General features: G+C 74.2%; 101 protein-coding genes and 2 pseudogenes (2 of these 103 cut by a window edge). 53 read left to right on the top strand and 50 right to left on the bottom strand.

The window, feature by feature from the left end:
• The 3 genes in view from ACSHWO_RS32640 to ACSHWO_RS32630 are tightly spaced (at most 54 nt apart) and all read left to right on the top strand, a layout consistent with a single transcriptional unit that may run on beyond the window.
• A protein-coding gene (locus tag ACSHWO_RS32640; RefSeq protein WP_438317837.1) for a cytochrome ubiquinol oxidase subunit I crosses the window boundary here: on the top strand, positions 1–855 show its 3' portion. 633 nt of this gene lie to the left of the window's left edge; only the last 855 of its 1,488 coding nucleotides appear in the window; its start codon lies beyond the left edge, outside the window; the stop codon is at positions 853–855.
• Positions 852–1,892 carry a cytochrome d ubiquinol oxidase subunit II gene (locus ACSHWO_RS32635; protein ID WP_438317834.1) on the top strand — a complete coding sequence of 347 codons (1,041 nt, stop codon included), beginning with the start codon at positions 852–854 and terminating at the stop codon, positions 1,890–1,892. Before ACSHWO_RS32640 ends, ACSHWO_RS32635 begins: the two co-directional genes overlap by 4 nt.
• A 54-nt stretch (positions 1,893–1,946) precedes the next feature.
• A complete protein-coding gene (locus ACSHWO_RS32630; protein ID WP_438317831.1) occupies positions 1,947–3,737 on the top strand; it encodes a cation:proton antiporter in 1,791 nt (596 codons plus the stop codon).
• A 7-nt stretch (positions 3,738–3,744) separates the two neighbouring features.
• Here the strand turns inward: ACSHWO_RS32630 and ACSHWO_RS32625 are convergent, their stop codons facing one another.
• A complete protein-coding gene (locus ACSHWO_RS32625) occupies positions 3,745–5,592 on the bottom strand; it encodes a glycoside hydrolase family 15 protein (protein WP_438319324.1) in 1,848 nt (615 codons plus the stop codon).
• A gap of 187 nt (positions 5,593–5,779) precedes the next feature.
• On the opposite strand from ACSHWO_RS32625, the gene ACSHWO_RS32620 reads away from it, so the two are divergent.
• Positions 5,780–6,700: an aldose 1-epimerase family protein gene (locus ACSHWO_RS32620; protein ID WP_438317828.1), complete on the top strand. Its 921-nt coding sequence runs from the start codon at positions 5,780–5,782 to the stop codon at positions 6,698–6,700.
• An 86-nt stretch (positions 6,701–6,786) separates the two neighbouring features.
• Here ACSHWO_RS32620 and ACSHWO_RS32615 read toward each other — a convergent pair whose 3' ends face one another.
• Entirely contained in the window at positions 6,787–8,031 is a 1,245-nt protein-coding gene (locus tag ACSHWO_RS32615) for a geranylgeranyl reductase family protein (protein WP_438319323.1), read from the bottom strand.
• Positions 8,032–8,399: 368 nt separating this feature from the next.
• On the opposite strand from ACSHWO_RS32615, the gene ACSHWO_RS32610 reads away from it, so the two are divergent.
• Positions 8,400–8,762: a hypothetical protein gene (locus tag ACSHWO_RS32610; RefSeq protein ID WP_361087244.1), complete on the top strand. Its 363-nt coding sequence runs from the start codon at positions 8,400–8,402 to the stop codon at positions 8,760–8,762.
• Between the two features lie 13 nt (positions 8,763–8,775).
• Here ACSHWO_RS32610 and ACSHWO_RS32605 read toward each other — a convergent pair whose 3' ends face one another.
• Positions 8,776–10,008 (bottom strand): FAD-dependent oxidoreductase, encoded by a 1,233-nt coding sequence (locus ACSHWO_RS32605; protein WP_438317825.1) that lies wholly within the window; start codon positions 10,006–10,008, stop codon positions 8,776–8,778.
• Positions 10,009–10,198: 190 nt separating this feature from the next.
• Positions 10,199–10,843: a lipoprotein gene (locus ACSHWO_RS32600; RefSeq protein ID WP_438317822.1), complete on the bottom strand. Its 645-nt coding sequence runs from the start codon at positions 10,841–10,843 to the stop codon at positions 10,199–10,201.
• A gap of 291 nt (positions 10,844–11,134) precedes the next feature.
• Between ACSHWO_RS32600 and ACSHWO_RS32595 the strand changes: the two genes are divergently transcribed.
• Positions 11,135–11,767: a carbohydrate-binding module family 20 domain-containing protein gene (locus ACSHWO_RS32595; RefSeq protein ID WP_438317819.1), complete on the top strand. Its 633-nt coding sequence runs from the start codon at positions 11,135–11,137 to the stop codon at positions 11,765–11,767.
• 311 nt (positions 11,768–12,078) lie between these two features.
• Here the strand turns inward: ACSHWO_RS32595 and ACSHWO_RS32590 are convergent, their stop codons facing one another.
• Positions 12,079–12,504, bottom strand: coding sequence for a hypothetical protein (locus tag ACSHWO_RS32590; protein WP_361087232.1), 426 nt, complete (start codon positions 12,502–12,504; stop codon positions 12,079–12,081).
• A 248-nt stretch (positions 12,505–12,752) separates the two neighbouring features.
• Positions 12,753–13,373, bottom strand: coding sequence for a MarR family winged helix-turn-helix transcriptional regulator (locus ACSHWO_RS32585; RefSeq protein WP_438317816.1), 621 nt, complete (start codon positions 13,371–13,373; stop codon positions 12,753–12,755).
• Positions 13,374–13,441: 68 nt separating this feature from the next.
• On the opposite strand from ACSHWO_RS32585, the gene ACSHWO_RS32580 reads away from it, so the two are divergent.
• The 3 genes from ACSHWO_RS32580 (at position 13,442) to ligA (ending at position 17,296) form a co-directional block, all read left to right on the top strand.
• Complete coding sequence (locus tag ACSHWO_RS32580) at positions 13,442–14,146, top strand: hypothetical protein (protein ID WP_438317813.1); 705 nt, start codon at positions 13,442–13,444, stop codon at positions 14,144–14,146.
• The gene (locus ACSHWO_RS32575) at positions 14,143–14,955 is read left to right on the top strand and encodes an SGNH/GDSL hydrolase family protein (protein ID WP_438317810.1); all 813 of its coding nucleotides are present in this window, start codon (positions 14,143–14,145) and stop codon (positions 14,953–14,955) included. The genes ACSHWO_RS32580 and ACSHWO_RS32575 overlap by 4 nt, the downstream gene beginning before the upstream one ends.
• Positions 14,956–15,223: 268 nt before the next feature.
• On the top strand, positions 15,224–17,296 hold the full coding sequence (gene ligA / locus ACSHWO_RS32570) for an NAD-dependent DNA ligase LigA (protein ID WP_438317807.1): 2,073 nt from the start codon (positions 15,224–15,226) through the stop codon (positions 17,294–17,296).
• Positions 17,297–17,586: 290 nt separating this feature from the next.
• Here ligA and ACSHWO_RS32565 read toward each other — a convergent pair whose 3' ends face one another.
• From ACSHWO_RS32565 to ACSHWO_RS32550, 4 genes are all read right to left on the bottom strand, one after another.
• Complete coding sequence (locus ACSHWO_RS32565) at positions 17,587–20,160, bottom strand: ABC transporter permease (RefSeq protein WP_438317804.1); 2,574 nt, start codon at positions 20,158–20,160, stop codon at positions 17,587–17,589.
• Positions 20,161–20,214: 54 nt separating this feature from the next.
• A complete protein-coding gene (locus ACSHWO_RS32560; RefSeq protein ID WP_438317801.1) occupies positions 20,215–20,991 on the bottom strand; it encodes an ABC transporter ATP-binding protein in 777 nt (258 codons plus the stop codon).
• A gap of 186 nt (positions 20,992–21,177) precedes the next feature.
• Positions 21,178–21,882 carry a response regulator gene (locus ACSHWO_RS32555; RefSeq protein WP_438317798.1) on the bottom strand — a complete coding sequence of 235 codons (705 nt, stop codon included), beginning with the start codon at positions 21,880–21,882 and terminating at the stop codon, positions 21,178–21,180.
• The gene (locus ACSHWO_RS32550; protein ID WP_438317795.1) at positions 21,879–23,609 is read right to left on the bottom strand and encodes a sensor histidine kinase; all 1,731 of its coding nucleotides are present in this window, start codon (positions 23,607–23,609) and stop codon (positions 21,879–21,881) included. Before ACSHWO_RS32550 ends, ACSHWO_RS32555 begins: the two co-directional genes overlap by 4 nt.
• Positions 23,610–23,825: 216 nt before the next feature.
• On the opposite strand from ACSHWO_RS32550, the gene ACSHWO_RS32545 reads away from it, so the two are divergent.
• Positions 23,826–24,383, top strand: a complete 558-nt coding sequence (locus ACSHWO_RS32545; RefSeq protein WP_438317792.1) for a pyridoxamine 5'-phosphate oxidase family protein — start codon at positions 23,826–23,828, stop codon at positions 24,381–24,383.
• Positions 24,384–24,546: 163 nt separating this feature from the next.
• On the opposite strand, the gene ACSHWO_RS32540 is transcribed toward ACSHWO_RS32545, so the two are convergent.
• Positions 24,547–25,458 carry an aldo/keto reductase gene (locus tag ACSHWO_RS32540; RefSeq protein WP_438317789.1) on the bottom strand — a complete coding sequence of 304 codons (912 nt, stop codon included), beginning with the start codon at positions 25,456–25,458 and terminating at the stop codon, positions 24,547–24,549.
• Positions 25,455–26,447, bottom strand: a complete 993-nt coding sequence (locus ACSHWO_RS32535) for a reductase (protein WP_438317786.1) — start codon at positions 26,445–26,447, stop codon at positions 25,455–25,457. Before ACSHWO_RS32535 ends, ACSHWO_RS32540 begins: the two co-directional genes overlap by 4 nt.
• Before the next feature lie 70 nt (positions 26,448–26,517).
• Between ACSHWO_RS32535 and ACSHWO_RS32530 the strand changes: the two genes are divergently transcribed.
• Together ACSHWO_RS32530 and ACSHWO_RS32525 are read left to right on the top strand one after the other, a co-directional pair.
• A complete protein-coding gene (locus ACSHWO_RS32530) occupies positions 26,518–27,420 on the top strand; it encodes a LysR family transcriptional regulator (RefSeq protein WP_438317783.1) in 903 nt (300 codons plus the stop codon).
• A gap of 120 nt (positions 27,421–27,540) precedes the next feature.
• Positions 27,541–28,431, top strand: coding sequence for an arginase family protein (locus tag ACSHWO_RS32525; protein ID WP_385805537.1), 891 nt, complete (start codon positions 27,541–27,543; stop codon positions 28,429–28,431).
• A 98-nt stretch (positions 28,432–28,529) separates the two neighbouring features.
• Here ACSHWO_RS32525 and ACSHWO_RS32520 read toward each other — a convergent pair whose 3' ends face one another.
• The 4 genes from ACSHWO_RS32520 to ACSHWO_RS32505 form a co-directional block, all read right to left on the bottom strand.
• On the bottom strand, positions 28,530–28,982 hold the full coding sequence (locus ACSHWO_RS32520) for a hypothetical protein (RefSeq protein ID WP_438317780.1): 453 nt from the start codon (positions 28,980–28,982) through the stop codon (positions 28,530–28,532).
• A gap of 216 nt (positions 28,983–29,198) precedes the next feature.
• Entirely contained in the window at positions 29,199–31,187 is a 1,989-nt protein-coding gene (locus ACSHWO_RS32515; RefSeq protein ID WP_438317777.1) for a DUF6777 domain-containing protein, read from the bottom strand.
• 479 nt (positions 31,188–31,666) lie between these two features.
• Positions 31,667–31,846, bottom strand: coding sequence for an SDR family oxidoreductase (locus ACSHWO_RS32510; protein WP_438319322.1), 180 nt, complete (start codon positions 31,844–31,846; stop codon positions 31,667–31,669).
• Between the two features lie 606 nt (positions 31,847–32,452).
• Positions 32,453–33,673, bottom strand: a complete 1,221-nt coding sequence (locus tag ACSHWO_RS32505) for a cytochrome P450 family protein (protein ID WP_361087184.1) — start codon at positions 33,671–33,673, stop codon at positions 32,453–32,455.
• A gap of 164 nt (positions 33,674–33,837) precedes the next feature.
• Between ACSHWO_RS32505 and ACSHWO_RS32500 the strand changes: the two genes are divergently transcribed.
• On the top strand, positions 33,838–35,283 hold the full coding sequence (locus ACSHWO_RS32500) for a DUF7824 domain-containing protein (RefSeq protein WP_438317774.1): 1,446 nt from the start codon (positions 33,838–33,840) through the stop codon (positions 35,281–35,283).
• Positions 35,284–35,365: 82 nt separating this feature from the next.
• Here the strand turns inward: ACSHWO_RS32500 and ACSHWO_RS32495 are convergent, their stop codons facing one another.
• Positions 35,366–37,072 carry a WG repeat-containing protein gene (locus ACSHWO_RS32495; RefSeq protein WP_438317771.1) on the bottom strand — a complete coding sequence of 569 codons (1,707 nt, stop codon included), beginning with the start codon at positions 37,070–37,072 and terminating at the stop codon, positions 35,366–35,368.
• 220 nt (positions 37,073–37,292) lie between these two features.
• Between ACSHWO_RS32495 and ACSHWO_RS32490 the strand changes: the two genes are divergently transcribed.
• The 8 genes and pseudogenes from ACSHWO_RS32490 (at position 37,293) to ACSHWO_RS32455 (ending at position 45,064) form a co-directional block, all read left to right on the top strand.
• Positions 37,293–38,240: an ion transporter gene (locus tag ACSHWO_RS32490; protein ID WP_438317768.1), complete on the top strand. Its 948-nt coding sequence runs from the start codon at positions 37,293–37,295 to the stop codon at positions 38,238–38,240.
• A gap of 153 nt (positions 38,241–38,393) precedes the next feature.
• Complete coding sequence (locus ACSHWO_RS32485; RefSeq protein WP_438317765.1) at positions 38,394–39,074, top strand: DUF4232 domain-containing protein; 681 nt, start codon at positions 38,394–38,396, stop codon at positions 39,072–39,074.
• Positions 39,075–39,646: 572 nt separating this feature from the next.
• A complete protein-coding gene (locus tag ACSHWO_RS32480; RefSeq protein WP_438317762.1) occupies positions 39,647–40,525 on the top strand; it encodes a DUF4389 domain-containing protein in 879 nt (292 codons plus the stop codon).
• A gap of 1,047 nt (positions 40,526–41,572) precedes the next feature.
• Positions 41,573–42,160 carry a D-alanyl-D-alanine carboxypeptidase gene (locus ACSHWO_RS32475; RefSeq protein WP_438317759.1) on the top strand — a complete coding sequence of 196 codons (588 nt, stop codon included), beginning with the start codon at positions 41,573–41,575 and terminating at the stop codon, positions 42,158–42,160.
• The gene (locus ACSHWO_RS32470; protein ID WP_438317756.1) at positions 42,157–42,327 is read left to right on the top strand and encodes a hypothetical protein; all 171 of its coding nucleotides are present in this window, start codon (positions 42,157–42,159) and stop codon (positions 42,325–42,327) included. Before ACSHWO_RS32475 ends, ACSHWO_RS32470 begins: the two co-directional genes overlap by 4 nt.
• Before the next feature lie 79 nt (positions 42,328–42,406).
• Positions 42,407–42,748 (top strand): annotated as a pseudogene (locus tag ACSHWO_RS32465) (D-alanyl-D-alanine carboxypeptidase); the annotation flags it as partial.
• 76 nt (positions 42,749–42,824) lie between these two features.
• Positions 42,825–43,853 (top strand): alpha/beta hydrolase, encoded by a 1,029-nt coding sequence (locus ACSHWO_RS32460; protein ID WP_438317753.1) that lies wholly within the window; start codon positions 42,825–42,827, stop codon positions 43,851–43,853.
• A 332-nt stretch (positions 43,854–44,185) separates the two neighbouring features.
• Complete coding sequence (locus tag ACSHWO_RS32455) at positions 44,186–45,064, top strand: helix-turn-helix domain-containing protein (protein ID WP_438317750.1); 879 nt, start codon at positions 44,186–44,188, stop codon at positions 45,062–45,064.
• 18 nt (positions 45,065–45,082) lie between these two features.
• On the opposite strand, the gene ACSHWO_RS32450 is transcribed toward ACSHWO_RS32455, so the two are convergent.
• Positions 45,083–45,379, bottom strand: coding sequence for a hypothetical protein (locus tag ACSHWO_RS32450; RefSeq protein WP_438317747.1), 297 nt, complete (start codon positions 45,377–45,379; stop codon positions 45,083–45,085).
• A 453-nt stretch (positions 45,380–45,832) separates the two neighbouring features.
• Between ACSHWO_RS32450 and ACSHWO_RS32445 the strand changes: the two genes are divergently transcribed.
• The 4 genes from ACSHWO_RS32445 (at position 45,833) to ACSHWO_RS32430 (ending at position 47,811) form a co-directional block, all read left to right on the top strand.
• Positions 45,833–46,084: a hypothetical protein gene (locus tag ACSHWO_RS32445; protein WP_385805567.1), complete on the top strand. Its 252-nt coding sequence runs from the start codon at positions 45,833–45,835 to the stop codon at positions 46,082–46,084.
• Complete coding sequence (locus tag ACSHWO_RS32440; RefSeq protein WP_385805569.1) at positions 46,077–46,910, top strand: hypothetical protein; 834 nt, start codon at positions 46,077–46,079, stop codon at positions 46,908–46,910. Before ACSHWO_RS32445 ends, ACSHWO_RS32440 begins: the two co-directional genes overlap by 8 nt.
• Positions 46,911–47,158: 248 nt before the next feature.
• Complete coding sequence (locus tag ACSHWO_RS32435; protein WP_361087134.1) at positions 47,159–47,422, top strand: hypothetical protein; 264 nt, start codon at positions 47,159–47,161, stop codon at positions 47,420–47,422.
• A 41-nt stretch (positions 47,423–47,463) separates the two neighbouring features.
• The gene (locus tag ACSHWO_RS32430) at positions 47,464–47,811 is read left to right on the top strand and encodes a hypothetical protein (protein WP_438317743.1); all 348 of its coding nucleotides are present in this window, start codon (positions 47,464–47,466) and stop codon (positions 47,809–47,811) included.
• An 85-nt stretch (positions 47,812–47,896) separates the two neighbouring features.
• Here ACSHWO_RS32430 and ACSHWO_RS32425 read toward each other — a convergent pair whose 3' ends face one another.
• Entirely contained in the window at positions 47,897–48,100 is a 204-nt protein-coding gene (locus tag ACSHWO_RS32425; RefSeq protein ID WP_438317740.1) for a hypothetical protein, read from the bottom strand.
• 168 nt (positions 48,101–48,268) lie between these two features.
• On the opposite strand from ACSHWO_RS32425, the gene ACSHWO_RS32420 reads away from it, so the two are divergent.
• Together ACSHWO_RS32420 and ACSHWO_RS32415 are read left to right on the top strand one after the other, a co-directional pair.
• Entirely contained in the window at positions 48,269–48,541 is a 273-nt protein-coding gene (locus ACSHWO_RS32420; RefSeq protein ID WP_361087125.1) for an SH3 domain-containing protein, read from the top strand.
• Positions 48,542–48,716: 175 nt separating this feature from the next.
• Positions 48,717–49,925, top strand: a complete 1,209-nt coding sequence (locus tag ACSHWO_RS32415; protein WP_438317737.1) for a serine hydrolase domain-containing protein — start codon at positions 48,717–48,719, stop codon at positions 49,923–49,925.
• Between the two features lie 25 nt (positions 49,926–49,950).
• On the opposite strand, the gene ACSHWO_RS32410 is transcribed toward ACSHWO_RS32415, so the two are convergent.
• Entirely contained in the window at positions 49,951–50,805 is an 855-nt protein-coding gene (locus ACSHWO_RS32410) for an SDR family NAD(P)-dependent oxidoreductase (RefSeq protein ID WP_438317734.1), read from the bottom strand.
• Positions 50,806–50,898: 93 nt separating this feature from the next.
• Between ACSHWO_RS32410 and ACSHWO_RS32405 the strand changes: the two genes are divergently transcribed.
• A complete protein-coding gene (locus tag ACSHWO_RS32405) occupies positions 50,899–51,387 on the top strand; it encodes a MarR family winged helix-turn-helix transcriptional regulator (RefSeq protein ID WP_361087116.1) in 489 nt (162 codons plus the stop codon).
• Between the two features lie 106 nt (positions 51,388–51,493).
• The gene (locus ACSHWO_RS32400; protein WP_385805578.1) at positions 51,494–51,904 is read left to right on the top strand and encodes a YciI family protein; all 411 of its coding nucleotides are present in this window, start codon (positions 51,494–51,496) and stop codon (positions 51,902–51,904) included.
• A gap of 96 nt (positions 51,905–52,000) precedes the next feature.
• Here ACSHWO_RS32400 and ACSHWO_RS32395 read toward each other — a convergent pair whose 3' ends face one another.
• The 5 genes from ACSHWO_RS32395 to ACSHWO_RS32375 form a co-directional block, all read right to left on the bottom strand.
• Positions 52,001–52,789 (bottom strand): carbohydrate ABC transporter permease, encoded by a 789-nt coding sequence (locus tag ACSHWO_RS32395; protein ID WP_361087488.1) that lies wholly within the window; start codon positions 52,787–52,789, stop codon positions 52,001–52,003.
• A gap of 146 nt (positions 52,790–52,935) precedes the next feature.
• Positions 52,936–54,273, bottom strand: a complete 1,338-nt coding sequence (locus tag ACSHWO_RS32390; RefSeq protein WP_361087111.1) for a carbohydrate ABC transporter permease — start codon at positions 54,271–54,273, stop codon at positions 52,936–52,938.
• A 10-nt stretch (positions 54,274–54,283) separates the two neighbouring features.
• Positions 54,284–55,618, bottom strand: a complete 1,335-nt coding sequence (locus ACSHWO_RS32385; protein ID WP_438317729.1) for an ABC transporter substrate-binding protein — start codon at positions 55,616–55,618, stop codon at positions 54,284–54,286.
• Between the two features lie 59 nt (positions 55,619–55,677).
• Positions 55,678–57,369 (bottom strand): glycoside hydrolase family 13 protein, encoded by a 1,692-nt coding sequence (locus ACSHWO_RS32380; protein WP_438317726.1) that lies wholly within the window; start codon positions 57,367–57,369, stop codon positions 55,678–55,680.
• Positions 57,370–57,586: 217 nt separating this feature from the next.
• The gene (locus tag ACSHWO_RS32375) at positions 57,587–58,858 is read right to left on the bottom strand and encodes an ABC transporter substrate-binding protein (RefSeq protein ID WP_438317724.1); all 1,272 of its coding nucleotides are present in this window, start codon (positions 58,856–58,858) and stop codon (positions 57,587–57,589) included.
• 169 nt (positions 58,859–59,027) lie between these two features.
• On the opposite strand from ACSHWO_RS32375, the gene ACSHWO_RS32370 reads away from it, so the two are divergent.
• The 3 genes from ACSHWO_RS32370 to ACSHWO_RS32360 are packed head-to-tail and all read left to right on the top strand — an operon-like array spanning position 59,028 to position 62,634.
• Positions 59,028–59,534: a PadR family transcriptional regulator gene (locus tag ACSHWO_RS32370; protein ID WP_361087099.1), complete on the top strand. Its 507-nt coding sequence runs from the start codon at positions 59,028–59,030 to the stop codon at positions 59,532–59,534.
• Positions 59,531–60,304: an ABC transporter ATP-binding protein gene (locus ACSHWO_RS32365; protein ID WP_438317721.1), complete on the top strand. Its 774-nt coding sequence runs from the start codon at positions 59,531–59,533 to the stop codon at positions 60,302–60,304. The genes ACSHWO_RS32370 and ACSHWO_RS32365 overlap by 4 nt, the downstream gene beginning before the upstream one ends.
• Positions 60,305–60,306: 2 nt before the next feature.
• Entirely contained in the window at positions 60,307–62,634 is a 2,328-nt protein-coding gene (locus ACSHWO_RS32360; RefSeq protein ID WP_438317718.1) for an ABC transporter permease, read from the top strand.
• Positions 62,635–62,670: 36 nt separating this feature from the next.
• Here the strand turns inward: ACSHWO_RS32360 and ACSHWO_RS32355 are convergent, their stop codons facing one another.
• Positions 62,671–64,287 carry an ADP-ribosyltransferase domain-containing protein gene (locus tag ACSHWO_RS32355; RefSeq protein WP_438317715.1) on the bottom strand — a complete coding sequence of 539 codons (1,617 nt, stop codon included), beginning with the start codon at positions 64,285–64,287 and terminating at the stop codon, positions 62,671–62,673.
• Positions 64,288–64,589: 302 nt separating this feature from the next.
• On the opposite strand from ACSHWO_RS32355, the gene ACSHWO_RS32350 reads away from it, so the two are divergent.
• Positions 64,590–65,267, top strand: coding sequence for a macro domain-containing protein (locus ACSHWO_RS32350; RefSeq protein WP_438317712.1), 678 nt, complete (start codon positions 64,590–64,592; stop codon positions 65,265–65,267).
• A 98-nt stretch (positions 65,268–65,365) separates the two neighbouring features.
• Here the strand turns inward: ACSHWO_RS32350 and ACSHWO_RS32345 are convergent, their stop codons facing one another.
• Both ACSHWO_RS32345 and ACSHWO_RS32340 read right to left on the bottom strand, forming a co-directional pair.
• The gene (locus ACSHWO_RS32345; protein ID WP_438317709.1) at positions 65,366–66,652 is read right to left on the bottom strand and encodes a phytase; all 1,287 of its coding nucleotides are present in this window, start codon (positions 66,650–66,652) and stop codon (positions 65,366–65,368) included.
• 191 nt (positions 66,653–66,843) lie between these two features.
• Positions 66,844–67,413, bottom strand: a complete 570-nt coding sequence (locus tag ACSHWO_RS32340; RefSeq protein ID WP_438317706.1) for an NACHT N-terminal helical domain 7-containing protein — start codon at positions 67,411–67,413, stop codon at positions 66,844–66,846.
• Here ACSHWO_RS32340 and ACSHWO_RS32335 point away from each other — a divergent pair.
• Both ACSHWO_RS32335 and ACSHWO_RS32330 read left to right on the top strand, forming a co-directional pair.
• Positions 67,384–67,770, top strand: coding sequence for a hypothetical protein (locus ACSHWO_RS32335; protein ID WP_438319351.1), 387 nt, complete (start codon positions 67,384–67,386; stop codon positions 67,768–67,770). The genes ACSHWO_RS32340 and ACSHWO_RS32335 overlap by 30 nt on opposite strands.
• Positions 67,771–68,023: 253 nt before the next feature.
• A complete protein-coding gene (locus ACSHWO_RS32330; RefSeq protein ID WP_385805596.1) occupies positions 68,024–68,707 on the top strand; it encodes a maleylpyruvate isomerase N-terminal domain-containing protein in 684 nt (227 codons plus the stop codon).
• A gap of 148 nt (positions 68,708–68,855) precedes the next feature.
• Here the strand turns inward: ACSHWO_RS32330 and ACSHWO_RS32325 are convergent, their stop codons facing one another.
• The gene (locus ACSHWO_RS32325) at positions 68,856–69,197 is read right to left on the bottom strand and encodes a nitroreductase/quinone reductase family protein (RefSeq protein WP_438317702.1); all 342 of its coding nucleotides are present in this window, start codon (positions 69,195–69,197) and stop codon (positions 68,856–68,858) included.
• Between the two features lie 182 nt (positions 69,198–69,379).
• Between ACSHWO_RS32325 and thpR the strand changes: the two genes are divergently transcribed.
• The gene (thpR, locus tag ACSHWO_RS32320; protein ID WP_385805599.1) at positions 69,380–69,964 is read left to right on the top strand and encodes an RNA 2',3'-cyclic phosphodiesterase; all 585 of its coding nucleotides are present in this window, start codon (positions 69,380–69,382) and stop codon (positions 69,962–69,964) included.
• A gap of 99 nt (positions 69,965–70,063) precedes the next feature.
• Here the strand turns inward: thpR and ACSHWO_RS32315 are convergent, their stop codons facing one another.
• Complete coding sequence (locus ACSHWO_RS32315; RefSeq protein ID WP_438317697.1) at positions 70,064–70,411, bottom strand: hypothetical protein; 348 nt, start codon at positions 70,409–70,411, stop codon at positions 70,064–70,066.
• A 362-nt stretch (positions 70,412–70,773) separates the two neighbouring features.
• Here ACSHWO_RS32315 and ACSHWO_RS32310 point away from each other — a divergent pair, with 362 nt between their 5' ends.
• Positions 70,774–71,043: a hypothetical protein gene (locus ACSHWO_RS32310; RefSeq protein WP_361087066.1), complete on the top strand. Its 270-nt coding sequence runs from the start codon at positions 70,774–70,776 to the stop codon at positions 71,041–71,043.
• Positions 71,044–71,092: 49 nt separating this feature from the next.
• Here the strand turns inward: ACSHWO_RS32310 and ACSHWO_RS32305 are convergent, their stop codons facing one another.
• Together ACSHWO_RS32305 and ACSHWO_RS32300 are read right to left on the bottom strand one after the other, a co-directional pair.
• Positions 71,093–71,758 (bottom strand): hypothetical protein, encoded by a 666-nt coding sequence (locus tag ACSHWO_RS32305; protein WP_438317694.1) that lies wholly within the window; start codon positions 71,756–71,758, stop codon positions 71,093–71,095.
• A gap of 68 nt (positions 71,759–71,826) precedes the next feature.
• Positions 71,827–73,950 carry a SpoIIE family protein phosphatase gene (locus ACSHWO_RS32300; RefSeq protein WP_438317691.1) on the bottom strand — a complete coding sequence of 708 codons (2,124 nt, stop codon included), beginning with the start codon at positions 73,948–73,950 and terminating at the stop codon, positions 71,827–71,829.
• Between the two features lie 201 nt (positions 73,951–74,151).
• Between ACSHWO_RS32300 and ACSHWO_RS32295 the strand changes: the two genes are divergently transcribed.
• Positions 74,152–74,373: a hypothetical protein gene (locus ACSHWO_RS32295; protein ID WP_385805607.1), complete on the top strand. Its 222-nt coding sequence runs from the start codon at positions 74,152–74,154 to the stop codon at positions 74,371–74,373.
• Between the two features lie 32 nt (positions 74,374–74,405).
• On the opposite strand, the gene ACSHWO_RS32290 is transcribed toward ACSHWO_RS32295, so the two are convergent.
• The 6 genes from ACSHWO_RS32290 to ACSHWO_RS32265 all read right to left on the bottom strand — a co-directional run bounded on the left by ACSHWO_RS32290 (position 74,406) and on the right by ACSHWO_RS32265 (position 79,762).
• Entirely contained in the window at positions 74,406–74,627 is a 222-nt protein-coding gene (locus ACSHWO_RS32290) for a hypothetical protein (protein ID WP_438317687.1), read from the bottom strand.
• A gap of 31 nt (positions 74,628–74,658) precedes the next feature.
• The gene (locus tag ACSHWO_RS32285; protein WP_438317684.1) at positions 74,659–75,846 is read right to left on the bottom strand and encodes a zinc-dependent alcohol dehydrogenase; all 1,188 of its coding nucleotides are present in this window, start codon (positions 75,844–75,846) and stop codon (positions 74,659–74,661) included.
• A 15-nt stretch (positions 75,847–75,861) separates the two neighbouring features.
• Positions 75,862–76,782 carry a Rieske (2Fe-2S) protein gene (locus ACSHWO_RS32280; protein ID WP_361087049.1) on the bottom strand — a complete coding sequence of 307 codons (921 nt, stop codon included), beginning with the start codon at positions 76,780–76,782 and terminating at the stop codon, positions 75,862–75,864.
• 28 nt (positions 76,783–76,810) lie between these two features.
• Positions 76,811–77,281 carry a hypothetical protein gene (locus ACSHWO_RS32275; RefSeq protein WP_438317680.1) on the bottom strand — a complete coding sequence of 157 codons (471 nt, stop codon included), beginning with the start codon at positions 77,279–77,281 and terminating at the stop codon, positions 76,811–76,813.
• Positions 77,282–77,307: 26 nt separating this feature from the next.
• On the bottom strand, positions 77,308–78,387 hold the full coding sequence (locus ACSHWO_RS32270) for a glycohydrolase toxin TNT-related protein (RefSeq protein WP_438317677.1): 1,080 nt from the start codon (positions 78,385–78,387) through the stop codon (positions 77,308–77,310).
• A gap of 172 nt (positions 78,388–78,559) precedes the next feature.
• Positions 78,560–79,762, bottom strand: coding sequence for a four-carbon acid sugar kinase family protein (locus tag ACSHWO_RS32265; RefSeq protein ID WP_361087040.1), 1,203 nt, complete (start codon positions 79,760–79,762; stop codon positions 78,560–78,562).
• A gap of 178 nt (positions 79,763–79,940) precedes the next feature.
• Between ACSHWO_RS32265 and ACSHWO_RS32260 the strand changes: the two genes are divergently transcribed.
• The 5 genes from ACSHWO_RS32260 (at position 79,941) to ACSHWO_RS32240 (ending at position 85,798) form a co-directional block, all read left to right on the top strand.
• Entirely contained in the window at positions 79,941–80,711 is a 771-nt protein-coding gene (locus tag ACSHWO_RS32260) for a hypothetical protein (RefSeq protein WP_404232204.1), read from the top strand.
• Positions 80,712–80,807: 96 nt separating this feature from the next.
• Positions 80,808–83,363 carry a VWA domain-containing protein gene (locus ACSHWO_RS32255; RefSeq protein ID WP_438317672.1) on the top strand — a complete coding sequence of 852 codons (2,556 nt, stop codon included), beginning with the start codon at positions 80,808–80,810 and terminating at the stop codon, positions 83,361–83,363.
• Positions 83,364–83,610: 247 nt separating this feature from the next.
• Positions 83,611–84,642, top strand: a complete 1,032-nt coding sequence (locus ACSHWO_RS32250; RefSeq protein ID WP_438317669.1) for a serine/threonine-protein kinase — start codon at positions 83,611–83,613, stop codon at positions 84,640–84,642.
• A 281-nt stretch (positions 84,643–84,923) separates the two neighbouring features.
• Positions 84,924–85,217: a hypothetical protein gene (locus ACSHWO_RS32245; RefSeq protein ID WP_438317666.1), complete on the top strand. Its 294-nt coding sequence runs from the start codon at positions 84,924–84,926 to the stop codon at positions 85,215–85,217.
• Positions 85,214–85,798, top strand: a complete 585-nt coding sequence (locus tag ACSHWO_RS32240) for a hypothetical protein (RefSeq protein ID WP_438317663.1) — start codon at positions 85,214–85,216, stop codon at positions 85,796–85,798. The genes ACSHWO_RS32245 and ACSHWO_RS32240 overlap by 4 nt, the downstream gene beginning before the upstream one ends.
• Positions 85,799–85,990: 192 nt before the next feature.
• Here ACSHWO_RS32240 and ACSHWO_RS32235 read toward each other — a convergent pair whose 3' ends face one another.
• The 4 genes from ACSHWO_RS32235 to ACSHWO_RS32220 form a co-directional block, all read right to left on the bottom strand.
• On the bottom strand, positions 85,991–86,434 hold the full coding sequence (locus ACSHWO_RS32235) for a GNAT family N-acetyltransferase (protein ID WP_385805627.1): 444 nt from the start codon (positions 86,432–86,434) through the stop codon (positions 85,991–85,993).
• Positions 86,435–86,519: 85 nt separating this feature from the next.
• Positions 86,520–87,131, bottom strand: a complete 612-nt coding sequence (locus tag ACSHWO_RS32230; RefSeq protein WP_438317660.1) for a hypothetical protein — start codon at positions 87,129–87,131, stop codon at positions 86,520–86,522.
• 160 nt (positions 87,132–87,291) lie between these two features.
• The gene (locus ACSHWO_RS32225; protein WP_438317657.1) at positions 87,292–88,677 is read right to left on the bottom strand and encodes a serine hydrolase domain-containing protein; all 1,386 of its coding nucleotides are present in this window, start codon (positions 88,675–88,677) and stop codon (positions 87,292–87,294) included.
• A gap of 219 nt (positions 88,678–88,896) precedes the next feature.
• On the bottom strand, positions 88,897–89,550 hold the full coding sequence (locus ACSHWO_RS32220) for a hypothetical protein (protein WP_438317654.1): 654 nt from the start codon (positions 89,548–89,550) through the stop codon (positions 88,897–88,899).
• Between the two features lie 355 nt (positions 89,551–89,905).
• Between ACSHWO_RS32220 and ACSHWO_RS32215 the strand changes: the two genes are divergently transcribed.
• Positions 89,906–90,529 carry a class I SAM-dependent methyltransferase gene (locus ACSHWO_RS32215; protein ID WP_438317651.1) on the top strand — a complete coding sequence of 208 codons (624 nt, stop codon included), beginning with the start codon at positions 89,906–89,908 and terminating at the stop codon, positions 90,527–90,529.
• Between the two features lie 43 nt (positions 90,530–90,572).
• Here ACSHWO_RS32215 and ACSHWO_RS32210 read toward each other — a convergent pair whose 3' ends face one another.
• The gene (locus ACSHWO_RS32210; RefSeq protein ID WP_438317648.1) at positions 90,573–92,252 is read right to left on the bottom strand and encodes a CocE/NonD family hydrolase; all 1,680 of its coding nucleotides are present in this window, start codon (positions 92,250–92,252) and stop codon (positions 90,573–90,575) included.
• A 189-nt stretch (positions 92,253–92,441) separates the two neighbouring features.
• Here ACSHWO_RS32210 and ACSHWO_RS32205 point away from each other — a divergent pair, with 189 nt between their 5' ends.
• The 3 genes from ACSHWO_RS32205 (at position 92,442) to ACSHWO_RS32195 (ending at position 98,953) form a co-directional block, all read left to right on the top strand.
• Positions 92,442–93,143: a YoaK family protein gene (locus ACSHWO_RS32205; RefSeq protein WP_438317645.1), complete on the top strand. Its 702-nt coding sequence runs from the start codon at positions 92,442–92,444 to the stop codon at positions 93,141–93,143.
• A 128-nt stretch (positions 93,144–93,271) separates the two neighbouring features.
• Positions 93,272–98,026 carry a hypothetical protein gene (locus ACSHWO_RS32200; protein WP_438317642.1) on the top strand — a complete coding sequence of 1,585 codons (4,755 nt, stop codon included), beginning with the start codon at positions 93,272–93,274 and terminating at the stop codon, positions 98,024–98,026.
• A 96-nt stretch (positions 98,027–98,122) separates the two neighbouring features.
• Entirely contained in the window at positions 98,123–98,953 is an 831-nt protein-coding gene (locus ACSHWO_RS32195) for a class I SAM-dependent methyltransferase (RefSeq protein ID WP_385805644.1), read from the top strand.
• A 13-nt stretch (positions 98,954–98,966) separates the two neighbouring features.
• On the opposite strand, the gene ACSHWO_RS32190 is transcribed toward ACSHWO_RS32195, so the two are convergent.
• On the bottom strand, positions 98,967–99,398 hold the full coding sequence (locus ACSHWO_RS32190) for a hypothetical protein (RefSeq protein WP_438317639.1): 432 nt from the start codon (positions 99,396–99,398) through the stop codon (positions 98,967–98,969).
• Positions 99,399–99,860: 462 nt separating this feature from the next.
• On the opposite strand from ACSHWO_RS32190, the gene ACSHWO_RS32185 reads away from it, so the two are divergent.
• From ACSHWO_RS32185 to ACSHWO_RS32175, 3 genes and pseudogenes are all read left to right on the top strand, one after another.
• A complete protein-coding gene (locus tag ACSHWO_RS32185) occupies positions 99,861–100,346 on the top strand; it encodes a VOC family protein (protein WP_361087481.1) in 486 nt (161 codons plus the stop codon).
• Positions 100,347–100,490: 144 nt separating this feature from the next.
• On the top strand, positions 100,491–101,714 hold the full coding sequence (locus ACSHWO_RS32180; RefSeq protein WP_438317636.1) for a VWA domain-containing protein: 1,224 nt from the start codon (positions 100,491–100,493) through the stop codon (positions 101,712–101,714).
• Positions 101,711–102,233, top strand: a pseudogene (locus tag ACSHWO_RS32175) (DUF6308 family protein). The gene ACSHWO_RS32180 and the pseudogene ACSHWO_RS32175 overlap by 4 nt, the downstream one beginning before the upstream one ends.
• Here the strand turns inward: ACSHWO_RS32175 and ACSHWO_RS32170 are convergent.
• The 3 genes from ACSHWO_RS32170 to ACSHWO_RS32160 form a co-directional block, all read right to left on the bottom strand.
• Positions 102,203–102,769: an NADPH-dependent F420 reductase gene (locus ACSHWO_RS32170; RefSeq protein ID WP_438317633.1), complete on the bottom strand. Its 567-nt coding sequence runs from the start codon at positions 102,767–102,769 to the stop codon at positions 102,203–102,205. The pseudogene ACSHWO_RS32175 and the gene ACSHWO_RS32170 sit on opposite strands and share 31 nt — an antisense overlap.
• A gap of 87 nt (positions 102,770–102,856) precedes the next feature.
• Positions 102,857–104,515 (bottom strand): hypothetical protein, encoded by a 1,659-nt coding sequence (locus ACSHWO_RS32165; RefSeq protein WP_438317630.1) that lies wholly within the window; start codon positions 104,513–104,515, stop codon positions 102,857–102,859.
• 104 nt (positions 104,516–104,619) lie between these two features.
• Positions 104,620–105,360, bottom strand: a complete 741-nt coding sequence (locus ACSHWO_RS32160; protein ID WP_361086993.1) for a siderophore-interacting protein — start codon at positions 105,358–105,360, stop codon at positions 104,620–104,622.
• Positions 105,361–105,489: 129 nt separating this feature from the next.
• Here ACSHWO_RS32160 and ACSHWO_RS32155 point away from each other — a divergent pair, with 129 nt between their 5' ends.
• Both ACSHWO_RS32155 and ACSHWO_RS32150 read left to right on the top strand, forming a co-directional pair.
• Complete coding sequence (locus tag ACSHWO_RS32155; protein ID WP_385805653.1) at positions 105,490–106,134, top strand: GNAT family N-acetyltransferase; 645 nt, start codon at positions 105,490–105,492, stop codon at positions 106,132–106,134.
• A 191-nt stretch (positions 106,135–106,325) separates the two neighbouring features.
• A complete protein-coding gene (locus ACSHWO_RS32150) occupies positions 106,326–107,618 on the top strand; it encodes an LCP family protein (protein WP_438317626.1) in 1,293 nt (430 codons plus the stop codon).
• Between the two features lie 43 nt (positions 107,619–107,661).
• On the opposite strand, the gene ACSHWO_RS32145 is transcribed toward ACSHWO_RS32150, so the two are convergent.
• Positions 107,662–108,663 carry a helix-turn-helix domain-containing protein gene (locus ACSHWO_RS32145; protein ID WP_438317623.1) on the bottom strand — a complete coding sequence of 334 codons (1,002 nt, stop codon included), beginning with the start codon at positions 108,661–108,663 and terminating at the stop codon, positions 107,662–107,664.
• A gap of 408 nt (positions 108,664–109,071) precedes the next feature.
• Here ACSHWO_RS32145 and ACSHWO_RS32140 point away from each other — a divergent pair, with 408 nt between their 5' ends.
• Positions 109,072–110,301, top strand: coding sequence for a serine hydrolase domain-containing protein (locus ACSHWO_RS32140; protein ID WP_438317620.1), 1,230 nt, complete (start codon positions 109,072–109,074; stop codon positions 110,299–110,301).
• 249 nt (positions 110,302–110,550) lie between these two features.
• Here the strand turns inward: ACSHWO_RS32140 and ACSHWO_RS32135 are convergent, their stop codons facing one another.
• Both ACSHWO_RS32135 and ACSHWO_RS32130 read right to left on the bottom strand, forming a co-directional pair.
• Positions 110,551–112,113, bottom strand: a complete 1,563-nt coding sequence (locus ACSHWO_RS32135; protein WP_438317617.1) for an amidase — start codon at positions 112,111–112,113, stop codon at positions 110,551–110,553.
• Positions 112,110–112,123, bottom strand: the final stretch of a protein-coding gene (locus ACSHWO_RS32130) for an MAB_1171c family putative transporter (protein WP_361086975.1). Its footprint extends 1,213 nt past the window's final position; the window shows 14 of its 1,227 coding nt (coding positions 1,214–1,227); the start codon falls outside the window, past its right edge; the stop codon is at positions 112,110–112,112. The genes ACSHWO_RS32135 and ACSHWO_RS32130 overlap by 4 nt, the downstream gene beginning before the upstream one ends.

Raw genomic sequence — 112,123 nt, 5'->3', positions numbered from 1 at the left:
GCCGCCGGCTGGCTCCGCGGCCGCCGCGACCGCTACCACCGCCTCGGCTTCACCGTGCCGTTCACGGTCGCGGCGGTCTGCACGCCGATCCAGTTCATGCTGGGCGACGCGATCGCGCGCGCCGTGTTCCGCAAGCAGCCGGTGAAGTTCGCCGCGTTGGAGATCGTCTGGGACACCAGCACCCACGTCCCGGAGTACCTCTTCGGCCGCCTCCACCCCGACGGGACGATCTCCGGTGGCATCAAGGTCCCCCAGCTCGACTCCATCCTCGCCGGGTTCAGCCCCGACACGAAGGTGACGGGACTGACGTCCGTACCGGCGGACCAGCGGCCGACCGCCGCCCAGGCGACCGTCGCCCACTGGGCGTTCGACCTCATGGTGGTCATCGGCTCCGTGCTCGTGCTGCTCGCCCTCTGGTACGGGCTCCTCTGGCTGCGCCACCGCCGGCTCCCCGCCTCGCCGTGGTTCTACCGCGGTGCCGCGTGCGCCGGGGTGGCCTCCGTCGTCGCCGTCGAATGCGGCTGGATCGCCACCGAGGTGGGCCGGCAGCCGTGGATCGTCTACCAGAACATGAAGGTCGCCGAAGCGGTGACGGCGACCCGCTCCGGCGCCCTGTGGACCATGTTCGGGCTGGTGGTCGCGGTGTACGTGTTGATCTTCGGCTCCTTCCTGGCCGTGCTCCTGAAGATGCGCACCCGATGGCGGCTGGACGACGAACGGCGCAGTGAGGAAGAAGCGATGGAGCATCCGGAGACGGACACCCCCTACGGCCCCCGCTCCGCGGTTCCCGCCGGCGGCCCCCCCGAGCCCGGCCACGGTGACGGCCCGGCACCGACCGGGGAAGGCAGGCCGTGACCGCCGACGTCGTGGCGGTGGTCCTGCTGCTCGCGATCGCCGCGTACGCCTGTGCCGGCGGGACGGACTACGGGGCGGGCTTCTGGGACCTGACCGCGGGCGGGGCGGAGCGGGGCAAGCGCCCCCGCTGGTTGATCGACCACGCCATGGCGCCGGTGTGGGAGGTCAACAACGTCTGGCTCATCTTCGTCCTGATCATCATGTGGACCGGGTTCCCGGTGTTCTTCCAGACGGTGTTCCTCTCGATGTGGCTGCCGCTGGCCCTCGCGGCCGTCGGCATCGTGCTGCGCGGCGCCGGCTTCGCCCTGCGCAAACCCACCCGCAGGATCGCCGGACGGCGCATCTACGGGGCCGTGTTCGCCGTCTCCTCGCTGCTCACCCCGTTCTTCCTGGGCGCCGCGGCGGGCGGGATCGCCTCCGGCCGGGTGGCGCCCGGCACCGAGCCCTCGGCGCACGCCTGGGCCAACCCCACCTCGGTGCTGTTCGGCCTGCTCGCCGTTGCGGCCACGGCCCTGCTGGGGGCCGTGTTCCTGGCCGCGGACGCGGTGCGTTTCGACGCCCCGGACCTGCACGCCTACTTCCGCTGGCGGGCGGTCGCCGCCCTCGCCGCCCTGGCGGTGCTCGCGGTGGTCACGCTGTTCGTCACCCACGGCGACGCTCCGCACGTGTGGCACGGACTCACCCACGGCGCCGGGCTGTTCTTCGTCATCGTGTCGGTGGTGGCGTCGCTGGTGACGGCGTGGCTGCTGCTGCGCACCCCGGGCGCGTGGTCGCGGGTCTCGGCGGTGGGCGTCGTCGCGGCCGCGGTCATCGCCTGGGGCATGGCGCAGCGCCCGTACCTGATCCCGGGCTCGCTGACGGTGGCCGAGGGGGCGGGGGCGCCCGCGACCCTGCACTGGCTGGTCGTCGTGACCCTCGTGGCCGTGGTGCTGGTCTTCCCGGCGGTGGTGCTGCTGTACCGGCTCGACACGCACGGCGAGCTGGAGCCGCTCACCGACGCCGACCTGCGGCGGGGCGGCGGCCCGGAGAGCAGCTGACCGCCGGCGGGCCGGGCCGGTGCACGTAGGACGGGCGAGGGGGACGGGAGGGCCGTGAGCGAACAGCAGATCCTGCTCGGCACCGCCCTGACCGTCGTGCTCGCCGTGGGCTCCCAGATCCTGGCGAGCCGGCTGCACGTCCCCTCGCTGATCGTGCTGCTGCCGGTCGGCTTCACCGCCGGGGCCCTGACCGACGTCATCCATCCCGACCAGCTGGCGCCCGACTTCAACCCGCTGGTGTCCCTGGCCGTCGCGGTCATCCTGTACGACGCCGGGCTCGGGCTGCACCGGCACCAACTGGGCGGCGAGCCGCGGACCGTGGTGATCCGGCTGATCGTGCCGGGGGTCCTGATCACCTGGGCGGCCTGCCTGGGGCTGGTCGTGGTCCTGTTCGACGTTCCGCTCGCGGTGGCGGTGATGCTCGGCGTGATCCTCGTCGTGTCCGGACCGACCGTCGTGGGCCCACTGCTCGACCACGTCCGGCCCACCGACCGGGTGCGGAGGATCCTGGTCTGGGAAGGATCCCTGATCGACCCGATCGGCGGCATCCTCGGTGCCGTCGCCTTCCACGTCATCGTCCGCTTCCAGGCCGGGCAGGGATTCCGCTTCGGCATGCTCTTCGGGAGCTTCGCCGTCGGCCTGGCCGGCGGCGCGGCCGGGGTCGTACTGCTGTGGCTGACCCTGCAGCGGCTGCGGCTCGGCGGGGCGCTGGGGACGCTCGCACAGCTGGCGGCGGTCGTCGCGGTGTCCGCGGGCTGCGACATGCTCCTCGACGACACCGGGCTCATCGCCGCCATCATCATGGGCATGGCGGCCGCCAACCTGCCCGGGTTCGACATGCCGGCCAGGCGGCCCTTCTTCGAGACCGTCGTCCAGCTGGTCATCGGCCTGCTGTTCATCTCCATCTCGTCCACGGTCGCGCCGAAGGCCGTGGCGCCGGTGCTACTGCCCTCGCTGGTCCTCGTCGCCGGGCTCGTCCTCGTGGTGCGCCCGCTGGTGGCGTTCCTGGCGACGGTCCGCACGCAGCTCGGTTCCGGGGAGCGGGCGTTCATCGGCTGGATGGCGCCGCGCGGCATCGTCGCCGCATCCACCGCCACGACGTTCTCGGCCACCCTCGTACACGACGGGCTGTCCGGCGCGGACGAGATCCTGCCCATCACCTTCCTGGTGATCGTCGGAACCGTCCTGGTGTACGCGCTCACGGCCCGGCCCGCGGCCGCCGCGCTGGGCGTCGTCCGCCCCTCCCGGACCCGCCCGCTGCTGGTCGGCGGCGCGCCCTGGGTGGTCGACCTGGCGCGGGCGCTGCGCACGGCCGGCCTGGACGTGCTGATGTGGGCGGGGCTCGCGCCGGAACGGCAGCGCATCGAGGGGGCGGGCATCGAACTGGCCCCGGGCGAGCTCCTGGCCGCCGCGGCCGACCCGGGGGCCCGCCTGGAGGGGGTGACGGCGGTGTTCCTCTGCACGGACGACGACGACTTCAACGCCCTCGCCTCGGTCGTGGTCCAGGACAGCGTCGAGGGGCCGGTCTACCGGGTCGGCCCACCGCCCGACAGCGGCGCGGTCGTGGCCCCGTACACGGGCGGCGCCGTCCTCTTCGGCCCGGCCGTGGTCCGCAGCGTGCTCGCGGAGCACCATGCGCGCGGGGCCCGCTTCCTGGTGCAGCCGGCCTCCGCACCGCGTCCGGCCGGCTGCGAGACCCTGTTCGTGGTGCGGCGGGACGGGCTGCTGGAGCCGGTCACCGGGGGCCGTCCGGCCGACCCGGCCGAGGGCGACGTGCTGGTACTCCTCGGGCCCGTGCCGACGCCCCCGGGAGGACCGGCCGGAGCCGGCGGCGAGCTTCGCTGACCCGCCGTCACCGCCCTTGTCGCGGGGCCCGGTTCAGAGCCGCGTCGAGGGTGATCGCGGCGTCGATGAAGGCCAGGTGGGTGAACGCCTGTGGGAAGTTGCCCAGTTGGCGTCCGGTGAGGTCGATCTCCTCCGAGTACAGGCCCAGGTGGTTGGCGTATCCCAGCATCTTCTCGAGCACGAGCCGGGCCTGGTCGATCCGCCCGGCGCGCGCGAGGGCGTCGACGTACATGAAGGTGCACAGCGAGAAGGTGCCCTCGGAGCCGCGCAGCCCGTCGGGCGACGCCTCGGGGTTGTACCGGTACACCAGGCTGTCGGTGACCAGCTCGTTCTCCATCGCGTCCAGGGTGGAGGTCCACATCGGGTCCTCCGGGGTGATGAAGCCGACCGTCGGCATGCGCAGCAGCGACGAGTCGAGCACGTCGCTGCCGTAGTGCTGGACGAAGGCCCCGCGTTCCTCGTTCCACCCGTGCGCCATGACCTGCTCGTAGACCGCGTCCCGCGTGCTGCTCCAGCGCTGGGCCTCGGACGGGCGACCGGTGGCCTGCGCGAGCCGCAGCGCGCGGTCGAACGCCACCCAGGACATCACCCGGCCGTAGGTGAAGTGCTGGCGGCCGCCGCGGGTCTCCCACAGGCCCTCGCCCGCCTGGTCCCAGTGGTCGGCCAGCCAGTCCAGGGCGCGCAGCAGTCCGGTCCAGCCCCGGTGGCCGAGGCGGATGCCGTGGCCGTGGGCGAAGGAGATGCTGTCCATCGCCTCGCCGTAGATGTCCATCTGGATCTGGGTGGCGGCGCCGTTCCCGATGCGTACGGGGGCGGACCGCTCGTAGCCCTCCCAGTGTTCCAGGCTCTCCTCCATCAGGTCGGAGGAGCCGTCGACCTTGTACATGATGTTCAGCGGTCCGGAGTCCCCCTCGCCGCCGGCCCGTTCCTTGATCCGGTCGTCGAGCCAGCCGATGAACGCCTTGGCCTCCTCCGTGAACCCCATGCCCAGCAGGGCGTACACGGAGAAGGAGGCGTCCCGGATCCACGTGAAACGGTAGTCCCAGTTGCGCTCGCCGCCCAGTTGCTCGGGCAGACCCGCGGTGGGGGCGGCCACGACCGCGCCGCTGGGGGCGTAGGTCATGAGCTTCAGGGTCACGGCGGAGCGCTCCACGGCCTCCCGCCAGCGCCCGGTGTAGCGCGAGGCGGCCAGCCAGGACCGCCAGAAGCGGATGGTGTCGTGGAACAGCCGCTCGTACTCGTCGAGACGGATCTGCCGGGGCGGTCCGTCGGCGGCGGATTCCAGGACCAGGCCGCGCTGCTGGCCCGCCTGCAGGCTCAGTGTGAGGTGCAGGTCGTGGTCACCGGTGAGGGAGTGCACGAGCCGCTCGTCGTCCGGCTCGCGCAGCGTGTGCACGGTCAGGGCGAGGTCCTCCGAGGCGAACACGGCCCCGTTCTCCGTGACGTGCAGTTCGTGCGACTTGCGGCCGTAGTCGAAGCGGGGCGCGATGTCGACCTCGAAGGTCATGCTGCCGCGCACGCAGCGGACCATGCGGACCAGACGGTGGCGGTCGGTGACCGTGGTCCCGGTCAACGGCATGAAGTCGACGACCTCACCGGTGCCGGCCCCGGTCATGAAGCGGGTCACCAGGACCGCCGTGTCGGGCAGGTACAACTGCTTGGTCGCGTACGTGGTGTGGACCGGCCGGACCGTGCAGTGCCCGCCCCCGCCCTTGTCGAGCAGGGCCCCGAAGACGCTGGGCGAGTCGAAGCGGGGACAGCAGAACCAGTCGACCGATCCGTCGGCGGTCACCAGGGCCGCTGTCTGCAGGTCGCCTATCAGGCCGTGGTCCTCGATCAACGGGTACTTCTCCATCAGGGCGTCCCTTCCGGCATGCGCCGTCACCCGGATCCGCTCCTGCGACCAGCCTAAGCCGGGGGCGGCCGGGGTGCCCGGCGGGGAGCTGCAGCGGGTCCGCCCATCGGGTTGCGCGCGCGGGCGTTTCCGGGCGAGGCCACGTGTCCCCCTTGCGCCGCTGCCCGGCTGCTCCCAGTCTCGACCCGTGTACGAGAGCCCGTCCGGACACCGGACGACACTGCGCCACCACGACCACGTCGCGGAGGTGGTGGAGCTCGGGGCGGCGCTGCGGTCGTACGCCGTGGCCGGCCGCCCCCTGCTCGACGGCTTCGGCGCCGACGAGCCGATCACGGCCGGGCGCGGCCAGATCCTCGTGCCGTGGCCCAACCGGGTCGGCGGCGGCCGCTACCGGTGGCGCGGGGAGGACCTGCAACTGCCCCTGAGCGAGCCCGAGCACGGGAACGCGATCCACGGGCTGCTGCGCTGGACCTCGTGGCGGGCGACCGGGTCGGACGGGCGGCGGGCCGCGTTCGAGGCCGACGTGTGGCCGCAGCCGGGCTACCCGTTCCACCTGCGGGTCCGGGCGGCGTACGCCCTGGGGGACGCCGGCCTGGAGGTGGAGGTGACCGCCTGGAACCGCGGCCGGGAGGTCGCCCCGTACGGCATCGGCCAGCACCCGTACCTGACGGTCGGGACGGCGACGGTGGACGAGGTGCTGCTGACCGTCCCGGCAGGGACCCGGCTGCGTACCGACGGGGCGGGCCTTCCGGTGGCGGAGGAGCCGGTGTCCGGCACCCCCTACGACTTCCGTACGGCGCGGCCCATCGGCGGCCTGGTGCTGGACACGCCGTTCGGGTCGCTCCAACGGGACGGGCAGGGGCGGGCGGTGGTCCGGCTCGCCCACCCGTCCGGGGAGTACGGCACGGACCTGTGGCTCGGCGAGGGCACGGAGTACCTGCAGGTGTACACCGGCGACACGCTGCCGCGAGGGCAGCGGCGGCGCGCGGTCGCCGTCGAGCCGATGTCGTGCCCGCCCGACGCGTTCACGAGCGGGACCTCGGTGGTGGCCCTGGAACCGGGTGGCCACCACACGATGCGCTGGGGCATCACGCCGTGGGGCGGATGATGCCGTAGAACCCTGCGCGGGACCGGGACCGGGGCCGGGGCCAGGACCGGGGCCGGGGCCGGGGCCGGGCGCAGGGCCCGGGCGTCTCAGCGCCGGGGAGTGGGGACGGCGCGCAGGATCGCGTGGACGACGGCGTCGATGCCGTCCTGGGCGGGTTCGTCGGCGACGTGGGTGAGCAGGCGGGCCAGGGCGCGCACCAGCGGCGGCGAGGCCATGACGCGCGGGTGGAGCAGCGGCCGGTAGCCGTAGCGGGCGAGGACGAGGTCGCCGGCGAGGGTGCCGAGGCGGTAGTAGCGGCCCCAGCGGCGGCGGATCTCGGCCGGGTACTGCTGGAGCGCGTGTTCCCGGCGTGCCCCGGTCGGCCGGGCCAGCGCCAGGGCGATGGTCTCCGCGGCCACCTCACCCGCCTCCAGCGCCTGGGCGATGCCCTCGCCGCTCCAGGGGCTGACCATGCCGGCGCTGTCGCCGACCAGCAGCAGGCCGCGCCGGTACTGCGGGCGCCGGTTGAGGCCCATGGGCAGGGGGGCGCTGCGCAGCGGCGAGTCGGCGCTGTCCTCGTTCACCCCCCAGTGGGCGGGCAGGCGCGGCAGCCAGTGCTCCAGGGCGGCCCGGAGGTCCACGGGCCGGCGCCCCCGGCGCGGTAGGGCGCCGAGGCCGACGTTGATGCGCCCGTCGCCGAGCGGGAACACCCAGCCGTAGCCGGGCAGGTCCAGTCCGGTGCCGGGGAAGCGCAGGTCGGCCCAGAGTTCCAGGTACGGGTCGTGGGTGCGGGCCTCGCTGCGGTAGTAGCGGCGGGCGGCCTTCGCGACCGGCAGGGCCGTGTCCCGTTCCAGCCCGAGGGCGAGTGCGGTGCGCGCGGAGGCGCCGTCGGCGGCGACGACCAACGGGGCCCGATAGTGCACGGGGTCGCCGCCCGGTCCGTGGGAGGCGGCGACACCGATGACGCGGCCCGCCCGGTCGCACAGCGGGGCCGTCACCTTCACACGCGTCCGCAGGCGGGCTCCGGCGGCGCGGGCGTGGGCGGCGAGGAGATCGTCGAAGTCGTGGCGGCTGCGCGTGAGCCCGAAGTCGGGGTGGCTGCCCAGGCGCGGCCAGTCCAGTTCCACCTCGCGGCCCTCGCACACCCAGCGCATGCCCTTGTTGCGCATCCAGCCCGGGGCCCCGATGTCGACGCCCATCCGTACCAACTGGCGTACGGCCCGCGGGGTCAGCCCGTCACCGCACACCTTCTCGCGGGGGAAGCCGCTCTTCTCCAGCAGGAGTACGTCCACGCCGGCGCGGGCCAGGTGCGCGGCGGCAGCGGATCCGGCCGGGCCGGCCCCGACGACGATGACCTGTGCTTCTTCGTCACCGGCCCCGTCCGGTTGCGGGGAGGTGCCGTCGGTGGTGGGGCCGCCGCTTGTGTCGTCGCGTTCGCTGGTCACCGCACCACTATGCCGGTCCGGGCCCGGCGATGGGGTCCGGCAGGGCCGAAGACGTCGGCGGCCGGCCGCGGCGGGCACGGTACGGGCCCGGCCGGCGCGGCGATCGCGGGCCTGACCTGCGTCGGAAGGGTCTACAACGGCTGTAAACGATCGCACTGTTGTGCCCAGAATACGACTGTCTGTGGCCGGTCCTGATCGGATAGCAATGGGGCGGCAGCCTGGGCACCGCCCGTCGACGGTCGACGGCGCCTCCAGTGCGCCCGAAAGGAAGACCCGTGATCCGCACCCGCTTCGCCGCCCTCGCCACCATGGCGTTCACCGCCCTCGCGATCGCCGCGACCCCCGCCAGCGCGGCGCCGGGCACCACCCAGAACATGTGCGCCAACGCGCTCACGCCGAGCGGCTGGGTGGACGTCCAGTGGTGGAACAGCGCCGGCTGCGGCTCCGGCTTCAACCCCAACATGAAGCAGATCATGGACCTGAACGGGTACCCGGTCGGCACCCAGGTCAACGCCTGCGCCTCGACCTGGCCGCCCTCCGGCTGGACCATCGTCAGCAGCTACTACTCGGCCGGCTGCCGCTACTCGGCGGTGCCCAGCTTCAACGCCAACACGTGGACCCTGAAGCGCACCTCCTGACCCGCGGGCCCGTTCAGCGCAGCGACTCCCGCGGGGGCCGCTCGCGCAGGGCACCGTAGGCGACGAGATAGGCGGGGACCCGGTTCAGCCAGCGCGACTCGGTGACCAGCTCCGTCAGCCGCTTCACGCGCTGCGGATCGCCGAACGCGGGGCGGCCGGCCAGCAGCGGCTCGATGACCTGGGCATGGGCGAGCCGCTGCAAGCCCTGCGTGGCCACGGTGGTGGGCCAGCGGCGGTGCTGGACCCGGCGCACGTCCCGCAGGCCCACGGTGCCCTCGCGCAGCGGTCCCACGAGGTACCGGGCCGCGGCCACCGCGTCCTGCACGGCGAGGTTGATGCCGATGCCGAAGACCGGGGACATCGCGTGGGCGGCGTCCCCGAGGCACAGCAGCCCCGGCCGGTGCCAGCGGCGCAGCCGGTCGAGGCGTACGTCGAGCAGCTTCACGTCCTCCCAGGAGGTGAGGCTGTCGACCCGGTCCGCGAGCCAGGGCACGGCCCCCGCGAACCGGGCCCGGAAGGACTCCAGGCCTTCGGCGCGCAGCGCGGCGTCGGCACCCTTCGGGATGAGGCCCGCGCACTGCCAGTACTCGCCGCGGTCGATGAGGGCGGTGAAGAACCCGTTCCCCGCACCCCCCACGAGCCCGGTGGGGTCGTCCCCACGGCGCGGCAGCCGGAACCACCAGGCGTCCATGGGGCACGGGAAGCCTTCCAGGCCGAGTTCGGGCAGGGTCCTGGCGAGCGATCCGCGGCCGTCGCAGGCGACGGTGAGGGTGGCCCTGAGTTCGCCGGTGTCGCCGTCCGCGGTGCGGTAGCGCACGCCGTTCACCCGTCCGCGCTCGACGAGGAAGGACGTCGCCCCGGTGTTCATGCGCAGCCGGAAGGTCGGTTCGCGGCGGGCCTCGTCGGCGAGGAGGTCGAGCAGGTCCCACTGGGGCACCATCGCGATGTAGTTGTACTTGCCGTGCAGCGCCCCGAGGTTCCCGACGGTGACGAGGGCCCCGTCCGGCCCGATGGGCAGGCGTACCGAGCTGACGCGGCGCTGCGGGAGCCGGGCGAACCGTTCGGCGAGGCCGATGTCGTCCAGCAGTGCGAGCGACGAGGGGTGGACGGTGTCGCCGCGGAAGTCCCGCAGGAAGTCGCCGTGCTTCTCCAGCACCGTCACCTCGACCCCGGCCCGGGCCAGCAGCAGGGCCAGCACCATGCCGGCGGGGCCGCCTCCCACCACGCAACAGGTCGTTCGCTCCACGGCAACCACTCCCTTCGCGGGCGACGGGTACGCCCGAGGAGGACGTATACCTCACCGGGCACGGCGGCGAGGGCAACTCCCTCCGGCGCGCCAGCCGCCACAGGACGAACGCACGGCCGCGAACCAGTCGAGCGGCAGCGCCGACAGCCGGCGGCGTTCCGGGAGGTGGTTCCCCTGGGGGGCGGCTGCCCTATTCGCTCGGCCCGAGTGACTGTTGGGCCAACCGGTAGGCGGGCAGCATCGCCTCGTGCTCGCCGCTGTCGACCCCGCCCAGGTGGACGACCACGGCCGCACCGCCCGGGGTGACGACGGCGAAGGCCCTCTCCTTCTTGGCCTCGTCGAGGGGAGCCGCCTCGTAGGCGGCCTCGACCGCAGGCAGCGCGGCGCCGCCCGTACCGGCCCGCAGTTCGGTGTAGGCGGGCGCGCCCGTGGTCTTCTCGCCGGCCATGAAGGCCTCCAGCACCGTGCGGGCGTCGCCGGGCGCAGCGGGTGCGTCGGCGATCCAGACGCGCAGGAAGCCGAGGTTCCCGGCGGGCTTGGCGTCGATCTCGCAGGCCAGGGTCGTCCCGCCCTGCTTGAACAGCGAAGCGAACTGGTCGGCCTCGGCGTGCGTGACGGCCTTCGGCTTCCAGTCCTTGGCGAGGTCGAACGTGACGGGCAGCAGGCACGGGGTCCCTGCGCCGCCGACGGATCCGGCGGCCCTGACGCCGGTGCCGCCGCCCTTGCTCGCGGCGGGGCTCGGCGGGGCGGCGGTGGCGGCGCCCTTCGCGGGCTGTGCTTCCCCTCCGTCCGGGGTCCTGCCCGTCGTGGACGTCCCGCAGGCCGTCGCTCCCACCGCCAGGATCCCCGCCCCGACGACTCCCGTGGCCGCCCGAACCAGCCCGCGCCGCATCGCCCCGTACTCCCCCGCCCGCAACCGCGTGAACGACAAAGAGCCGTCAACGTACCAGGCGACGCGCCCGGACCTGCATCTTTCCCGCCACGGCCGCTCGGGCGGCACTCGACAACCCCCGCAGATTTTCTGCAAGTTGCTGCAAGAAATTGCAGAGGTCGATAGGCTGCGCCCGTTCCCGATCCGCCCCTCCTCCCCTCCTGCTCTCCTCCTCCCACGAAGGGACCGTTTCCCGTGCAGAGACCGCACAGCATTCGCATCGGCGTCACCGCGGCGGCGCTGGCCGCCGCGCTCCTGTCCTGGGCCGCCGCGCCGTCCGCCACCGCGGCCCACGCGGACACCCGGGCGAGTGCACCGATCCGGTTCCAGGTCACGGCCACCACCCAGTGGGGCGAACAGGTCTTCGCGGTCGGCAGCGTTCCGGCGCTGGGCTCGTGGGATCCGGCACGCGCCGTACCGCTCGACGCCCACGGCTACCCCCGGTGGGACGCCGAGGCCGTCGTGCCGACCGACGCGCCCGTCGAGTACAAGTACCTGGTGAAGAAGACCGACGGGACGGTCACCTGGGAGGACGGCGCGAACCGCTACATGCAGCCCCGCACCGGCGGCGCCCCCGTCACCACTCGCGACGCCTTCCGCGCCACCGTCGGCATACCGGCCTCCGGGATCGCCCCCACGTGCATCACCTGGTCCGAGACCTGGCGCTACACCCCCGTCTTCAACGGCTGCGGCAGCACGTACGGTCTCCAGGTGATCTACCGGGACGGCAGCATCTCGACCTGCCGCCAGGTGGCCGCCGCCGCGACCGCCACGTTCGCGGGCTACGGCCCGTACGAGAACCGTCCGGTGGCCGTCAACCACTGCTGAGCGGGCCCATGGGACTTCGCCGCCTTTCTCGGTGCGGATGCGGGAGCACCGTCGCACCCGGACGTCATCGGCTTTCGCGAATAGCCGGGACAGGCGGCGCCGCCGGCGCCGACAGCATCCATTCACGTGGACGCGTTGACCGCGGCCGTCACGTGTAGGGAATTCCGGCGCCCGGGCGTTCTCGGTGAAACACCGGCGCGATTTCCGGGAGGTGCGGAATTCGGAATTCGGCGCCCGCGACGTCGAGCAGCCCCCGGGACGGTGTCCCGGGGGCTGGGGGGTGAGGGCAGGGCGGCCGGGGGCCGGTTGCCTCACTTGCCGAGCTTCGCCTTCAGCTGTTCCTTCAGCTCCTTCTTGATCAGCTGCTTCGTCACCGTGCCACCCGTGCCCGTGGCGTCGCCGGTCACCGCGGTCGAGTCGCCCTGGTTGATGGCGTCGGCGCTCGCGTTACCGCTCTGGGCGTTGCCGGTGCGGATGTCGCAGCCGCCGTCACAGTTGTTCACACCGGAGTTGGCGGCACCGGTGCTGGCCTCGCCGCCGACCGTCGTATTGCTGGCGTCCGCATCACCGCTGGTGCCGATGCCGTCCGCGCTGTCGTTCGGGAGGAGGGAAACGGCGTGCTGTGGGGCGGCGACCGGGGCGGCCATGGCGGTGGCGGGCAGTGCGATGCCGCCGCCGAGGAGGGCCGCGGAAGCGCCGGCCAGAACAATACGACGGGTCCAAGAACGCTCGAACATGATGATTCTCCACTCGGTACAGAAAGGGTTTTTATCATTCGCCCTCCTTTCCGGAGTTCCCGGTGAGGGCGTACTTCAAATAAACCCTGTGAGCGGAGGGGCGTCACGCCACTGGAACACGTGGCTTGACTCCATCAGCCGACCCCGGTAAACATCCGCGCGCCCTCGCCGGGGGCCCGTGAGGCACAGGCCGCCCGCGTCGTCGGTGCGGAGCCGTGCGCGGTGGAGCAGCTGGTCGACGCAGCGGGTCAGCCCGAGCGGCCTGTGCCCGACCGGCTCCGGGACGGGGTGGGGAGCGTCCGGTAGCCGGGGTGCACGCCCGGGGTCAACTCCTGCTGGACGGCGACGAGTTCCAGGAGCGCGTGCAGCTGTGACCGCTGCTCGGGGTCGAGGCCGGCGAGCAGGGCGTCCTCATGGGCGGCGGCCGCGCGGGAGACGGAACCGAGGGCACGCCGGCCTTCGGGGCCGAGGTGCAGTTCGTGGTTGCGGCGGTCCTCGGGGCTGCGCCGCCGCTCGACGAGGCCCTTGCCCTCCAAGCCGTCGATGAGGGCCACGACCCGGCTCGGCACGACGCCCAGGTCCTCCGCGAGGGCGCGCTGACTGCGCCCCGGCTGCCCGGCGATCATGCGGAGCAGGCCCACGTCGGCCGGGGTGAGGCCGAGATGCCTGATGCGGTCCGCGAAACGCCCGGCCGCGTGGGCGCCGATCTGGGCGAGCAGGAAAGCCGCCCCGCGGGGCCCCGGGCCGTGGCCGAGGTCGGAGGCATGGCGGTCGCCGGAAGCGGGCCGCGGGCCCGGCCCCTGCGGGCCCTCCGCCTGCTCCGGCCGTTCCGCCTGCTCTGACTGCTCTGGTTGCCGGGCGCTGCTCACGGGCTTATCGTAAGCCATGCGCAATGATTCAGCTTGGTGAACGATTCATTCGAAGGAACTGATTCTCCGTGCAAGCGACCCAGACGCGTACCCGTCCTCGTGACGCCCAGGCCGGACCGCCGCCAGGCGTCCTCGCCGTCGTCGTCACCGCCCTCTTCCTCGCAGGACTCGCCCTCAGCACCGTGCTGGCCGACGGGCAGCCCTTCCCCTCGCCGTTCGGCGCCGCCGACGACACCACCACGTACTTCCGCGACCACACCGACGCGACGCGCGTGTCGGGCGCCCTGCAGTTCGCCGCATCGGTGCCGCTCGCCATCTACGCCGCAACCGTGTCGGCGCGGCTGCACAAGCTCGGTATCCGCGCGCCCGGCGCCACCATCGCCCTCGCCGGCGGGATCCTCGCCTCGGCGTTCCTGGCCTGCTCCGGTCTGGTGACCTGGGTGCTGTCCCAACCCGCCGTGGCCGACCGGCCCGAACCGGTGCGGGCCCTGCAGTACCTGGCCTTCGGCTTCGGCGGCCCGGGCCACGTCGTCCTGCTCGGGCTGCTCATCGCCGGCATCGCCGTGCCCGGCCTGCTCGCGCGGCTCCTGCCCCGCGGGCTGGCCATCGCCGGCCTGGCCATCGCCGCGGTCGCCGAACTGGCCACGCTCACCCTGCTGTTCGAGGGTGCGGCCCTGCTGCTCCCACTGGCCCGCTTCACCGGCCTCGGCTGGCTGATCGCCGCCGGGTTCCTGCTGCCCCGCCACCGCACCCGTACGGAGGGACGAGCGTGACCGCCGACGAGACGGAGCGCCGACTGCGCTTCCACCAACCGGAGAAGACCCTCCGCCACCTGGGGGCCCCTCCGGGCGACGGCACGCTCGCGGCCCTCTTCGGGCTCGACCCGGCCGACTACCGCGCGCGGCTCAGCGGCTTCGAGGAGCGGAACCGCAAGGCCGCCGCCGAGCTCGCGGCCACGGCGGCCGGGGCGGACGCCGTGGCCGGCCCGGGCGGGGCAACCGGCCCGGCGGACCGGTTGCCGTTCCGGCCGGGGCAGCACGTGGTCGCCGTCGGGGAGAGCACGACCGCCGACCGGCTGTCCTGGTTCGAGATCCTGCGGCACCTGCTGCCCGACGACGTCCGGTGCACCAACCTCGCCGTGTCCGGCAGCACGACCACCCAGGCCCTGGCCGGCATGCCGATGCTGAGGTCCGGGAAGCCGGACTGGGTGTTGTGCATGCTGGGCGGGAACGACGTCCAGCGGCTCGACGGGGTCCCGCTCGTCACCGCGTCGGAGACCCGCCGCAACCTGACGGCGCTGCGCGACCTCGCGGTCCGGCGGACCGGAGCCCGCTGGGTCTGGCTCACCCCGGCCGGGGTGGACGAGGAACGGGTGGCGCGGTACGTGCACTTCCGGCGGGCCGGCCTCAGCTGGTCGGGCGAGGACCTCGACGCCCTCGCCGAAGACCTCCTCGCCCGGCCGGAGCCCGTGGTCGACACGCGGCCCGCGGCCCGCGGCCACCTCGACGCCGACGGCGTCCACCTCACCCCCGCCGGCCAGCGAGCCGTGACGGCCGCCCTGCTCGACACGCTGACCGCGTGAAATAACCACCGACAGGCCGGGGCCGGGGCCGCGACCCAACCGTCCTTCCGGTAGGGCGAACCAGGCCCGGGCGGTGCAACCCCACGGCAGCAGGGAACCGCGCCGCCCGCCTGCGCCGGGGCCACCCGTCGCGGAGGTGCTCGGGGCGCAGGCGGGCTGCTCGGGCGCGACCCCGACCGCGCCGGCGCGTCGTCGGTCGGACCGCTTCACCGCGCGCGCCGGGCCGGCCGGGGGCCTCACTGTCAGACCCCCGCGAGAGGATCTTCCCATGACGACTTCCACCGCCGTTGAGGCGCAGTTCCGCATGTCCGACCGCACCGAGTACGAGGCCGCGCTCCAGCGCCTGCGCGAGGCCTCGCAGGCGTACTACGGGGACGGCGACAGCGCTCTGGACGACGCCTCGTACGACCGGCTGCGGCTGGCCGTCCTGGCCTGGGAGGGGGAGAACCCGACCGAGGTCTCCGCGGACTCCCCGACCGGCCTTGTCGCCGACGGCGCGGCTCCGGCCGGCGACGTCGCGCACACCACCCGGCTGCTGAGCCTGGACAACGTCTTCGACGCCAAGGGCCTGGTGGCCTGGGGGGCTTCCGTCCAACGCCGGCTGGGCCGCGCACCGGAAGGCGGGTTCACCGTCGAGCCGAAGATCGACGGGGCGGCCGTGGCCGCCCGGTACCGTGCGGGCCGCCTCGTCCAGATCATCACCCGCGGCGACGGCAGCCACGGCGAGGACGTCAGCCACGTCATCGGCCAGATCGACGGGCTCCCCGAGCGGCTGGCCGGGGCGGCCACCGTGGAGGTCCGCGGGGAGGTGGCCTTCACCCAGGAGCAGTTCGAGACGGCGAACGAGGTCCGTACGGCCCACGGTGCGCAGGTCTTCGCCAACCCCCGCAACGGTGCGGCGGGCACGCTGCGGGCGAAGGACCGCCCGTACCGGCTCCGCATGACGTTCTGGGCGTACGGTGTGGTGGAGCTGGACGGCGAATCGTTCCTGCCCGCCGGGTGCACGCACGCCGAGGCCCTGGCCGCCGTCGCCGCGGCCGGGGTGCGGACGACCGCGGACTCCCCCGCCGGGCTGCGCGTCGTCGCCGACCTCGCCGAGGCGCAGCAGCGGGTCTACGAGATCGCCGGCATGCGCGCGGAGCTGCCGGTCGGCATCGACGGCGTGGTCGTCAAGCTCGACGACACCGCCGAGCAGCAGTCGGCCGGTTTCGGCACGCGGTTCCCGTACTGGGCGATCGCGGTCAAGCTGCCCGCGGTCGAGCGGCAGACGGTACTGCAGGACGTGGTGTGGGAGGTCGGCCGGACCGGGGTGCTCGCGCCGACCGCGATCCTCGCCCCGGTCGAGATCGACGGCTCCACCGTCACCCGCGCCACCCTGCACAACCCCGCCGACATCCGCCGCCGCGACCTCCACCTCGGTGACACCGTGACCGTCTACAAGGCCGGCGACATCATCCCGCGCGTCCAGGCGGCCGTGGTCCGGCTGCGGCCGGCGGGGGCGGTGGAGGTGCCGCTGCCCGACGCCTGCCCCCGCTGCGGCGGCGAGATCAACAAGGCCCAGGAGCGGTGGCGTTGCGCGAAGGGGACCTCGTGCGCGCTGCCCGCGCTGATCGAGTACGCCGCCGGGCGCGAGATGCTCGACATCGACGGCCTCGGCAGGACGTACGTGGCGTCCCTGATCGAGAGCGGCGCCGTCACCGACGTCGCCGACCTCTTCACCCTGACCGTCGACCAGCTCACCGCCGCGTCCGGCAGTGCCAAGCGGGGCGCGAAGCTCGCCGAGCAGATCGAGACCGCCAGGTCCCGCCCCCTCAGCCGCGTCTTCTGCGCGCTGGGCGTGCTCGGCACCGGGCGCAGCATGTCCCGTCGCATAGCCCGCCACTTCGGCACCATGGACGCGATCCGGCAGGCCGACGCGGCCGCCATGCAGGACGTGGAGGGGATCGGCCCGGAGAAGGCCCCCGTCGTCGTCGAGCAGGTCGCGGCGCTGGCCCCGGTCATCGAGAAGCTGATCGCGGCCGGGGTCAACATGACCGAGCCGGAGGAGCCGACGGCGTCGGCGCACGGCGAGGGTCCGGGGCCGCTGGCCGGCAAGGTCGTCGTGGTCACCGGCAAGATGGCCGGACCCCTGGACGGGCTCGGCCGGTCCGAGATGAACGCGCTGATCGAGAAGGCCGGCGGGCGCGCGGGCAGCAGCGTCAACTCCAAGACGTCCATCCTGGTCGCGGCACCGTCCGCGAGCGGCAAGCCGAGCTCGAAGGCGGTCAGGGCTGCGGAGCTGGGCGTGGAGGTCCTCACCCCGGAGGCCTTCGCCGACCTGGTCGCCGACCACCTGACCTGACCAGCCCTGCACCGCGGAGCTGCCGCTGTCCGTGCGCTCGTCCTCGGGGACGCGAACCGGCAGGGAGACAAGGAGTCGTGCCACGCCACCGGCACCACGACCGCCTTCGCCGGCGGCCGGCCGGAGACCTGGTGTGACCCGGCCCAGGGCCTCCCCACGGAGGTCACCGGAGCCGCGTCGGCGGCTGAGCCGCAACCCGACGACACAGCCCCCGGGGGCTGTGTCGTCGGATACGGATACGGATACGGATACGGATACGGGTGCGGGTGCGGGTGCGGGTGCGCGGGGTGTCAGGCGTGGGCGACCGCTTGCAGGGGGCCGAGGGCGGCGGCCCGGCGGGCGGGGAGGGCGGCCGCGGCCGCGCCGACCGCGAGGGAGAGGGCGACGACGAGGGCGAGCCTGCCCCAGGGGAGCGCGAAGGCGTACTGCGGGATGGCTCCGTTGGCCAGGCCGCTGACCTTCCACGCCCCGAACAGGCCGCCGGCCAGACCCAGCAGGGTGCCGTACGCGGCGACCGCGAGGGATTCGAGGCGGATCATGCGGCGGATGCCGGCGCGGTCCATGCCGAGGGCGCGCAGGACGCCGATCTCCCGGGTGCGTTCGGCGACCGACATGGCGAGCGTGTTGACCATGCCGAGGGTGGAGATCACCACGCCGATGGCGAGCAGCCCGTAGACCATGGTGATCAGGTCGCCGGCGACCCCGGCCTGCTCGCGGACGAGCTGGGCCCGGCTCTGCACCTTCAGCAGGGGGCTGCGGTCGACGGCGCCGCGCAGTTGCTTCTCCAGGTCGGCGGGGGCGGCGGCGCCCTCGGTGCGGAGGAGGACGCGTTGGACGGAGTCGCGCAGGTGGCCGTTCTGCTGGACGTCGCCGCGCCAGGCGAGGACGTCCTGGGCGGTCGGGTTGTCCTGGTAGATGCCGACGACGGTGTACGGGCGGTCGCGGTCCCCGTCTCCCGCGCCGGGACCGATGCTCGCGTTGATCCGACCGCCGGTGCTGATCCGGTTCTCGCGGGCGAAGCTGCTGGAGACGGCGATCCGGCCGGGCCCGATGTCCGTGGCCGAGCCGCTGCTGAAGCGCAGCTTCATCACCTCCCCCACGGTCTTCGGGTCGACGCCGGAGACCGGTCGGGCGAGCGCGCCGGTGGAGAGGGTGGAGTCGGCGACGGCCGAGACGGTCGCGACGCCGGGGAGCGCCGTGAGGCGCTGCAGGGCGGCCGGGTCGACGGCGGTGGTGGTGTTGCGGGTGCTGATGACGTAGTCGGCGCTCAGGCCGGCGGCTGCCTGGGAGTCCAGGGCCCGGCTGGCGGAGTGGTCGATGACGGCCAGTCCGGAGACCAGCGCGGTGCTGATCATCAGAGCGGCGGCGGTGGCGGACGTGCGGCGGGGGTCCCGCAGGGCGTTGTCCTTCGCGAGGTCGGCCGCGACGCCGAGGCGGGCGGTGAGTCGGCCGAGGAGGCGGACGACCGGTCCCGCGAGCAGCGGGGCGAGCAGGATCAGGCCGGTCACCAGGACGCCGCAGCCGAGTATGGCGGTCCGCAGGTTCGCGTCCGAGGCGTCCTCGGCGTCGCTCAGCGAGAGCAGCAGGCCGGCGCCGGTGAGGAGGACGGCCGCGCCGGCCGCGCCCCGGAGCCGGGACAGCGTCGCGGAGGGCGGTTGTTCGGCGGTGCGCATCGCCTCGACGGGCGCGATCCCGGCCGCGCGGCGGGACGGCAGCCATGCGGCGAGGACCGTGACGCCGACGCCGACGGTGAGGGAGGCCAGCACCGGGACCGGGCCGATGACCAGCGGGCCCTGGGGCAGCAGGTCGTCCGCGGTGCCGAGCAGGCCGGGCAGGGCGGTGGCGACACCGAGCCCGAGGAGGAATCCGAGGACGGAGGCGCCGAGCCCGACGAGGGCGGCCTCGGCGAGCACGGAGCCGACGACCTGGCGGCGGGTGGCGCCGATCGCCCGGAGCAGCGCGATCTCCCGGGAGCGCCGCGTGATGAGCATGGTGAAGGTGTTGATGATGAGGAACGAGCCGATGAAGAGCGAGACCGCGGCGAAGACCATGGGCAGCCGGGAGTAGCTGCGGGTCTTGGTGTCGACGAAGACCTGCTGCTGGCCGGCCTTCGCGGTCGCGGTGGTCGCCTCGGCCCGGTCGGCCGGCAGCAGCGCGCCGACGCGCTGGGCCAGTTCGTACGGGTCGGTGCCGGGCGTTGCGGACAGGTCGATCCCGGTGTAGCGGCCGGGGGTGGCGAACAGCCGCTGGGCGGTGGCCTTGTCGAACACGGCGAGGGTGCCGCCGGAGGTGACCCGGGTGTCCTCGGTGGAGACGATGCCGACCAGCCGCATCCGCAGGACGGGCCCGTCGGTGGCCAGGATGACGGTGTCGCCCAGGGAGTACCGGCCGGCGGCCGCCGTGCCGCGGTCCAGGGCCACCTCGCCGTCGGTGCGCGGGGCGCGGCCGGCCGTCAGCGGGTGGCGACCGTCCGTACCGTCGGCGCCGGGGAGGTGGGCGGCGGCCAGTCTGCCCATGGCGTCGTCGGCGCGCATCGGGGTGCCGTCCTTGGCGGCGAGGGTGACCGAGCCGTCGACCGTCGGGCGGGCCGCGGCGACCCCGGGTACGGCGGCCAGGCGGGCCACGAGCGCGTCGTCGAGGACGGTGGTCCGCTCGCCCGCGGGAGTGCCCGGGGGGTACTTCGGGTCCACGGTGACCGCGATGCCGGCGTAGTCCTTCGAGAGGGAGGCGCGGTAGGCGGCGGCGGTGGAGTCGGCGAAGACGAGCGAGCCGGAGATGAACGCGACCCCGAGGCAGACCGCGAGGACGGTCATGGTCAGGCGGGCCTTGTGCGCGAGGACGTTGCGCAGGGCTGTTCGCAGCATGGTGGGCTTTCGACGGATGCGGGACGGAGGAGGGAGAGGAGAGGGAGGAGGGGGTCAGTCGGCGCGGCCCCGGGCTTCGAAGGCGAGCATCCGGTCCAAAACGGTTCCGGAGGTCGGCTCGTGCAGCTCGTCCACGAGGCGGCCGTCGGCGAGGAACACCACGCGGTCGGCGTAGGAGGCGGCCACCGGGTCGTGGGTGACCATCACCACGGTCCGGCCCAGTTCCCGTACGGAGTCGCGCAGGAAGCCGAGGACTTCGGCGCCGGAGCGGGAGTCGAGGTTGCCGGTCGGCTCGTCGGCGAACACGATCTCCGGGCGGGAGACCAGGGCGCGGGCCACGGCCACGCGCTGCTGCTGGCCGCCGGAGAGCTGGGTGGGCCGGTGGGCGAGGCGGCCCGCGAGGCCGACGGTGGCGACGACGGTGTCGAGCCATGCGGGGTCGGGCTGCCGGCCGGCCAGTCGCAGGGGCAGCGTGATGTTCTCGAGCGCGGTGAGGGTGGGGAGGAGGTTGAAGCCCTGGAAGACGAAGCCGACCTTCTCCCGCCGCAGCCGGGTGAGCTGCCGGTCGTTCAGGGCGGACAGCTCGACACCGCCGATCCGGGCCGATCCCGCGGTGACCGGGTCCAGGCCGGCCATGCAGTGCATCAGCGTGGACTTGCCCGAGCCGGAGGGGCCCATGACGGCGGTGAACCTGGCGCGCGCGAAGTCGACGCTGACGCCGTCCAGGGCGGTGACCGCCGTCTCCCCCTTCCCGTACGTCTTGGTCAGGCCGGACGCGCGGGCGGCCGGCTCCGTACGGGGCGTGCTGGGGGAAGGGAACGTCTGCGACATGGGTACTCCGCCTCGGCGTGCGACGGCCCGCAAGGAGTTCAGCGGGCCGGGGATGCATCCATCGTCACGGCCCTGAGCTGCACGGACATCGATCTGGAGGCGGGAGTTGACCTCTGCCGAAAGGACACCGGCAGGCGGTCCGCCTCTTCCTTTCGGCAGAGGCGGACCCGACGCCGGCCGGCGCCGTCAGGTCGCCAGGCCGGTCCGGTGGGCCAGCAGCGCGGCCTGCACCCTGCTCGTCGAACCGGTCTTGTCGAGGATGGCGCCCACATGGGTCTTCACCGTGCCGGTCCCGATGCCGAGCCGGGCAGCGATGTCCTGGTTCGACAACCCCTCGCCGAGCATGGCGAGCACCTCCCGCTCCCGGCCGGTGAGCCGGGCGATCCGCTCGTCCGCGGCCGCGCCGCCCGGGCCGTCCGGGCCGCCGGCGCGCAGCATGCGGGAGATCACCGCCCCGGTCACACCCGGCGACAGCACGGCGTCCCCGGCGGCCGCGGCACGGACCGCGCTGATCAGCTCCTGCGGGCCCTCGTCCTTCAGCAGGAATCCGGCGGCGCCCGCGCGCAGCGCCCGTACGACGTTGTCGTCGTCGCCGAAGGTGGTCAGCATGACCACGCGCGGCGCCGGGTCGAGGGCGAGCAGCGGCTCGATCGCGGTCAGCCCGTCGCAGACCGGCATGCGGATGTCCAGCAGCACCACGTCCGGGCGGTGGGCCGCGGCCAGTTCGACGGCCTGCCGGCCGTCCCGGGCCTCGGCGACGACCTCGATGCCCTCGGCGTGCCGCAGGATCAGGCGTACGCCGTGCCGGATCATCGTCTCGTCGTCGGCGAGCAGGACGCGGACGGGTCGGCCGGATCGGTCGTGCCGGGCGGGCTGGGCGGGCTCGGTCACGGGGTCTCCCAGGGTGCGGCGTCCCGGACCGACGGGACGGTGAAACGGTCGACGGCGATGAGCCGCTGTGCGGCGTCGAAGCAGTGGCGGGCGATCCGCAGGCTGCCGGGGCGGGACTCGGTGCCGCCGGTGAACGGGTAGATGCAGCCGACCGCGCCGTCGGGGCGCGGCGGCTCGTGGCCGGTGGCCGCGGCCCGGACCGCCGCGTTGTCGAGGACGCCCAGCCCGGCCACGTCGCCGTACGTCATGCCGATGCGGGGCAGGGGGCGCGGCCCGGCGAACTCCTTCCGCGGTGCCGTTCCGTACACGAAGGCGGTCCCGAGGGCCATCAGCACGCTCAACGCCCCCAGCCCGAGGGCGAGCGTCACCCGCTGGGCGACCCCGCCGCCGAAGCCGGAGCCGGAGCCGGAGCCGGAGGCATTTTCGGTGCCCTGGACGTCCGGACCGTCCGGGCCGTCGGGGCCGCCGGGGCCGGGGGCCCCGCCCACCTCCCGGGGCGGAGCGCCGGACCGCCTGGGTACGGGCGCGTCGCCCGGCTCGGCCGGTACGGCCGCGTCCACCCGGAAGCCGCCGGTCGGCAGCGGGCCGGCGTCGAACGTCCCGCCCAGCAGCTCGACCCGCTCCCGGAGCCCCGTGAGTCCGCGGCCGGTGCCCACGTCCCCGGCGGAGGCGGGGGGTGCGGGCGGGGCGCCGTTGTGGACGGTGACGCGGACCGTCTCGTCGCCGTGCACCACCGTCACGGTGACGTGGGCCGCGCCGGCGTAGCGGTGCACGTTGGTCAGGGACTCCCGTACCAGCCGGTGCACCGCCCTGCGCACCCCTGCCGGCCGGGCGTCGAGGTCCGGCCCGATCCAGTCGAGGCGTACGGCGATCCCCCCGCCCCGGGACTCCCCCACCAGGGCCTCGATGTCGGCGCGGGTGCCGGTGGCGTCGGTGAGGGCGTCGGGCCCGGTGTCGCGGCCCAGCGGCCCGAGCACCCCGAGGGCCTGGCGCAGCTCCCGCATCGCGTCGCGGGTGGTCCGCCGTACGAGGACGGCTTCCTCGCGCAGTTCGGGATCGGCCCGTTCCAGGGCCAGCTCCAGCCCGCCGGCGTGCAGCGAGATCAGGCTCAGCCGGTGTCCGACCAGATCGTGCATCTCGGCGGCGATCCGGGAGCGCTCGTGGATGCGGGCCTCGCTGTCGGCGAACCGCCGGGCCCGTTCGGCGGCGTCCCCGCGCTCGCGCAGCGCCCGTACGAGGCGGCGCTGCTGGCCGTACGTGGTGCCGACCAGGCCGGGGACGATCACGGCCGTCGGGGTGAGGATGAGGCCGAGCGCCAATCCGTACGGCACCCGCCCCGGCCCGAGCCAGGGCGCGGCCACCGCCGCGGCCACCACGACCAGGACGGCCGCCGCGGCCAGCAGCCGGGCGCGCCGCCGCGCCGCGACCGTACGCCGGGCGACCGAGTACGCGGTCGCCGCCGTGACCGGCCCGACGCAGAACGCCAGTCCCGTCAGCGCGGCGAGGGCGAGGAGCACGGCCGCGGGAAAGCGGCGGCGCAGCGGGAACAGCACCGCGCCCACCGCGAGCGCCGGCAGCGGCGGGTACGGGTTCGGCAGCAGCCCCAGGCTCGCGACCGCCACCCACACGCCCAGCCCGGCGAGCACCACCCCGGCGGTCTCCGCCAGCGCGGGCGAACGACCTCGGACGAGCCGACTGAACGCAGGGACGGAAGGGGTGCACGACACGCTGACCAGTATCGATACCGCGGGGCCGCGACGGCGTGCGCCTCACGGCGGATCCGCCCTCTACCGAAAGGCAGAGACGCGGACGGCCAGCCGCCCACACGAAACCGAAGGACAGCACCAAGAAACGCACGGCGCCAACGGGATCACGAACGGGTGCGTCGATGATCCCGGTCCGGGCCGCCGGTCGTTACGGGGAGGACAGGAAGGAGAACCCCGATGCCCCCTCACGGATCCGCACAGCAGCCCACGACCGAGCTCGACGCCCGCTACAGCTCCGCGCTCAACCCCCGCCCCGGGGCGGAGGACGTCACCGCCACGGAGTGGGCCGAGGCCCAGCGGCTGCTGGAGACGGCCGAGATCTTCTGGGTGTCCACGGTCCGCCCGGACGGCAGACTGCACGTCACACCCGTGATCGCCGCCTGGCACGACGGCGTGCTGTACTTCTCCACCGGCCCGAGCGAGCAGAAGGCGAAGAACCTCGCCCACGACGGGCACTGCGCGCTGACGACCGGCGGGAACTCGCTGACCGAAGGACTCGACCTGGTGGTCGAGGGCAGGGCGCACCCGATCGCCGAGCCGGCGGTGCTGGAAGAGGTCATCGCCGCGTACGAGGCGAAGTACGGGCCGCACATCACCTCGCCCGAGGGGACCTTCCACGGGATCGGTGACGCGTTCCGGCAGGGGAAGGCGATGGTGTTCGCGGTGGCCCCGACCACCGCCTACGGCTTCGGCCGCGACGGCGGTGTGTACAGCCACACGCGGTGGACGTTCTGACCGCCGGTCACCGACGCGGCCGGTCCCGCCTGGCGGAGGCTGCCGTCCGGGCAGCCCCCGCCGACGCGGTTCCGAGCCGACGTGGCGCCGGTCGGGCGCGCACGGCCTGACGGCGTCGGGTGGTCGGCGGTCAGGGGGGCGGTTCGGGGGCGCGATCCGGCGGTCAGCCCGTCACCGTCCGCCAGGTCTCCGCGGCGGCGTCCAGGCGGGTGCGCTGGGCCTCGGTCAGTACCAGTCCGGCGGCGGACGCCGAGTCCCGGACGCTGTGCGGGCGGGATGCGCCGGGGATCGGGATCACCACCGGGGCACGGGACAGCAGCCAGGCCAGGCACACCCGCTGGGGGCTCACCCCGTGCTCGGCGGCGACCTCGTGGAAGGCCGTACCGGACGACGTCGGACCCGACGGGCCGTCGAGGGAGCTGCGCGAGATCCCGCCCAGCGGGCTCCACGGGAGGAAGGCGATGCCGAGTTCGGCGCAGCGGCGCAGCTGGGGCTCGCTGTCGCGGACGGCGGGAGAGTACTGGTTCTGCACGGAGACCAGCAGGTCGCCCAGGATCAGGCGGGCCTCGTCGAGCTGCTCGACGGAGACGTTGGAGATCCCGGCCGCCCGGATCTTGCCCTGTTCGGCGAGTTCGCGCAGGGCACCGACCGAGTCCGCCCACGGCACCTGCGGGTCCGGCTTGTGCAGCTGGTACAGCCCGATCGTCTCCCCTCCGAGCCGGCGCAGCGACGCCTCGCAGGCCCGGCGCAGGTGTGCGGGACGGCCGTCGACGGTCCACGAACCGTCGCCGGGTCGGCCGCGGCCTCCCTTGGTGGCGACCAGGACGGCCTCGCGGTCCGGGCCCGTGCCGCGCTCTGCCAGCGCCTGGGCGACGAGTTCCTCGTTGTGGCCGGTCTCGTCGGCGTGCCAGTGGTACGAGTCCGCGGTGTCGAGGAGCGTGACGCCGGCGTCCAGGGCGGCGTGCAGGGTGGTGAGGGCCTGCCGCCGGTCGGGCCGGCCCTCCACGGAGAGCGGCATCGCGCCGAGGCCGACGGCCGAGACCCGCACCCCGCCGATGGAGCGTTCGGCCCTCACCGTGCGCCCCCGTTCCGGCCCGCGACCGAGACCTCGGCGAGGACCTCGTCGACCGCCTGCGGCATCCAGTCCGCCACCCGGCCGAAGGCGAAGCCCAGCCCGGCCGCCCGCCCGTTGTCCACCGGGTAGTGGCGGTCGTACGAGAAGGGCGACGCGGCGGACCCGGCCTCCACCAGCGCGTAGTGCGGCGGCCGCCCGACCCGTTCGCCCACCAGGTCACCCAGCTCGGTGACGGTGAGCGTGCCGTGCGAACAGGCGTTGACCGGTCCGGTGAACGACGCCCCGGCCGTCCAGTGCAGGAACTCGGCGATCTCCCGGTGGTGGATGAACGTGGTCGGGTACGCCCGCCGGTGGACCAGGACCGGCTCGCCGGCCAGGACCCGTTCGGCGTAGTGCGCCAGCCGTCCGGTGAAGTCGGCCCGGCCGCCGCCCAGCACGTGGGCGGTGCGCACGACGGCGGTCGGGAAGACGGGGTCGGTCAGCAGCACGCTCTCGGCCTGCCGCTTGCCTTCCGCGTACGCCGTCGCCTCGTCGGCGTCGGCCGGGACGCCGGGGACGGGCCGGCCGACCGGGTCGAGGAGGCCCTCGGTGACGCGGACCGCGGCGTCCCGGACGGGGGCGGGTGGGGGTGCGGGGACTCCGGTGCCGGCACCGGCACCGGCACCGGGTGACTGCGTCGCCGGGTCGTACACCTCGACGGTCGACGTCATGACGTAGCGGCCGGTCCTGCCGGTGAAGACCCGCCGGGCGACTTCGGCCTGTTCGGGCGTGTAGCAGACCTGGTCGAGGACCACGTCGAAGGTCCGGGAGCCCAGCGCGGCGCGCAACTGCCGCTCGTCACCGCGGTCGGCGACGAGATGGGTCACCCCGTGCGGTGCCGGGGCCGAACCCCGGTTGACCACCGTCACGTTCGAGCCCGCCCCGCGCAGCAGTTCCACGAGGTGCCTGCCGAAGTACCGGCTCCCGCCGATCACACATACGTTTCGCATGCCTCGACTCTGCCGCGGTACGGTCCCCAGCAGAACTGGTCATCTACTGAACAGGTATGAAGGAAAACCGATGATCGATGTGCAGCGGCTGCGTGTCCTGCGGGCGGTCGCCGAGCACGGCAGCTTCAACCGGGCCGCCGCAGCGCTTCTGCTCACGCCGTCGGCCGTATCCCAGCACATCGCCGTGCTGGAGCGCTCGCTGGGCCGACCGGTCGCCGTCCGCAGCACCCGTGGGGTCACCCTGACCGACGCCGGGCGGCTCCTGGTGGAGGCCGCCGACACCATCTCGGCGGAACTCGACCACGTGCGCCGGCAGATCGACCGGCTGAACGCCCCCCGGCCCCGGCTGACCGTCGCCACCTTCACCAGCGGCGGGCGCTATCTGCTGCCCGAGGCGCTGGCCCGGTTCGTGGCCGCGCACCCCGAGGTGGAGCTGACCGTCCGCGAGAGCGAGCCGGAGACGGCCCTGCCGATGCTCCGGCGCGGCGAGGCCGATCTCGCGCTCACCTACCACTTCGACGGCCCCCTCCCGGTCCCGCCGACCGAGCGGCCGGGCTTCGACTGGACCCCGCTGATGGACGACCCGCTGTCGGTCGTCCTGCCGCGCGGCCACCGCCTGTCCGGGCGGGCCGGCATCGACCTCGGAGAACTGGCCGCGGACCGGTGGGTGCTGGGCTGCCTGAAGACCGAGGCGTACCTGCGCCGCCATGCGCAGCGGGCCGGGTTCGACCTCCAGGTGGCCGCTTCCACCACCGACTACTTCTTCGCCCAGACGCTGGTCGCGGCCGGGGTGGGGGTGTCGCTGGTCCCGAAGGTCTCGCTGGCCCCGGCCCCGGGCGTCGCCGTCGTCGACGTCGAACCCCCGCGCCCGGCCCGCCACATCGGTGTGGCGATGCCCCGCCGCCGTCGACCCGCGCCGCATGCCGCCGCCTTCGCGGAGGCCCTGGCCGCGGCCGCCGCCCGGGTCGGGTAGTCGCCGCGGGCCGGACTACGGGATCGCGGCACAGAGGGTCCATGCCGCATGTCTGACGGGTTCCCGGGCGGGCCGTAGCCACCATGGGCGGGTGGTGGTCGTCGGCGGAGGGACCGGGACGTGCAGGAACTGGCCGTCATCGAGGCGCCCTCCGTGCTGGGCCTGCGACCGTCCGGCGTCGAGGACCTGCCGGCGGCGCTGATCGGCGCCGGTCTGCTGGACCGCCCGGGGGCGCTGCGCGCCGGGCGGGTCGAGCCTCCGGCGTACGACCCGGCGCGGGACCCCGGGACCGGGATCCTCAACCCGGCGGGCATCGCCCGCTACTCCGTCGCACTCGCCGACGCGGTCGGCCGGGCACTCGATGTCGGGAGTTTCCCGGTGGTCCTCGGCGGCGACTGCAGCATCCTCCTCGGCAACCTCCTGGCACTGCGCCGGCGAGGACAGTACGGCCTGCTGTTCCTCGACGGCCACACCGACTTCTACCAGCCGTCGGCAGAACCCACCGGCGAGGCGGCCTCGATGGAACTCGCCCTGGCCACCGGCCGCGGCCCCCGGCTGCTCACCGACCTCGAAGGACTCGGGCCGCTGCTCCGCGACGAGGACGTCGTCGCGTTCGGCTTCCGTGACGCCGCCGAATCGGCCGAAGCCGGGATGCAGCCGCTCCCGGACGGGCTGTACGCGGTCGGCCTGGAGGACGTGCGCGCCGTCGGAGCCGCCGCGGCGGCGCGCCGGGCGGTCTACCGGCTGACGCGCGGCAGGGCCGCCGGATACTGGATCCACCTCGATGCCGACGTGCTGGACGACGCGGTCATGCCCGCCGTCGACTACCGGCTGCCGGGGGGACTGGCCTGGGCGGAGCTGGAGGCGGTGCTGCGGGTGGCGCTCGCCGACGAGCGGGCCGTCGGTCTCGACGTCACCGTCTTCAACCCCCGGCTCGACCCCGACGGCAGCATCGCGGCCCGCCTCGTCGAATGCCTGCACCGAGCGCTTTCGACGCGACCCGACCGCTGAACGCGCGAGCGCGCGTGCCCGGCAGCAGCGGATCCCGCCCGATCTGAGCGATCGGACGGGATCCTGCTGCGAGCCGGCCGGGGGCTTCGCCGCTGCGGCTACTTCCCCGTGGGACCACCGGTCCGCACTGCGGGCGCCGTCCCGGGGGCGGGCGCGGGAACCTTGTCGTCCGGCTTCGCGTCCGTGGGCTTGGTGTCGCCCGGCTTGGTGTCACCGGGCTTCGTGTCCGTGGGCGGCTTCGTGTCCGTGGGCGGCTTGAACTCGCAGTACACCTTGCCGCTCACGAACTTGCAGCCGGGCATGTTCTCGATGTCACGGGCCTGGTTGCCCTTCTTGCCCTTGTTCCCCTTCTTGTTGCCGCCGCTGCGGTCGCTCTTCTTGCCCTTCAGGTCACCATGCGCCGGTTTGCCCTCCACAGCCTTCGTGGTGCTGCTGGTGTACGGCTTGGCGGGGGCGGCGTACGCGGTCGAGGAGAACAGGGCTCCTCCGGCGGCCAGCGCGGTCGACAGGCCGAGCATCACGATTCGCTGCTTGCGGGACGTGCGGGTCATGACTGATTCCTTCGCGGAGGGGTGTGTGGTGTGGTGCGGGCTGGGGGATTTCCGTTTCCCGTTGACCCGCACCTCCAGTAGGCCCTGCCGCTCGGGCGGGGTCATGTCCCCGGATTCCGTGTCTTGACAGACGGCGAGGCGCCTGGGCCAAGGGCGGGCGGGTACCGCCGCGCCCTTGGCCCGCGAGGCGCACCTTCCCGGCGTCGAACCGCGCGATCATCCGGATTGCTCCGCACGTCCCGGCTCTCGTACCGGGCTCGTGACCGGGTCGACGCCTGATCCCTGATCCGGAGCCTTTCCGGAGTCCCCAGGACTCCGGTCCGGCGGTCCGCCCCGATCCTTCTCCTTGGCCGCCCCCTTGCCCTTCCCCTGCCCTGTCCCCCGGCCCGTGCCCGGACCCGTCTCCGGGTCCGCCCCGGTGCCCTTCCCGGGGGTCCGGCCAGGGACGTTTTCGGCGTGCTCCCCCGGGCTCCGGCCCTGGGAACTCCCCGGAACCTGCGCCGGGTCCTGGTGCGGTTCCTTGCCGGTTCCTCCGGGGTGCCGACCGGTGGATTCGCCCGGATTCCGCGTCGGATCCGTGCGGGGGACCGTTCCCGACCCCTTCTCGGAACCCTTTCCGGCGCCTGTCCCGTGGCTCTCCCCCTGCTTCTGGCCCGGGGGCTTCGCAGGGCCGTGATCGGACCCCTCTTCAGGGTGGCCCGGCTTCCGGTTCCGGCTTCCCACAGGATCATGGTCGGAGCCGGTCCCCGGGCCTTTCTCCTTTACCTTTGCCTTCGCCTTCCCCTGGCCCTGGCTCTTCCCTTTCCCCCGGCCCTGGCCCTGTGCCCGGTCCGGCGTGCCAGCACCCTTCCCGGTCCCCTCTTCCGGATTCCGATCCTGTGTCTTGCCGGGATTCCGGTCCGGCTGCTCGACGGGATGGGCGGGCTTCAGGTCCGGCTTTCCGCCGTGCTTCACCGGCGGGTCCGCCGCAGGCCCCCGCTCGGTGACCCGCCCGGGAACCTTGCCGGGGTCCGTCGGGCCGGAATTCCTGCCGGGGACGTTCTCCGCACCCTTGTCCGGAGTCCTGTCCGGATCCTGGTCCTGCACCGAGCCCTTTCCGGAGTGTTCGGGGCGTTCGGAATTGCGGCCGGACTTTTCCTCTCCCTGACTCTCACCCGAGCCCTTGCGGGGGGAGACCTTCCCAGAGCCCTTCGCCGGTGCCTTTTCCGGGTCCGGCGCAGGGGTCTTCTCCGGCTTCCCTCCCTCGGGCCGGTGCGGAACCTTTCCCGTGCCCGTGACCGAGGGCGCATCGGAGTCCGCATGCGGATCACGGACCCGGTCCTCTCCGGGGACCGCGGGCTTCTGGCCCCGACCCGCGCCCGGAGGCCTCCCCGCGGGCGCCTCCTCGTCGTGGGCCTTGCTCGTCCCCGCGTCGGCGGGCTCCTCCACCGGTCCGGGCCGGAGCGGGGGCAGGACCGGGTACGGCGAGTCCGGCGTCCGGCCGCGCGGCGGTGCGACCTCCTGGTCGTGCCTTCCGGGCTTCGCCCCGCCGCTCGGGCGCTCGTACCAGGCCTTCCGGCCCTGATCGAACACCGTGACGGCCTTCACCGGCTTCCGGGCGGGCTTGACCGCGACGAGGTCGGCGGACCGGAACGACGACCACTCCCTGCCGCTGTACGTCTGCTTGCCCTTGACGGCGACGGGCGGGGTCAGCGGGTTGCCGCAGGCGCAGCGGACGCGGGGCACGCCGCGGTCGTCGACCAGCACGGAGGTGCCGGCCTGCAGCACCGCCTGGTAACCGGTGGGCGCGCCGTCCTTGTACCCGTGGTTGGTGACGCGGGTGTCCCAGCCCAGCCGGACCGGCGTCAGGGACCGCAGGTAGGACGGGACCTCGGACTGCCGGATGTTCAAGGGGGCGGCGAAGGCCTTCCCCTTGTCCGGGTGTCGGGCGAGGAACCCGATCTGCTTCTCGACGTCGCAGCTCGCGATGTTCCGCGTGCCCCCGTACAACCCCGGGTAGGTCCCGCTGACCTGGAGGGTACGGGTGCCGGTGCGGGGCCCGGCGGCCGCGGTGGGCTCGGCGGGAGTGACCGGTCCGGGGTCGCGGGCCTCGGCCGCCGTGACCGTCGAGGGCGTGAACGGATCGGGGCCGGCGGCCGCGGCGGCCTGGAGGAAGACCTCGCCGCCGGCCGCCTCGTTGCCGCCCATGACGGTGAAGGCGAGCACTGCTGCCGCCGTCAGGGCCACCGCGGTGCCGGCGCTCAGCAGCGTCCGCCGCGACCGCCACCCGCAGGCCGGCGCGTCGGGGCGGCTCCGGTCCGGCGGCGGACCCGGGTCACCACCGCTGGACGGTGGCCCCGAGGGCCCCTTCGGCGGAGGCGGCAGGGGATGTCCCGGCGTCGGCCGCTCGTTCGACGGGCGACTGGAGAGCGGACCGGACGGCGGGCCCGTGGGGCGCCCGGGCGGCGGAGGTACGGACGTCACGACGCCCTCCCCCCGGCATAGGACATCGGAAGGACGACGATGGTCGGCATGTGATCGCTCCTTGCTGCCGTGACGACCCCCGCGGGTGGACGCGGGCAGGGCCCCCTCTTCTCCGTGAGCCCATGTCCCCGAGTAAGCCCCGGGCCGCAGGACACGTCACGTTCCGACTTCTCGGGTCTTGACAGCCGGCCGCCACCGGCCCGGGCCGGGCCCGCCCGCGGTCAGGCGATGGTGCCGCCGCCGTCGACGTACACCGTCGAGCCCGTGGTGTACGGGTTGTCGGCGAGGAACAGGACGGCCGCGGCGACGTCGGCCGGTTCACCGGCGCGGCCCACGGGCAGGCGGCCGGCGGCCGCCCCGTACATGGCGTCGCGGGCCTCGGCGGTCAGCCCGTCCCACAGCGGGGTGCAGCAGCCCGGGAGATACGGCGTTCACCCGCAGCGGGGCGTACTCCAGGGCCGGGCCGCGCACGAGGGCCTCCAGGGCGGCGTTGACCGCGCTCTGCAGGGCGGAGGCCTTCCCGGGGCGCTGCGAGAGGTAGCCGGCCTTTCGTCGGTGCGGAGGGGCTGGGGCTCCCGGGGCCGACCCTGGTCGGGCCCGGCGGGGCGTTCGGCGGAGCGGGCCCCGGCGGGGCGCGGGGCGGGGCGGGCCGGTCTCGGCGGCGCTCGGGGCGGGGCCGCGCCGTCCGGGTGCGTCGCCTCGCTCACCCGGATGCGCTGCTCAAGGCGCAGCTCGGCCAGCGCGTGCTCCTCGCCCTCGTGCGGGGCGTCGCAGTACGGCCACGGCTCGTCGGCGGGCCACAGCAGTGGCCCGCCGATCGAACTGTCGTGCACCGAAGGAGCTCCGCGGCGGGGATGTAACCGGGTCGCCGTGCGCGCCAGCGGGGCCAGTCAGGGGAAGACAGCGGTGACGTCGAGCGGTCGCGGTGGGGGGTGGTACGGACGATGTTCATGGCGACGATGCTGCCAGCGCCCTCCGACACCGGATGCCTGCGGTAGGGCGCACGCCTAGACGCCGGGAGTGAAGGTCACGGGGAGGCTCATGGGGCCGCGCAGGCCGCCGGGGCGCCAGTGGATCTCCTGCGGCGCTACCGCGAGGGCGAGCCCCGGGAGTCGGCGCAGGGCCGTGCCGATGGCGATCCGGCCCTCCAGGCGGGCCAGCGGAGCGCCCAGGCAGTAGTGGACTCCGTGGCCGAACGCCAGGTGGGCGTTGTCCTGCCGGGTGATGTCCAGGCGGTCGGGGTCGGCGAACCGCCCCGGGTCGCGGTCGGCGATGGCCGAGGCGATCAGCACGGTCGCGCCGCCCGGGATCACCACGCCCGCGATCTCGACGTCCTCGCGGGCGAAGCGGGCGATGCCGGGGCTGACCGGGCCGTCGTAGCGCAGGAACTCCTCGACCGCGCCCGGCAGCAGCTCGGGGTCGGAACGCAGCAGTTCGAGCTGGTCCGGGTGGGCCAGCAGCATGGCGATGCCGCCGCCGATCAGGTTGACGGTGGTGATGTAGCCGGCGGCCAGCAGCAGGAACACCATGGCGATGAGTTCGTCCTCGGTGAGCTGCTGCTCCTCGTCGCGGGCCGCGATGAGACCGCTGAGCAGGTCGTCGCCGGGGCGGGCGCGTGCGTCCCGGATGAGGCCGGTGACGTACGCGCGCATGTGCTGCCACGCCTCGTTGACCACGGCCGGGTCCACCGGCTCCGCTCCCCGTGTGAGCATGCGGTCGGTCCAGTGCTGGAAGTCGTGTCGGTCGTCGACGGGCACCCCGAGCAGTTCGCTGATGACCGCGACCGGCAGCGGGAGCGCGAAGTCGGCGACGAGGTCGGCGCGGCCGGCCGGGACGACCGCGTCCAGCAGCCGGTCGGTGAGGGCTTGGATGCGGGGCTCCATCGCGGCGACCCGTCGGGCGGTGAACGCCTTGGAGACCAGGCGGCGCAGCCGGGTGTGGTCGGGCGGGTCGCTGCGGAGCATGTTGCTCAGCATCGAGTCGCGCTCCGTCTCGGGTAGCTGCTGGAGGAGCCGCTGATCGGCGGCGTCGCGCACGTCGCTGCTGAGGCGGGAGTCGGAGAGGGCCGCGAGCCCGTCCTCGTAGCGGGTGACGATCCAGGCCTCCAGGCCGCCCGCGATGACGGCGCGGCGCACCGGGCCCTCTTCGCGGAGCTGCCGGTAGAGGGGGAAGGGGTCCGCGACGAAGGCCGGATCGGCGTAGGGCAGAAGGACCGGCCGCTCGCTCAAGATGCCTCCCGGAGGACGTCGCCTGGCTGTCTGGCACGAGGCTATAGGACCGATTCGTTGCGAATGCTGGTTTTCGTTCCGATGTACCGATTTACACCTGACTGGTCCGTGGGCGGTGGACCGGCCGGGCCCGTGGTGTCATTGGGGTTCCCTAGCCTTGCGGCATGATCCGGACCACTGCTCAGGACGTCCTCCCGCCCGTGGCGCCCGTGCGCCGGCTCGCCGCACCGCTCACCGGGATCGCCGAGACCGTCGAGTTGACGGTGCTTCAGTTCGCCGCCGACGCGCACACCGTGGCGGCGTTCGAGCGGGCCCTGGACGGGCTCGTACGACAGGCCCACCGCGACCGCGCCGCCCTCACGACCGCCCTGAGCGGGGCGGTGGGTGAGCAGTTCTACCGCACGGAGGAGGCACAGAGGGTCGCCGTGTGGCACGTCGTGCCGGCGACGCTGCTGGGGCGGATACCGGAGTACGGCCTCCAGCCCGCATCCGTGCTCCGGCCGCGGGGACACGAGGAGTGTGCACAGGGCGGGCTGGACCGGGTGCTGGCCGCGCGCGTGCGCGAGATCGGGTACGCGCTGCTGTCCGGGCGGACCCTGCCGTTCCTGCTGGCCACGCCGACCTGGGACACGGGCGCGCTGGACGCGGCCGAGCTGGTCGAACGGCTCGCGGAGTACCAGCGCTCGGGCGTCCGGCCCGGAGCGGCCGACTTCGGTCAGGCGCTCCTGCGCGTACGCCGTGACGGCCCGGACACCCCCGCGGCCGCCGCGGCCGCGGCCCGGCTCAGGACCGCCGAGGGCGACCGGCTCGCCGCCTGGCTCGGCCCCGACGGTGCGCCGGGGACGCCGCTGCGCCGGACCGGCGGACCCGGGCCGCGGGCCCACCGGTCCTGGGCGCGGCCCGGGGCCGCCGTGCCGCAGGTCGTCTTCGGGAGCGGGGCACGCCCGGCCCTGCTGCGGGACTTCCCGGACGCCTTCCACTGGCTGGGGCGGCCGCACGAGGGGTTCACCCAGTGCTACCACTGGCACGCGGGACACCCCGTACGGGCCTCGGTGCTGCCCGAGGACCGGGAGGCGCAGGCGGCGTGGCTGCTGCCGTCGGTGACACTGGCCGCGACGGTCGGCGCCCACGGGGACGCCTGGATGCTGCCGCACCTCGCCCGGCTGGGCGGGCCCGCGGGGCCCGCGCTGCACGCCGCCGTGGCGGCGGGGCTGGGAGCCCAGCACCCGGAGCAGCGGCGCCCGGCGGTCCAGGCCCTGCTGGTGCTGGCGGCTCGGGGCGAACTCGACGCCGGGCTGCTCGGCAGGGAACTCGCCGCCATGGCCGTCCTCGGCACGGTCAAACCCAACCGGCTGGCCGACGCGACCCGTTCGGCCGCGGGAGCGGGCGCGCACGCCACGGTGTGGGCCGTCCTCGCCGAGGCGCTGCCGGGCCTCCTGCCGTCGGTGCGCACTGCGGGCGAGCTGCTGGCCGTCGCCGCCGACTGCGCGGAACACTGCGGGGCGCGGGGCCCGGTCCCGCCCGAGGTGGCGGCAGTAGCGGCCCGCCGCGGTTCCCACCGCCCGGCCGCGGAGGCCCGCCGCCTGGCCGCTGCCCTCACCGCCTCGTAGCGGAAGGGGCGTCCGGCCCGAGCGCGGCCCGCAGTTGTTCACGGACCGTATCCGGCCGGCCCCGGGACCTCGTGCCGGCCGGTCAGGCGTCCGTGACGGCCAGCCATATCTGGAGCTCGTGGTCGCCGTCGCCGACCAGGCAGTAGAACTGGAGGACCAGGTGGCGGCCGTCCTTCATCTCCCATGTCGCCGACCACTCGCCGTCGCCGCTGCGCAGGCAGCCCGCCACGTCCGTGAGGGGATCGCCGAAGCGCTCGCGCAGGCGCTGCTCCAGGGTGTCGACCATCTCGTCGAAGCAGGTCCGGGCGTTCTCCAGGAGGAACGGGTACTCGGAGAGCCATTCGGCGGCCAGCCAGGTGCTCGCGATCACGTGCATCGCGCCGTTCTCGATGCGTTCCAGGTCGTACTCGTCGAGCGCCGACAGGTCGTACGGGTCCTCGTTGCGGTCGAAGATCAGTGAGCAGGGGTGGAACGCGCGGGCCGGCAGGTCCAGGAGTTCCTGCACCACCGTCGCGACGTCGCCTTCCCAGGCCTCGGTGTGGTCGACGTACGTCCGGGGGTCGCCCGCGAGGAACGGGTCGTGGCGTTCGAAGGTGCCGGGGGCGGCGGAGCCCCGCCAGACCGTGTCGCCCGCCGCGTTCCGGAGGGTGACGGCGCTGCCGTCCCGGGCGCCGACCTCGACCCGGCACACGTCCCGGCCGTCCCGGCCGACGTGGACGACGTCGCCCTCGTCGGTGAGGAAGGGGGCGAGGCCGTGCCCGTCGTCGAAGCCTACGATCCAGCTGTCGGAGTCGGTGAGCGGTTCGCGGTGCGGGGTGGCGGTGAAGGAGCCGTCGGCGCGCAGTACGCCCCACGCCTCCGGGTCGAGGGCCCGGGCCACCGCCGCGCCTCCGGCGTCGAAGCGGTCGGCCCACTCGTACTCGTCCGCGATCGCCCACGCGCCGGTGGCGTCCAGGAAGCCGCGCACGACGTCGTTGCCGACCTTCAGCAGCCCGCAGGCCAGTGCGTCGTCCATCTCCCCTTCGCGCCGGATGACCACCTCGCCGCGGGGGTTGACGAATCCCGCGAACGAATCGCCGATGCCGCCGCCGTTGACGTACGCGAGTCCGTTCTCGTCGAAGGCGTCGAACAGCCGGAAGCACGGCTCGACGACCCACTCCCCCGTGGCGTCGATCAGCCCCCACTCCTCGCCGATCATGGCGGGCGCCGTCCCCTCCGGGGTGAACGGGCGGGCGCCGTCGAAGCGGGCGGCGATGACGAGCCGGCCCTCCCGGTCGACGTAGCCGCAGCGGCCGTCCGCCTGCCGGACGGCGCCGAGGCCGTTCGCCCCGAACGTCCCGGCCTGCCGGTACGCCCCGCCGATCACGACGGCGCCGGTGGGGTCGGCGTACCCGACGCCGGTCTCCGTACGTACGACGGCCAGACCGTGCCGGAACGGTCCGGCCTCCTGGAAGCGGGCGGGGACGACCGGTGCCGCGGCGGTGTCGGCGTACCCCCACAGCCCGTCGGACAGGAACCGCGAGAGGCCCGCCCCGTCGAACCCGGTGGTGTGCTCCAGCACCGGCTCGGCCAGCCAGCGGCCCTGCCCGTCCAGGTAGCCCCAGCCGCCGGTCAGGTCCGCGGCGGGGGCGATGAGCCCGCCGCGGCCGTCCTCGTGGAACGGCCCGACGGCGGTGAGGTCCGGCGGGCGGACGAGGTGTCCCGCCCGGTCGACGAGCGCGAAGCGCCGACCGAAGGGTGCGCGGCCCTCGACGGGCACGGCGTGGGGCGCGGTCGGGGCGGTCAGCATGGCGGCGGCTCTCCTTCGGGGCCCCGCGGAAGGGGTGCGGGCCAGGAGCCAGCGTAGGCGGGCCCTCTGACAGCTCGCCGACCTGCCCGAACCGCCCCGGCCCGGAGCGGGGCTTTCCGGCCCGCGCACCCGTCGGCCCGTCCTTTCGACGGGGCTCTCCCCTTTAAGATCCACTCGAATTGATGAACCATCAGGCTCCACAAGGATGAGGACCTCCTCGATGCCACACCGGTCCGGCAGCCCGTCACGCCACGCCCTGGCCGCCCGCAGCCAGCGGATCGTCGACTCGGCCGCCTTCACCACCACCGTGTTCTGCCTCATCGTGGGCAACGCCGCACTCATGGGCATCGAGACCTACGACGGCGTCGTACAGGACTGGCACGACGGCCTCAAGCTCGCCGAGCACCTGTTCCTGGCCGCCTTCACCGTCGAGGTCCTGCTGCGCGCCGCCGCGCACGCCGACCGGCCGGGGGACTTCTTCCGCGATCCGTGGAACCTCTTCGACCTGGCCGTGGTCGCCCTCGCCCTCGCCCCGTTCGCCCGCGAGAACGCCACGGTGCTCCGGCTGCTGCGGCTGGCCCGGGTGCTGCGCGCCGCCCGGTTCCTGCCACAGGTCCGCATCGTGATCGTCGCCATCGGCAAGAGCCTGCCGGGGACGCTGAGCTTCCTGCTCGTCGGTGCCCTGCTGCTGTACGTGTACTCCATGGTCGGCTGGGTGTTCCTGGCCGACGACGACCCCGAGCACTTCGGCTCGCTGGGCCGCGCCGCCCTCACGCTGTCCCTGCTGGTCACCCTGGACGGGCTCGGTGATGCGGTCCGGGCCGGCCTGGAGGTCTCGCGGTGGACCCTCCTCTACTTCGCCTCGTACGTGCTGATCGGCTCGTTCGTGCTGGTCAACCTCCTCATCGGGGTGGTCATCAACTCCCTTGAGGAGGCCCGCCAGGCGGAGGAGGACCGCGCCGCCGCGGAGGCGGCCGCCGCCGCGGTCGTGGAGCCGCAGCCCGCCGACGTCGAAGAGATCCGCAGGCGCCTCGGCGAGGCCCGCGCCGCCCTCGACGCCCTCGAACTGGCGCTCCCGGCGGCGGCCCCCGCGGGGCGCGCCGCGGTGGGCGGGCAGGCGGACGGGGAGGTCGAGGTCCGCACCGCGGTGCCGGCCGGGCGGGCGTGACGGAGGCAGCAACCCCTGTGACGGCGCGGTAGGTCATGAAGGCGTCACGGGAAGGGCACAGCGGTGTGGCGGCGGGAACTCCGGGGCGGCGCGGTGTTGTGTCCGTGGACGTACGGGCCGGCGGGGCCCGGTCGTGGGCCTCGGGAGGTTCCCATGCAGTACGCAGCAGGTGTCCGGCAGACCGTGACCGCGCTGGTGGCGGCCGTGGCCACCACCCTCCTGGTGACGGCCTGTACGCCGTCGGGCGAGGACGGTGCCCAGCCCGGCGGGCCGTCGCGGTCGGCGCAGCCGCAGCCGCCGACCCCCGGGGCCACGGCCGGCGGCTCCGGCGGCGCGGGGAAGGCGACGCCCGCCGCCCCGGCCTCGCCCGTGACGTCGGGCGGCGGGGCGAAGCCGTGCACGATCAAGGAGGTCGAGGTCACGGAGGCCCGCCAGGCCGCGGTCCGGCCGCCCGGAACCGGAACCGGCGCCGCCGTCATCACCGTCACCAACACCTCGAAGGGCACCTGCACGCTCCAGGGCTTCCCCACGGCCGCCGGCGCGGGCAACGGGGCGCCCGACAAGAACGTACCGCTCGCCGCGACGCACAGCGGCTCGGCCGCGACGGTCACCCTGGCCCCGGGCGCCCACGCCTGGACGAAGCTCACCTTCGTCAACGTGCAGGGCGAGGCCGACGGCTACTGCGCCTCCGGGGCGACCCCGGCCACGTACCCCACGCTCGTCGTCGGGGTGCCGGGGGCGGGCGCGCACCAGATCGCCCTCGACGACGGCGTCTTCGCCCTGTGCGACAACAAGGCGACCGTCACCGCCTACTCCGCCGCCAAGCCCTCCTGAGGACGGCGCCGCGGGAGTGGTGCACCGGGGCCGGGCCGCCACCGGTCAACATGCCGCGTACGGCGTAATGGACGGTTCGGCCCGCCTTCCTCTCACGCTGTGACCGCCGGTCAGCTCGCGTCAGGAGGCGCGTGTGCACAGATCCCTTCGGTGGGCTGCGGCGCGGACGGGAGCCGGGGGCGCGCGGTGAGGCGCCGCCGCCCGGCGGCCGGGTGCCCCCTGCCGGAGGCCGGGCTGGGCGGACGTCCGGTCCTGCTGCTCGGCGGTGACCCGGCCCTGCTGCCGCCGGACCTCGAGGACCACAGCTGGGAGGAGGCCTGGCCCCGGATGGACGGCTGGGCGGGCCGACGACCGCCGACCCGGAAGGGGTCTTCCAGCGGAGGTGAGCACGCCGCCCGGCCGGACGGCGCGTGCCACCGGCCGGGCCAACTTGCCGTTCGGCTGCTTTGACCGGCGGCCGGGCGCGGTACGCATGTCCCACGCGCACGCCTCGCGGAACCCGGGAGGTTCCCGAACGGGTACCGCGGAGGGTGCTCGCCCGCCCCGACCACCGCCACCGTAGGCAGGCCCCCATGACCACAGGCTGGACCCCCCGCCCGCCCGACGCGGCCTCCGGGCCGGCCGGCGAGCAGCTGCCGGAGCTCGACATGCCGGATCCGGGCCGGCAGCGGCGCTGGACCGTGCTGCTGCGCTGGCTGCTGCTGATCCCTCAGATGATCGTGGTGGCCCTGCTCGGCATCGCAGCCTTCTTCCTGACGATCGCCGGCTGGTTCGCCGCACTGGTCCAGGGGCGGCTCCCGCACGGCATCGCCCGCTTCCTCGGCGACTACCTCGCCTACGCCACCCGGGTCACGGCCAGCGCCATGCTGCTGGTGGACCAGTACCCGCCGTTCGCGCTCGCCGCACCCGGCTACCCGGTCCAGATCGAGCTGCGGCCCGGCGAGCTGAACCGGCTGGCCGTGCTGTTCCGTCTGATCCTGATGATCCCCGCCGCGATCGTGAGCAACCTGCTGCAGTACGGCTGGGCCGTCATCTGCTGGGTGTTCTGGCTCATCGCGCTGGTGCTGGGCCGGATGCCGGAGCCGATCTTCGAGGCTTCCGCCGCCGTGCTCCGGTTCCGGCTGCGGTTCCTCGCGTACGCGATGATGCTGACCTCTGCCTACCCCAAGCGGCTGTTCGGCGACCCGGTGCCCCCGGCCCTCGGCTACGGTGCCCCGGCCGCGCCGGCCGCGGCCGCGGGCGCCCCGGCGGCGCCCAACGCCACGCGGCCGCTGGTGCTGTCCACCGGGGCCAAGGTACTGGTCGTGGCGTTCCTGGTGCTCGGCTTCGTCGCGGGCAGCCTGTCGTCGCTGGGGCGCGGCGACGAGTACTACGACGACTACGACTACGACGACAAGGGCAGGGCGGCGGTGCACGGGGTGACCCGGTACGACGCCGGGTCCGGGCACTGACCCAGCCAGCCAGCAGCCGCCGTTCCGCCCGTCGGCGTCCGCGCGGACCGTCACGGGGCCGGTGTCCGAGGCAAGGTCAGGTCGCAGCCGCCCGGCCGACCGTCGGTGTCGCCTCGGATGTGGCTGCCGAAGGTACGCAAGGGCGCCACGGGCATCAGGTGGGTGCCCTGGTTCCCGCACTGGCCCGCTTCGCCAGCCTGCCGGGCCCGCCACGTGTACGCGATGTCGGCGCCCGCGTGGGCGCCGGACGGGTCGGCGACGCCGAGCGCCATCTGGCAGCCGCCCCGCCGACTGGACGACGCCCTGCGCGCCGGGCGTCCCGGTCGAGGCCATGGCGGGCGTCGCCGGGATCGGCGCGCTCGTGCCGAGGGCGCAGGACGGCGCCTTGATCCTGCCGTGCGGGACGACGGACGCGGGGTCAGGCTCCGGGGTCGGACCGGACCGGGCCGCTCGTCGGATCAGCGGCCGAGGACGTTCATCAGGATGATCGCCGCGATGTCCGCGAGGATGACGGCGACAACAGCGATGATCGTGGCCCAGGCCCGCTGGGACTCGTCCAGGTGCATGCCTCGCCTCCCGACCGGAACACCGGAACGTGCCGTCGCCGCTGACTGCGGGGCGCCCACGAGCGGCCCTCCGGGGTCTCCCGTCCCGCCATGATGGCTCGGTTCCGTCGGGCGCACAGCTCGGGCAGGGGCTCCGGGCTCCGCCGACCGGGTGACGTGCAGGCCCTTCCGGGTCCTGCCGCCCTGTTCACAGGCCGGGACCCCGGTCCCCGGACCCTCGCCAAGGGGCAGCGGGCAGCAGGCAGCCGCGTGGAACGGGGCGCGCCGTGGGCACACCGATGCGCATCGCGGCAGTACGGCGCCGACTGGCCGCCGGGTGTGCGGCCCTGCTGCTGGTGGCGCTCGCCTCGGCCGCCGGCGCCGGTGCGGCCCCCTCCCCCTCGCCCACCCCGGCCACGCCCACGTCCACGTCCTCGTCGCGTCGCCGTGGCCGCCGGGTGCGGGGGACCCGGGTCGGCTCGACCCGCGCATCACGCAGGTCATGCAGAAGCCGGAGTACCGGCACGCCCAGTGGGGCCTGCTGCGGACCGACCCGGACGCAGGGCGGGGCCTGCACAGCATGTGCCCCGGCCAGTTCTTCATCCCGGGCTCCACCGCCAAGCTGTTCCCGGTCTCCGGCCCGTGGCGGACCCTCGGCCCGGACCACCGCTTCGTGCCCCCCGTCTACGCGGTCGGCGAGCTGAACGGGGCCACCCCGACCGGCGACCTCGACCTCGTGGCCCAGGGCGACCTCACCATGGGCGGCCGGACCCGGCCCGACGGCACGGTCGCGTACACCGACCTCGACCACACCTACGCCGACGACTTCCTCGGCGCGACCCTCACACCGGAGAACCCGCTCGCCGGTATCGACCTGCTCGCCCGGCAGGTCTACGACGCCGGCATCACCCGGGTCGACGGGGACGTGATCGTCGACAGCCGCCTCTTCGCGCCCGACCCGGTCCTGGACCCCGTCCCGACCCCGCTGATCATCAACGACAACCTCATCGACCTGCTGACCACGCCCGGGCCCGGCCGGGCGCCGACGCCCGGCTGGACTGGCGGCCGAAGGTCGCGCCGCACCAGGTGACGTCCACGGTGAAGACCGTGGAGGCCGGGAAGCCGACGGACATCACCGTCACGGCGGCCGACGGCGGCACCCGGATCCGGCTGTCCGGCACGATCGCGGCGGACGCGGCGCCGTCGCTGCGCGTCTCCCCGTCGCGGACCCGGCGGCGTCCGGCCGGACCGCCCTGATCGAGGCGCTGCGCGGGACCGGGCGGGCGTCGACCGCGAGCAGGTCCAGCTCACGGACGGCCGCGGAGGCAACCCGGCCGACCGCGCCACGCCCCGGGCGGTGGTGCAGATGCTCGCCTACCGGCAGCGTACTCCGGACGCGCAGCGGTTCCGGGAGGCCCTGCCCGTCCTCTCGGTCGACGGGCTGCTCGCCGGGAACTGCCGCACCTGCCCGGCCCGCGGCAAGGTGTCCGCGAAGACCGGAGCGGCCGTCGGCGGGGACTCGCTCAACGACCGGCTCGCCGTGGGCGCCCTCACCGTCGCCGGCTACCTCGACAAGGTCGACGGCCGCTTCGACACCTCCTCCGCGGGCGTCAACGGCGCGTCCACACCGACCGCCGACGTCGCCGGTGTCGAGGTATCGCGAACGACCTCGCCCTGATCGCCGCCTCCCTGCAGGAATCCCCCGGTTGACCCGGCGCTCCGGGACCGCGGGGGAGGGTGGTTGACTACCGTCCATGGATGGTGCCGCCGGGGACGCTCCCCCCTTCGATCCCGAACTGGCCGCCGCACTGGCGGCTTCGGGTGCCGGGGCGAGGGAGCCGCTCACTCCGGAGAACCTCGCCGCACGGCAGGAGCGGGACACCGCGGCCAGGCCCCGGCCTACGGCCCGGGACCTGCGGGCCGACGGCCGGTTCGAGGTGGCGGAGCTGCGGGTGCCCGCTGCGCCGGGCGGGCCGGACGTCACCCTCGTGAGCGCGCGGCCGGCCGGGATCGCCCGGCCGCTGCCGCTGCTGTACTACATGCACGGCGGCGGCATGATCATGGGCAACGCCTGGTCCGTGCTCCGGCAGTTGCTGGACACCTGGGCCGGCCCGCTGGAGCTGGCCGTCGTCTCCGTCGAGTACCGGCTGGCGCCGCAGGCGCGGTACCCGGGCCCGCTGGAGGACTGCTACGCGGGGCTCGTCTGGGTGGCCGGCCACGCGGCGGACCTGGGCGTCGACGCGGACCGGATCGTCATCGGGGGCAAGAGCGCGGGCGGCGGCCTCGCGGCGGCCCTCGCCCTGCTCACCCGTGACCGCGGCGGGCCGGTACCGATCGGGCAGCTGCTGCTGTGCCCGATGCTCGACGACCGCAACGACACGGTCTCCGGCCACCAGATGGCCGGCATCGACACCTGGGACCGCACCTCCAACGCGACCGCGTGGCAGGCGCTGCTGGGCGACCGGTACGGCACCGCAGACGTGCCGCCCTACGCCGCTCCTGCCCGGGCCACCGACCTGTCGCGGCTGCCCCCGGCGTACATCGAGGTCGGATCGGCCGAGACCTTCAGGGACGAGGACGTGGCCTACGCGAACGCCCTCTGGCGGGCCGGCGGTCGGGCCGAACTCCACGTGTGGCCCGGCGCCTTCCACGGCTTCGACACCCTCGCCCCACAGGCCGCGCTCAGCCGCGACGCACGCGACGCCCGCACGCGCTGGCTCCGGCGCATCCTCCGCGCGCCGTCCCGGCCGGTTGCGAACGGCACCGAACGAACGGGCGGTTGAGCGGCGGCCGGCCGCACACCGAAGCCGCTCATAGGATCAAACTAACCATCCTGTCCGAACCCGTGTCCCGTGCGACGACAGATCGTTGGGGGTGTGACCGAGGGGGGGCGTGGGGGGCGTCGAGTTGCCTCGGGCCGACCGGGGGGACGGCGCACAACGGTTGACGAAGCAACGTTCGGCGGCCGTCGCAGTGCTCTTCTGCGCCGGATAGGTGATCTTCGCCGTCGGGGTTCACTCCGCGTCGGTCCGGGTATGGACAATGCTTTTGCTCTCTTCGGCCCTGGTCTGTGCACATTCCTGCGCGAGGTCTTGGAGTTGGAGGTGGACCGCCCATGGCGGTGAACGGAAGTCCCACCATCAGAAGGCGCCGCCTGGGCGCGGAACTTCGCCGACTGCGTCATGCCGCGGGCATGACGCACCAGCAGGTGGCCGGCCGGTTGTTGGTGTCCCAGTCCGAGATCAGTCTGATCGAGACCGGCCGCCGGGCCATCAACCCCCGTGACGTGCGCGACCTGTGCGAACTGTACGAGGTCACCGACGAGCTGATCGTCGGCTCGCTGATGCGGATGGCGAAGGAGTCGGGCCGGCAGGGCTGGTGGGTCGCCTACGGCGACGTGCCCTACGGCATCTACATCGGCATGGAGACGGAAGCGGCGTCCATCCACTCCTACGAGCCGCTCGTGACCCCCGGACTGCTCCGGACGCGCGCCTACGCTGCGGCGGTCATCGCCGAGTCGAACCCTGACATCAGGCCCGAACAGGTCGCCGCCCAGCTTGAGTTGCGGCTGCAGCGGCAACACCGCGCCCACCACCCCGCCCGCCCCTTCCGGTTATGGACGATCCTCGACGAATCCGCACTGCGGCGCAGCGTGGGCACCCCCGACGTCATGCGGGAACAACTGCAGCACCTCAACCACTTGAGCACCCAGCCGCACATCACCGTGCAGGTCCTCCCGCACAGTGCGGGAGCCCACCCCGGCGCCTCAGGGCAGTTCTCCATCCTCGCCTTCTCGGACACCGACGCGGGGGTCGTGTACCTCGAACGGTTCACCAGCGACCTCCACCTGGAAAGGCCCGCCGACCGCCACCCGTACCACCTCATGTACGACCACCTGCAGGCGCAGGCCCTCGGACCGGAGCAGAGCCGCCGGTTCATCGGCGACGTCCTCCACTCCTGCCCGGGCCCGGGACGGCTGCGACGGGTCCCGTGAGCGGCCGGCACCGCGCCGCTACGCCTCCCTCCAGCCGATGACACCGGGCGAGGCTCCGCACGCGTCACACTGCGCACCCCGGTCGAGGTCCGGCACGACCTCCGCCGCCGCTCCCGCCGCCGCTGCCGCCGCTTCCTGCTGAGCGGCCCAGATGGCATGCGTGTTCAGGGTCAGCACGTCCTTGAAGCGTTGCTGGCGCCTGAGTTCGAGCGCGTCCCTCTGGCACAGTCCACCCACGCCGGAAGACCTCCATGCGGCCCCGAAGACAGCCAGCACTGCACAGATCAACATGATCCTCAGGAAGACGTCTGGCACGGCGGATCCTTTCCAGCGGTGAGTTCGATCAACAGGGGCCCGCAGCAGGACCCTCGGCAACACCTCGACATAACGCAGCGGCATATGCAGGGTTGCGCCCTGTCACCTCATTGCAGCCACTTACGCCGATCCGTCGGCCCGCGCTCGCCCGTACGCGGTACACCGCGCGCCCCCTGGAATCAGGTCACGCCACGGTCACGGCGAACCTCTGCTGCGCACCGGCACGTTGTTGAGCTGCGGTGATGCAGGGCAGACGGGAGGCGGTGGCCGATCACGGTAGCGGTCCGACGGCCACACGGCCGTCAGTGCACGGGTCAACGCCCGGTCGCGCGCGTCATCATCACCTGCTTGGCGCATACCCAGTCCGGCGCCAGGAGCGTTGGTTGGACTATGACAACAGCTAACCACTCGGCAGTCTTCCGTCGGCATGCGGAAGAGAAGGGCCGCCCGTTGATGAGCGGGGCCACCCGGATGGGGAATTGGACGTTCACACCGGGCTCGGCGGGCCTGGGCCCCGGCCCGGTCGCCAACGCGACGCTGCAGTACGAAGGGAAGAAGATCGAGCTGAACTACTCCTCCTCGATCTTCGAGGACTTCCTGCACGCGATGAGCACGATCCGCAGCGAATTCAACCGGCGGTCGACGCCCCCGACCGCATCCGGCACGCGCGCCGACGAGCACGCAGGGATGGCCTCCGGTGTTTGAGACGTACGGTCACCACGACATGAACGGCTCCCTCCCCCAGCCCGAGCCACGCCTGTTCTGGCCGGGCCCGGACGTCGAACACCACACCACGGCCATGCCGTCACCACTCGTGCTCGGCCAGACCGGCGGCGCGTGGGACCCGGCGGAGGAACTCGCCTACCTGCTGCAGGATTCCATGGCGCCGCGGCCGGCGGAGTCCTTCGACCGTCCCGGGTTCGACGAAACGACCGAGACGCTCGGCTCCGCGACCATGTTCGCCGGACCGCCGAGCGTGGTCGGACTGCCGCAGGCACAGGCACCGACACAGGCCCCGGCACAGTCCTCCGGAGGACACCGGCACGCCGCGGCGAAGTCGCCGTTCAGTTCCCTGTTGCGCACGGGCAGCCTGTTCACCGCGGTGCTGGTCGCCGTCATCGCCGCCGTGGTGAGCGTCTTCAGCGGTCTCGCCATCTGCGACGCACTGCGGCACAGCGCCGCGCCCCGGACCGCCCACGACGTGGTCAGCTGGTGGCCGTTGCTGATCTACGGGCCATGGATGGTCGCCTCCCTGTCCATCCTGAGGGCCGCCCTGCACCAGCGCCGCGCAGTCCATTCGTGGTCCATCGTCTTGTTGTTCTCCACCCTCGCCACGTTCCTGTGCGTGGCCCAGGCCCCCAGGACGCTGGCCGCGCAGGCCGCGGCCACCCTTCCCGCCATTGCGGCACTGGCCTGCTTCCAGCAGCTCGTACGCCAGATCACGCTCACCCGGCCACCCCGCAACCCCGTGCCGCGCCACCGCAACCGGATGCCCGCCTCCCCCGGCCCCTCGTTCCACTACGGGGCATGACGGCCGCGTCCCGGAACGAGAACGCGGGCGAAGAGGCGACAGCCGCTAACTGCATGGAGAACGCGGTCCTTCCCAGTGCTCACCGGAATGATCGTTTTCACCTCAGGAACGACGGTCGAAACCGACAGGTCACGGGCTGTGCGCAATCTCTGCACGGCGACTCCTCGGCACTCTCCCGCACGCGAACGCACGCGCGACGCGCCCCCTCCCCCCTTCCCCCCCACCTCCCGAAGAAGAGGACAGCAGACATGCTGCACGAGCCCTCCTACGCCGACCGAGTCCGCTATCGGCAGCTCCAGGACGCCGCCTACCAGTCCGGCCAGGACGCCGTGGCCAACCTGCAGGCCGCTCTCGCGCTCGCCGGCCTGGTCCTCCCTTCCCTCGCGAACGACGGGCCCGTGGGCTGCCGCGGCTTCGTCAGGCTCGGCGGCTGCGGCGTGGCACTCGCCAACCAGCTCGCCGAAGTGATCACCGCCGGCGCCCGTGCGCTGCAGGACCAGCAGCAGCGATGACCCACCGGCCCCACCAGCGACAGAATTCAGGAGGAGCTTCCATGAACACGTGGCGGGCCACGTCCCCGGAGCCGACACCGCAGGACGCGCTCGACCCCTACCGCTTCCCCGGGGCGCGGGACTTCGGCGACGGCCCCGCCGCCCTGAGCCCCCTCCCGCCCGCCGGCCCGGTCCGGGACCGCAGCGAGCAGCCGGGCGTCCGGGTCAGCGCGGTCCACCGCCGGCGCCTGGAGCTGCACGCGGCGCTGACGGCGGCCGGCATCCCGCCGCTCGCCGGCGACCTGCACGCCATCGAAGCGGTGTCCGCACTCGACGACACGGCCAACGCGGCCGTGCAGCGCTGGATCACCGACGCCCGCTGGCCCGTGAGCACGCCCCACTTCGCCTGAGCACCACACATCAGGACCCGGCCGAGGTGAAGACGGCGAACCCCGGCCGGGTCCTGCGTGCGCGGGCGTGACGGCACGGGCCCGGTCAGGGCTCGTCTTCGTGCATCCCGTCCTCGTCGCGCCGGTGCTTCGTCTCCTCCTGCCGGAGCCTGAGCTCCTCGGGGCTCTTGCCCCGGCCGCCCTCCTGCCCGGTGCCCGACTGGCTGGGGTCCTCGCCGGTGCGGTGCGTCCGCTGCTGTTCCTCGCGGCCCTTGCCCGGCTTCTGGCGCTTGTCCTGCGTTCCGCCCATGACGGCGACTCCTCCTCGCGTGGATGGCCCTGCCCACGGTGCCACGCAACGTGACGCCGCGCACCGCGAGCATCACCGAATGTGTCGGCCCGGTGACGCTACGCTGCGATCGGTGCGCCCCCGTGTCGGGCGGCGCGGTCACCATCGGACTCTCCCTGGAGGAAAGAGATGCCCAGCCCGCAGCAGCCCTTCGGTACGGTCGTCAGCACCAACGGCGTCAATCTGCGCCGGTATCCCAGCACCGATTCCGCCATCACCGGGACCCTGACCCACGGCACCGAGATCGGCCTGATGAGCAAGGTCAACGCCCAGTCCATCGAGGGCAACACCATCTGGTACCTGCTGCGCGACAGGCCCGTGTGGGTCTCGGCCCGGCACGTCGACAACACCGGGCAGGTCCCCCTGTCCAAGGACGTGGAGCCCCCGCACCCCGAGGGCTGAGGCGTACGGCAGAACGCACCGGCACGCGGTGGCTCCCGGCGACCTCCCCGAGCGGCGTCCCCGATACGGTGTCAGGGTCCGCTCGGGGTGGGGACCGGGGGATCCCCGAGGCTCCGGACGGATCGGCGGAACAAGATCGAAAAGTCCTGTTCACGCCGTCCAACGGAGTCCTGCCGTGCGCCGATCCTCAGCCCTGCCCCTGTCCCTGTCCGTCCCCCTCGCGGCAGCCGTGGCGCTCTGCACCATCGGCTCCGCACAGGCAGCCGGCACCGCGCAGGGCACCGGCCTGGACCCCGCCGCACTGCGCGCGGCGATCGCCGTACGCCCTGCGGACGGCACCGCCGGAGTCCTGGCGGAGGTCCACAAGGACGGGCAGACCTGGCGCGGCACCTCCGGGGACGTCGTCACCGGCAAGCGCATCAGCCCCGACGCCCACTTCCGGATCGGCAGTATCAGCAAGCCCATGGAGGCGGTGATCCTGCTCCAGCTGTCCGCGGAGGGTCGGGTCGACCTGGACCAGAGCGTGCAGCACTACCTGCCCGGGCTGCTGCCGGAGGACCGGTTCAAGGAGCCGATCACCGTACGGCAGCTGCTCGACCACACCAGCGGCCTGCCCCGGGACTTCGAGGGCGCGCCGGACTCGTCCCCGGACGAGGACATCGAGCGCCGCCTCGACTACCTCACCTTCGACGAGGTGATCCGGCAGACGCTCCGCCCCGAGGGCAGGCCGGCCCCCGGCCCGCGCTTCCGTCCCGGAACCCGGCAGGAGTACAACTCCTTCGGTTACCGCGTCGCCGGCAAGCTCATCGAGGAGGTCACCGGGCACCCGTACCAGCACGAGGTGACCGCCCGCGTCCTGGAGCCGCTGAAGATGCGGGAGACCAGGCCCGCCGCGCCCGGTCGCAGCACGCCCGTGCCGCGGCCGCACCTGCCCGGCTACCAGCCGCGGAGCAGCGGCGAGCTGGTCGACGTCAACGTGCAGGGCGGGCTGCCCGCGAGCATGACCTCCACCACGGGCGACCTGGACCGCTTCATCCGCGGCCTGTTCGACGGGCGGCTGCTCGGCCCGGAGCAGACGGCGGAGCTGTTCGCCGTGCCGAAGGGCGTCGACGGCAAGCCGCTGCCGTACGCCGACGGCTCGAACTGCAACACCGGCCCGGGCAGGGGTACGGCCTGCTTCAGCGTCGGCCTGATGTCCGTGCCGCTGCCGGACGGCTCGGTCCTGTGGGGCAAGACGGGCTCCGACCCGGGGTACCGCAGCGGTGTCTTCGCCTCCCGCGACCTGGGCCGGCGCGCGGTCTACGCCGTCGGCACCGCGTCCTCCTCCGGCGACGGCGCCCTGGCGGTGGCCCAGCGCCTGTCCCTGGCCGCGTTCGGGAACTGACGGGCGACCCGGGTCGGGGCCGGGGTCAGGAGACCCAGGCGGAGGTGAGGGCCTGGACCGCGGAGCCGTCCGCGTCGGCCAGCTTGGTGCCGACGAAGCCGCGGGCCCAGTCGGTGGTCTGGAGCCGGAAGGGGGGCTGCTCGGCGGTGAGGGCCTCCATGACCGCCTCCGCGGCCCCGGCCGGGGTCTGGGCGGTGCCGTCGAGGAACTGCGCGACGGTGCGGTCGATGTAGGTGCGCAGGGCACCGGTGTACGGGCCGGCGTCGAGGTCGCCCTCGATGTCGATGCCGATGTTGTTCACGAACTCCGTGGCCACGGCGCCGGGCTCGACGACGGACACGGTCACGCCGAGGGTGCGGGCGACGGGGGCCAGGCTCTCCATGTAGCCCTCGACGGCGAACTTCGCGGCGCAGTAGGCCTCGTTGAACGGCTGGCCGACGACGCCGCCGACGCTGGTGACGGTGACGAGGCGGCCGCCGGTGGCGCGCAGGTGCGGGAGCGCGGCCTTGGAGACGGCCAGCACGCCGAAGAAGTTGACCTCCATCACCTTGCGGACGTCGTCGAGGGTGTCGTTCTCCAGGGTGCCCACGTGGCCGGCGCCGGCGTTGTTGACGACGGCGTCGAGCCGGCCGTAGTCGGCGACCACGCCGTCCACGGCGGCGGCGACCGACGCCTCGTCCGTCACGTCGAGCTGACGGATGTCGAGCTCGACGCCCGCTTCGGCGGCGGCCTTGCGCAGCGCGTCGGCGCGGGTGGTGTCGCGGAGGGTGGCGACCGTGCGCCAGCCGGCGCGGGCCGCGGCGACGGCGGCGGCGAGGCCGATGCCGGAGGAGGTGCCGGTGATGAGGACGGTGCGGGGGGTGGCGGACGCAGTGGACATGGCGGGGCCTTTCGGACGAAGATCTTATGTGCGTGCACACACAACCATAAGCTTGTGTGTGTGCACACGCAACCCCATCCCTATACTTCGTCCATGCCGAAGAAACTGACCCAGGCCGAGATGCCAGCCGCCGATTACGCCTTCTACGGGCTTGTCTGGGCCGGCACCGTGATGACCGAACGCGTCGACCGGGCCCTCACCAGGGCGCACGGCCTCCCCGTGTCCTGGTTCGAGGTCATGCTGTGGCTGGCGGCGAGCCCCGAACCGGTACCCGCCTCCGTCCTCGGCAACAGCACCATGCTCAGCCGCAGCCAGGTCTCGCGGGTCGTGGACGCACTCCAGTCCCGCGGCCTGGTGTCCCGTACCCCCTCGGCGCGCGACGCGCGGTCGGTGGAGGTCTCGCTCACCGACGAGGGCCACCGGGTCTTCGCCGAGGCCGACGCCACCCGCCGGGAGGCACTGGCCCCGGTCTTCACGGACCTCCTGGACGCGCAGGACATCGAGGCCCTCGGCACGGTGTGGCGCAAGCTCAAGGCGCAGAAGGAGCGGCTCACCGAGGAACCGGGGGCCGGGCGCTCCTGACCCGGGGCCCGCCCGGCCGCCCGGACCCCGCCGCCCGGGGGACGACACGGGCCGGCCCAGGCAGGAGCAACGGGCCCTGCGGGGCCCGAGCTGGTTGGCTGGGGGGATGAAGTACTTCGTGACCGTCCAGGCGAACCAGGTGGACTACGACGCGATGGAGGGGAAGGCCTCGCCCGATTCCCCCCTGTGGAGCCGGGACGACATCACGGCGATGGTCGCGTTCATGGGCGAGCTCAACGGGGAGCTCGCCGCATCCGGGGAACTCCTGGACGCGCAGGGGTTCACCGCACCGGCCGAAGCCCGGTTCGTCACCGGCTCCCCCGGCCGCGAGCCCGCGGTCACCGACCACCCGTACGCCGACACCGACGTGCTGACCGCCGGCTACTGGCTGCTGGAGTGCACCGGCCTCGACCGGGTCACCGAGATCGCCGCGCGGATCACCCAGTGCCCGGTGCCGGCGGGGTCCCCCGAGTACCCGGTGGTGATCCGCCCGGTAGGCGAGGCCCCGTCGGCCTGACCCCGGCCCGACGCCGAACGGCTTCCACCCCCCGGGATGCGGGAGGAGGAAGCCGTTGCGGGGCAAGGGCCCCGCGGCGCCGTTCCACCGGCTGCGCTACTTCACCGACCCCGCCATCACGCCCTGGACGAAGTGCCGCTGGAAGGCGAAGAAGACGACGAGGGGGACCACCAGGGACAGGAAGGCGCCCGGCGCGAGGACGCCGATGTTGCTGCCGAACTGCCTGATCTGGGACTGCAGCGCGACCGTGAGCGGCTGGGACCCGCTGTCCGCGAAGAGCAGCGCCACGAGCATGTCGTTCCAGACCCAGAGGAACTGGAAGATGGCCAGGCTCGCGATGGCCGGCCGGCCGAGCGGCAGCACGAGCCGGAAGAAGATCCGCCATTCGCTGCCGCCGTCCATCCGGGCGGCTTCCAGCATCTCGCGCGGGATCTCGGCGAAGTAGTTGCGGAGCAGGAAGACCGCGAACGGCAGCCCGTAGGCGACGTGGAAGAGGATGACGCCCGCGATCGTGCCGAACAGCCCCACCGCGCCGAACAGCTTGGCCACCGGCAGCAGGCCGATCTGCACGGGCACGACCAGCAGTCCGACGACCACCAGGAAGACGGCGTCCCGGCCGGGGAACTCCAGCCAGGCGAAGGCGTAGCCGGCCAGGGCCGCGATGCCGACCACCAGGACGGTGGTGGGCACGGAGATCAGGACGGTGTTGCCGAAGGCCGCCGCGATGCCGGAGTCCTCCAGCAGAGCCGTGTAGTTGTCCAGGGACAGCTGGGCCGGGTCGGCGAGGGCGGTCCACCAGCCGCCGGAGGCGTTGTCCTGCTCGGAGCGCATCGAGGACAGCAGCAGGCCGGCCAGTGGGGTGATCCACACGAGGGCGACCAGCATCAGCAGGACCTGGACGACGGAGCTGCTCAGCAGGCGCGACAGCCTGTTCCCGCGGCGTCGTCCGGGGGCTGACGCCGCGGGGGCGGCGGCGCTCGGCGGCGCCGCCGCACGGCGGGGCGGCCGGCGTTCGATGGTGCCTTGGCTGCTCATGTCCCACTCCTTCGGAACCGCCGGATGTTGAAGACCATCGCGGGGACGACCAGCAGGAGGAGCACCATGCTGAGCGCACTGCCGAGGCCCTGGTCGTTGCCGCCGCCGAAGGAGACCAGCCACATGCGGGTGGCCAGTACGTTCGCCTCTTCCTGGACCGGTCCGGGCGCGATGATGTAGACGAGGTCGAAGACCTTCATCACGTTGATCACGAGGGTGACGAAGACGACGGTGAGGACCGGCGCCAACAGCGGCACGGTGATCTTGCGGAAGATCTGGCCCTCGGTGGCGCCGTCCATCCGGGCGGCCTCCAGTGCGTCGCGCGGGATGGCGGCGAGCCCGGCGCCGATCAGCACCATCGCGAAGCCGGTCCACACCCACAGGTAGGCGCCGATGATGGCCGGCGTGACGAGGGCCGGGCCGAGCCAGTTCACCCCCTGGTAGGGGGCGGCGAAGTTGGCCGCGGGCAGCCGGACGGTGTACTCGCCGGCGGCCAGTCCGGTGAAGCGGAACGACCCGTCCGCGCCGGCGGTGGTGGTCGCGGCCACCGTGCCGTCCCGCACGGCCTCGACGGTCATGCCGGGCAGGCCCTTCTCCCCGGGGTCGACCTTGCCGGGGGTGCCGGTGCCGCCGGGCGCGAAGTCGAGGTAGACGACGCCCGCGATGGCGTCCGGGCCGGGGGCCGGCGGTGCGACCGCGGCCTCGGCTCCGGCCGGTACCGCCCCGGGGGCCACCCCGACGAGGCCGAGGGGGACCGCGGCAGCGCCGGGGCGCACCGGCTGCGAGGTGCCGTACGGGCCGCCCGGGCCGCCCGTCAGGCCGTGGCCCTCGCGGGGACGGGCGGTCGGGTAGGCGGCGGCGTCCTCGAAGGTGTCGTGGATGCCGACGGCGACCGCGTTGAGCACGCCCCGGTCGGGGTCCTGCTCGTAGGCGAGGCGGAAGATGATGCCGGCGGCGAGGAACGACACGGCCATCGGCAGGAAGAGCACCAGCTTGAAGGCGGTCGCCCAGCGCACCTTCTCGGTGAGCACGGCGAGCACCAGGCCGAGGCCGGTGAGCAGGGTGGGGGCGACGACGACCCAGATGGTGCTGTTGCGGATCGCCTTGAGGGTGGCCGGGTCCTGGAAGATCGCCGCGTAGTTCCCGGCGCCGACGAACCGGTCGCCGCTGGCGTCGAAGAGGCTGCGGACGAAGGAGAAGACCACCGGGTAGACGACCAGCGCGCCGAGCAGCAGCAGGGCCGGCAGGACGAAGAGGACGGCGAGGCGGCGCTGCCTCCTCCGGGCCCGGCGCCGCGGGTCGGCCGCGGCGCGGGCGGTGGGGGTGTCAGCCATGGCGGACGCCTCAGTTCCCGTAGGCCTTGGCGGCCTCGGCCTCGAGCTTGGCCGCGGCGCCCTGCGGGTCCGAGGGGTCGCGCAGGAAGTCCTGGAGGAGCTTCCACTCGCCCGCGCCCTTGGTGCCGCCGAACGCGGCCGGGGCCTGGTCCGACATGTCGAAGCGGACGGAGTCGCCGGCCGCGACGAGGGACTCGGCGGTGCTGCGGGCGGTGGCGTCACCGTACGCGGAGGGGGCGACCTTGCTGTTCGGGGAGAGGAAGCCGCCGGCTCCGGCCCAGACCTCGGCCGCCTCCGGGGAGGCGAGGAACTCGACCAGCGCCATGCCGGCCTTGCCGTTCTTGCCCTGCTTGAGGACGACGGCCGCGTCGCCGCCGCTGACGACCGGCGCCTTGCCGCCGTCGACGGCGGGGAACGGGAAGAACTTGGCGTCCGTGCCGGGCTTCCTGCCGAACTGGTCCTTGGCGACGCCCCCGACGAAGTCGCCCTCGTAGACCATGCCCGCCTTGGGGGCGGGGCCGAAGACCTGCTCGACGGAGGAGGGGAAGTCGGTCTGGAGGGCCGCCTGGGCGCCGCCGGCGACGAGCTGGTTGTCCTTGAAGAGCTCGCCGAGGGTGGTGAGGGCCCTGACGACGCTGTCGTCGGTCCACTTGATCTTGTGCTGGGCGAGCTGGTCGTACTTCTCCGGCCCGGCCTGGGAGAGGTAGACGTTCTCGAACCAGTCGGTGAGGGTCCAGCCGTCCTCGCCGGCTATGGCGAAGGCGGGGCGGCCGGAGTCGGCGAGCGAGCGGCCGGTCTTCAGCAGGTCGGCCCAGCTCTTGGGCTCGCCGGCGCCGGCCTGGGTGAAGGCGTCGGGGGCGTACCAGACGGTGGACTTGTGGGCGGCCTTGAAGTAGAGGCCGTAGTAGGTGCCGTCGACGGTGCCGTAGTTCTTCCAGACCGGCGCGAGCGAGGCGTCGGCGGTCTTGGCGGTCTGCTCCGACAGGGGCTGGAGCCAGCCCTCCTTGGCGAACTGCTTCAGGACGCCGACCTGCGGGACCATCACGACGTCGGGGGCGTTGCCGCCCTCGATCTTGCTGCCGACGAAGGTGGAGACGTTGTCGCCGGAGGGGACGAAGACCGTCTTGGCGCCGGTCTTCGCGGTGAAGGCGTCCAGGACCTTCTTGAAGTTCTTCTGCTCGCTGCCGGTCCAGACGCCGGCCACGGTCACGGTCTGGCCGCTGAGTTCGCCGCCGGACGCGGGTGCGGTGGTGCCGCCGCCGCAGGCGGTGGCACCGAGGGCGAGGGTGAGGGCCGCCGAGGTGGCGGCGGCGATCCGGCGGGGCGTCGTGCTGGGTCGTCGCATGGTCGGCTCCTTTTCGAAGGGGCGGGTGAGGGGCGGGCGGGGCGGGGCGTGTACGGGGGCTACGGGACTGACGGAGCGGGGAACTCGCCCGTCCACCAGGCCGCCGTGGCGGCGGGGAGCACCCCGTCGGGGCAGGGGCCGCTGGCGAGGAGGGGGGTTCCGGGGACGGGGGCGGGGACCGGCTCGGTGCCGAAGTTGACGGCGCAGACCAGGCCGTCGCCGCGGACGACCGCCAGCACCTGCGGGGGCGTGTCCAGCCAGCGCAGGGTGCCGTCGCCGAGCTGCGGGAGGCTGCGCCGCAGTTGGAGGCCCTCGCGGTAGAGGTGCCAGAAGGAGCGGGTGTCGGCGAGCGCGCGGTCGGTGGCGTGCTCGGCGAACCAGGCGGGCTGCGGCAGCCAGGGCCTGGCGTCGGCGGCGGCCTGGCTGAAGCCGAAGGGGGAGGCGTGGCCGGACCAGGGGATGGGGACGCGGCAGCCGTCCCGGACGTGCTTGCGGCTGCCGGTGCGGTGGAAGATCGGGTCGGTGAGGGCCTCGTCGGGCAGGTCGAGGACCTCGGGGAGGCCGAGCTCCTCGCCCTGGTAGACGTAGGCGGCGCCGGGGAGGGCGAGCATCAGCAGGGCGGCGGCGCGGGCGCGGGCGGCTCCCAGTCCGCTGCCTTCCACGCCGGGCTCGCCGGCGTAGCGGGTGACGGTGCGGACCTGGTCGTGGTTGTTGAGGACCCAGGTGACGGTGGAGCCGGTGCCCGCGATGTCGCGTATCGCTTCGGTGATCGTCCGGCGGAAGGCGTCGGCCTCCCAGGGCGCGCTGAGCAGGTCGAAGAAGAAGGCCTGGTGCAGTTCGTCGGGGCGGACGTACTCGGCGTGCTCGCGGGCCGTCGGTACGGAGACCTCGCCGACCAGCAGCCGCTCGTGTCCGTCGCGGGCGGTGTACTCCTCGCACACCGCGCGCCAGCGGCGCCACACGCCGTGGACCTCGGGCTGGTTCCAGGCCAGCTGGTTGACGGCGTCGCGGGCCCGCTCGTCGGCCGCCGGGTCGTCCGAGTCGGGCAGGTCGGGGTGCTTGAAGAGGCCGGCGGCGACGTCGATGCGGAAGCCGTCGACACCGCGGTCCAGCCAGAAGCGCAGGACCTGCTCGAAGTCGTCGCCCACGGCGGGGTCGCGCCAGTTCAGGTCGGGCTGCTGGGGCGTGAACAGGTGCAGGTACCAGTCCCCCGGGGTGCCGTCGGGGTTGGTGACCCGGCTCCATGCGGGGCCGCCGAACATGGCGTGCCAGTTGTTGGGCGGCTGCGCGCCGTCCGGACCGCGGCCGGGTGCGAAGTGGAAGCGGGAGCGGGCGGCACTGCCGGGGTCCGCGGCGAGCGCCTCGCGGAACCACGGGTGCTCGCTGGAGCAGTGGTTGGGGACGATGTCGAGCAGCAGCCTGAGGCCGAGCCGGTGGGCGTCGGCGACCAGCCGGTCGAACTCGGCGAGGTCGCCGTATACGGGGTCGACGCCGCAGTAGTCGGCGACGTCGTAGCCGTGGTCGTGCTGCGGCGAGGGGTAGAAGGGGCTGAGCCAGATGCCGTCGACACCGAGCTTGCGGAGGTAGGGCAGCCCGGCCCGTACGCCGGCCAGGTCGCCGATGCCGTCCCCGGTGCTGTCGAGGAAGCTGCGGACGTAGACCTGGTAGATCACCGCGTCGCGCCACCAGGCGTCGCGTGCCGGGGCGCTGCGGGAGGGGAGGCCGGTGTCGGCCGGAAGGGTGCTGAGCATCTCGCGTCGACCTGTTTCTGCTGAATGCGAGAGCGCCCTGATCAGGTGCGCTGTTATGCATGCATGTTAAGTAGCGGCAACCGAAAGGTGTCAACGATGTGTCCAGAAGTAGCCGGAAGTTGGGGTGTTTTGTGCCCATACATCCGGGTAGCACGACGAAGGGCATCTACTTAACATGTAAGTAGATGCCCTTCGGGGAGGTGAAGCAGGAGTGCGATCAGCCCTTACGGGTGAGGGCCTGGAGCTCGCGCGTGAGCCGGGCCACCGCCTGCTCCGGCGTCTGCCGCAGCGCCATCAGGTCCTGGGCCACCGCCTGCACGGCGATGCTGACCTGGTCGTAACGCGGGCTCTTGGGGCGCGGCACGGCGGACAGCACGCTCTGCCGGAGCGTCGGCAGGTACGGGTACGCGCGGATCAGCTCGGGATCCTCGTACAGCGCGGCGCGCACCGGCGGCAGCGATCCCTGCGTGAGGACCTTGCGCTGGACCGGCTCGCTGGTCAGGTAGGAGATCAGGTCGGCGGCCGTCGCCGGATGCCGGGCGTGGCTGCTGACGGCGAGGTTGGAGCCGCCCAGCACGCTGGCGCCGGGCCCGTCGGCCCCGGGCAGCGGAACCGCGCCGAACCGGTCGGCGACCTTCGAGCCCCCGGCGCCCGCGTTCGCGTAGACGTAGGGCCAGTTGCGCAGGAACAGCAGCCGGCCGTCCTGGAAGGCCTGCCGGGACTCCTCCTCCTTCCAGCCGAGGGCTTCACGGGGGATCCAGCCGTCCCGCACGCCGTCCGCGAGGAACCTCAGACCGGCGCGGGCCGCGTCGGAGTCCACGGCCACGCGGGCGCCGTCGTCCCGCAGGATCGATCCGCCCGCGGAGTGCACCGCCTCGGTGACGTTGACGGTGAGCCCCTCGTAGGGCAGGAACTGGCCGGCGTAGCCGTCCAGGCCGTGCCTGGGGGCGATGGTGCGGGCCTGGCGGGCCAGTTCGGCCCAGGTCCGCGGCGGCTGCTCGCCCTCCTGGTCCAGGACGTCCTTGCGGTAGTAGAGCAGTCCCGCGTTCGTGACGTACGGGACCGCGTAGAGCCGGCCGTCGAAGGTCGCCGTGTCGACGACCGGTCGCAGGAACGCGGCCAGCGGGAAGCGGCCGCGCTCCAGCGGGGCGATCCATCCGGCCGCCGCGAACTCGGACGTCCAGGCGACGTCGATGTTGAGCACATCGAAGCGGTTGCCGCCCGAACGCAGTTCGCTGATCATCTGGGCCCGGGTCTCGTCGGCCGAGTCGGGCAGCTCGACGAGGGTCACGCGCTCGTCGGGATGGCCCTCGTTCCAGTCGGCGAGGAGCGGGGAGAGGTAGTCGGTCAGGTCGCCCGCCGTGGCGAGCGTCAGGGGGCCGCGGGCCCCGGAGGCGCCCGCGCCGGCGGGGACGCCCAAGCCGACGTAACCCGTCAGCACGACCGCCGCGACCAGGAGAGCCCTACCCGCGGCACGCATCCACCGCATAGGTTCCTCCTGGTGCACGATCCGGCTGCGCTGCCGACGCATGCGGCCTATATATACCTGTTAGGCATGCGCGATACTAGATGCCCAGGCAGACGGGGTGGGCGGCGGCGCCGACCGGTGCGTTGCCCGGTGAACGGTTGGCTACGGAGCGAAAAGGAGGGGGGAGCGAGTGCGTCTGCCGCTCCTGGCGCTCCTCACGCGCGGCCCGGCCCACGGCTACGAGCTGAAGCAGGACCTTGAGAAGCTCCTGGGCGCCGCGTACCCTCAGCCGAACGTCGGCCAGATCTACGTCACCCTCGGGCGGCTCGAGAAGAGCGGTCTGATCGAAGGCGAGGACGTCGAGCAGTCGGGCCGGCCCAACAAGCGGACGTACCGGCTGACGGACGCCGGGCGCGAGGCCGTGCAGGCCTGGTTCGAGGACACCGCCGAGGAGCCCCGGGTCCGGGACGAGTTCTTCATGAAGCTCGCCCTCGCACCGGAATCGGGGATGGCCGACCCGATCGCGCTGATCAACAAGCAGCGGCGGCAGTACCTGAACACCATGCGGGACCTGTCGAAGCTGGCCGCCGCCGAGGACCGCGACAACAAGATCTCCCAACTGCTGATCGAGGGCGCCATGCTGCACCTGCAGGCCGACCTCGACTGGCTGGAACGCTGCCAGGAGGAGCTGGAATGAGCGACGCCGCCACCGCCGCTCCGGACGTGCCCATAGTCCGGGCCGAGGGCCTGGCCAAGACGCACCACGGCGAGGGCGCCCCGGTCCACGCGGTGCGCGGGGTGGACCTGACCGTCCGACCCGGAGAGTTCGTCGCGGTCACCGGTCCCTCCGGCGCCGGGAAGTCCACGCTGCTGCACCTGATCGGCGGCCTCCAGCGCCCGGACGCCGGCAAGCTGTGGATCGGCGGTGAGCGGGTCGACGCCTACCGCGAGGCCCGCTGGGCGGTGCTCAGGCGCCGAAGCATCGGCATCGTCTTCCAGTTCTTCAACCTGGTCTCCAACCTCACCGTCGCCGACAACGTCGAACTGCCCGCCCTGCTCGCTGGCACCTCCCCCAGGGCCGCCCGCGCGTCCCGCGCCGAGCTCCTCTGCGAGCTCGGCCTGGAGGGCCGCGAGCGGGCGATGCCCGGCGAACTGTCGGGCGGCGAACAGCAGCGGGTCGCCCTCGCCCGGGCCCTGGTCAACCACCCCGCCCTGCTCCTCGCCGACGAACCGGCCGGCAGCCTCGACAGCAAGGGCACCCGCGAGGTGCTGCGGCTGCTCTCCCGGTTCCACCAGCGCGGCCAGACGATCATGATGGTCACGCACGACGCCCGGATGGCCAGCGCCGCGGACCGCGTCATCAGCTTCTTCGACGGGCAGATCTCCGACGACGCCCGGCTCGGGGCCGGGGACTGCCGCCCCGGGCGGGCCGGCGGCGTGTCCCGCGTCCTCGACCTGAAGGACTGACCGTGCGGGCCACACTGCGCTGGGCGCACGCCGACTTCCGCGCACACCGCGGCGAAGCCCTCTTCGTCGTCCTGGCCAGCGCCGGGATCATCGCCTCGCTGCTGCTGGCCGGCGCACTGTTCGGCTATGCAGCCAATCCCTGGCAGCGGAGCTTCAACCAGTCCCGGGGCGCGCACGTCTGGCTGCACACGCGTGCCGGCGCGGACGTGGCCGCCCTGTCCGGCCTGGACGGGGTCGCCGCGGTCTCCGGCCCGTTCCGCACGGCGGCGGCGACCGTCGAGTCGCGCGGCGCCCGGGCCGCGGTGACCCTGCGCGCCACCGAGACGGCACCGCCGGAGACGGGGCGCCCGCTCGTCACCGCGGGCAGCTGGCTGACCCCTCCGGACGGCGCAGCCGACCGGGACGGCACCGTCGTGCTCGAAGCCTCGGTCGCGCGCGCACTGTGGGCCGAGCCGGGCGACACCGTACGGGTCACCGGGCCGGACGGCGCCCCGCGCACCCTGCGGGTCAGCGGTGTGGCCGAGACGGCCGAGCCCCGCTACCGGCCGGGCGGTGCTCCGGGAACGGGCTGGGTCCTCTCCCCCACCCTCGACGCCATGGGCCGGGGACCCTTCGGGCAGAGCGTGGGGTTGCGCCTACAGGATCCGGGCGACACCGACTTCATCGTCCAGCGGGCCGTGACCGTCCTCGGCGCGGACCGCGTGGCCCAGGTCACCAAGTGGCAGCAGGCGCGGGCCGAGGCGGGCGGGGACGACCGGCTCCTCGGGCAGGTCTTCGCCGTCTTCGGGCTCGGTGCGCTGCTCGCGGCGGCGCTCGCCGCGTCCGGGGCGATCGCCGCACGGGTCCGCGGGCAGCTGCGGGACATCGCCGTCCTCAAGGCCGTCGGCTTCACCCCCGGCCAGGTGGTCCGGGGCTTCCTCGTCCAGCACCTGGCCTTCGCCCTGCTCGGCGTGGCCCTCGGGACGGCGGCCATCGCCCTGCTCGGCGCCCGGATACCGGGGCGGATCGGGGACGCGGCCGGGGTGTGGCAGGACCTGCCCGGCCACACCGCCCTGATGATCGGGATCCCGTGCGGCGCGGTGCTGCTGATCGCCGCCGCGACCGGGCTGTCGGCCTGGCGGGCCGGGCGGGTGCCTCCGGTGCCGGTGGCCCGGGCGGCACTGCCGTCCGCCGCGCCGATGACCGCCCTGGGCCGGCGGGCGCTCGGGATACGGGTGCCCCCGGCGCTGGTCCTGGGGTGGCGGGCCGCGTTCCCGCGCCGCTGGCGGACGGTGGTTCCGGTGCTCCGGCTCGCGCTGCCGCTGGCGCTCATCACGGTCGCGCTCGTCGCCTGGTCGACGCTGGACCAGTTCCGCAGCCGGCCCGCGACGGTCGGCGTGCCCGCGGCGCTGACCGTCCGCGCCCAGCAGCCGGGCGGCCCGTCGGACGCGGAACTGGAGCGGAGCCTCGCGGCGGTCCCGGGCGTCGCCGCGGTCCATCCGGGCGCGGAGATGGTGGCGCTCGTACCGGGGCAGACCGGCACGATCACGCTCCGCGGGCTGGGCACGGCCCGGGACCCGTACCCCTCGGCGGTGGTGGAGGGGCGCGCGGCCGGGGGTCCGGACGAGGCGGTGGCCGGGCAGGGCCTGCTCGACCTCCTCGGGGTCCGCGTCGGCGACTGGGTGCGGATGACCGTCGCGGGACGGCCGCAGATCCTCCATCTCGTCGGGCGCACGATCGAACCCGACTCCGGCGGCCGGGTGATCACCACGACGGTCGACGCCCTGCGGGAGCGCGATCCGCAGCTGCGCCCCGACCACCACGCGCTGGTGCTGGAGGACGGTGCGGACCCCCGCGCGGTGCGCAGCGCGCTCGCCGGGTCGGCGGGCGGAACGCTGGAGGTCCGCGAGGCCCCCAATCCGGCCGACCGGCTGGGGCCGGCGCGCGCGGTGATCGCCGCCCTGGTCGCGGTGCTGGCCCTGATCGGGCTGACCGAGCTGCTGACGCTGGTCGGCACGGGCGTCCGCGACCGGGGCCGGGACCTGCTCGCGCTGAAGGCCATCGGCCTCACGCCGCGGCAGATCGGGGCCATGATCGTCACGGCGGCGGGGCTGACCGCCCTGCTGTCCGCCGGACTGGGGACGGCCGTGGGTGCGCTCGCCGGCCGGTGGCTGGTGGACGCCGAGGGGGCGTCGAGCGGGATCGGCTCCGGGATCGCCCAGCTGCCGCCGCTGCCCGTGCTGCTGACGGTGGTCGCCGCGGCGGTGCTGGGTGCGGCCGCCGCCGCGGCACTGCCGGCGACCCGGGCGGCGCGGCGGCGCCTGGCGGACTCGCTGAGCGAAACCCTCTGACGCCTCCCGCCACCGCCCGGCGGCCCAGCCCCCGGCTCAGGCCACCAACGGCCCCTCCTCCAGCTCGGCCAGCCTCACGGTGCACAGCCCGCCGCGCTCGGTCTTGACCTCCGTCACCTTGAGCTGGGTACCCGGCGCGAGGATGTACTCCTCCTCCTCGGTGAACGCGGAGAAGTCGCGGATGCCCACCGCCCGGGAGGGGACCACCTCGAACAGGGTGCGCTTGCCGCGGCTGCCGAGGAACGCGCGGGCCACGCCGAGCTTGGGCGTGCACGAGGACACGCCCCACCAGGTCACGGTGCGGCCGACCGGGTACTGGGCCCGCAGGTCCAGCGCCACCCCGCGGAACAGGGGCTCGGTGCGGGCGGGCAGCTGGGAGACCGCCGAGAACAGCAGCCGCAGGTACGGGAGGTACGGGACGAGCGCGGACCGGTCCGGGGAGCGCAGGACGGCGTTGATCTCCCGGTAGAACGCGGACTCGCAGGTGTAGAGGTAGAGGGCGGCGATCGCGTCGGCGGACAGGCCGCCGGCGGCTTCGTCCGCGCGCCTCCTGCCGAACTCGTGGGAGCGCTTGACGTGCCCGTCGAGCCCGGCGAGCAGCTTGGCGACGGGGCTGACGGCGTCCTGGAACTCCATGAGCGGCGTGTCGAACACGCCCGTGATCGCCGGGAGGACGAGTCCCTCGTCCTTGACGCTGGAAAGTCGTTCCAGGTAGAGCTGGTGCAGCTCCATGGTGGACGCGATGAACGCCCCCATGCGCTCGGCGACACCGCCGTCCGCCCCGGTGTCGTCCGCCGCGACCTGGTTCCAGCCCTTGCTCGGCAGCCAGTCGATCGGTGCCGCGCCCAGCGAGGCGAGCGCTTCGTTCACCATCGCGAAGTGGTCGCCCTCGCAGAAGACGTCTCCCTGCGCCGCGGGGTTCGGGTGGTCGATGTGCCGGACCTCGACGTCGGGGTACTTCTGCTGCAGCCGCAGGACGACCTTCTTCAGGTTCCGCGCGTGGGCGCCCCACCAGGCGAAGACGACTCCGCGGTCCTCCTCGTCGGCGTCCTGCTTCGCCTTGAGGATCTCCTCGACGATCCGTTCGGCGACCGGGCGCCAGAACGCGGTGTGCCGGTCGGCGCCGGTCGAGCCGTCGCTGCCGGCGGTGAGCGCCGCGTTCAGCAGCAGGACGCCCTGCGTGAGCATGGCCTGGAACCACTCCGGCGGCTGGACGGTGTCGTGCTTCTTCAGCAGCGCGCGGACGTCGGCGATCGGGGTCTTCTTGGGGATGCCGTACTTCCACATGGCTGCTGCCTTGATGATGCAGCGGATGCTGACGACCCGGCCGAACTGGCTGTCCTTCCAGTCGTGGAAGGTGTTGTCGAACATGGCGATGCCCGTGGCGCTCTCCGGCCGCGGGTACGGGTTCTGGCCGAAGACGACGACCCGCCACTTGTGCGGCGGGTTGGGCTTGAGCGCCTGGAAGGTCAGTTCGCGGACGGGAACGACCTCCGGTCCGCGGCCCGGGCCGATGAACGCGGCGGCGTCCGGCTGCGCCTCGATGACCGGCTTGAGCAGGGGGAGCCACGGCTCGCCGCCGCCCTTGAACAGGTCGGCGAGGGCCAGCGGGTCGTTCGGGTCGGGCTGGGCCTGGATGGGGGCGTCGCTCATGGGTGGAGGCACTCCGAAGGATCACACCGTGCCGGCTCGGGCACGGTGGGCGTGGTGGTCGGTGTCCCCGCGGCAGCGGCGGACACACGAAGCGGAAGAACGGATCCGGGAGCATGCGGCGGGGCGGGTGGGCACACGTCGCCGAAGCTCGATCACCGGGAATCCGGCGGCAGGCTAACACCCCGCCGGACGCCCCGCAATCGTGACGGTCGATCACCTGGGCGCACGGGAGGGGGCGTTGTCAGTGGGGGCCGATAGCGTCGTTCCCGGTGGGCAGAACCCTTGTCGACGGGAGTCGAATCATGACCGTGAACCGTGTGCAGCCCCAGCTCCGGGTGGTGCTGGCGGACGTCAACACGAAGGTGGTGGAGTCGTGGCGGGCGGCGTTCGCCGACACCCCGCAGATCGAGATCCGCAAGGGCTCGATCCTCGCCGAGGAGGTCGACGCCTGGGTCAGCCCGACCAATTCCCGGGGCCGGATGGACGGCGGCGTGGACGCCGTCATCAAGCGGCACCTCGGGGCGGGCATCCAGCTTCGGGTGCAGCGGGCGATCCGCGAGGAGTTCGCGGGCGGTCTCCCGGTGGGGAGCGCGGTGTGCGTTCCCTCGGGGGCGGTCAACCCGAGGTTCCTGATCTCGACGCCGACGATGGAGACGTCCTCGCAGAACGTGAGCGAGACGCTGAACGTGGCCCTGGCCTGCGCCGCGGCGTTCCAGGCGGTGCACCGGCAGAACCTGGCGCAGCCGGGCAGCATCCGCTCGGTGGCCCTGGTCGGCATGGGCGCCCGGACGGGCCGGGTACCGGCCCGGGTGTGCGCCAACCTGATGTGGACGGGCTACACGCTGTTCAACGACCACCACTTCGAGGACTACGACGATCTGCGCAGCACGATCCTCGCGCAGCTGGACGACATCGAGAACGCGCCCGAGGAGCAGCGGATACGCATCGCTCCGCCCCGGCGGGCCACGCCGCGCAGCTGACCCGGGCCTGCGGCCGCCGCCGCCGCGGCCGCGGTGGGGAGAGCCGGACGCCCCGCCTCCCTTCGGGCAACGGCGGGGCGTGCGGACCGGGGCCGGGCTCAGTCGAGGGCGTGGAGGACGTCGCCCAGGTCGACGAACTTGAAGCCGGTGGCTTCGCGGTCGCCGTCGCCGGGGGTCTCCTGTCCGTCCTGGACGACCGGCAGGCCCTTCGGATACTTGTCGCCGAGCGGCGCGTTCAGTGCGGCGGCGCCGTCGCAGACCTCCGAGCCGTCGAGGACGGCCGAGGCCGCGGTGATCCGGAAGGCGCCCTCGTACTCGTTGTCCTCGTCGCGTTCGCGGTCGTAGGCGACGAACCGGTTGTCGCCCTGGCTGGAGGCGAGCAGGTACCCGTCACCGTCGGACTCGGTGACCAGGGTCAGGCCCTCGACGTCGGCCGACAGGTACCTGCCGCCGTAGCCGGGGTCGGTGCCCGGCGTGCACTCCTCGGTGGTCTCGTCGTAGGTGCCGGGGACGCCGTACTCGCGGACCCTGTCCATCAGTTGCGGGGTCCCGGTGAGGTCCGCCTTGATCCGCCAGATGCCGACGTCCTCCTGGCCCGCGTAGAGCGTACCGTTGGCCGGGTCGACGACCATGCCCTCGACCTGAGGCAGTTCGCCGGGCTCGGCGCAGGGCGCCCAGGTGGTCCCGTTCGGCAGCCGGAAGGAGGACGGGAGGTCCAGGGTGCGGACGCGGCGGTAGTCCACCGTGCCGGTGCGGGTCGTGACCAGCTCCAGCAGTGCGATCCGGGTGCGGTTGCGCTGGCTGACCAGCGCGTAGGACCGGCCGCTGGCGCGGTCCGTCCACGTGGCCAGGCCGTAGGCGGTGGCCTGCTCGTTGATCTCGGCCTGGTCGGCGGCGAACACGGGCCGGGCACCGGGGTCGGTGACGTCGGTGAGAGGGCCGCCCGGCCGGTCGCGGTCGATCCGGTAGATCCGCAGCCGGTCGTTGCCGCGGTCGCTGACCACGGCGACGTCCGCGCGGGCGCCGCCCATGCGCAGGCCGTGCACGAGGTCGACGTTGTTGAACCGGCCCGGGGCGTCGCCGGCGCCGGGACCGGCCGGGGCCGGGAGCGACTGGACCTCCTTCGCGTCCAGGTCGTAGACGCGCAGGCCGCCCTGCTTGGCGGTGGCGACCACCAGGCTGCGGCCCGGGTCGGCGGGGTTGCGCCAGATCGCCGGGTCGTCCGCGTTGGCGTCGCCGCCGGCCTCGTCGTCGAAGAGGGCCCGGGTCTCGGCCCTGGGGTGGACGGCCGCGATTCCGTGGGCCTCGGCCGGCAGTGCGAACGAAGCAGCGAGCACCCCGCCCAGGACGAGCGCAAGAGCCCACCCCACAGGACGTGTCGTCATGTTCCTTCTTCCATACGGCAGTTGGATCGGCGGCGACACGCTCTCGCGGGTGGGCGGCCGGCCGAGAACCGCTTACCAACCAGGAGGTGAATTCGCCGCTACGCGCCCCCGTACGCTGCACCCCCGGCGGGGATCGTACCGCCGGGACGGGTGCGGGCCAGCGGCGGCAGCGCCGCCGACGAGGTGGTACGTCACCCGCTCCCCCGTGGCCGCCCGGACCGCCTGCTCCAGCTGCTCCTGGAGGTCGTCCTCCGCGCGTACTTGACGTGCTCCCCGCCCTGAAGGACGGGGATTCCAGCCCGGGCCGTCTGGCCCTTCCGGGGGCTTCCTGCTTCACGGCGCTGTGCGGGGCCACCGGTCGCCGCGTCGAGCGCCCCGCCCAGGGCCCGGTCCAGGGCGGCCACGGCGGGTGGATCGCCTCCGAGCAGCACCAGCGCGTCCGACAACGACAGCAGCCTGCGCACGCCCACCCTGCCCCTGGTCACCCCGCCCCGCCTCACGGCCCACTGTCGCACGGCCGCGGCCGGGGGGCCGACGGTTCCGGGGAAACCGCTCCGTCCGGCTGGCTTCGGGCGACTTCCGGGAGCTTCGAGAAGCTTCGGGGCGCTTCCGGGGGAGGGCGCAGGGGTTAAGACGTATCCATCATGACAGATCTGACGGGCTTTTCGTAGGGCGAACAGCACATGTTCTCGGGCTTGTTCGGAGAGTGCCGGTCTTTCAGAATTCCGGTCATGAATCACTCGGCGAATATCAATCACCATGCAGTGCTGCGCGCCAGGGTTTCCCTCCTGGATTCGGAGAAGCCCCCGGTCCGTCGGCGCGTCGCGGCCTACCGGGTCCTGGTGCAGGTCAGCCCGCTGGCGTACCTGTCCCGCCTGGCCGTCGACCTCATCAAGTACAGCCGGGAATTCGCCGACCGGCCCGAGATAGCACTGGCCCTGCGGGTCGAATCCGTCGACGCCGCACGCCGTTTGTGCGAACTCGAATCCGGCCGTCAGCGAGTTCTCCTCGGATCACTCGCGTCCCTGCGGGACCAGCTGAATCTCATGGAGCGGGGTGAGGAGGCGTCCGCCGTGGCGAGAGAAATCGCCCTCCTCGAATCCGCCGGGGAGGTGTAGGGGGACGGCGGCCGCGTCGGCGAGTAAGGGTCCAGCAGCGTGACGATCGGCACGCTCGGCGCATGGTCGTCGATCAGCCGGGACGCCTCACCGGGCCCGGCGTCGAGGACCTGCGCTGGGGGTCGGTCCGCTGCGTCGGGAGGAGGCTCCGACGGGCATCAGGGCGGGACGTGCAGGTCGGCGGTAGCGAGCGTCGGCCAACTCGGGGGTCGATACGGTTCGGCGCGGTGGGCGGGCGCGGTAGCGTGCCGCCGTGGATCTCTTCTCGCGCTCGTGGGCCGCCTTGCGTGCGGTCGTTGCCGACCTTCCGGACGAGGAATTCACGCGGCCCTCCGGGTGTGCCGGCTGGCTCGTGCGGGACCTCGTGTGCCACCTGGTCATCGACGCCCAGGACGTTCTGATCACCCTCGTGACCCCCGCCGCGGGCCCGCCGACCCGCGACGCGGTGACGTACTGGGAGGTCACCGGCGCCCCACCGGCCGGGGACGACCCGCTCGACGCGCTGACCGTGCGACTGGCGGCCGCGTACGGGGAGCCGTGGCTGCTCAAGTTCCACCTCGACGACGTCGGCTCCGCCGCTGGCCGGGCCGCCGACCTCGCCGACCCCGGCCTGCGGGTCCGCACCCGCGGTGAGGTCCTGACCGCGGGCGACTACCTGTCCGCGTACGTCCTGGAGTGGACGCTGCACCACCTCGACCTCGTCGCCCACCTCCCGCACGCGGCCGGGCCGCCCGCGGAGGGCCTCGCCCGGTCGCGCCGGATGCTGGAGCGGATCGCCGGAGCGGCGTTCCCCCCGTCGTTCTCCGACCGGGACGCGCTGCTCGTCGGCACCGGGCGGCGGCCCGCGACCGACGCGGAGAAGGCCGCGCTGGCCGGGACGGACGGGCCGGACCGGCGGGGCGGGCTCGGCGCGCGGCTCCCCCTCGTCCTCGGCTGAGCGCCCGGCCCGCACCACCTCCTCCCCGACCACCCCCCGCGTGGGACGTCCCCGGGGTCCCGGGGAGCGGCGGGCCGGTCGGTTCCTGCGCGGCGCGCCGGACCGCCGGGGTCGGGCTCCAGGATCACGACCGCCGTCTCGGCCGGCCTCAGTGCCGCGTAGGCGTCCAGGTCCGCGTCGATCTCCCGCCAGCGGGCCCAGAGCCGCGACCGCTCGTCGCCGGTTGCGGCCCGGCCCCGGACCGACCGCTGTCCGTCGGCCAGGTCGACGGTGGCCCGGGGTGTGTGCGGAGGTTGAGCCACCACGCCGGCTCGCCCGCTCCCCGGCCGTTCATCGCCGGCGCGACGAGGTTCGACGCGTCCTCGAGGTACGCGATGATCACGCTCCGCCGCCGGCCGGTGCGGCGCCCGGTGGTCGTGAGCCGGAGCGCGCCCCGGCCGCGGGCCCGCGGCCGCCACAGCCCGGCCCGGCCGCCGAGGGCCCGGTACACCCGGCGGTGCAGGGACCAGACGAGACGGACGGACCAGCGCGGCGGGAGCCGCGGCGTGCGCGGCCTCGCCCGGGAGGACGCCGCGCCCGCGGGCGGCGAACAGGCTCTCGGGGGCGGCGGCTGCGCCGGGTGTACGGGGCAGGATGTGACGGAACCCGCCCGGACGCGGTACGAAGTCCCTCGTGAAGGAAGAAACACGGGCAGAGACCCTCCGCGTCTTCATAGCGCTCGCACCGCCCGACGACGCGAAGGAGGAGCTCGAACGGGAGCTGCGGCCCGCCTACGAGGCGTACCCGCGCATGCGGTGGAACCGCGTCGAGGACTGGCACATCACCCTCGCGTTCCTGGGCGAGGTCCCGGCCGCCACCGTGCCGCTGCTGAAGCCGCCGCTCGCCGAGCTCGCTGCGGCGCGCCGGCCGCTGCACCTGGGCCTGCGCGGCGGCGGGCACTTCGACGAGCGGGTGCTGTGGAGCGGGATCGACGGGGACCTGGAAGGACTGCACCTGCTCGCCGCCGAGGTACGGGCTCTGGTCGAGGACAGCGGTGTCCCGTTCCAGGGGCGGCCGCTGAACCCCCACCTGACGCTGGCCCGGTCCCGCCGGGCCGATACTTCGAGTGCGGTGGCGGCCGCCGCGGGGCTCGCCGGGTTCGCCGGCCGCCGTTGGCGGACCGAACGCCTCCACCTGGTCGGCAGCAACTTCGGCCGCGGCCCCGGCCCCATCCACTACCGCGACATCGAGGCCTGGAGCTTCGGCGGCGCGGGCTGAGGCCCGCCCGCGGATACGGACCCGGGGGGCCGGGTGATCCTGGGGCCACGGCCGACGACACGGTTCCGGGCCCGGCCCGGAACCTGTCGGGTCCGTCGGTCAGTGGACGACGGAGAAGCTGCGCCACGGCAGCGTGCCGGGCGCGGTGACGTTCGCACTGGACATGGGTACGTAGACGCCGGGGGCCTTGTCGGTCTTCTCGCACTCCGGTGTCCGGAACAGGATGACGTCCGTCTGGGAGTTGTTCTCGACGTGGGCCGCGCCGTCCGGAAGGCGGATCGCGTGGCAGCCCTGGACGGGCGTGTTCGAGTACGTCAGCACCACCGGGGAGTCGTGGCCGCGGAAGGTGAGCGTGCCCACGGTGGTCTTGCCGGCCGAGCAGGCCGTGGCCGTGAGCAGCAGAACTGCCGCCCCGGTGATGACGCCGAGATGCCGGAGGTGGGACATGGATCGGTCCTCGTCTGTGCGGTGATGGCTGCCCTTGGTCGCAGCGTGACGTGCCGCGCGGAGGACGGCATGCGGTGCGCGCCCGCCGGGATGACCGCCGAAGGGGGGAGGACGCCCCGTCCGGTCGCGCCGGGGGCGTGTGCCGCCGTGTCGGAGTGGTGTCGCACACACACGGGAAGTGAGGAATCGAAGCCTCGCCGGGGGCTTCGGTCTTCGATCCCAGGCTGTCGGGCCCTCTTCACCGCCGAGGCCCAGCCGAGCGTCCGGGCCGTGGGGAGTGCGCGCCGGCGAAATGCCGGGCCGCTGTCAGTGGCGGGTGACACCATCGGCCGCGGTGGTCCGACCAGCTACAGGGGGTAGGCATGGCGAGCACGTACACGTGGCCGCGCGGGGCGGAGGCGGCCGACAGCGAGGAACTGGAGCGCTGGCTGGCGCGTCACGGTTGGGAGATCGACCCGACCGTGTTCATGGCCGGGGTCCTGGGCCCGGCTGTCCAGGTCCGCCGCATCGACAGCGCGTGCCCGGAGGCCGAGGCGGGGCTTCTGGTCCTCCCGGGCGAGACGGTGGAGTTCGACGGGGAGCGGATACGCCTGCGCCCCTGCGCCTACGCTTCGGCCGGGTCCGCTGCGTGAGGCGTCACGCGCCGGCGGCGGCGTACGGCGTGACCGGCCGGCCGGGCGGTCAGCACTGCCAGAGGAACATCGCCTCCGCGCAGGGTCCGCAGGTGAACGCGTAGCCGCGGCCGGTGCCGAAGTTCATGGCGGTGACGGGGTCCGGCCCCTCCTGCAGTTGCACGGCCAGTCTCATCGGCTCGGCGCAGTTCCGGCAGGCCGGGGTCTCGTCGTACTGGAGCCAGGCCGGGGTGCCGCCGAGCTGACCGAGGACGTCGTTCACGCGCCGTCCGGTCCGGGCGGCCCAGGCCGCGCGGGCGCCGTCGTAGTCCGCCGCGTCCGCCAGGACCTGCGGCTCGGCGGCGTGGGCGGCGCCGAGGAACAGCTTCTCGCCGTCGACGGCCCGGGGCCGCGGTATGCGGCGCAGCCCGCGGGCCGGGACGACCAGGGCCAGGTTGGCGCCGGAGGCCGGGTGCCAGTCCTGGCACGAGCCCGGGCGGTTCTGGCAGGCGAACAGCACCAGCAGCTGGGTGTGCAGCCTTCCGCGGCCGGCGAGGGCGGAACCGGACGCGTCCAGGCGGATCTGCGCGAGGAACTTCAGCGGGCCCGCGCACTCGGCGCAGGTCGGCCATGCGGTCCCGGGCCCGGCCAGGGGCACGCCGCCGATGCGGGTGACGGCCGCCGCTTGGGACGAGGCCGCGCCTGCGTAGGTGATCAGGGTGATCGGGGTGGTCATGCGGCCCGACTGTAGGGCGCCGCACCGACACCGCAGCCTGAGCCCGCCGGCCGGCGGCCGGCGGCCCTTCAGATGCGCAGGAGGAGCACGGCGATGTCGTCCGTCTGGGGGGAGGCGGGGGCGGGGGCGTGCACGAGGGCGTCGATGAGGGTGTCGAGGTCGGCTCCGGCGCGTGCGGTGAGGACGGAGGCGAGTTCGAGGGTGGCCCGGTCCGGGTCGATGCCCCCGGCGGTGGGTTTCTCGACCAGGCCGTCGGTGTAGAGCGCGAGCAGGGTTCCTGGGGTCAGGTCCAGGTGCGTGACGGGGCACGCGGTGTCGGAGTCGGCGCCCAGGAGCGGAGCGGGGTCCAGGTCCACGAGTTGGGGGCGGGTGCCGGGGCGGTGTATCAGCGGGGGCGGGTGGCCCGCGCTGGACAGGATGGCCAGCCGGTGGGCGAGGTCGAAGTGGACGTAGAGGCAGGAGACGAGCAGCCCGGTGTCCAGGTCCTCCAGGAGGCGCCCGGTACGGGTGAGGACCTCCCCGGGCGGGGCCCCGGCGGCGGCCCTGATGGCGGTGCGGACCTGGCCCATCAGCGCGGCGGCGGCGACGTTGTGCCCCTGGACGTCGCCGATGACGGCCGCGACGGTGGTGGTGTCGAGCTGGATCACGTCGTAGAAGTCGCCGCCGATGTCCATGCCGTGGCCGGCGGGCAGGTAGCGGGCGGCGATCTCGAGTCCGGGCACGTCGGGCAGGGAGTGCGGCAGGAGCGCCTGCTGGAGGCCGTGGGCGAGGTCGTGGGCGGCGTCGTGGAGCCGGGCCCGGTCCAGGGCCTGGGCGATGAGTCCGGCCAGGGACGTGAGGACGGCTCGCTCGTCGGCGGTGAACGTGTGGGGGCGCTCGTAGGAGAGGATGCAGCAGCCGACCGGGCGTCCGGAGATCGTCAGCGGGAGGAAGGCCCAGGCCTGCTTGCCGCTGATGCGAGGGATGCCCGGATACAAGCGGACCATCTCCTCCGCGTCGTCGAAGAAGGCGGGGATACCGCTGGTCAGCACCTTCCCCGCGGGGGTCACGCCGGTGTCCAGGGGAAGCCCGTCGAGGCGGTCGAGGGTGGCGGCGTCGTAACCGTGGGATCCGGTGATCTTCAGGCGGCCGGCTTCGGCCGTGGACAGCACCAGGGCGTCGGCGTCGAACGCGGGCAGGACCTGGTCGGCGACCAGTTCGGCGACGTCGCGGACGGCGACGGTCTCCGTCAGGGCTGCCGCCAGGTGCAGGAGCTGGTAGATCCGGCCCGTCTGCGGGCGGCCGCCGGGCTGCGGGCCGGGTTGCTGCGTGGCCGCGGGGCGGCCGGTGGGGGTGATGCGGACGCTGATGCCGCCGGCGTCCGGGTACAGCTGGAAGTGCAGCCAGTCGTCCGGCGGGTGCAGGGTGGTGAACTCCACGGGATCGCGGCTCATGACGGCGGTGCGGTAGCGGTCCTCGACCAGCGGGGTTTCCAGCCAGGGCAGGGACTGCCAGGGCCGGGTTCCGAGCAGCTGGGCGGCGCTACGGCCGAGCAGGGTGGCGGCGGTGCCGTCCACGAAGGTGATCCGGCTCTGGAGGTCCAGGGCCAGCGCCCCCTCGGGCAGACGTTCGATCCAGTCGGCGGCGGCCTCCGCGGCCCGGTCGACGCCGTGCGGGCCGGTCGGTGCGACCGGGACGACGCGGGGCCGCTCCGGCACCGGGGGCGGGAGCCCGGGGCCGTCCAGCAGCCGCGCGATGCGGCGGGCGGCCGCGGTGATGTGGTGCTGCTCGCGCCGGCTGGCACTGCGCGGGTGGCTGGCGGGCCAGAGCAGCAGCAACGCGCCCCTGACGCCCTTGCGGCCCGGCAGCGGCGCCGCGGCCAGGGCGAACCGGTACGGCAGGGCGGCGGCGGCCCTGGGGAAGTCGCGGACCAGGTCCTCCTGGGAGCCCACCCACACCAGCCGTTCCTCGCGCACCGCTGCTGCGACGGGCGTCGGAGCCGCCGCGGAGATCCGCAGCCAGGGGCGGACCACCTCCTCCGGCAGTCCGCACAGCACCGCCAGCCCCAGGTTGCCCCGCTGCCCGTTCCAGAGGTACAGGCCGCCGGCCGACGCGCCGGTCCGCTGGATGGCGTCGTTCAGCGCGTCGTCCAGCGCCGACAGGCCGGACCGGCCCGCGCGGGCGCGGTAGGGGCTCTCACCGCGGCCGGTCACGGCACACCTCCGTTCCTCCCGGCACGCAGGTGCCGAGCGGGCCCCCCGGCACGAGCGTGCGGGTGAGCCCCAGCCCACCGCCGGGAGGGCTGCTGCCCACGCTCCTGACCACCGTCCGGGCGCGCAAACCTTCGACAGGGGCAGGCTCCTACGGAAGACGCGGAAATGCGAGCCGACCGCCGAGCGGCAAGGCTGGGACCCATGACCTCCGCGAGGCTGACCATCCACCCGCCCGACGAGAACGGGAGCCGCCAGGTCCGCTACGACGGCGCCCTCCTCGGCACCGCCGACCGGCCCAGCGACGTCATCGGGTTGCTGCGCCGGGCCGGCGTCGCCGCTCCCGAAGCCCTCGACCTCGGCGATCCGGAGGTCGTCGAATGGCGCGGCGCCGGCCCCGAGGGCTGGGCGGAGTCACCGCCGTGACCCTCGGGAACCGGTGCCGCCGACCGAGCCGGTCACGTGCTGCGGGTGGAATCCCGTTGTGCGCGCGGACTCGGGCTGAGCGCGTCGGCGGCCTCGCCCTCCTTGCCCGACGCGGCCGCGAGGTCCTCGGCGGACGCGTCACGGCCGGCTGTCGGCTTGTCGTCGCCGCGGGCCGTGGGGCGCCTGCGCCGGCTCTGCGGGTCGTCGTCGTGGAGGGGAGCGCCTCCGGCGCCTCCCTGGTCCATGTCGTCCATCAGAAGCTCCTTTCGTTCGTTCCCCTGACCGTCACGGGACGAGGAGGGCCTTGATCATCCCGTCTTCCTTCGCCTGGAAGCGGGCGTATGCGCCGGGCGCCTCCTCAAGCGGCAGGGTGTGGGTGGCGAAGCCCTCCACACCGAGGGGGTCGGCGTCGGTCAGCAGGGGCAGGATGGCATCGGTCCAGGCGCGTACGTTGGCCTGGCCCATCCGCAGGCTGATCTGCTTGTCGAACATGGTGAGCAGGGGCATCGGGTCGACGGCGCCGCCGTAGACGCCCGAGACGGACAGGGTGCCGCCGCGGCGGACGAGTTCGATGCCGGTGTGCAGGGCGGTCAGGCGGTCCATCCCGACGCGCTCCATGAGGGGTCGGGCGACGGCGTCGGGCAGCCGTGCGGTCATCTTCTGGGCGAGGGACGCGGCGAGACCGCCTTGGGCCTCCATGCCGACCGCGTCGATGACCGAGTCCGTACCGCGCCCGTCGGTGAGGTCGCGGACCGCTTCGAGCACGCCGTCCGGTCCGTGGGCGCGCAGGTCGAGGGTGTGGACTCCCTGGCTGCGGGCCCGGGCGAGGCGCGCGGGGACGAGGTCGATCCCGATGACGGTCCGGGCGCCGCGGTGCTGGGCGATCCGCGCGGACATCTGGCCGATCGGACCGAGGCCGAGGACGGTGAGGGTCCCGTCCCGGGGCAGTTCGGCGTACTCCACCGCCTGCCAGGCCGTGGGCAGGACGTCGGACAGGTAGACGTAGCGCTCGTCGGGCGGCTCCGGGGGGACCTTCACCGGCAGGGTGTCGCCGAAGGGAACGCGCAGGTATTCGGCCTGGCCGCCGGGAACCTGCCCGTAGAGCTTGGTGTAGCCGAAGAGGGCGGCACCCTTGCCGTGTGCGCGGACCTGCGTGGTCTCGCACTGGGAGTGCAGCCCCCGGCCGCACATGTAGCAGGTGCCGCAGGAGATGTTGAACGGCACGACCACGCGGTCCCCGCGCCCGAGGGTGCGGACCTCGGGGCCGGTCTCCTCCACGACGCCCATCGCCTCGTGGCCCAGCACGTCGCCGGGGTCCAGGTAGGCGCCGAGCACGGAGTAGAGGTGGAGGTCGGAGCCGCAGATGCCGGTCGTGGTCACTCTGACGATGATGTCGGTGGGTTCTTCGATGCGGGGGTCGGGAACGGTCTCGACGCGGACGTCCTCTCGGCCCTGCCAGGTCAGTGCGCGCACGGGGGTCCTCCTCGCTCATCCGGTCGGCGGACGTCGGTGGTGGCCGTGCTGGAGCCTGGCTTCCACGTGCCCGTCCACGATGCGCGTGTCGAACGCGGGCTGGGGTGCGGTGGCGGGGCCCCGGACGTTCCAGCCGTCCGCCAGGCGGAACACGCTGCCGTGCCAGGGGCACCGTACGCAGCCGTCCGCGATCTCCCCCTCCGCGAGCGGCCCCGCCATGTGGGCGCAGCGGTCGGCCAGCGCGCGGACGGCGCCGTCGCTCTCGCGCACGACGAGTACGTCCACGTCGTCCACCCGGGCGCGTACGGCCCGGCCCACGGGGAAGGCGGCCACCGCTCCGAGGTGGTGCCAGCCGTCCCGTACGAGGTGGGTGACCTGTTCGGCGTGGTTGGCGCCGGCGGCCTGACGGTAGGCGAGGTGGCCGCCCAGCGCGCCGGCCGCGCTGACCACGGCGAGGCCGGCCATGCCGAGCGCCTTGCCGCGCAGGACGCGGCCCTGCGTGCGGGCCGCGAAGGAGCTCGCGTAGAGCACGACGGCGGTGGTGTTGCCCAGGGCGTGGACGAGGCCCGTGCGGGCCTGTTCGGGCGGGAGCTCCGCCCAGTCCACCCAGCCGGACACCGCGGCGGGCGCCGCCGCGGCGAGACCGGCGCCGATCAGGACGTGCGCGGCTCGGCACCGGCCCGGACCGAGGTCCAGCAGTGCGGCCGACAGCCAGGTCCCGATGGGGATCTGGACGATCAGGGGGTGTGCCGGGTGGCCCAGCGGGCGGCCGTGGAGCACGTCGCGCACGGGTCCGAGCGGCAGCGCCCGTACGGCCCGGCGGAGCCGGCGGATCACGGGATCTGCGTACGGCGCCCGTTCCAGGCGTTCGACGGCGGCGAGCAGCGGTCCCGGGCCGGAGGCCACTGCCGCGTGGTGCATGCGGTCTGAGTCCATGGACCGCGCCTACCCGGCGACCGCACCGTCATGTGCGGCGTCCGGGGGGCGGCGGGGCGTGGTCGTCCGGGGCCGGCCCCGGTCCCGGTTCCGGTCCCGGTTCCGGTTCCGGTGGGGGTGCCGGGGCATCGGCTTCGGGCGGTCGGCGGGTGGCGCGCAGGGCCCGGGCGAGTCCTTCGCGGGAGCGGCGCCGGACGCCCTCGCCGTCGTGCAGCAGCATCCCGCTCTCGGCGGGGGTGAGCGGTACGGGCGGCGGGCCCTCGTCCGTCAGCCTGGCGAGGAGGCTGCGGCAGGCCCGGTCCTCGTCGGGGAACCGTTCCAGCACGGTGCGCGCCCCCCGCTCGCGGACGCCCACCACCCATGTGCCGGCCTGCTCCGCCAGGTAGAGGCGGTCCTCCGCGCGGGGGAGGCCGGGAGGACCGGGGCAGTCGGGCACCTCGTACAGGCCGGGCGGGACCCCGGCCGCGCGCAGGGCCTCACACAGCCGGTGGCGGTCCATGCCCCGGTCTCCCTTCGGCGTCGGCGTCAGTTCGCCCGTTCCAGGGAGCCGTCCGCCACGAGGTTGCTGACCCGGGTGCCCGTCTGGACGTTCGGGCAGTACGAGTCGCCCTGCGCGGGCCTCACGCTCGTGACGTACTGCACGCCGAGGCCGGGCTGTTCGAACCACGGGAGGGTGGGGCCGGCGCAGACCAGGATCGGCTTCTTCACCCGGTAGAGGTGGTAGTCGAAGGGCCAGCGCGGATCCTGGGTGTTGAGGTTGGACGGCGGGATGGAGCGCTCGCCGTACTTGGTGCCGGCCGGCGCGAGGAAGCTCCCGAACTCGGCCCCGAAGCGGTCCAGCAACAGCCCCGGCTCAAGGGTGGTCTCCGTTGCGATGATCTGGCCGCTCGTGTCCCGGGCGAAGCCGTCGCTGTTCGGGTACTTGTAGGCGCCCAGCCCGCTGTCGGCCGTCGGGTCCCACCACGTGTTGAGGAACTCCACCGGGGTGAGCCCACCGAACCGCTGGTAGCCGGTGAGGATGGCGCCGAGCGCCCCGGTCGTGGGGAGCTTGGCCGGGCCGAACCGCCAGTCGTTGCACTTGAACTCGGTGTGCGCGTACGGGTAGGGCGAGGGGACCAGCCCCAGGCAGCGCGTCTTCTCGGCGTCGGACTCGGTGCTCTTGGCCTGTGCCCCGGTCTTCGCCTCTGAGCCGGTGGGCTTCGCTTCCGAGCCGGTCCCGGACACCGCGCCGGTCTTGGCGTCGGAACCCGTCTGCGCCTCCGAGCCGGGCCCGGACTCCTTCCCCTGTGCCTTCTCCTTCTCCTGGGTCTTCTCCTGGCCCTTCTCCTTCTCCTGGGTCTTCTCCTGGCCCTTCTCCTGCTCCTTCCGCTTCCCCTTGCCCTTCTCCCTGTCGCCCTTGTGCTTCCTGCCCTCGTCCCGTTTGTCGTCCTCGTCGCCGCTCGCCCGCCCGGGGGCCGGGGGCGGGACCGAGGCTGCCCATGCCGGGGGTTGGCCGACCGTGGAGGCCTGTGCCTCCACGGCAGTGAACGGGAGGGCGCCGAGCAGGACGGAACCGGTGAACCCGGCCGTCGTGGCCAGGCTCGCGCACCAACGGGGGAATGCCACAGAAACCTCCGGGAGATCGAGTCACGGGGCGTCAGAGACGCCCCGACCCATCACAGGGGATCCGCGGGGGCCCGGCAATCCGTGCGGGGCCGAACGGCGGCGTCCGGTCACCTGACCCCACGTCGGTGTACCGCTGCCGGGCCCGCCCAGCCCCCTCCGGCCCGTCGCACCGTCAGGCGTCGCCCTGCTGCCGGACGAGGCGGCACAGGCGTACAAGGGTGGTGTCGTCGCCGAAGCCACCCGCCTTGACCAGTACGGGGAGGGCGGTCCGGCCGCCGAGCAGGGTCCCGCGTGCCACGCCGGGCTCGGGCTCGTCGGCCAGGCTGATGCCGGTGACCCCGAGGGCGCCGAGTGCGTCGAGGACCTCGGCGGCGGTCTCTCCCCCGGTGAGCACCAGCGCGTCGATCCGGTCCTCCTCGGCGAGCTTGCGCACGGCGTCGGCCATGGCGCGGCCGAGGGCCCGGGCGGCGTCCCGCGGCCGGCGTTCGTCCGGGGTGTGCAGGACGAGCACGGGTGCCGTCGCGGCGCCCAGGTCGGCGACCGTCGCGGCGGGGTCGTCGGTGGCGGTCACCGTCCGTACGTCCACCCGGGCGCGCAGCACGGCCAGCTGCCGGCGGGTGGCGGGATTCGCGCTGCCGACGACGACCAGCGTCCGCCGGGCCGGACCGGGCACGGGAGGGGGTGCGACCGCGGCCCGTGCGCAGTGCCGTGCGAGGGCGGCCGCGAGCCCGGGCGAGCCGACCCACAGCACCTCCTCGGGGCGGGGCACGCTCTCCACGAGCCGGTCGAGGTCGGCGTCCTGCCGGGCCGAGTACGCCACCACCGCGCCCGCGCCGGTCAGCCGGGGCAGTTCGGCGACCCGGTCCGGGTCGGCCGGGACGGCCTCCGGGAGCAGTCCCGCGAGGTCCGAGCACCGTACGGGGTGTGCGGGGTCGCGGGCGAACTCGCTCTCGTGGACCGGGACGCCCCGTACGTACTGCACCCCGCCCACCGTCACCCGGCCTTCGGCGGGGAAGGCGGGGGCGACGATCACGGCCCGGCGCCCGGAGCCGGAGCGGGCGGCTCGGATCTCCGCCGCGACGTGCCCCCGCAGGGTGGAGTCGACCGTCTTCAGCAGCAGGTCGGCGCCGGCGTACCGGTGGGCGGCCTCCCGCATACGGGCGACGGCGGTCCGCTCGTCGGCGACGCGCGTCCCGAGGTCGATCGCGGTCACGCCGCCGGGCGGACCGGCCGCTGCCGCGGGCGCCGCCGGGAGGCGGAAGAGGATGCGGGCGTCGTGGCCGGTCCGGCGGAAGGGCGCTGCGCCGTCGCCGGCACTGGTGAGGTCGTCCGCCAGCACGGCGATGACCGGTCCCCGGCCACTGCGGGATGTCATTCCGTTCCCTTCCGCCTGTTCACCCGTCGCCACGGAGCCGGCTCCCTGACGAGATCGTCACCGCCCCATAGTGGAGCGGCGGCACAGCGCCGACAAGTCACGGCTTCCCCCTCCCCCACGGTGGGATCTCGGGTCGTATGCCTGCGTGGCCCTGGCCCGAGGTCCTACAGTCCGTGGCATGTTGGACTTTCAACTCCTCGGCGCGATCGCCGGGTTGGGGGGCGTGGCCCTCGGCGTTCTGTTCGTGGTCTACCGGGACTTCGTCCGCAGTCTCATCCGGCAGAAGATGTTCCGGACGCTGACGCCCGCGCAGGCCACCGGACTCTTCGGAGCCGTGATCACCTTCACCTTCGCCATCGCCATCCTCGGAATCTTCGCCACGCTCGCGGAGGGGGCGGGGGCGAAGCGGTTCATGGTGCTGGTCGGGGTCCTGCTCGCCTTCCTGCTGCTGGCACTCCTGCTGACGGGCCGGTTCGTGAACCCGGGACGCAGGGGGCCGGACGCAGGGGCCGCCGAGGAACGGACCCTGGCCCGGGTGGCGCGGCTGGTGGCCGCTGGCGAGCCGGCGCAGGCCGAACGGGCACTGGAGGCTCCGGGCACGGACCGCAGCTCCGAGGAGTTCTGGTACTGGAAGGCCCGGATCGCACTGGCCGGCGGGAACACCGCGGTGGCCGCCGGCTACGTGGACGAGGCGCTGAAGCTCGAACCGCGCAACCCGCACGCCCTCGCGCTGAAGATCAGGATCCTGCTCGTGGGCCAGGACCCGGCGGACCTCGGCCGGGCCGTGCGGCTCGCCGAAGCCGGTCAGGGCCTCAGCGAGGAGCTGGACGTCTGGCTGCGACGGCTGCGGGCCGAGGGGATGTTCGAGGTCGGCGTACGGACCAACACCGCCCTTGACGAACGCTGCCCGCTGCCCGCCCGGGAAGGCGGCCGAGCCGCGTCCCGCTGAGGCGTGCCGCCCCGACCCCTCGTACACCGGCAGACGGATCACCGCGCCGGAACACGGAACACGGAACACGGAATCAGGAATTCGGAGAAGGTGCGCATGACGATCGACTTCGGGGGCTCCGCATACGGCTCCCCCGCCGTGCTCTACGTCCCGCGGCCCTCGGGACCGGGCCCCTGGCACTGGGCCGCCCCACAGGCCGAGGAGGAGATCCGCCGCCGGGCCCGGATACGGGGGCTGCGCCTGGCGGAGGGGACGGCCCGCGAACCGGACGAGGTGGACTCCTTACTGGACCGGTACCCGGGCGCCGCCGTACTCGTGCAGTCCGCGCTCCCCGGCCACCGCCCACTGCTCCGGCCGCTCCTCGAAGGGGGCCATGAACTGGTCGACGCCCTCATCGCCCTCGGCGCCACGCTCGTCGTCAGCGACGAGGAGTCCGGGCCCGCCGCGGACGTCTCCGTACGGCACTGGGCCCGTGACGAGGCGGTGCTCCTGATCACCGACCCGTTCGCCCCGCTCAGCCTGCTCCCGGACGAGGAGTGGCGCCGTACGGAAGCCTGCGAGAGGTACGCGCAGGGGCTGGGGTTGCGGCCCGGAGGCCGCATCCGGGACTACCCGTCGTACGTGGACTTCGTGCAGGAGGAACTCCGCTCCGGCCCTGCTGCGGTCGGCGTCACGGTCGTGATCCACCCCGCGGCGTTCACCTGGGGCCCTGACGTCCACGGGCGGCCGCACCGCCACGAGAGCCCGGTCTGGCGCTGGCTGAGCCGGGGCGCGGTCGTCCACTCGGCGGGGCGGGTGGGGTTGGAGCAGGAGTCGCAGGGGGTGGACGAGCGGCGCGGCTACCTCCGCTCGCGTCCGACAGCACGTCGCATGGATCCGGGGCCTGAACCTGCAGCCGGGCCGGAGGTGTCCGACGAAGCCGCGTGGGACACCCCCGATGCGGCGGCGGACGCCCCTCGCCGCCGCTTCCGCGTCACCGGAGACGCCCTCGCTGCCCGGCTCACGGTCGGCGACCACAACGCCTCACCCGACTTCACGGGCCCGGCCTTCGTGCGTCCGCCCCGCGAGCCGGACCCGCCCCGCCGCGACCCCCGCCAGCCCCTCCCCCGTGACGGCCTCTTCATCCGCCGCACCACCGCCTACGGCACCCGGGCCCACCTCGGGATCACGGAGCTCATCGACAACGGTGTCCTGATCGGGCAGGACCAGATCCGCTTCGACGACTTCGTCGCCTCGCGCACCGACCAGGTGCCCGGGCCTGACGGGGGCGAGGCGGTCGCCGTCAGCCACGGCCTCGTGGCGGTGCCCGGCGATTCCAAGGCCCACGAGGCCACCACCCACTTCGTGGAGATCGCCCTCAAGGCCGGCGCGGCGCCGACCGGCGCGGCGGCGCCGCCCGAGGAGCCCCTTCCGGTCAACCTCGTCTTCGTCGTCGACACCAGCATCTCCATGGCGGGCAGCAAGCTCGACACGGTGAAGGCGGCCCTCCAGGAGATCCACCGGCGGCTGCGGCCCACCGACACCCTCGGGATCGTCACGTTCGCCACCAACGTCTCCACCCTCCTCCCGGCCACCCGCAAGGACGACCTGCCGCCCGAGCGGTTCGCGCAGCTCGTCGCCGGTATGAAGGCCGACGGCGGGACCGACATCAACCTCGGCATCCAGTACGGGATCGCGGAGATCGGCCGCCGGGCCGGCACCGCCCGCACCATCAACCGGCTGTACCTGTTCTCGGACGGCGACCCGACCTCCGGCGAGACGAACTGGACGGTCATCCGCAAGAACCTCGCGGTCAGGCTGCGCGGCGACCTGACCGTCTCCTGCTTCGGCTTCGGCGGGGACGCGCGGATGGACGAGCTGTCCGCTCTCGCCGGGACCGCCGGCGGGCACGCCACCTTCGTCACCCGTCCCGAGGAGGTCGGCACCGGGCTCCTGGAGGACCTGGAACGGCGCGACCACCTGGCCGCCATCGACATCCAGCTCCGGATCGACATCGACCCGGAGGTCGTGGTGTGGCACCTGTACGGGCACGACCTGGTGTCCGACCCGAGGGCGCGGGCCGGTGTGTTCCGCGAGGCGGAGGCGGCGGCCCGGTTCGCACTGGCGGAGTACGGCACCGCCGTGCTGCCCGACCTGATCACCGACGAACACGGGATCCGGATCTTCGCCCCCGACCTGGCGTTCGGCGAGACGTACTGGGTGGTCCTGGAGGTGCAGGTGCCGGACGGCCGGGCGGACTCGGACGGCCTCGGCACGGCGACCGTGCAGTACGCGGACACCGTCGCGCGGGAGAGCCGGAGCCGCAGCATCATCCTGGCGGAAGGGCCGCTGCTCGCCGAGGAGACGGTACTCGTGCACGCCGTGGGACTGCGGACCAGCGAGGTCACCTACCACGCGCTGGACGACCTGTACGAGAACGACCGCGCCGCCGCCGGGCGCAGGCTCACCGAACACATCCGGGTCCTCAAGCAGGTCCACGACGCCCATCCGGCCGAGGAGTTCGTCGACGACCGGGTGACGCTGGAGAAGCTCAAGTCGCTGACGGACTCGCTGGGCACGGTGATGTCCTTCACGGACGCCGCCGCCCCGGCGCCGGGAATCCGGGCCATGAACGCCTTCGCACAGGTCAGGTCCGGGTACGCGGCGTTCTGAACGGCTCCAGGCCGGGCGGCGGACCGTCGCCGCCCGGCGGGGCCGGCCCCCGGAGGCCCCTCCGCGGTGGCCGTCACCGACTGCCCCTATCATGACCCCGCTGCAGGCCGGGCGCCGTTCCCGGCGCTGCGCGACGACGCCGTACGCGACAGCGCGGCACGGCGCTGAAGACGACGGCACCCACATCGAAGATCCCGTGTTCGTTCGCCCGGGTTCCAGGGGGGACCCACAGCGAGGGGGCGGGTAGATGAAGGCGTGGGTGGTCCCCGGGTACACGGAGACCAGGGAACTCGGCTCGGGGGCCAGCGGCCGGGTCGTACTGGCGGTGCACGACGGGACGGGAACTCCCGTCGCGGTGAAGTACCTCAACGACCGGCTGCGCGGCGATCCCGCGTTCGTCCAGGGCTTCCGGGCGGAGGCCCGCCTGCTCGGCGGTCTCCGCTCGCCGTACGTCGTCGGGCTGTACGAGTACGTGGAGGCGCCCGACGGCGCCGCGATCGTGATGGAGCTCGTCGACGGCGTCGCGCTGCGCGAGCTGCTCAAGCAGTCCGGGCAGGGCGGCACCGGCCCCGAGGCGGCCCTGGTCGTGCTGAAGGGCTCCCTGCTGGGTCTGGCGGCCGCGCACCGGTCCGGCGTCGTGCACCGCGACTACAAGCCGGAGAACGTGCTGGTGGCGGCCGACGGCTCGTCCAAGCTGGTGGACTTCGGCATCGCCACGGACCACGGCGCCACGCCGGGCGTGGCCGGTACGCCCGCGTACATGGCGCCCGAGCAGTGGCAGGGCCGGCCCGCCTCCCCGGCGGCCGACGTGTACGCGGCGACGGCCACGTTCTTCGAGTGCCTGACCGGGCGCAAGCCGTACGCCGGAGACAACTTCGCCGAGCTCGCGCTCCAGCACGCCGAGGCCCCGGTCCCCGAGTCCGAGGCCCCCGAGCCGGTGCGCCCGCTGATCCGGCGGGGCCTGGCGAAGCGGCCGGACGAGCGCCCGGAGGATGCCGAGGCGTTCGTGGCCGAGCTGGAGGCCGTGGCCCGCGGCGCGTACGGCCCGGACTGGGAGGAGCGCGGGCAGCGCAAGCTGGCGGCGCTGGCCGCGCTGCTGCCGCTGCTGTCCCCTCGGCGGGCGGCGCACCGGCGACCACCACGGCGTTCGCCACGACCTCGCTGTGGGCGCCCGGGCGGCGCGGCTGGCTGGGCGCGGGCGTGGCGCTGGTGCTGGGTCTGCTGGTGGTCGTCACCCAGGCGGCGGCCACGGACCGGCCGGTCGGTGCCGCCGCGTTGAGCTCCTTCGCGACGACCAGCGCGCCGCCGCCGACGGGCGGGCCGGTCCCGTCGGGGTCACCGTCGGGATCGGCGTCCCCCTCGGCCCCGGCCACGTCCGACGCGTCGGCCTCACCGTCCGCGTCGCCGTCCGGCTCGGCGTCGGCCTCCGCGGGGGCGCCGACTGGTCCGGGCCCCGGCCCGGGCTCGCCGGCACCGACCGGCCCGGCCCAGCCGACGGCGGCGCCGCCGACCACCCCGCCCCCGTCCCCCACGCCCTCCCCGGCGGTGAAGGTGAGGGCGGTGAGCGTGACCTCGTTCCGGCAGACCGGTGTCACCGCGGCGCAGGTGACGCTGTCCGTGGACGCCTCCGGCCCGGCGACCGTCCGGCTGGAGTCGTTCAGCAGCGACGCCCGGGACTCGCTCGGCGCGTCCGAGGGCTCCATGTCCTTCCCCTCCTCCACGGCGGCGACCGCCCGGACCCTCACGTTCCGCGGCACGGGCTGCTATTGGGGCGTACGCGCCACGACGACGCCCGCGGCGGGCGGCGGGGCAGCGGTCCAGCAGTTCCTGATCAGGCGGTGCGACATCCGATGAGCAACGACGACGAGTACAGCGCGACCGCGCTCGGCAGCCACTGGATCAGCGGGCCACCCGCCGAACGGCCGGACGTCGCCCCCGACCGGGTCGACGGCTCCGTGCTGCGCTTCGGTCCAGGGGTGACCGCCGCCGCCGTGGCACCGTTCCCGGTCGTGCCGGAACCCGCGCCCACCCGCCGGCCCGGGGGCGGTCTGCGCCGGTACGCCCTCGCGGGCGCCGTACTGGCCGGCGTCCTCGGCTGCCTGTGCTGGCAGCAGTACGGGCCTGGCGTCGCGGTGCGGGACGTGGCCGTGACCACCGATCCGGCCGGACCGGGGTGCGGGGCGACCGCCGATGTGGTGGCCGTCGTACGGACGGACGGCCGCCCCGGGACCCTGGCCTACCGGTGGATCCGCAGCGACGGCACCCGCTCCGAGCGGCTGACGGAGCGGGTGGCCCGGGGGCAGCAGGAGGCCAGGCTCCACCTGGAGTGGACCTTCCAGGGCACGGGGAACTACCCGGCGAAGGCGCAACTGGAGCTGCTGGAGCCGGCCCGGCGCACGGCGGCGGTGGCGTTCGCCTACCACTGCGCCCCGTAGCGGGGTCGGACGCGGCGACGTCGGCGGGCCGTGGCACGCACCGACCCCGGCTGACTCTTTCCGGCCAACACCCCTGTTGCATGGCCGGAAACAGTGCAATGCTGGGCGCACGGCGGCCCTCCCCCTCCCCCGCGGAGAGGCCCCCGGCCCCGCCCGGACGCACCCCCGGGCGGGGCCCATCCATGCCCCGCCCTAACCCTCCAGCGGCTTCAGCTCCTTGGCGAAGTGGAAGGCGACGATGTCGAGGCGTTCCCGGAGGTAGAAGCGGTGGGCGCCGGTGCGGTGGGTGCCCGAGTCGAGGCTGAACTCGTAGCAGTCCGCGGCGCGGGCGTGCGCCTCCAAGTGGGCGAGCACCGCGTGGCCGACACCGGTCGAGCGGGCGGCCTGCGACGTCACCAGGTCGTCGACGTAGAGCTTGCGCAGGCAACTGGTGGTGTCGACGATGCGCCAGCCGGCCGCGGCGACGCACGCCCCGTCGTCCGCGTATCCGGCGGTGAAGCGGAGGCCCTGGTCGTGGCCGCGCTCGTACACCTCGCGGAAGAGCTCCTCGGTGAGGTGGGGGCGAAGCTCACGCAGGACGGGGAGCAGGTCGGACGTCAGGCGCGGGTCGCCGACGCCGAGGTCGATGATCTTCATGCCGGGGACGATATCCCAGCCCCCGCCGGCGCTGACCGGGGCCGGGATCCGCCGGGGCCGGCGGTGCGGGGGGGCGGAGGGGCGGTCAGCCCCGGTAGAGCTTGTTCACCGCGGTGCGGGTGGTGTTCTTGAAGGCGTTCACGGGGGCGTCCTGGAAGGTGCCCATGCGGCCCCAGTGCACGACGGTGACGGTGCGCCCGTCCCTGCCGACGGCGAAGAGGTGGACGTCGTTGCCGGCCCACGCGTGCGCGGTCCGTACGCCCTGGACGCGCGCCCCCTCCTCGACCTCGACGCGGCCGAAGTCGCGCCACTCGGCCTTGACGTCCGGATCCTGCTGCGCCACGCGGTCCGCGCAGCTCTTGACCGCCGCGTCGAACAGCGCGGCCAGCGAGCGCGCCGCGGCCTCGTCACGCTCCACGACGGTGACCTGGACGGCGTTGGTGTCCAGGTCCGTCCAGAACGCGCGGTGCCGTGAGGTGGCTCCGGGCAGTGCCTCGCCGACGCAGAACGGCAGCGGGTCGGGGACCCCGGCGGTCACCGGGCCGGCGTGCCAGGCCGTGCCGGTCTGCCGCGGCAGCTCGCGGGCGTCCAGGAACGCGGGCCCGTCCGCGGCGGCGGCAGGCGCCGCCAGGGCGGCGGTCGCCACGGCCGCGACGACGGCGGCGAGGGAGGTGGGGGCGGCGGGACGGTGGCTCATCAGGTCTCCCCGTGCACGGTGAAAGCAGGACAGGCAGTACGCGCGGTACGGGCGGTACGCCCTGGGCATTTCCCCGCCGCCCCCGGATAAACGGCCGCACCCCGCAGTGCCCGGGTGCGGGGTGCGGGGTGCGGGGCGGCGCGCCGGTGCCCGGCGCGCGTCAGCGTCGCTGCGCGGCGCGCGGGGCGACCAGGGCCGCCGGGGCGTCGAGGAGCGGCGGAACCGCCGGGCCACCGCGCTTGGCGTCGGGCACGGGGGCGGCCGGGGCCGGAGTCGGGGCCGGGGCCGTGCTGCCGCACAGGGCCTGGTCCTTGTACGCCCGCATCGCGGCGTCGGCCGGGTGGTCGAGCAGCTCCGTGCCGGCCTCGTTGAGGCGCTGGTACTTCATCAGGTTGTAGCCGATCGCGAACTGCCGCCTGCCCTCGGGGCTGGACAGCACCCACGTCCCGGCGCCGAAGACGGCGCCGTCGTGGCCCCACGCCGGCCCGCACGGCGTGTCCATGGAGTAGATGCCGAGGCCGTAGCGCATGGCGACCTCCCCGGACGGGGTCTTGACGTCCACGGTGGTGCGCATCTGGTCCAACTGGGCCCGCGGCAGCAGGTCGCCCTTCAGCAGGGCCCGGTAGAAGGTGCTGAGGTCCTGCGTGGTCGACACGAGCGCGCCCGCGGTACCCGCCCAGGTCATGTTGTAGTCGCTGTAGTCGCGCGGCGGGTCGATCAGCCCGTAGAAGCTCTCGTACATCCGGGCGTGCGGGCCGTGGATCTTCGGGTCGGTGCCGGGGAAGTAGGTGTTCCGCAGGCCGGCCGGGCGGATCACGTCCCGGGTGATGACCCGCTCCGGATCCTGACCGGTGACCTTGCGCAGGATCTCGCCGAGGAGGACGTAGTTGGTGTTCGAGTAGTGCCACTCGGCACCGGGTTCGCTGAGCTGCGGGCGGGCCACCCCGTATCCGATCAGCTCGGCCGGGCGCACCGTGCGGAACCGGTGGTCGTCGAGGCTTTCGGTGGTGCCCTTGAGGAGGGAGGGGAAGGCGTCCGCTATGTAGTCGTTGATGCCGCTGGTGTGGTTGAGCAGCATGCGTACGGTCACCTTGCGGCCGCGCTCTCCCGGCAGCAGCTCGGGCACGTAGTCACCCACGGGCCGGTCGAGTTCGACGCGTCCCCGGGCGGACTGCTGGAGCACGGCGACGGCGGTGAAGGTCTTGGTGACGCTGCCGACGCGGTGCCGGAAGTCCGGGCGGACCGGGCGCTTGGTGTCCACGTCCGCGAAGCCGGCCGCCCCGTCGAAGCGGGACTGCCCGTCCCGGGCCGTCGAGTAGATGCCGTAGATTCCGGCTTCGTGGACGGCCCGCAGCTTCTTGTCGAGCTCCGCCCGGTCGAGGCGGCCGGCGGCCGGAGCGGCCGCAACGGCGGTGTCCGGGCCGGCGGCGAACGCGGTGGGGGCGAGACCGGCGAGCAGGGCGACGGCGACGGCGCTCGCCGCCGCGGCACGGCGCAGCCGACGGGGGCGGCGGGGGCGGGAACGGCCGGGGCGGGAGTGGTCCACGGGTCTCTCCTGGGTCGGCGGCCCGGGTGCCGGGCCTGGTGATCACGAACACCCCGATTCTTCCGCCGCGTTCCACCCCGCTTCGTCCTCCACCGGGACGAACCGCCCGCCCCCCTTCTCAACCTCCGGGAGGAAGCGGTTCACTGACGACTCGTTACATATGTCATACCGGCGGGCGGGCCCGGACGTTCACCGGTGCCGGGACGACTTGCCGCAGCATCAGGGGCGCAGGCTGCCCTGCAGGGTCGCGGCCGCCCTGGAGCGGAGCTCGTCCGCCGAGGCGTGATCGCCGGTCGACTCGGCCCGGTTCGCCTGCCGCAGGTAGGCCAGCACCCGGACGTCGGCTCCCCGCAGCGCCGGTGCGAGGTACAGCCGGGTGGCCAGCCAGCCGCACAGGAAGCCGAACACGAAGGAGCCCGCCACCAGGGCCCCGGCGAAGGCCGCGCTGTCCGGCCGTCCGCCGAGGGCGGGCGCCAGCGCCGACGCCAGCCGCCGGAAGGCCTGCCCCAGAGCGGGGAGCTGCGTCAGCCCTGCGCCGATCAGCAGCTTGGTCAACCAGTCCGAGACCTGTTCCAGGTTCGTGTTGGGCTCGTAGAGGGTCGTCGTGGCGGCGATGCCCGCCCCGTCACCGTCGCCCCCGGGCGCGTCGCCGGACGAGATCGTGCGGGGAACGCCGAAGAGGAAGCCGATGCCTCCCCCGACCAGTGCTGCGGCCCCGAAGACCATCAGCCCGGAGCCGACCACGGCCGCCGGTTCGGCGCAGTGGACGGCGTAGAGCAGCAGGCTGAGCAGGCCTGCGGCGAGCGCTCCGGCGAGCAGGCCCACCTGCCGGGAGAACGGCGAGGGCAGCGCCCCGGACCACCGGTGGTGCATGGCGGCCTCCCGATCGCGGAACAGACGAGTGACCCGGCGCATTGCAGCACGAGCCGGCCCGCATCCCACGACCGCCACGCTCGCGCAGTGCGCCGGCCCACCCGTCAGGGCCAACCGGTCCGTTCCGCGGTTACCACTCAGCGCCTCGACGCACCCGGGGCCGGCCGCCGCGTACGGCGGTGACCTGGCGATGGTCCAGGCCGCTACCCACGCGGCGCCGACGTCCTGCGCGCGTCCCGACCGGCCTACCCCGGACGGGGGAGGCGGCGGTCGTACCGCCGGCGGCGGGCGGGCGGCCGACGGACGTGCGGCCCGTTGCGGTGCCATGCTGGTGCGACGGGAGAGGGAGGCCGCGATGGGCTGGTACGCGGACCAGGTCCTGCCACGGATCGTGAACGTCGCCTGCGGCGCCGAGGTCGCCCGGCCGCTGCGGCGGCGGGTGTGCGCGGGGCTGCACGGCGAGGTGGTGGAGATCGGCTTCGGCACGGGGCACAACGTCCCCTTCTACCCGCCGGCCGTCACCGGCGTGGCCGCGGTCGAGCCCTCCGACGTCGGGTGGAGGCTGGCCCGCGACCGGGTCCTGGCGTCCCCCGTCCCCGTACGGCGGGCCGGCCTGGACGGGCAGTCGCTGCCCTTCGAGGACGACACGTTCGACACGGCCCTGTCCACCTGGACGCTGTGCACCATCCCGGACGCGGTGGCGGCGCTGGGCGAGCTGCGGCGCACCCTCAAGCCGGGCGGCACCCTGCACTTCCTGGAGCACGGCCTGGCCCCGGCGGAGGACGAGGGCGTACGCCGCTGGCAGCGGCGCCTGGAGCCGGTCAACAAGCGGCTGCTCGGCGGCTGCCACCTCACCCGGTCGACGGTCGGCATGCTGACGGCCGCGGGCTTCGTGATCACCGCGCTCGACGTGTTCTACGAGGAGGGCGCCCCGAAACCCCTGGCCGCCGCCTCCCTCGGCACCGCCCTGTCCCCCTAGACCCATGCCGCCCCTGTAACTCCGCGGCGGGCAGGCGGTGTTCTCAGCGTTCGGGGAGGAGCAGGGCCGAAGGGGTGTGGAGGGTGATGCGGGTGGGGGTGAACTCGGTGGCCTCGGCGCGTGGTACGCCCGTGCCGGGGTTGCGGGCGTAGCGGGGGTGGGCGCCGGCGCTGATCTGCCAGCGTATGCGGTGGCCTGCGGCGAAACGGTGGGCCGCGGAGGACATCGACACGGTCACCTCGGTCGGTAGGTCCGGGGTGGACCGGACCTGGGCGACGCCGTCGCAGACGTTCGTGGACCGGCCCTCGGGGGAGACGTCGCACAGGCGGGTCACGACGTCGCAGTGGCCGGTGTCGGTGGACAGCGCCAGCCGCGCCGTGACCGGGCCGAGGATCTCCACGGGGGCCGTCAGCGGCGGCCCGGTGAAGGTGACGACGTCGTCGCGGGTCTCCAGCGCGCGGTTGTCGCGGGCGCCCGCGGTGCGGGAGAGCAGGCGGCCGCCGACGGAAGGGGTGGGGTCGGCGGGGTCGTAGCGGAAGGCGGTGAGCGGGGCCGGCTCGGCGGAGGGCCGGGCGTGGGGGCTGAGATGGGCGTCGGGGGTCGCGTACCAGGCCGTGCGGGGCGTGAGCAGCGGCCAGTCGAGCACGTCCTGCCACTCCTCGGCCCCGCTCATGTGCACCCGCACGCGGGTGGGCCGGAGCGCGGAGCGGTCGTCGTCGAGGTGGGCGCGCAGCCAGGCCAGGCTTTCGGCGAAGACCGCGGGCCAGCCCTGCTGCAGGGCGGAGGTGTGGGTCCAGGGTCCGACGAGGAGGGTGGTCTCGCAGCCGGCGCGGCGCAGCCCGTCGTACTGCTCGAAGACCTGGTCGGCCAGGACGTCGTGCCATCCGGTGACGAGGGCGGTCGGTACGGTCGTCCGGTCCGCGGCGTGGGCGAGGGAGGCGCCGTCCCAGTACGGGTCGTCGGCGTCGGGGTGCGTCATCACCCCGTCCAGCCAGGGCACTTCGCCCAGCGCGGATTCGTACGCCCTGCGCAGCGGCCGGGCCGTGGTGATGGCGCGCAGGTTCCGCTGCAGGCGCATCGTGGCCCTCAGGAAGGGGCCGGTGCCGCGGTGCTGGTAGGTCATGCCGGCGCCGACGGCCAGGGCGGTGTCCAGGTGGAGCACCCCTCCGGCGTGGAACAGGGCCCGGGGGTCGTGCAGGCCGAGCTGGACGACCATCGCCTTGAGCTCGGGCGGCGGATCCAGGGCCAGGGCCCACTGGACGTAGCCGAGGTAGCTGGGGCCGATGGCGGCGAGGCGCCCGTCGAACCAGGGCTGTTCGCGCAGCCAGGCCACGGCGGCCCGGCCGTCGGCGGGTTCGTTGCGCCAGAGGTGGAACCGGCCGCCGGACCCACCGGTTCCGCGGCAGCTCTGCAGGATCACGTGGAAGCCCTGCTCGGCGAAGAGCACGCCGTACATCGGGGACCACGGCAGGCCCCGCCCGTAGGGGGAGCGCACGAGGAGCGTCGGGAAGTCGCCCTCGCCGCGCGGGAAGTAGTGGTCGGTGATCAGCGGGCTGCCGTCGGCGGCCGGCACCTGCAGCCCCTGCTCCAGGCCGACCTCGTAGCGCTTCGCCGGCAGGCCGCGCCAGGTCGCCCGCATCAGCCGGGCGGACAGCGGCGGTTTGCCGGGCGGCTGCACCCGGGAGGGCTTCGGGGCGGGGGTGTTGACGGTTCGTGAGGACATGGTTCCACTCCCTTCTCTACGTACACTGTACGTTATTGATGCTCGGCCGCTCCCCCGGCCGCCCGGTCGCTTGCGCCGAAGGTGCGGTGTGCGGCGCGACGCGGTCCACGGCGCGGCGAGGGGCGGGCAACGGCGCCGAGACTGGAGGCGGGTCGCCCGTCGGTGGCCCAGGGCCGCTCGGGAGGGGACGTGCAGGCGAAGGCCGCTGTGGCGCTGGTTCCGTACATGGTCGTGCTGACGGTGGCGACGGGGCTGGTGGAGGCCGCCAGTCTGCTCACCCTCGGGCCGGTGTTCACGGCCATGCAGACCGGCAACGTCCTCTTCCTCGGCTTCGGCCTGGTGGGCGAGGGCGGGCTGTCGGTGGCGGCGCCGGCGGTGTCCCTCGCGGCGTTCCTCGCCGGGGCCCTGTTCGGGTCCCGCCTGGAGACCCGGCTGGAGACCGACCGGCACCGGTGGTTCGTCATCGCGCTGGTGGCGGAGGCGCTGCTGGTGGCGGCGGCCGCCGCCACCGCCTGGGGCCTGCACCCCGTTCACCGGGCCCCCACCCCGCGTCACCTCGCCACCATCGCCGTGCTTGCGACCGCGATGGGCGTCCGCAACGTCACCACACTGCGGGTGCAGGTCCCCGACCTGCCCACCACCCTGGTCACCCGGGCCATGACCACCCTCGTCGCCGGGTCCGCGCTCGGCCACGACGTCCTCCTCGCCCGCGGGCCGACCGCGACCGTCCGGCGCGCGGCCTCGGTCGGGGCGATGTTCGCGGGCGGCGTGGCGGGCGCGGCCTGGGTGCACGCCGGCTGGCCGGTGGCCGGGCTGCTGACGGTGGCGTCGGCCGTCGTGCTGCTGGTGGCGGTCGCGTACGTGCCCCGGCCTCGGCTGTACACGCGCTGAGTCGCTGTAGGGCGGGGAAGCCGGGGCCGCGGCGGTACCGGATGCCGCCGCGGGTCGGTGTCGCACGGGTGTGGCGGTCCCGGCGGCTGCCGCGGACGGTGTCGGACGGGCGTGCCAGGATCGGGTGCATGAAGATCCAGATCGCGGCGCCCGCCGACCCGCAGTCCTCCACCGCCTACACCGACTGGGCCCGCCTCCAGGGCCCCGCCGCCGAGGAGACCGCGACCGGGCTGCTCGACGAGGTGCGCCGCGGCATCCACCGCGCCCACGACAAGCCCGGCCGCTTCGTCGACGGTCTGGAGCGGCGCGTACGGGGCCTGGATCCGGCCCACCTGCCCTGGTTCTGGGACACCGTCGGACACCGGCTCATCGCCTGGCACGCCCGCTCCGCCGCCCGCGCCTACACCCTGGCCCGAACCGCCGAGCGCACGAACGGACTTGCCCCCGACCCCGACTGGCACCGGGCCAACGTGCTCGTCTTCGCCGCCGGCGGCGCCCTGCCCGCCGCCGCACTCGGCGAGCACCAGGCCTGGCTGGCCGACCGCTCGGAGCCGGCCGCCGCCCACGAGGAGTACGTACGGGTCCTGCGCGCGTGGGCCGCGTCCCCCGCCGACCTCCCCGCCGACCTGGCCCGCCGCGTCCGGCTCTCGGCCCGCGCCGCCGGGCTCGGCCCCGCCGAGGAGGCCCGCGTGCTCGGCCACGTGCTCGGCGCGGCGCAGGGCAAGGCCGTCCCCGACCGGCTGCTCGACGCCGCCCGCGAGCTGTTCGCCGCCCACCCGCAGGGCGACGCCACCGACGCCCTGCTCCTGGACCTCTTCCCCGAGACCCGCGGCGACGGTTCCGCCTGGCTGCGGCTGCTCCTCGACTGCGGCGCCGTCGACGCCGCAGTCGCCGGGCGCATCGTCCCGCAGGGCGGCCCCGGCGCATGGTTCGGCCGGTACGCGCAGCGCTACTCGCACCGTCCCGCCGGCGGGGGCGGTGTGACCCGGCAGCCGCTGCCTGACGAGCTGTTCGAAGTGCTCACCCGGCTCGCCCCGCGGCTGCGGGCCGCCGCGCCCCTCACCCTGCACGAGGACCGCTACCAGTGGCCCGGCCTGGACGCCGAGCTCCTCGACGCCTGCCTCGCCGAAGGGATCGCCGTCGCCGATCCCGGGCCGGCCGTGCCGCTCGCCCTGCGCGACGGCGACCTGCGGCGCGACCTGCTGGCGCTGGCCGCCGACCCCGTCTTCGGCGCCCGCCTGGAGGGCACCGTCCACGCCGGACTGCGCGGCTCCGGGACGGCGATCACCCGGCTCCCGCGCAACCCCGGCATCACCGCCGAGGTGCACGGCCGGGTCGAGGCCCTGCTCGACGCCCTGCGCGGCGGTGGCCTGGCCGCCGCCGACGAGGCCGTCCGCGAACTCGACGCTCTGCTGGACCGGCCCACCGCCCGCGCGCTGGACGGCATCGAGGAGGCGCTCGCCGCCCTCGACCTCACGGGCCCGCTCACCCGTGCCCTGCGCGCCGGACTGCCGGAGGAATGGGGCTGGCCGGCGCTGGAGGAGGCCGTCGCCGGCTTCGACGCCGGCGGGGGCACCGGAAGCACCGAAGCCACCGGGGTCACGGGGGTCACCTCCACCTGGCCGGTGCTCACCGTCCACGGCCGGGACCGGGCCGTGGCCGTCGACCACGCGGGCACCCGCGCCACCTGCACGTTCCGCCTTCCCGAGGACGCGGCCGCCCACGCCGTGCACTACGTCGGCGGCCGCTTCCTCGTCAGCTGGGCCTGCCGCGGCGACGCCAGATCCTTCGGCGAGCTGGCCTTCTGGTCCGACCGCCCGGACGAGGTGTTCGAGCCGGAGGAGAAACTCGGCCTGCGCCGCTACGGCGGCATGATCCAGGGCGGGCTCGGCTACCAGTTCGAGACCCCGGACGGCAGCGGGCGGTACGACGGCGAACGGGTCCTGCGGCCCGGCGGCCGCGAGGGCATCGGCTCCCACGACGTCCAGATGAGCGACGGCCGGCAGCTGTGGACCACCGAGGTCTTCGGCTCGGCGGGCAGCTGGGTGCCGGCCGACCCCGCCACGGGCGCCCGCCTCGACCCCGCCACCGGAGCCCCCCTCGACGCCGGCACCGGCGCCCGAAGGGCCGCTACCCGCCACGCCCGGCTCTCGGACGGCAGCAACCTGCCCGCCTTCCACACCGCGGCCCCGCTCCCGCCCGGCACCGCCCACTTCGGCGACCTGCTGACCCTCGCCGCCCTGCCCCCGGGCGCCCCCGCCTCCCCGCTCGGCCAGGACGGCCGGCTCGTCGGCTTCCGGGTCCTGTACCACACCCCGTACGCGGGCCCCTCCCCCACGTCGTTCGTCCTGGAGGGCATCGACGGCCGCACCGCCGCCTACCGCAGCCGGCGTTGGGGCCGCCGCCCCTGGGGCGTGATCCGGATGCCGGCCGGCGGCGAGGACGCGGTCCTGGCCGGCCAGGAGACCTTCCGCGTCCACGCCGCCGGGGACAACTCCCTGCTCTGGCAGACCCACGGCTTCCCCGGCTCCGGCAGCCGCCGCACCACCGGCTTCGGAGACGCGGCCGGCCCCTTCCCGCCACCCGCGTTCTGGCACTTCCTCACCCCCCGCTGCGAGGACTCCTCCGCCGCCCTGCGCGCGGTCTGCGACCCTGCCGTACGGGGCCTCCTCGACGCCGCCCTGCGCGGCGAACCGGACGCCGCCGTGACCGCGGCCCTGCCCGGCTCCGCCCCCGGCCGACCCCTGGAGCCCCGGATCGCGGCCGGTGCGGCCCGGGCCGCCCTGCTCGCGGCCGACGTGCTGCGGCGCCGCCGGGCCCTGTCCCACAAGGTCGCGGCGCTGCGCGCCGGGCCGGTGGTGACCCTGCCCGCCGAGACCCCCGACACCGTCCTGGTCCCGGCCCTGCACGGGCTGCTGTCCGACGCCCGGCGGCGCCACGACGAGCCCGGCCCCGCACCGCAGCCGGCCCTGCTCACCGCCGTCGCCGCCGACGGCCGCCACCTGCGGGGGGAGATCGACGACGAGACCCGCGTCCTGGCGCTGCCCGCCGCCCCCGCGGCCTGGCAGGCCCTGCTGGGCGCCGGGATCGGCGCCGCGGCCTGGCGCGCCGCCGTCGCGCCCACCTCCGACGCGGACCGGGCCGCGCTCGTCTCCCTGCTGGAGACCTGGAGCGGCCAGCCCTTCGCCGTCCGCGGCAGCACCTGGCGCACCGGCCGCGCCGCCCCCGGAGCCCTGGCCGCCCGCCGCGCCGCCGACGCCCGCCACCCGCTGGCCTCGGGCGCCGTCCGCGAGGGCACGGCCTGGTTCGTCCAGCCGTCCGCCGCGCCCGCGCCGGACGGCGCAGCCGACACCGCCGACGTCACGGTCGAGGAGGACGACGCCGCACGTCTGCCCCGGCTCCTCGCCCTGCTCGCCGAGCGGGGCCCGGTCACCGTCGGCCCCGAGGCGGTCGAGGCCTTCGCTCGGCTGACCGGCGTCCGGGTGCCCGTCGCGGCCCTGGTCCTCGCCGGCCTCCCCGGCCGCGAACGCCACGACGAGCACCTCGCCCTGCTCGGCTCCGCCCCGTACAAGGCGGGCAAGGACGTCATCCCGCTCTACGACGAGCTGTGCCGCCGGCTCGGCCCGGGCGGGCGGCGCGCGGTCCTCTCCGCCGGCCTGCCCTGCGACCCGACCGAGCTGTGGGAGCCCGCCGCCACGACGGCCGCGGCCGAGCGGATGGCCGCCGTCTGGACCGGGCTGCTGGGCGCCGAGGAGTACGCCGACGAGGAGCTCGCCACCGCCTTCGCCGCCGACCTCGGGCTCTGCGACGGCTGGGCTCGCAGCCTGCCCGCCGGACGGGCTCCCGAGGACGCGCCGTACGGCGAGGCCGGCTTCGTCCTGACCGGCAGCCGCCTCGGGGGCCTCGTCGTCGAGCACCGCGCGCCCGAGCGGTCCGTCTGGGGCTACGTCCGGCCCGGCGAGCCGGCGCACCGCACGGCCGCCTCCGTGATCGCCTGGGCGCTCACGGAACGCCCGGTCGGCGATCCCGCCGCCCGGGGCGCCCTCGACCTGTACCGACGGCTGCGGGCCCGCCTCGACGACCCGGGGACGCTCGTCCCGCTCGGCGGGTTCGAGGACCTCGCCGCCACGGCCGCCGCCGACCCGGCGTTCGTCCCGTACGGGGGCGAGGTGCGGCCCTGCCCCGAACCGCTGTGGGAGAAGGCCCCGTCCGTCTCCACCGCCGTCGACGACGGGCTGTTCGTCGTCGCCGTACCCGCCGGCGACGCCTTCCTGCGGCCCGCCGCCCTGGCCGACCCGGCCCGCCTGGCACGGGCCGAGGCCCTGGCAGCCGCCGACAGCCGGCCGTGGCTGCTGACCGAGCTGCGCCGCACCAAGCAGCTCCTCGACGGGCTCGACCGCCTCGCGGCCCGCGCCTCGACCACACCCGTTCCGGAGGGCGGCTACGAGAACGACCCGGCGCTCAGCGCCCCCGAGCTGGTGGCGGAGGTCGCCGCCGCGCTGGGTACGGGCCCCGATGCGGCGGCCCTGTACCTCCAGGTGTCGGCCCTCGCCCGGCCCACCGACCGCGCCGTACGCCGCTGGAACGGCTGGACGGCCGCCCGGCACAAGGCCGCCCAGGCGGAACTCCTGGCCACCGGAGCCGTGGAGGGCGGCAAGCGGGCCCGCGCCGGACGCACCCTGTTCGCACCGGGCCCGTGGGTCCGGCTGAAGGCGCCGCACCTGCCGGTGGAGGGCGACAAGCTCCCCGCCCACCTGGCGTCGGCATCGGGCACGATCCTGCACACGCCGCTGCTGCGCCTGCTCCCGCCACTGCCGCCGCACGAGCAGTTCGCCGGGGCGTGGGCCCGGGCCCGTACGGCGCTGTCCCGAACGGACCGGTAGCCCGCCGGCCGCGGGGCCGCCGTTCACCCGAACGGCGGCCCCGGCCGGACCCGCCTATGCTCGGACAGGGGGCACGTCCGAGCCCTGGAGGCGGTCATGTCCGAGGCGACCGATCCGGTCGCGGCCGATCTCGCGCTGAAGGCCCGCCACCGGGCCGTGTGGGCCATGGGGGACTACCCGTCCGTGGCCTCCCACGTCATCCCGGAGAACGGTGCCGAACTCGTCCGCGAGTGCGGCGTGCGCCGCGGTGACCGCGTGCTCGACATCGCCGCGGGTTCCGGCAACGCCGCCATCCCGGCCGCTCTCACCGGAGCCGACGTGGTGGCCAGCGACCTCACCCCCGAACTCCTCGAAGTGGGCCAGCACCTGGCCACGGTGCGCGGCGCCCAGCTGGAGTGGCGGGAGGCGGACGCGGAACACCTGCCGTTCGCGGACGGCGAGTTCGACGTCGTCATGTCCTGCTTCGGCATCATGTTCGCCCCGCACCACCAGACGGCCGCCGACGAGATGCTCCGGGTGTGCCGCCCGGGCGGTACGGTCGGCCTCGCCAACTGGACGCCGGACGGGTTCATCGGGCGGATGTTCACGGTGATGAAGCCGTACGCGCCCCCACCGCCGCCCGGGGCCCAGCCGCCACCCCTGTGGGGGGACGAGGAGCACGTGTACGCGCTGCTCGGCGACCGCGTCACCGACGTCGACGCACGTCGCACGACCGTCCGCGTGGACGCCTTCCCCGAGCGCGGGGACTTCCGTACGTTCTTCAAGGCCTGCTACGGCCCGACCATCGCCGTCTACCGCGCCCTCGGTGACGACCGGGACCGCGAGGCCGCCCTGGACGGCGAACTCGACGCGCTGGCCGAGGAGCACACCCGGGACGGCGCCATGGAGTGGGAGTACCTCCTGCTCACGGCGCACCGGACGAGCTGAGCACGGGGCGGCGTCAGAAGGGGTCGATCACCACGCGGCCGGTGGAGGCCGCGCAGACGTCCCAGCGGTCTCCCGTCCGGCGCAACTCCAGGACGACGGCCACGGGGGCGCCGCCGTCCGGCGGCGTGAGGTCCGCGTTGACCTCGGCCGTGCCACCGCTCTCCGTGGACGACACGATGCGGTGTCCGAAGGCCGGCGCCAGGCCGCGCAGCGTGGCCGCCGGATCCCCTTGCCCGCCCGGGCAGTCGGTTCCGGGGCCGGCCGCGGGTGCGGGCCCGCCGCGGCCCACGGCGTCGAGGTAGTCGTGCGCGGCCCGGTGCAGCGCACTCTGCCCCGACGCGCCGGTTCCGGTGACCACCACCGCCATCACGACCGCCGCCGGGACCAGCGGCAACGCCACGGCCAGCACCACGAGTCCCGCCCCTGACCGCCGTTCTCCGCGCACTGCGCCGCCTCCCTGTCCTTCCCGACCTGCCGTCTGCGCCCGGCACCCGGCGCGCCCCTCGTCGGAGAGGACGCGGCACCGCGCCCGGCCGTTCCCGCCGCACACGTGGTCGGCAGCCGCGTGAAGCAGCCGGCCCGATCCCGGCCGACGCACGGCGAAGGCCCCGGTCTCCTCGCGGAGGCCGGGGCCTTGATCGAGCGCTGGGCAGGCCTTGCACCTGCATCCCCCCACAGGAAGTGGGGTGCCTTTCCTTGGACCACCAACGCCGGTCCCACCACCGCTTCGTGCGGCGGCGAGCTCGGATCGATCCTAACCCATCCCCGCGCCCCTGGCGGAACCCAGGCCTCCGGTCGCGGGGGTGCCCGGCCGCGGCGGACGCTTGACCTGAACCAAACGTGAGCTCTTACGGTCCTGGCAGTGCCCGCGGGAGTCGACCCGGGGCGCCTGGACGAGGAGTTCACCATGACCGAGCACGCCGCGGCCGCCGCGACCCCCGACCGGTACCGCTACGCCGTGATCCCGCACATCATGGTCGATGACGCCGCCGCGGCGATCGACTTCTACCAGCGGGCGTTCGGCGCCCGCGAGGAATTCCGGATCGGCGCCCCGGGCGGCGGGATCCTGCACGCCGAGATCAGCGTCGGAGGGTCGGTCCTGATGCTGGGCGACGCCAGCGTGGACGAGGCGGAGGCCGGTGCCTTCACCTCGCCGGCCTCGCTCGGCGGCGGCACCACCGTCACGCTGCACGTCTTCGTTCCGGACGTCGACGACCTCGCGGAACGCGCGGGCGCCGCCGGTGCCGAGATCCTCCAGCCGCCGACGGACATGTTCCACGGCGATCGCACCGTCATCCTCAAGGACCCCTCGGGTCACATGTGGGTGTTCCTGACCCACCTGGAGGACGTCTCGGACGCGGATCTCCGCCTCCGCCTGTCCGCCGCCGGGTGACCGACTCCCCTCCCGTCGGAGCGGGCGAGACTGCTCTCGCACCGCGCCGGGGGGCGAGCCGGTCGGATTCCGCCGAAACCCGCAACGGTCGAGCACGGCGCCGCTACGGTTTCCCTCTCGGCGATCACGGGGGTGGAGCAGCACATGACGTCGTTGCGCAAAGGGGAGAACGCCGCGCTCACGACGGCACCGGTGGCGTTGGCCGTGTCCGTTCAGGGACTGGCCGCGGATGTCTCCGCACTGCTGCTGGGCGCGGACGGCAAGGTCCGCAGTGACGACGACCTGGTGTTCTACAACCACCCGTCCCAGGGCGGCGTGTCCGTCGACGGCTCGACGGTCACGGCCGACCTGGCACGCGTGCCGGCCGGCGTGGAGCGGGTCGCCGTCATGGCCAGCGCCGACCCGCTGCAGCCGGGGGCGGTCTTCACCCGTGCACCGCTCCTGCTGATCACCCAGCCGGGGTCCCCCACGCTGTCCTTCACCGCTCCGGACTTCACGTGCGGGGAGACCGTCGTGGTGTTGGCGGAGCTGTACCGGCGCGCCGCCGGCTGGAAGGTACGCGCCGTCGGGCAGGGCTACGCGTCGGGCCTCGCCGGTGTGGCCACCGACTACGGCGTCGACGTCGAATCCGAACCCGCGGCGACGCCGCCGCTGCCGCCGCCCGGCCGGGCGGGCGGGAATCCGAGCCCTTCGGGGTCCGAGGTGGACCTGTCGAAGGTCGAACGCCTCGCGCCGGGGCTGGTGCCCCCGGCGCGGCAGGCCGGCAGGATCCTCGCGGACCGCAGCATCGCCGACCGACGGGCCGCGGTGTACCTGATTCTGGATCACGACTGGCACATGGAGGAGCTGTACGAGTCGTTCGCCGTGCAGGCCTTCGCGGAGCGGGTCCTGGCGCTGTCGGCCAACCTGGACGGCGACGGCACCGTGCCGGTGATCTTCTCCAGCGGGGAGCAGCCGTTCCTGGAGGAGATCCGGCTGGACAACTACCGGCGGCGCATCGGGCAGTTGCACACCCAGGTGGACTGGGGGTGGGGCAACGTCGCCGCGGCGATGCGCCGTGCCGCGGGGCACTACCAGGAGTCCGGAGCCGTCGATCCCGCCTTCGTCGTGACGCAGGTCGGGGACGAGCCCCTGGACAAGGCCGAGGTCCGCGCGTTGCTGCAGAACACCGCACCGTTGGGGGTCTTCTGGCTCTTCGTCGGCTTCGGCCGGGGCAAGCTGGCGTTCTACCGGAACCTCAACGCGTCCGCTTCCGCCACCTTCACCAAGGTGGCCTTCTACGACGCGACCAAGAATCCCGGATCCGTGCCGGACGAGCGGTTCTACGCCGGCCTCGTCGAGGCCTTCGCCGCCTGGCTGCGGCGGTGAAGACGCTGCAGCAGCGGCTGGGCGGTCTCATCGCCTCCCCTCGGGCCGAGTCGGACCCGCGGCGCTGCTTCGGAACCGGCGGCGGACGCGAAGTCCCGTTCACGGGGCGCGGTTCGAGCGCCGGCGACCTGATCACCGTACAGACCCTGTCGGTCAGGATTCCTGTTCAGGCTGCGCTCGACCTCCTCGAGGGCGACCTCGGCGCCCGGGTGTCCGAGCTGCTGAGCCGCATCCCCCGCGACCGGGACATGGCCGCGGCTGCTACCCGTCTACGACCAGGCCGTCCGTTGCGCCCTCGGCCGGCCGCAGTCCTTCCGGCTGGACCTGCGAGCCGCGCTGCGCGCCGACGGCCGCGCGCTCCAGCGCGGGCCGGCGGACCTGCGGCAGGCCGCGGGCCTTCCCGGGACGGTCAGCGCGCTGCGGGTCTGCGACGTGGTGGTGTGGATGCACCACCGGTGGACCACCAGCGGGGCCGCTGCTCCTGACCGTCAGCGGACGATCTTGAAGCCGAGCCGATAGGTGCCCACGGCGGCGGAGGCGTCGATGAACATCCGCAGCATCATCTCGGTCGCCCGGGCGGTGCGGATGCCGCCCAGGTCGAGGACGTCCCGCCAGCCGAGGGCCGTCAGCAGGGCGGTCACCGCCTCCCTCGCCTCCGCGTCGTCGCCGCTGACGAAGACCGTGTGGTCGCCGTCGCCGACGGCCGCCGGGTTCGGCATGACCTCGGCGGCGAGGGTGTTGAACGTCTTGACGACCCGGGCCTGTGGCAGCGCCCGCTGGAGCTCCTCGCCGAGGCTGTCCGTGTTGACGGGGTCGAGGACGCCCCCGGCGGCGGACCAGTCGTACGGGCTGGAGACGTCCATGACGGTCCGGCCCGCGAGCAGGCCGGCCAGCGGGGTGAGCGCGCCGACGCAGGACGGCCCGTCGATGGCGTTCACCACGAGGTCGGCGCCCGGTACGGCCTCCTCGAAGGTGCGCAGGTCCAGTCCGGGGCAGCGGGCGGCCAGCCGTGCGTAGGCCGGGTTGGTTGCCGGCCAGGGTGGCAGCGGGGTCACGGGTCCCGACGGTCACCTCGTGCCCGAGGGCGAGGAAGGCGGGGGCGAGGGCGTGGCACACGCCGCCCGTCCCCAGCAGTGCGATCTTCATCCGTGGGCCTCTTCTCCGGGTGCTCCTCGGGCGCCGGTGCCTTCGGGCAGGGCGAGGACCGAGTCGATCTGAGCGCGGATCTCCTCGTCCTGGAGGAAGGCGCGGTAGTCGCCGTACGCCGTCAGCCTACGGTCCGCGGCCCGCAGGGCTGTCAGCGCCTGCCGGACCGGCCCGGAGCCGAGGTGGCCGCGGGCGGTGATCGAATCCAGAGCGTGGCCGAACCGCCCGAGGAGTTCCCCGTCCGCGGCACAGGCCAGTACGGTCGCCTCCGCATCGGCGGGCGACATCGGCCGCGGTACCCAGTGCGGGTGGTGCAGGTCCGTCTCGCCGGGGAGCAGCGGGTCCTCGCCCCAGGCCCGGAGCACGTCACGGAGGTCCCGGACGAGCCAGCCGGTCCGGGCGACCTCGTCGCGCAGGGCCTCCCGTACCGCGGGCAGGAGCAGTTGCGCATGGGCGCGCAGCGGCCGGAGGACGTCGGCGACGTCCGGCTGCCGCGGGTCGCCGATGCAGTAGCCCCGGCCCTGCATGTCCCGGTACGGCGCGACGAGCCGCTCGACGAGGTCGGGCAGGGCGCGCGGGTCCCCGATCCGGGTCAGGGCCCAGCGGGCATGGTCGCCGACGGTGCCGTCGAAGAACTCCGCCTCGCCCGGGTCGTCGAGGCGTACGGCGAGCCGGTCGGCGTGGGGTGCCGCCCGGCGGCCGAGGACGGCCAGCAGGTGTGCCGCCCGGTAGCGCACGCCGTCGTCCTCGTCCTCCAGCAGCCCGGCGGCGAGCGGCAGCACCGCGGCGGCCGGGGAGGGCCGGTCCCGCAGCAGTTTCCACGCCCCGTCGAGCGCGCACCGGCGCAGGCCCGCGTCGCCCGTGCGGCGTCCGGCCGCGGCGAGGTCGGCGACGAACGAGACCGCGGTCAGCGGGTCGTGCTGTTCCAGCAGGTGGACCACCCGGGACACGACGTCGTCGCGGTCGTACGGGTACTCGCAGCCGATCTCGTACCAGACCTTCTCGAACTCCGGGGCGAGGGCCGGGTCGGCGAGGAGTTCCAGCAGCACGGGCAGGGCGCGCTGCGGTGTCCGGGGGTCGAGGGGCGCCGCGGCGATCACGGCCGTGACCCGTAGGACGCGGTCGTCGCCGTGGAGGAGGCCGTCCAGCAGTGCTCGTACTTCGGCGGCCGGGCCGTCGGAGGCCGCGGCCCTGCCCAGGGCCAGCAGCAGGGGCACTCGGACCGAAGGGTCCGTTTCCTGCTGCCACCGCTCCAGCAGGGCGGCGGCCCGGTCGGCGATGAACCGCAGTGCGGTGCGCCGTACTTCCGGGTCGGGGTCGGCGAGCAGGGTCCTCAGGCGGGGCCACTGCTGCCGCCAGGCCGTGGCCCGGGGGTGGTCGGCCGCGCCGTGGGCGAGGTCGGCGAGGAGTTCCAGCAGGAACGGCCGGCCGACCGTGTCCGGGTCGAGCGCGAGGTCCACCAGGAACGGCAGGGCGGCCGTGCCCGCTTCGGTGACCCGGCCGGGCTCCAGCAGGAGGTCCTGTAGGTCGCCCTGGGTCCGCTCGAGCGTGCTGGTCGGGGTGGCGGCGTCCGCCCGTGCGATCCGGCGCAGCACCTTCGGTATCTCCGTGGCCGAGCAGCCGGGCCGTTCCGCTTCCAGCTCGTGCCAGTCCACCGTGTCCAGCCCCTGCAACGGTCCCCCCGGAGGTCGCGCGGGCCCGCCCCGCTCCCGGCATCCTGCCATCGCGGCGGCGGCCGTGCGACGCCGCGGGGCGGGGGTCAGGCCGCGGCCCGCCAGTAGCCGAGGCTGTTGACACGCTGCTTGGGCAGGCCGAGGTCCTTGCGGAGGTAGCCGCTCAGGGTGCGGGTGGTCACGGTGTCGCAGGCCAGCCACACGTACGCCGACTCCGGGTCGGAGGCCAGGTCCGGCAGTTCGGCGCGGATCCGCTCGACGAGGGCGGCGCCGTCGCCGGAGCGGGGGACGCGGCGGATGTCGTGCCGGTCGGGGTCGAGGCGCACCGGCAGGTCGGCGTCCGCCTCGTGCTGGGTCTCGAACCAGATCGTGGCCGGGGTCTGCGGGTAGGCGTCCAGCAGGGAGTTGATGGCCGGGAGGGAGGCCGGGTCGCCGATGACCAACAGCCGTTCGGGCGCCGGTGCGGGGGCGGTGAAGCCGGTGCCCTGGACGGTGGCCTCGACGGTGTCGCCGGGGGCGGCGTTGCGCGCCCAGTCGCTGGCCACGCCGTCGTGGAGGGCGAACTCCAGGGCGAACGCGCCCGCCTCGGCGTCGGGGTCGACGAGGGTGTAGGCGCGCTGGTGGGGTTTGCCGTCGTCGTCGAACCACAGCCGGACCCACATGGTCGGGTGCAGGGACTCCCCCGCGGCCGCGAGCAGCCCGCCGTCGCTGAACCACACCCGGCGGTAGTGCGGGGTGACCTGCTCGGCTCCCGTGACCGTGAACGTGAAGTCCTTGCCCCTCAGCAGCTTGAGGACCACGCCCTCCCAACCCTTGGCGACGCCCATGTCCGCCCCTTCCCCTGAACCCCGATACAGTTAGGCGAGCCTAACCTAATGCATCTGGGCGTCGATGTGTGCACCGCCCCGCACGCCACCGCCCTACGACAGGTACGACACGAAGGAACAGAACACCGTATGAGACCCGACTCCACCGCCCTCGTATCCCCGCGCGCGGACGTCCACACCGAGACCGTCCAAGGCTTCGGCACCGTCCGCTTCACGCCCGTCGACCCCGCGGCGGACTCCGCCGTGCTGCACTCCTGGGTCGTCGAGGAGCGCGCATCGTTCTGGGGCATGAACGGCGCGAGCCGTGAACTGGTCCAGGAGATCTACGAGGACGTGGACCGCCGCGACACCCATCACGCCTTCATGGTCCGGCTGGACGACGAGCCGGTGGCGCTGTTCCAGACGTACCAACCGGAGGAGGACCGGGTCAGCGAGTGCTACGAGGTGCGGGAGGGCGACATCGGCGTCCACCTGATGCTGGCCCCGGCGGCCGGCCGACCCCGCCCGGGCTTCAGCCGCACCCTCGTCGGGTCGCTCATCCGCTTCACGTTCCGCGACCCGGCGGTCCTGCGTGCGGTGGGCGAACCCGACGCCCGCAACGAGAAGGCCCTCGCCATGCTGGACCGGCTCGGCTTCGTCCGGCACGGGGAGATCACCCTGCCGGAGATCGACCTGCCCGAGGTGTACCTCCCCGAGAAGCAGGCCGTGCTGGCCTTCCTCGACCGCCCCGAGGTGCTGCCGGCCCCGGAGGTCGGCACCGTGCTCTCCCCGTAGCCGCAAGCCGCCCCGGAATCCGCTTCCGCTTCCGCTTGTCTGCGTCGCTGCCCGCGGCGGCGTTCCGTACGGTGGCCGGCCGTCTCGGCGCGCCGCCGGCACGGCCCGCTCCGGAATCGCTAGCGTTCGCCGTCCGATCCGCCGACCGGCGGGCCTCCGGCCCGTCGGTCCGCCCGGCCCTGGGAGTAGGCGTGCTCCGTCTTGCCACTGCGCTGACCCTGCTGACGACGCTGGTTTCGGGTGCTGCCTGGGCCGGTCCGCCGGCGCCCGCCGACCGCTCCGCGCCGGGCAGCGGGACGAACGTCCTGGTCGTCGGGATCGACAGCCGCGCCGGGCTGTCGAAGGCGGACAAGGAGCGGCTGCACGTCGGGGGCACCGGGTGCAACTGCACCGACGTCATGATGCTGGTGCACCTGTCGCAGGACGCCCGTCGGGCCAGCATCGTGTCGATCCCGCGCGACTCGTACGTCGAGTACGCGGACGGCAGCGGCGTCCTCGGCAAGATCAACGGCGCGTACGCGCGCGGCCGCGGTCCGCTGACGGTCAGGACCGTCGAGAAGGCGACCGGCCTGCGCATCGACCACTACCTCGAAACCGGGTTCACCGGCTTCGAACGGGCCGTCAACGGGCTGGGCGGAGCGGCCCTGTGCACCGACAAGCCCCTCAAGGACGAGAACTCCGGCCTCGACCTGACCCCGGGCATGCACCACGCCGACGGCAACGGCGCCCTGCGCTACGTCCGCGCCCGGCACGTCGATCGCCCGGGGGACCTCGGCCGCGTCCGGCGCCAACAGCGCGCCGTCTCGGACCTGCTGACCCGCCTCACCGTCGAAGGGGCCCTGGCCGATCCCCTCACCGCCGCGGAGACGGCCCGCACCCTGCTCCTGTCGGTACGCACCGACACCGGCACCGACCTCGCCGACCTGGTCCGGCTGGGCACGGCCTTCGGTCGGCTGCGGCCGGAGCGGACCGAGTTCGCGACCGTCCCGATCAAGGCCTTCGACCACCGGGTGCCCGGCGTCGGGTCGACCCTCCTGTGGGACGAGGAACGCTCCCGTGCCCTGTGGGCGGCCCTGGCCGCGGACCGGCCCGTCACCGGCGACCGGCGCATCCAGCCCGTCCCCGAGACCCCGGCGCCCACCAACCCCGCCGGGATCAAGGTCCGGGTGGACGACGGCGCCGTGGCGGCGGCCCTGCTGGCCGGCGGGTTCGTCGTCACCGACACCTCCGCCGCGGCGCCGAAGGCCCGCCCGGGGGGCCCGCCGATGATCCGGTACGCGCCCGGGCGGGAGAGCGACGCGGCCACCCTGGCCGCGGCCCTGCCGGGCGCCCGCCGGCAGGTCGTGCCGGGCCACGACGCGTACCTCGACGTGGCCGTCGGCGCCCGGGCCGTCACCGTCAAGCCGGTCACCTACGACCGGAACGCCGTCGAGGGCGCCCCGGTCACGGCCGACCGTCTCGGTTGCCTCGCCACCACCCGGTGACGACCTGGTGAACGGGTGACCCGCAGACCCGGTTCCGTCCGGATCACCGCCCGCCGGGCGCTGCCACGGCCGGAGGCGGGGGCGACCCGGGGGCGTAGTCGAGCATGGCCGTACGGACCTGCTCCAGATAGGGCCGGACGCGGTCGAGCTCGGGTCCCTGCCGTTGCACGATCCACGTGGCCGTGCGGTAGGCGGCGGCGAGGTTGAGGGCCGGGTCGCCGGGCACGCCCTCCAGTTCGGGGGCGAGGGCGCAGAGCATCCGGCCCATGGCGGGGATCGAGTCCTCGGGGGTGAACGGCGGCTTCGGCACCGTGTGCTGCCGGTCGGGCGGCAGGTAGTAGCGCAGGACCCGCGGCGTCCAACGGGCGATGCCGTACTCGTCCTTGGCCGGGTCGCTGAGCCCGGGGTCGAACCCGCTCTCGGCCCTGAGCATGGCCGCCACCAGCACGGGGGTCACCTGCGGGACGTGGCAGGTGGTGCCCGCCTCGACGATCAGGGCCCGGTAGCGCTCCGGGACGTCCGAGTCGGCGCGCAGCCACCGCCCGTCGTCGGGGAGTCGGGGGTCCGTCGCCGCCAGGTCCGCGGCCGCGGAGCGGGTCCCGTCGGAGCCGGGAGCGGCGGCGTTCCGGGGTCTGGTGTCCCCGGCGGCGAACGCGCCGAGCGTGAGGAGGCCGGCCAGGAGGACGAGACCGGCCGCACGGCGGCGCCGGGCCGTCGGCCCCGGCGGCACAGGGCTTGGAAGGGCGGGGACCACGGGGGCGGGGGCCTGCGCCGGCGCGGTGACGAGGCGGTGGGTGTCGATGCGGCGCCGTTCCCATTCCTCCGGGTCGCCTCCGCAGGCGTTCACGAAGGCGGCCAGCACGGCGGCGCTCGGCAGGCGGTGGCCGGCCGTGGCCTCGGCCAGGGTGGAGGCGGAGTAGTGGGCCCGGGCCGCCAGTTGGCGGTACGGCGGGCTCCCGGCCTGCCGCCGCAGTTCCCGTAGGTCGTGGGCGAACCGGGCCAGGGGCCCCCGGTCGGGGTCGAGCGGCTGTTCCCGGCGTCCCATCTCTCGTTCCTCCTCGTCCGTGGGCAGCGCGTCGGCGGCGCGGCGGACGCCGGGATGTCCGGCGGTTGTCCGGGAACCGTTCGGCAAGGTCACCGGGCCGGGACACGGACCGCGTCACCCGTTTGAATGACGACGGATCACATCCGGCGTGGGGGGGTGCGGCCGCGGCGTCCGGGAACCCATCCAACCCGCATGGGGGTGCGGCGCGGAGCCTTTCCCCCGTGCGCGGGCTGTGCGGTGTTTCACAGACCTTCGGGTCAGCCTGGCCGTGGGGGCCCTTGCCAAGGGGGCCGCTGCGGCGCCGCGCCCCTCGTGCACGGCCGGCCGGACCGCCACCACCGGCACCCCATGGCCGGATGTGACCACTCCTCTCCCCCGCCGAGCCCCTCCCACCACCAAGGAGACGACGTGCCCCCGATCACACCCCAGGTCCGGTTCTCCGCGGCGGCCGCTGCCGTCTGCGCCGCGGTGCTCGCGCTGTCGTTACCGGCCCAGGCCCGTGCCGCCCAGTCCACCGCACTGCCCGGGACCCGGCCGCAGCCCCAGAGCCAGCCCCAGACCCAGATCCGGGCCCGGTCCGAGGCTCCCTCCCCCGCCGCCGACGACCACGGCGCCACGCTGGCGGCGTTGAAGACCTTCCAGTCGAACGCCGGCCCGGGCGCCGCGGTCCACGCCGGCGACGCCACGGGCTCCTGGAAACTCTCCGTCGGCACGGGAACCATCAACACCGACCGGCCGATCCAGCCGACCGAGCACTACCGCATCGGCAGCCAGACCAAGGTCTTCACCGCGGTGGCCGTGCTGCAACTGGTCGACGAGGGCAGGGTCGCCCTCGACGCGCCCGTCGAGCGGTACCTGCCGGGCGTGGTCACCGGGAACGGGCACGACGGCAACGCCATCACCGTGCGCCACCTGCTCCAGCACACCAGCGGGATCCCGGTCAACAACGCACCCCTCCCGCGAGCGGATCCGGACGGCACGTACGCTCTGGCGGCGCTCGTCGAGGACGGGCTGCGTCGGCCGTCGGCCGCCGCTCCGGGCAGCGCTTTCCAGTACTCCAACACCAACTACGAGATCCTCGGCATGCTCATCGAGAAGGTGACGGGCGGGCGCGCCCACGAGGTGATCACGCACCGCGTCATCGAACCGCTCGGCCTGACAGGGACCCGCTTCCCGGCACCCGGCGACCGGAGCCTGCCCGCCCCCACCGTGCGCGGGTACCACGGCGTCCGGGTGGGCTCGTTCTTCTTCTGGACCGACGTACTGTCCTTCGAGCCCTCCTTCTTCAGCACCGCCGGCGCGATGGTCTCCACCCAGCAGGACCTGACCGCCTTCTACCACGCGCTGCTCGGCGGCAGGCTGATGTCGCCTGCGGGCCTGGCGGAGATGAAGCGTGCGGTCGCCGTCGGGGACGCGGCCGCCGGCTGGGGGTACGGGCTCGGGCTGATCCGGCAGCCGCTGCCGTGCGGGGGCGTGGCCTGGGGGCACAACGGCATGGTGCCGGGGTACTACACGCAGACGCTGGTCACGGAGGACGGTCGGCACGCCGCCGTGGTGACCAACGCGCACCTCGCCACCAACATCCCCGCGGCGCAGATGGAGCAGGTACTGGACTCGGCGCTGTGCGAACGGAAGTGACCGCCGGGATCCCCGCGACCTGAGGCGTTCCGCGGACGCCGGTGCACACGGCGACACCACGGGACGAAGGGGACTAAGATGATGATCAGGGGCCCGGGTACCGTTTCCCCCGTCGGTATCCGGGCCCCTTCGTGTCCCGAGGGACACCGCAGAGGGGCCCCGGTTCTCCCGGGGCCCCTCTGCGCGTCGTACGGGCTCGCCCCGCCCCACCCCCGTGGGGGCAGAGCGAGCCCGGTCATGGGCGCCCGGTCACGTGGTGAGCGCGGGCGGCTGCGCGGGCTTGGGGAGCTTCCGCGCCAGGTGCCTGGCCAGGTCGATGACCGTGCGGTCGGCCAGGTAGGGGCCGATGATCTGGACGGCGAGGGGCAGGCCCTCGGCCGTCCGGCCCGCGGGCATGACCACGGCCGGCAGGCGGACGTGGCCGGCCAGGTTCAGCCACGCCGTCTGGTCGAAGTACGGGCGCTTCTGCCCGTCGACGGTGATGAACCGGTCCGGGACAGGGGTGGACGTCTGGTCGTCGACGCAGGTGCTGGGGACGGCCGGGGTGATGAGGACGTCGTGGGTGGTGAAATAGTCGGCCCAGTGGCCGCGCAGCTTCTCGCGTTCCTCGTTGGCGCGCAGCCAGTCCCGGTGTCGCATCGTGCGGGAGTGCAGGAAGATTCCGCTCGGGTCGTCGGCGGGGATCCTGTCGGCGGCGGCGATGTCGTCGGCGAAGCCGGCGTCGGTGGCGGTGGCGCTGGCCGTCGCGAACATCAGGCGCTGGAAGAGCCTGTCGCTGTCGGCGAGTTGCACGGGCCGGGTGGTGCCGTCGACGGCGGCGCCGGACGAGCGCAGGATCCCGGCGATCTCGTCGAGGAGCTGCCGGATCGATGCGTCGACGTGGCAGTACGGGTCGTCCTGCCACATGCCGACGCGGTAGTCCGCGAGGCGGCGGCGCCGCGGCGCGGGCAGCTCGATCCGCCAGGCGGCGGCCTCGGCGGGGGCCGGTGCGGCCAGGACGTCGAGGAGGACGTCGAGGTCGTCCGCGGTCCGGGCGATCGGGCCGAGGGTGAGCATGTCGGAGCTGGACAGCCAGCCCGGCGGCCGGGGGATGTGGCCGCGGGTGGGGACGATGCCGCCGCTGGGGCGCAGGGCGTACACGCCGCAGTAGGCGGCCGGGAGGCGGAGGGAGCCGGCGAGGTCGGAGCCGATCTCCAGGCTGCTGATGCCGGCGGCGACGGCCGCGGCCGGGCCGCCGGAGGAGCCGCCCGCGGTCTTGGTGCCGTCGTACGGGTTCTTCGTCGTGCCGAACAGCGGGTTCGAGGTCTGCAGGTCCTGGCACAGGACCGGGACGTTGGTCTTGCCGACGATCACGGCGCCGGCGGCGCGCAGCCGGGCGACGGCGTCCGCGTCCCGGTCGGGGACGTGGTCGGTGAGGTCGGGTGCGCCGCAGGTGCTGCGCAGCCCCTTCGTCTCCAGGGCGTCCTTGACGGTGACGGGCAGGCCGTGGAGCACGCCGAGCGGTTTGCCGGTCCTGGCCAGGTGTCGGTCGGCGGCGTCGGCCGCGGCGCGGGCGCCTTCGGCGTCCAGGGTGATGACGGCGTTGAGGCCGGGGTTGGTCCTGTCGATGTGCCGGAGGTACTGCTCCAGCAGGTCGCGGCTGGTGGTGGTGCGGCGGCGCAGTGCGGCGAGCTGGTCGCGGGCGGGCGCCAGGTGCAGGGGCGTGCTCGGGGAGGCGGCGGCCCGGGACCGGGCGGCCGCGGTCATGGTGGCCATGGACGCCGCCGCGGCGACGGCGGTGGAGGCGATGAGCAGGGTGCGTCGGAGGATCACGAACGGGCTC

This window comes from Streptomyces pallidus (ex Mingjun et al. 2026), assembly GCF_051550185.1.
Classification (GTDB): domain Bacteria; phylum Actinomycetota; class Actinomycetes; order Streptomycetales; family Streptomycetaceae; genus Streptomyces.
This window is presented reverse-complemented; position numbering and strand designations above follow the sequence as displayed.

Bases quoted from the DNA above. Each gene is read 5' to 3' on its own strand.
- ACSHWO_RS32625 (WP_438319324.1), bottom strand. From the start codon at position 5,592: ATGGAGAAGTACCCGTTGATCGAGGACCACGGCCTGATAGGCGACCTG.
- ACSHWO_RS32590 (WP_361087232.1), bottom strand. From the start codon at position 12,504: ATGTTCGAGCGTTCTTGGACCCGTCGTATTGTTCTGGCCGGCGCTTCC.
- ligA (WP_438317807.1), top strand. From the start codon at position 15,224: ATGACGACTTCCACCGCCGTTGAGGCGCAGTTCCGCATGTCCGACCGC.
- ACSHWO_RS32565 (WP_438317804.1), bottom strand. From the start codon at position 20,160: ATGCTGCGAACAGCCCTGCGCAACGTCCTCGCGCACAAGGCCCGCCTG.
- ACSHWO_RS32560 (WP_438317801.1), bottom strand. From the start codon at position 20,991: ATGTCGCAGACGTTCCCTTCCCCCAGCACGCCCCGTACGGAGCCGGCC.
- ACSHWO_RS32545 (WP_438317792.1), top strand. From the start codon at position 23,826: ATGCCCCCTCACGGATCCGCACAGCAGCCCACGACCGAGCTCGACGCC.
- ACSHWO_RS32535 (WP_438317786.1), bottom strand. From the start codon at position 26,447: ATGCGAAACGTATGTGTGATCGGCGGGAGCCGGTACTTCGGCAGGCAC.
- ACSHWO_RS32530 (WP_438317783.1), top strand. From the start codon at position 26,518: ATGATCGATGTGCAGCGGCTGCGTGTCCTGCGGGCGGTCGCCGAGCAC.
- ACSHWO_RS32520 (WP_438317780.1), bottom strand. From the start codon at position 28,982: ATGACCCGCACGTCCCGCAAGCAGCGAATCGTGATGCTCGGCCTGTCG.
- ACSHWO_RS32500 (WP_438317774.1), top strand. From the start codon at position 33,838: ATGATCCGGACCACTGCTCAGGACGTCCTCCCGCCCGTGGCGCCCGTG.
- ACSHWO_RS32495 (WP_438317771.1), bottom strand. From the start codon at position 37,072: ATGCTGACCGCCCCGACCGCGCCCCACGCCGTGCCCGTCGAGGGCCGC.
- ACSHWO_RS32490 (WP_438317768.1), top strand. From the start codon at position 37,293: ATGCCACACCGGTCCGGCAGCCCGTCACGCCACGCCCTGGCCGCCCGC.
- ACSHWO_RS32485 (WP_438317765.1), top strand. From the start codon at position 38,394: ATGCAGTACGCAGCAGGTGTCCGGCAGACCGTGACCGCGCTGGTGGCG.
- ACSHWO_RS32480 (WP_438317762.1), top strand. From the start codon at position 39,647: ATGACCACAGGCTGGACCCCCCGCCCGCCCGACGCGGCCTCCGGGCCG.
- ACSHWO_RS32475 (WP_438317759.1), top strand. From the start codon at position 41,573: ATGCAGAAGCCGGAGTACCGGCACGCCCAGTGGGGCCTGCTGCGGACC.
- ACSHWO_RS32460 (WP_438317753.1), top strand. From the start codon at position 42,825: ATGGATGGTGCCGCCGGGGACGCTCCCCCCTTCGATCCCGAACTGGCC.
- ACSHWO_RS32455 (WP_438317750.1), top strand. From the start codon at position 44,186: ATGGCGGTGAACGGAAGTCCCACCATCAGAAGGCGCCGCCTGGGCGCG.
- ACSHWO_RS32445 (WP_385805567.1), top strand. From the start codon at position 45,833: ATGAGCGGGGCCACCCGGATGGGGAATTGGACGTTCACACCGGGCTCG.
- ACSHWO_RS32435 (WP_361087134.1), top strand. From the start codon at position 47,159: ATGCTGCACGAGCCCTCCTACGCCGACCGAGTCCGCTATCGGCAGCTC.
- ACSHWO_RS32430 (WP_438317743.1), top strand. From the start codon at position 47,464: ATGAACACGTGGCGGGCCACGTCCCCGGAGCCGACACCGCAGGACGCG.
- ACSHWO_RS32425 (WP_438317740.1), bottom strand. From the start codon at position 48,100: ATGGGCGGAACGCAGGACAAGCGCCAGAAGCCGGGCAAGGGCCGCGAG.
- ACSHWO_RS32420 (WP_361087125.1), top strand. From the start codon at position 48,269: ATGCCCAGCCCGCAGCAGCCCTTCGGTACGGTCGTCAGCACCAACGGC.
- ACSHWO_RS32410 (WP_438317734.1), bottom strand. From the start codon at position 50,805: ATGTCCACTGCGTCCGCCACCCCCCGCACCGTCCTCATCACCGGCACC.
- ACSHWO_RS32405 (WP_361087116.1), top strand. From the start codon at position 50,899: ATGCCGAAGAAACTGACCCAGGCCGAGATGCCAGCCGCCGATTACGCC.
- ACSHWO_RS32400 (WP_385805578.1), top strand. From the start codon at position 51,494: ATGAAGTACTTCGTGACCGTCCAGGCGAACCAGGTGGACTACGACGCG.
- ACSHWO_RS32395 (WP_361087488.1), bottom strand. From the start codon at position 52,789: ATGCTGGTCGCCCTCGTGTGGATCACCCCACTGGCCGGCCTGCTGCTG.
- ACSHWO_RS32390 (WP_361087111.1), bottom strand. From the start codon at position 54,273: ATGGCTGACACCCCCACCGCCCGCGCCGCGGCCGACCCGCGGCGCCGG.
- ACSHWO_RS32385 (WP_438317729.1), bottom strand. From the start codon at position 55,618: ATGCGACGACCCAGCACGACGCCCCGCCGGATCGCCGCCGCCACCTCG.
- ACSHWO_RS32380 (WP_438317726.1), bottom strand. From the start codon at position 57,369: ATGCTCAGCACCCTTCCGGCCGACACCGGCCTCCCCTCCCGCAGCGCC.
- ACSHWO_RS32375 (WP_438317724.1), bottom strand. From the start codon at position 58,858: ATGCGGTGGATGCGTGCCGCGGGTAGGGCTCTCCTGGTCGCGGCGGTC.
- ACSHWO_RS32365 (WP_438317721.1), top strand. From the start codon at position 59,531: ATGAGCGACGCCGCCACCGCCGCTCCGGACGTGCCCATAGTCCGGGCC.
- ACSHWO_RS32355 (WP_438317715.1), bottom strand. From the start codon at position 64,287: ATGAGCGACGCCCCCATCCAGGCCCAGCCCGACCCGAACGACCCGCTG.
- ACSHWO_RS32350 (WP_438317712.1), top strand. From the start codon at position 64,590: ATGACCGTGAACCGTGTGCAGCCCCAGCTCCGGGTGGTGCTGGCGGAC.
- ACSHWO_RS32345 (WP_438317709.1), bottom strand. From the start codon at position 66,652: ATGACGACACGTCCTGTGGGGTGGGCTCTTGCGCTCGTCCTGGGCGGG.
- ACSHWO_RS32335 (WP_438319351.1), top strand. From the start codon at position 67,384: ATGAATCACTCGGCGAATATCAATCACCATGCAGTGCTGCGCGCCAGG.
- ACSHWO_RS32340 (WP_438317706.1), bottom strand. From the start codon at position 67,413: ATGGTGATTGATATTCGCCGAGTGATTCATGACCGGAATTCTGAAAGA.
- ACSHWO_RS32315 (WP_438317697.1), bottom strand. From the start codon at position 70,411: ATGTCCCACCTCCGGCATCTCGGCGTCATCACCGGGGCGGCAGTTCTG.
- ACSHWO_RS32310 (WP_361087066.1), top strand. From the start codon at position 70,774: ATGGCGAGCACGTACACGTGGCCGCGCGGGGCGGAGGCGGCCGACAGC.
- ACSHWO_RS32305 (WP_438317694.1), bottom strand. From the start codon at position 71,758: ATGACCACCCCGATCACCCTGATCACCTACGCAGGCGCGGCCTCGTCC.
- ACSHWO_RS32295 (WP_385805607.1), top strand. From the start codon at position 74,152: ATGACCTCCGCGAGGCTGACCATCCACCCGCCCGACGAGAACGGGAGC.
- ACSHWO_RS32290 (WP_438317687.1), bottom strand. From the start codon at position 74,627: ATGGACGACATGGACCAGGGAGGCGCCGGAGGCGCTCCCCTCCACGAC.
- ACSHWO_RS32280 (WP_361087049.1), bottom strand. From the start codon at position 76,782: ATGGACTCAGACCGCATGCACCACGCGGCAGTGGCCTCCGGCCCGGGA.
- ACSHWO_RS32275 (WP_438317680.1), bottom strand. From the start codon at position 77,281: ATGGACCGCCACCGGCTGTGTGAGGCCCTGCGCGCGGCCGGGGTCCCG.
- ACSHWO_RS32265 (WP_361087040.1), bottom strand. From the start codon at position 79,762: ATGACATCCCGCAGTGGCCGGGGACCGGTCATCGCCGTGCTGGCGGAC.
- ACSHWO_RS32260 (WP_404232204.1), top strand. From the start codon at position 79,941: ATGTTGGACTTTCAACTCCTCGGCGCGATCGCCGGGTTGGGGGGCGTG.
- ACSHWO_RS32255 (WP_438317672.1), top strand. From the start codon at position 80,808: ATGACGATCGACTTCGGGGGCTCCGCATACGGCTCCCCCGCCGTGCTC.
- ACSHWO_RS32250 (WP_438317669.1), top strand. From the start codon at position 83,611: ATGAAGGCGTGGGTGGTCCCCGGGTACACGGAGACCAGGGAACTCGGC.
- ACSHWO_RS32240 (WP_438317663.1), top strand. From the start codon at position 85,214: ATGAGCAACGACGACGAGTACAGCGCGACCGCGCTCGGCAGCCACTGG.
- ACSHWO_RS32235 (WP_385805627.1), bottom strand. From the start codon at position 86,434: ATGAAGATCATCGACCTCGGCGTCGGCGACCCGCGCCTGACGTCCGAC.
- ACSHWO_RS32230 (WP_438317660.1), bottom strand. From the start codon at position 87,131: ATGAGCCACCGTCCCGCCGCCCCCACCTCCCTCGCCGCCGTCGTCGCG.
- ACSHWO_RS32220 (WP_438317654.1), bottom strand. From the start codon at position 89,550: ATGCACCACCGGTGGTCCGGGGCGCTGCCCTCGCCGTTCTCCCGGCAG.
- ACSHWO_RS32215 (WP_438317651.1), top strand. From the start codon at position 89,906: ATGGGCTGGTACGCGGACCAGGTCCTGCCACGGATCGTGAACGTCGCC.
- ACSHWO_RS32210 (WP_438317648.1), bottom strand. From the start codon at position 92,252: ATGTCCTCACGAACCGTCAACACCCCCGCCCCGAAGCCCTCCCGGGTG.
- ACSHWO_RS32200 (WP_438317642.1), top strand. From the start codon at position 93,272: ATGAAGATCCAGATCGCGGCGCCCGCCGACCCGCAGTCCTCCACCGCC.
- ACSHWO_RS32195 (WP_385805644.1), top strand. From the start codon at position 98,123: ATGTCCGAGGCGACCGATCCGGTCGCGGCCGATCTCGCGCTGAAGGCC.
- ACSHWO_RS32185 (WP_361087481.1), top strand. From the start codon at position 99,861: ATGACCGAGCACGCCGCGGCCGCCGCGACCCCCGACCGGTACCGCTAC.
- ACSHWO_RS32180 (WP_438317636.1), top strand. From the start codon at position 100,491: ATGACGTCGTTGCGCAAAGGGGAGAACGCCGCGCTCACGACGGCACCG.
- ACSHWO_RS32160 (WP_361086993.1), bottom strand. From the start codon at position 105,360: ATGGGCGTCGCCAAGGGTTGGGAGGGCGTGGTCCTCAAGCTGCTGAGG.
- ACSHWO_RS32155 (WP_385805653.1), top strand. From the start codon at position 105,490: ATGAGACCCGACTCCACCGCCCTCGTATCCCCGCGCGCGGACGTCCAC.
- ACSHWO_RS32145 (WP_438317623.1), bottom strand. From the start codon at position 108,663: ATGGGACGCCGGGAACAGCCGCTCGACCCCGACCGGGGGCCCCTGGCC.